The 115,343-nt window shown below is 59.6% G+C and carries 96 protein-coding genes, 2 tRNA genes and 4 pseudogenes (2 of these 102 cut by a window edge); 58 read left to right on the plus strand and 44 right to left on the minus strand.

The window, feature by feature from the left end; translation table 11 throughout:
- Together AC0L37_RS01780 and AC0L37_RS01785 are read right to left on the minus strand one after the other, a co-directional pair.
- Positions 1-461: the beginning of a TRAP transporter large permease gene (locus AC0L37_RS01780; protein WP_212656775.1), read on the minus strand. It extends 931 nt beyond the left edge of the window; 461 of the gene's 1,392 nt are visible here — the first part of the coding sequence; it begins with the start codon at positions 459-461; its stop codon lies off the left edge, out of view.
- The gene (locus AC0L37_RS01785) at positions 458-1,024 is read right to left on the minus strand and encodes a TRAP transporter small permease subunit (RefSeq protein ID WP_212656776.1); all 567 of its coding nucleotides are present in this window, start codon (positions 1,022-1,024) and stop codon (positions 458-460) included. Before AC0L37_RS01785 ends, AC0L37_RS01780 begins: the two co-directional genes overlap by 4 nt.
- Before the next feature lie 215 nt (positions 1,025-1,239).
- Here AC0L37_RS01785 and AC0L37_RS01790 point away from each other — a divergent pair, with 215 nt between their 5' ends.
- Both AC0L37_RS01790 and AC0L37_RS01795 read left to right on the plus strand, forming a co-directional pair.
- Positions 1,240-2,217, plus strand: a complete 978-nt coding sequence (locus AC0L37_RS01790) for a carbohydrate kinase family protein (RefSeq protein WP_282222158.1) — start codon at positions 1,240-1,242, stop codon at positions 2,215-2,217.
- Between the two features lie 95 nt (positions 2,218-2,312).
- Complete coding sequence (locus tag AC0L37_RS01795) at positions 2,313-3,191, plus strand: c-type cytochrome (RefSeq protein ID WP_282222157.1); 879 nt, start codon at positions 2,313-2,315, stop codon at positions 3,189-3,191.
- Here AC0L37_RS01795 and AC0L37_RS01800 read toward each other — a convergent pair whose 3' ends face one another.
- On the minus strand, positions 3,192-4,778 hold the full coding sequence (locus tag AC0L37_RS01800) for an L-aspartate oxidase (protein WP_282222156.1): 1,587 nt from the start codon (positions 4,776-4,778) through the stop codon (positions 3,192-3,194).
- A gap of 72 nt (positions 4,779-4,850) precedes the next feature.
- Between AC0L37_RS01800 and AC0L37_RS01805 the strand changes: the two genes are divergently transcribed.
- Positions 4,851-5,306, plus strand: coding sequence for a hypothetical protein (locus AC0L37_RS01805; protein WP_282222155.1), 456 nt, complete (start codon positions 4,851-4,853; stop codon positions 5,304-5,306).
- Here AC0L37_RS01805 and nadA read toward each other — a convergent pair.
- Positions 5,303-6,370, minus strand: coding sequence for a quinolinate synthase NadA (nadA, locus tag AC0L37_RS01810; RefSeq protein ID WP_282222154.1), 1,068 nt, complete (start codon positions 6,368-6,370; stop codon positions 5,303-5,305). The genes AC0L37_RS01805 and nadA overlap by 4 nt on opposite strands.
- 122 nt (positions 6,371-6,492) lie before the next feature.
- On the opposite strand from nadA, the gene eda reads away from it, so the two are divergent.
- Genes eda through modB form a run of 3 tightly spaced genes read left to right on the plus strand, consistent with a single transcriptional unit; the run spans position 6,493 to position 8,603 of the window.
- On the plus strand, positions 6,493-7,128 hold the full coding sequence (gene eda, locus AC0L37_RS01815; RefSeq protein WP_282222153.1) for a bifunctional 4-hydroxy-2-oxoglutarate aldolase/2-dehydro-3-deoxy-phosphogluconate aldolase: 636 nt from the start codon (positions 6,493-6,495) through the stop codon (positions 7,126-7,128).
- A 33-nt stretch (positions 7,129-7,161) separates the two neighbouring features.
- On the plus strand, positions 7,162-7,926 hold the full coding sequence (gene modA / locus AC0L37_RS01820) for a molybdate ABC transporter substrate-binding protein (protein ID WP_282222152.1): 765 nt from the start codon (positions 7,162-7,164) through the stop codon (positions 7,924-7,926).
- Positions 7,923-8,603, plus strand: a complete 681-nt coding sequence (gene modB / locus AC0L37_RS01825) for a molybdate ABC transporter permease subunit (protein WP_212656784.1) — start codon at positions 7,923-7,925, stop codon at positions 8,601-8,603. The genes modA and modB overlap by 4 nt, the downstream gene beginning before the upstream one ends.
- Here modB and ligD read toward each other — a convergent pair.
- A complete protein-coding gene (gene ligD, locus AC0L37_RS01830; RefSeq protein WP_473315294.1) occupies positions 8,600-11,152 on the minus strand; it encodes a DNA ligase D in 2,553 nt (850 codons plus the stop codon). The two genes, modB and ligD, sit on opposite strands and share 4 nt — an antisense overlap.
- Positions 11,046-11,993: a non-homologous end joining protein Ku gene (ku, locus tag AC0L37_RS01835; protein ID WP_473314030.1), complete on the minus strand. Its 948-nt coding sequence runs from the start codon at positions 11,991-11,993 to the stop codon at positions 11,046-11,048. Before ku ends, ligD begins: the two co-directional genes overlap by 107 nt.
- Positions 11,994-12,158: 165 nt before the next feature.
- Between ku and AC0L37_RS01840 the strand changes: the two genes are divergently transcribed.
- The 3 genes from AC0L37_RS01840 to AC0L37_RS01850 all read left to right on the plus strand — a co-directional run bounded on the left by AC0L37_RS01840 (position 12,159) and on the right by AC0L37_RS01850 (position 15,001).
- Positions 12,159-13,142, plus strand: a complete 984-nt coding sequence (locus tag AC0L37_RS01840) for an SPFH domain-containing protein (protein WP_212656787.1) — start codon at positions 12,159-12,161, stop codon at positions 13,140-13,142.
- A gap of 9 nt (positions 13,143-13,151) precedes the next feature.
- A complete protein-coding gene (locus AC0L37_RS01845) occupies positions 13,152-13,604 on the plus strand; it encodes an NfeD family protein (protein ID WP_269370113.1) in 453 nt (150 codons plus the stop codon).
- A gap of 116 nt (positions 13,605-13,720) precedes the next feature.
- Positions 13,721-15,001 (plus strand): outer membrane beta-barrel protein, encoded by a 1,281-nt coding sequence (locus tag AC0L37_RS01850; protein WP_282222149.1) that lies wholly within the window; start codon positions 13,721-13,723, stop codon positions 14,999-15,001.
- 7 nt (positions 15,002-15,008) lie between these two features.
- Here the strand turns inward: AC0L37_RS01850 and galU are convergent, their stop codons facing one another.
- On the minus strand, positions 15,009-15,899 hold the full coding sequence (gene galU, locus AC0L37_RS01855; RefSeq protein WP_212656790.1) for a UTP--glucose-1-phosphate uridylyltransferase GalU: 891 nt from the start codon (positions 15,897-15,899) through the stop codon (positions 15,009-15,011).
- 96 nt (positions 15,900-15,995) lie between these two features.
- Between galU and galE the strand changes: the two genes are divergently transcribed.
- The 3 genes from galE (at position 15,996) to AC0L37_RS01870 (ending at position 19,440) form a co-directional block, all read left to right on the plus strand.
- On the plus strand, positions 15,996-16,982 hold the full coding sequence (gene galE / locus AC0L37_RS01860) for a UDP-glucose 4-epimerase GalE (protein ID WP_269370117.1): 987 nt from the start codon (positions 15,996-15,998) through the stop codon (positions 16,980-16,982).
- A 36-nt stretch (positions 16,983-17,018) separates the two neighbouring features.
- Complete coding sequence (locus AC0L37_RS01865; protein WP_282222148.1) at positions 17,019-18,206, plus strand: lytic murein transglycosylase; 1,188 nt, start codon at positions 17,019-17,021, stop codon at positions 18,204-18,206.
- Between the two features lie 73 nt (positions 18,207-18,279).
- Positions 18,280-19,440 (plus strand): SGNH/GDSL hydrolase family protein, encoded by a 1,161-nt coding sequence (locus AC0L37_RS01870; RefSeq protein WP_269370120.1) that lies wholly within the window; start codon positions 18,280-18,282, stop codon positions 19,438-19,440.
- Here AC0L37_RS01870 and hpt read toward each other — a convergent pair.
- From hpt to AC0L37_RS01895, 5 genes are all read right to left on the minus strand, one after another.
- On the minus strand, positions 19,437-19,976 hold the full coding sequence (gene hpt / locus AC0L37_RS01875) for a hypoxanthine phosphoribosyltransferase (protein ID WP_212656794.1): 540 nt from the start codon (positions 19,974-19,976) through the stop codon (positions 19,437-19,439). The two genes, AC0L37_RS01870 and hpt, sit on opposite strands and share 4 nt — an antisense overlap.
- A 331-nt stretch (positions 19,977-20,307) precedes the next feature.
- Complete coding sequence (locus AC0L37_RS01880) at positions 20,308-21,735, minus strand: glutamate synthase subunit beta (RefSeq protein ID WP_212656795.1); 1,428 nt, start codon at positions 21,733-21,735, stop codon at positions 20,308-20,310.
- Positions 21,736-21,746: 11 nt separating this feature from the next.
- Positions 21,747-26,489, minus strand: coding sequence for a glutamate synthase large subunit (gene gltB, locus AC0L37_RS01885; protein ID WP_269370124.1), 4,743 nt, complete (start codon positions 26,487-26,489; stop codon positions 21,747-21,749).
- A gap of 512 nt (positions 26,490-27,001) precedes the next feature.
- Positions 27,002-27,475 carry a DNA starvation/stationary phase protection protein Dps gene (dps, locus tag AC0L37_RS01890; protein WP_212656797.1) on the minus strand — a complete coding sequence of 158 codons (474 nt, stop codon included), beginning with the start codon at positions 27,473-27,475 and terminating at the stop codon, positions 27,002-27,004.
- A 216-nt stretch (positions 27,476-27,691) separates the two neighbouring features.
- Positions 27,692-28,150 (minus strand): Hsp20 family protein, encoded by a 459-nt coding sequence (locus AC0L37_RS01895; protein ID WP_212656798.1) that lies wholly within the window; start codon positions 28,148-28,150, stop codon positions 27,692-27,694.
- Positions 28,151-28,651: 501 nt separating this feature from the next.
- Here AC0L37_RS01895 and AC0L37_RS01900 point away from each other — a divergent pair.
- On the plus strand, positions 28,652-29,623 hold the full coding sequence (locus tag AC0L37_RS01900) for an alpha/beta fold hydrolase (RefSeq protein ID WP_212656799.1): 972 nt from the start codon (positions 28,652-28,654) through the stop codon (positions 29,621-29,623).
- Between the two features lie 128 nt (positions 29,624-29,751).
- On the opposite strand, the gene AC0L37_RS01905 is transcribed toward AC0L37_RS01900, so the two are convergent.
- Positions 29,752-30,303: an AAA family ATPase gene (locus AC0L37_RS01905; protein WP_282222147.1), complete on the minus strand. Its 552-nt coding sequence runs from the start codon at positions 30,301-30,303 to the stop codon at positions 29,752-29,754.
- A gap of 204 nt (positions 30,304-30,507) precedes the next feature.
- Between AC0L37_RS01905 and AC0L37_RS01910 the strand changes: the two genes are divergently transcribed.
- From AC0L37_RS01910 to AC0L37_RS01920, 3 genes are read left to right on the plus strand one after another with little or no spacing between them, the layout of a single operon-like run.
- A complete protein-coding gene (locus AC0L37_RS01910; RefSeq protein ID WP_212656800.1) occupies positions 30,508-31,824 on the plus strand; it encodes a pilus assembly protein in 1,317 nt (438 codons plus the stop codon).
- The gene (locus AC0L37_RS01915; RefSeq protein WP_282222146.1) at positions 31,821-32,345 is read left to right on the plus strand and encodes a TadE/TadG family type IV pilus assembly protein; all 525 of its coding nucleotides are present in this window, start codon (positions 31,821-31,823) and stop codon (positions 32,343-32,345) included. Before AC0L37_RS01910 ends, AC0L37_RS01915 begins: the two co-directional genes overlap by 4 nt.
- Positions 32,342-32,875, plus strand: a complete 534-nt coding sequence (locus AC0L37_RS01920; protein ID WP_282222145.1) for a TadE/TadG family type IV pilus assembly protein — start codon at positions 32,342-32,344, stop codon at positions 32,873-32,875. The genes AC0L37_RS01915 and AC0L37_RS01920 overlap by 4 nt, the downstream gene beginning before the upstream one ends.
- Here AC0L37_RS01920 and hisN read toward each other — a convergent pair.
- Complete coding sequence (gene hisN / locus AC0L37_RS01925) at positions 32,872-33,660, minus strand: histidinol-phosphatase (protein ID WP_282222144.1); 789 nt, start codon at positions 33,658-33,660, stop codon at positions 32,872-32,874. The genes AC0L37_RS01920 and hisN overlap by 4 nt on opposite strands.
- A 43-nt stretch (positions 33,661-33,703) precedes the next feature.
- Complete coding sequence (locus AC0L37_RS01930; protein WP_269370137.1) at positions 33,704-34,600, minus strand: N-formylglutamate amidohydrolase; 897 nt, start codon at positions 34,598-34,600, stop codon at positions 33,704-33,706.
- Between the two features lie 192 nt (positions 34,601-34,792).
- Between AC0L37_RS01930 and cpdR the strand changes: the two genes are divergently transcribed.
- The 3 genes from cpdR to AC0L37_RS01945 all read left to right on the plus strand — a co-directional run bounded on the left by cpdR (position 34,793) and on the right by AC0L37_RS01945 (position 35,440).
- Positions 34,793-35,152, plus strand: coding sequence for a cell cycle two-component system response regulator CpdR (cpdR, locus tag AC0L37_RS01935; RefSeq protein ID WP_269370139.1), 360 nt, complete (start codon positions 34,793-34,795; stop codon positions 35,150-35,152).
- A 109-nt stretch (positions 35,153-35,261) separates the two neighbouring features.
- Positions 35,262-35,336: transfer RNA gene (locus tag AC0L37_RS01940), tRNA-Val, on the plus strand.
- 29 nt (positions 35,337-35,365) lie between these two features.
- Positions 35,366-35,440: transfer RNA gene (locus AC0L37_RS01945), tRNA-Val, on the plus strand.
- Between the two features lie 162 nt (positions 35,441-35,602).
- Here AC0L37_RS01945 and AC0L37_RS01950 read toward each other — a convergent pair.
- The gene (locus AC0L37_RS01950; protein WP_282222143.1) at positions 35,603-36,217 is read right to left on the minus strand and encodes a pyridoxamine 5'-phosphate oxidase family protein; all 615 of its coding nucleotides are present in this window, start codon (positions 36,215-36,217) and stop codon (positions 35,603-35,605) included.
- A 106-nt stretch (positions 36,218-36,323) separates the two neighbouring features.
- Here AC0L37_RS01950 and msrB point away from each other — a divergent pair, with 106 nt between their 5' ends.
- On the plus strand, positions 36,324-36,728 hold the full coding sequence (gene msrB, locus AC0L37_RS01955; RefSeq protein ID WP_212656806.1) for a peptide-methionine (R)-S-oxide reductase MsrB: 405 nt from the start codon (positions 36,324-36,326) through the stop codon (positions 36,726-36,728).
- 152 nt (positions 36,729-36,880) lie between these two features.
- Here msrB and hrpB read toward each other — a convergent pair.
- Positions 36,881-39,336 (minus strand): annotated as a pseudogene (gene hrpB, locus AC0L37_RS01960) (ATP-dependent helicase HrpB).
- 60 nt (positions 39,337-39,396) lie between these two features.
- On the opposite strand from hrpB, the gene AC0L37_RS01965 reads away from it, so the two are divergent.
- On the plus strand, positions 39,397-40,260 hold the full coding sequence (locus tag AC0L37_RS01965; protein WP_282222142.1) for an aldose 1-epimerase family protein: 864 nt from the start codon (positions 39,397-39,399) through the stop codon (positions 40,258-40,260).
- Here the strand turns inward: AC0L37_RS01965 and AC0L37_RS01970 are convergent.
- Positions 40,261-41,771: pseudogene (locus AC0L37_RS01970) on the minus strand (helicase HerA domain-containing protein).
- A gap of 264 nt (positions 41,772-42,035) precedes the next feature.
- Between AC0L37_RS01970 and AC0L37_RS01975 the strand changes: the two are divergent.
- The 8 genes from AC0L37_RS01975 to AC0L37_RS02010 all read left to right on the plus strand — a co-directional run bounded on the left by AC0L37_RS01975 (position 42,036) and on the right by AC0L37_RS02010 (position 53,157).
- Positions 42,036-43,640, plus strand: a complete 1,605-nt coding sequence (locus AC0L37_RS01975) for an ABC-F family ATP-binding cassette domain-containing protein (protein ID WP_473315297.1) — start codon at positions 42,036-42,038, stop codon at positions 43,638-43,640.
- Between the two features lie 112 nt (positions 43,641-43,752).
- Positions 43,753-45,054: a Gfo/Idh/MocA family protein gene (locus tag AC0L37_RS01980; protein ID WP_282222141.1), complete on the plus strand. Its 1,302-nt coding sequence runs from the start codon at positions 43,753-43,755 to the stop codon at positions 45,052-45,054.
- A 108-nt stretch (positions 45,055-45,162) separates the two neighbouring features.
- A complete protein-coding gene (locus tag AC0L37_RS01985) occupies positions 45,163-45,837 on the plus strand; it encodes a GntR family transcriptional regulator (RefSeq protein WP_212656812.1) in 675 nt (224 codons plus the stop codon).
- 194 nt (positions 45,838-46,031) lie between these two features.
- A complete protein-coding gene (locus tag AC0L37_RS01990) occupies positions 46,032-47,006 on the plus strand; it encodes an aldo/keto reductase (protein ID WP_212656813.1) in 975 nt (324 codons plus the stop codon).
- Between the two features lie 192 nt (positions 47,007-47,198).
- Positions 47,199-50,108 carry an insulinase family protein gene (locus tag AC0L37_RS01995; RefSeq protein WP_282222140.1) on the plus strand — a complete coding sequence of 970 codons (2,910 nt, stop codon included), beginning with the start codon at positions 47,199-47,201 and terminating at the stop codon, positions 50,106-50,108.
- 203 nt (positions 50,109-50,311) lie between these two features.
- A complete protein-coding gene (locus AC0L37_RS02000) occupies positions 50,312-51,316 on the plus strand; it encodes a ligase-associated DNA damage response exonuclease (protein ID WP_282222139.1) in 1,005 nt (334 codons plus the stop codon).
- Complete coding sequence (locus AC0L37_RS02005; protein ID WP_282222138.1) at positions 51,313-52,887, plus strand: cisplatin damage response ATP-dependent DNA ligase; 1,575 nt, start codon at positions 51,313-51,315, stop codon at positions 52,885-52,887. The genes AC0L37_RS02000 and AC0L37_RS02005 overlap by 4 nt, the downstream gene beginning before the upstream one ends.
- Before the next feature lie 9 nt (positions 52,888-52,896).
- The gene (locus tag AC0L37_RS02010) at positions 52,897-53,157 is read left to right on the plus strand and encodes a UvrB/UvrC motif-containing protein (protein ID WP_473314055.1); all 261 of its coding nucleotides are present in this window, start codon (positions 52,897-52,899) and stop codon (positions 53,155-53,157) included.
- Positions 53,158-53,179: 22 nt separating this feature from the next.
- Here the strand turns inward: AC0L37_RS02010 and AC0L37_RS02015 are convergent, their stop codons facing one another.
- Both AC0L37_RS02015 and AC0L37_RS02020 read right to left on the minus strand, forming a co-directional pair.
- Positions 53,180-53,572, minus strand: coding sequence for a MerR family DNA-binding protein (locus AC0L37_RS02015; protein WP_212656818.1), 393 nt, complete (start codon positions 53,570-53,572; stop codon positions 53,180-53,182).
- Positions 53,569-55,287 (minus strand): long-chain-fatty-acid--CoA ligase, encoded by a 1,719-nt coding sequence (locus AC0L37_RS02020; protein WP_282222136.1) that lies wholly within the window; start codon positions 55,285-55,287, stop codon positions 53,569-53,571. The genes AC0L37_RS02015 and AC0L37_RS02020 overlap by 4 nt, the downstream gene beginning before the upstream one ends.
- Positions 55,288-55,616: 329 nt before the next feature.
- Here AC0L37_RS02020 and AC0L37_RS02025 point away from each other — a divergent pair, with 329 nt between their 5' ends.
- From AC0L37_RS02025 to AC0L37_RS02065, 9 genes are all read left to right on the plus strand, one after another.
- Positions 55,617-58,082, plus strand: a complete 2,466-nt coding sequence (locus tag AC0L37_RS02025; protein WP_212656820.1) for an acyl-CoA dehydrogenase — start codon at positions 55,617-55,619, stop codon at positions 58,080-58,082.
- Positions 58,083-58,240: 158 nt separating this feature from the next.
- Positions 58,241-60,202 carry a 3-hydroxyacyl-CoA dehydrogenase NAD-binding domain-containing protein gene (locus AC0L37_RS02030; RefSeq protein ID WP_282222135.1) on the plus strand — a complete coding sequence of 654 codons (1,962 nt, stop codon included), beginning with the start codon at positions 58,241-58,243 and terminating at the stop codon, positions 60,200-60,202.
- Positions 60,203-60,204: 2 nt separating this feature from the next.
- On the plus strand, positions 60,205-61,488 hold the full coding sequence (locus AC0L37_RS02035) for an acetyl-CoA C-acetyltransferase (protein WP_269370158.1): 1,284 nt from the start codon (positions 60,205-60,207) through the stop codon (positions 61,486-61,488).
- Positions 61,485-61,646 (plus strand): hypothetical protein, encoded by a 162-nt coding sequence (locus AC0L37_RS02040; protein WP_212656823.1) that lies wholly within the window; start codon positions 61,485-61,487, stop codon positions 61,644-61,646. Before AC0L37_RS02035 ends, AC0L37_RS02040 begins: the two co-directional genes overlap by 4 nt.
- Positions 61,647-61,900: 254 nt before the next feature.
- Positions 61,901-63,514 (plus strand): peptide ABC transporter substrate-binding protein, encoded by a 1,614-nt coding sequence (locus AC0L37_RS02045; protein ID WP_269370159.1) that lies wholly within the window; start codon positions 61,901-61,903, stop codon positions 63,512-63,514.
- Positions 63,515-63,618: 104 nt separating this feature from the next.
- A complete protein-coding gene (locus AC0L37_RS02050; RefSeq protein ID WP_212656824.1) occupies positions 63,619-64,542 on the plus strand; it encodes an ABC transporter permease subunit in 924 nt (307 codons plus the stop codon).
- Complete coding sequence (locus AC0L37_RS02055) at positions 64,542-65,462, plus strand: ABC transporter permease (protein WP_212656825.1); 921 nt, start codon at positions 64,542-64,544, stop codon at positions 65,460-65,462. Before AC0L37_RS02050 ends, AC0L37_RS02055 begins: the two co-directional genes overlap by 1 nt.
- 2 nt (positions 65,463-65,464) lie before the next feature.
- Positions 65,465-66,448 carry an ABC transporter ATP-binding protein gene (locus AC0L37_RS02060; protein WP_282222134.1) on the plus strand — a complete coding sequence of 328 codons (984 nt, stop codon included), beginning with the start codon at positions 65,465-65,467 and terminating at the stop codon, positions 66,446-66,448.
- A complete protein-coding gene (locus AC0L37_RS02065) occupies positions 66,448-67,467 on the plus strand; it encodes an ABC transporter ATP-binding protein (protein WP_212656827.1) in 1,020 nt (339 codons plus the stop codon). Before AC0L37_RS02060 ends, AC0L37_RS02065 begins: the two co-directional genes overlap by 1 nt.
- 68 nt (positions 67,468-67,535) lie before the next feature.
- Here the strand turns inward: AC0L37_RS02065 and AC0L37_RS02070 are convergent.
- Both AC0L37_RS02070 and AC0L37_RS02075 read right to left on the minus strand, forming a co-directional pair.
- Positions 67,536-67,958 (minus strand): annotated as a pseudogene (locus tag AC0L37_RS02070) (HIT family protein); the annotation flags it as partial.
- Positions 67,959-67,960: 2 nt separating this feature from the next.
- Positions 67,961-68,467, minus strand: a complete 507-nt coding sequence (locus AC0L37_RS02075; RefSeq protein WP_212656829.1) for a response regulator — start codon at positions 68,465-68,467, stop codon at positions 67,961-67,963.
- Positions 68,468-68,681: 214 nt separating this feature from the next.
- On the opposite strand from AC0L37_RS02075, the gene ykgO reads away from it, so the two are divergent.
- The gene (ykgO, locus tag AC0L37_RS02080; RefSeq protein ID WP_046105532.1) at positions 68,682-68,807 is read left to right on the plus strand and encodes a type B 50S ribosomal protein L36; all 126 of its coding nucleotides are present in this window, start codon (positions 68,682-68,684) and stop codon (positions 68,805-68,807) included.
- 317 nt (positions 68,808-69,124) lie between these two features.
- Positions 69,125-69,526 carry an SRPBCC family protein gene (locus AC0L37_RS02085; RefSeq protein ID WP_212656830.1) on the plus strand — a complete coding sequence of 134 codons (402 nt, stop codon included), beginning with the start codon at positions 69,125-69,127 and terminating at the stop codon, positions 69,524-69,526.
- A gap of 67 nt (positions 69,527-69,593) precedes the next feature.
- Here the strand turns inward: AC0L37_RS02085 and pyk are convergent, their stop codons facing one another.
- On the minus strand, positions 69,594-71,030 hold the full coding sequence (pyk, locus tag AC0L37_RS02090; RefSeq protein ID WP_212656831.1) for a pyruvate kinase: 1,437 nt from the start codon (positions 71,028-71,030) through the stop codon (positions 69,594-69,596).
- Entirely contained in the window at positions 71,027-71,635 is a 609-nt protein-coding gene (locus tag AC0L37_RS02095) for a DUF1036 domain-containing protein (RefSeq protein ID WP_249327543.1), read from the minus strand. The genes pyk and AC0L37_RS02095 overlap by 4 nt, the downstream gene beginning before the upstream one ends.
- A 129-nt stretch (positions 71,636-71,764) precedes the next feature.
- Between AC0L37_RS02095 and AC0L37_RS02100 the strand changes: the two genes are divergently transcribed.
- On the plus strand, positions 71,765-72,025 hold the full coding sequence (locus AC0L37_RS02100) for a DUF2312 domain-containing protein (RefSeq protein ID WP_212656832.1): 261 nt from the start codon (positions 71,765-71,767) through the stop codon (positions 72,023-72,025).
- A gap of 62 nt (positions 72,026-72,087) precedes the next feature.
- On the opposite strand, the gene AC0L37_RS02105 is transcribed toward AC0L37_RS02100, so the two are convergent.
- The 5 genes from AC0L37_RS02105 to AC0L37_RS02125 all read right to left on the minus strand — a co-directional run bounded on the left by AC0L37_RS02105 (position 72,088) and on the right by AC0L37_RS02125 (position 78,113).
- The gene (locus AC0L37_RS02105) at positions 72,088-72,315 is read right to left on the minus strand and encodes a flagellar basal body rod C-terminal domain-containing protein (protein WP_269370173.1); all 228 of its coding nucleotides are present in this window, start codon (positions 72,313-72,315) and stop codon (positions 72,088-72,090) included.
- A gap of 177 nt (positions 72,316-72,492) precedes the next feature.
- Positions 72,493-74,361 carry a 1-deoxy-D-xylulose-5-phosphate synthase gene (gene dxs, locus AC0L37_RS02110; RefSeq protein WP_473315300.1) on the minus strand — a complete coding sequence of 623 codons (1,869 nt, stop codon included), beginning with the start codon at positions 74,359-74,361 and terminating at the stop codon, positions 72,493-72,495.
- Positions 74,362-74,562: 201 nt separating this feature from the next.
- Positions 74,563-75,216, minus strand: coding sequence for a hypothetical protein (locus AC0L37_RS02115; protein WP_282222131.1), 654 nt, complete (start codon positions 75,214-75,216; stop codon positions 74,563-74,565).
- A 50-nt stretch (positions 75,217-75,266) separates the two neighbouring features.
- A complete protein-coding gene (gene mepK, locus AC0L37_RS02120) occupies positions 75,267-76,181 on the minus strand; it encodes a peptidoglycan L,D-endopeptidase MepK (protein WP_282222130.1) in 915 nt (304 codons plus the stop codon).
- Between the two features lie 231 nt (positions 76,182-76,412).
- Entirely contained in the window at positions 76,413-78,113 is a 1,701-nt protein-coding gene (locus AC0L37_RS02125; RefSeq protein ID WP_282222129.1) for a L,D-transpeptidase family protein, read from the minus strand.
- A 633-nt stretch (positions 78,114-78,746) separates the two neighbouring features.
- Between AC0L37_RS02125 and AC0L37_RS02130 the strand changes: the two genes are divergently transcribed.
- Entirely contained in the window at positions 78,747-80,711 is a 1,965-nt protein-coding gene (locus AC0L37_RS02130; RefSeq protein ID WP_282222128.1) for an AAA family ATPase, read from the plus strand.
- 173 nt (positions 80,712-80,884) lie between these two features.
- On the opposite strand, the gene AC0L37_RS02135 is transcribed toward AC0L37_RS02130, so the two are convergent.
- The 8 genes from AC0L37_RS02135 to AC0L37_RS02170 form a co-directional block, all read right to left on the minus strand.
- Positions 80,885-81,568, minus strand: a complete 684-nt coding sequence (locus AC0L37_RS02135; RefSeq protein WP_282222127.1) for a hypothetical protein — start codon at positions 81,566-81,568, stop codon at positions 80,885-80,887.
- Between the two features lie 666 nt (positions 81,569-82,234).
- The gene (locus AC0L37_RS02140; RefSeq protein ID WP_282222126.1) at positions 82,235-83,632 is read right to left on the minus strand and encodes a lipopolysaccharide biosynthesis protein; all 1,398 of its coding nucleotides are present in this window, start codon (positions 83,630-83,632) and stop codon (positions 82,235-82,237) included.
- The gene (locus tag AC0L37_RS02145; protein ID WP_282222125.1) at positions 83,632-84,513 is read right to left on the minus strand and encodes a glycosyltransferase family 2 protein; all 882 of its coding nucleotides are present in this window, start codon (positions 84,511-84,513) and stop codon (positions 83,632-83,634) included. Before AC0L37_RS02145 ends, AC0L37_RS02140 begins: the two co-directional genes overlap by 1 nt.
- Entirely contained in the window at positions 84,510-84,869 is a 360-nt protein-coding gene (locus AC0L37_RS02150; RefSeq protein WP_282222124.1) for an acyltransferase, read from the minus strand. The genes AC0L37_RS02145 and AC0L37_RS02150 overlap by 4 nt, the downstream gene beginning before the upstream one ends.
- Before the next feature lie 240 nt (positions 84,870-85,109).
- Positions 85,110-85,835, minus strand: coding sequence for a WecB/TagA/CpsF family glycosyltransferase (locus AC0L37_RS02155; protein ID WP_282222123.1), 726 nt, complete (start codon positions 85,833-85,835; stop codon positions 85,110-85,112).
- 69 nt (positions 85,836-85,904) lie between these two features.
- On the minus strand, positions 85,905-87,257 hold the full coding sequence (locus AC0L37_RS02160; RefSeq protein WP_282222122.1) for a nucleotide sugar dehydrogenase: 1,353 nt from the start codon (positions 87,255-87,257) through the stop codon (positions 85,905-85,907).
- Positions 87,254-88,393: a glycosyltransferase family 4 protein gene (locus AC0L37_RS02165; RefSeq protein ID WP_282222121.1), complete on the minus strand. Its 1,140-nt coding sequence runs from the start codon at positions 88,391-88,393 to the stop codon at positions 87,254-87,256. Before AC0L37_RS02165 ends, AC0L37_RS02160 begins: the two co-directional genes overlap by 4 nt.
- 3 nt (positions 88,394-88,396) lie before the next feature.
- On the minus strand, positions 88,397-88,954 hold the full coding sequence (locus tag AC0L37_RS02170; protein ID WP_282222120.1) for a DapH/DapD/GlmU-related protein: 558 nt from the start codon (positions 88,952-88,954) through the stop codon (positions 88,397-88,399).
- Positions 88,955-89,489: 535 nt separating this feature from the next.
- Between AC0L37_RS02170 and gmd the strand changes: the two genes are divergently transcribed.
- The 3 genes from gmd to AC0L37_RS02185 all read left to right on the plus strand — a co-directional run bounded on the left by gmd (position 89,490) and on the right by AC0L37_RS02185 (position 92,821).
- Positions 89,490-90,551, plus strand: a complete 1,062-nt coding sequence (gene gmd / locus AC0L37_RS02175) for a GDP-mannose 4,6-dehydratase (protein ID WP_282222119.1) — start codon at positions 89,490-89,492, stop codon at positions 90,549-90,551.
- The gene (fcl, locus tag AC0L37_RS02180) at positions 90,551-91,483 is read left to right on the plus strand and encodes a GDP-L-fucose synthase (RefSeq protein WP_282222118.1); all 933 of its coding nucleotides are present in this window, start codon (positions 90,551-90,553) and stop codon (positions 91,481-91,483) included. The genes gmd and fcl overlap by 1 nt, the downstream gene beginning before the upstream one ends.
- Positions 91,484-91,903: 420 nt before the next feature.
- Positions 91,904-92,821, plus strand: coding sequence for a site-specific integrase (locus tag AC0L37_RS02185; protein ID WP_473314080.1), 918 nt, complete (start codon positions 91,904-91,906; stop codon positions 92,819-92,821).
- A gap of 574 nt (positions 92,822-93,395) precedes the next feature.
- Here the strand turns inward: AC0L37_RS02185 and AC0L37_RS02190 are convergent.
- From AC0L37_RS02190 to AC0L37_RS02205, 4 genes are all read right to left on the minus strand, one after another.
- Complete coding sequence (locus AC0L37_RS02190; protein WP_282222116.1) at positions 93,396-94,319, minus strand: hypothetical protein; 924 nt, start codon at positions 94,317-94,319, stop codon at positions 93,396-93,398.
- 622 nt (positions 94,320-94,941) lie between these two features.
- Positions 94,942-95,805: an ATP-binding protein gene (locus AC0L37_RS02195; RefSeq protein WP_282222115.1), complete on the minus strand. Its 864-nt coding sequence runs from the start codon at positions 95,803-95,805 to the stop codon at positions 94,942-94,944.
- A 182-nt stretch (positions 95,806-95,987) separates the two neighbouring features.
- Positions 95,988-98,207 carry an integrase catalytic domain-containing protein gene (locus AC0L37_RS02200; protein WP_282222114.1) on the minus strand — a complete coding sequence of 740 codons (2,220 nt, stop codon included), beginning with the start codon at positions 98,205-98,207 and terminating at the stop codon, positions 95,988-95,990.
- Complete coding sequence (locus tag AC0L37_RS02205; RefSeq protein ID WP_282222113.1) at positions 98,204-98,983, minus strand: hypothetical protein; 780 nt, start codon at positions 98,981-98,983, stop codon at positions 98,204-98,206. Before AC0L37_RS02205 ends, AC0L37_RS02200 begins: the two co-directional genes overlap by 4 nt.
- A 1,713-nt stretch (positions 98,984-100,696) precedes the next feature.
- Here AC0L37_RS02205 and AC0L37_RS02210 point away from each other — a divergent pair.
- From AC0L37_RS02210 to AC0L37_RS02220, 3 genes are all read left to right on the plus strand, one after another.
- Positions 100,697-100,903: a hypothetical protein gene (locus AC0L37_RS02210; RefSeq protein ID WP_473314085.1), complete on the plus strand. Its 207-nt coding sequence runs from the start codon at positions 100,697-100,699 to the stop codon at positions 100,901-100,903.
- A 99-nt stretch (positions 100,904-101,002) separates the two neighbouring features.
- Entirely contained in the window at positions 101,003-102,544 is a 1,542-nt protein-coding gene (locus tag AC0L37_RS02215; protein WP_282222112.1) for a tryptophan halogenase family protein, read from the plus strand.
- Between the two features lie 139 nt (positions 102,545-102,683).
- Positions 102,684-103,229 (plus strand): AAA family ATPase, encoded by a 546-nt coding sequence (locus tag AC0L37_RS02220; RefSeq protein WP_282222947.1) that lies wholly within the window; start codon positions 102,684-102,686, stop codon positions 103,227-103,229.
- 20 nt (positions 103,230-103,249) lie between these two features.
- Here AC0L37_RS02220 and AC0L37_RS02225 read toward each other — a convergent pair whose 3' ends face one another.
- Complete coding sequence (locus tag AC0L37_RS02225) at positions 103,250-104,734, minus strand: sigma-54-dependent transcriptional regulator (protein ID WP_212656839.1); 1,485 nt, start codon at positions 104,732-104,734, stop codon at positions 103,250-103,252.
- 228 nt (positions 104,735-104,962) lie between these two features.
- Between AC0L37_RS02225 and AC0L37_RS02230 the strand changes: the two genes are divergently transcribed.
- The 6 genes and pseudogenes from AC0L37_RS02230 to AC0L37_RS02255 all read left to right on the plus strand — a co-directional run bounded on the left by AC0L37_RS02230 (position 104,963) and on the right by AC0L37_RS02255 (position 112,238).
- Complete coding sequence (locus AC0L37_RS02230; RefSeq protein WP_282222111.1) at positions 104,963-106,765, plus strand: M3 family oligoendopeptidase; 1,803 nt, start codon at positions 104,963-104,965, stop codon at positions 106,763-106,765.
- 65 nt (positions 106,766-106,830) lie between these two features.
- Positions 106,831-106,998 carry an aa3-type cytochrome c oxidase subunit IV gene (locus AC0L37_RS02235; protein WP_212656841.1) on the plus strand — a complete coding sequence of 56 codons (168 nt, stop codon included), beginning with the start codon at positions 106,831-106,833 and terminating at the stop codon, positions 106,996-106,998.
- 64 nt (positions 106,999-107,062) lie between these two features.
- Positions 107,063-108,343, plus strand: a pseudogene (locus AC0L37_RS02240) (Re/Si-specific NAD(P)(+) transhydrogenase subunit alpha); the annotation flags it as partial.
- Between the two features lie 287 nt (positions 108,344-108,630).
- A complete protein-coding gene (locus tag AC0L37_RS02245; protein ID WP_269370188.1) occupies positions 108,631-108,933 on the plus strand; it encodes a proton-translocating transhydrogenase family protein in 303 nt (100 codons plus the stop codon).
- 4 nt (positions 108,934-108,937) lie between these two features.
- Positions 108,938-110,365 (plus strand): NAD(P)(+) transhydrogenase (Re/Si-specific) subunit beta, encoded by a 1,428-nt coding sequence (locus AC0L37_RS02250; protein WP_249327544.1) that lies wholly within the window; start codon positions 108,938-108,940, stop codon positions 110,363-110,365.
- A gap of 166 nt (positions 110,366-110,531) precedes the next feature.
- Positions 110,532-112,238, plus strand: coding sequence for a hypothetical protein (locus AC0L37_RS02255; protein ID WP_282222110.1), 1,707 nt, complete (start codon positions 110,532-110,534; stop codon positions 112,236-112,238).
- 51 nt (positions 112,239-112,289) lie between these two features.
- On the opposite strand, the gene AC0L37_RS02260 is transcribed toward AC0L37_RS02255, so the two are convergent.
- Complete coding sequence (locus tag AC0L37_RS02260; RefSeq protein ID WP_282222109.1) at positions 112,290-112,643, minus strand: carboxymuconolactone decarboxylase family protein; 354 nt, start codon at positions 112,641-112,643, stop codon at positions 112,290-112,292.
- 104 nt (positions 112,644-112,747) lie between these two features.
- Complete coding sequence (locus AC0L37_RS02265) at positions 112,748-112,954, minus strand: SlyX family protein (RefSeq protein WP_269370193.1); 207 nt, start codon at positions 112,952-112,954, stop codon at positions 112,748-112,750.
- A gap of 241 nt (positions 112,955-113,195) precedes the next feature.
- On the opposite strand from AC0L37_RS02265, the gene AC0L37_RS02270 reads away from it, so the two are divergent.
- From AC0L37_RS02270 to AC0L37_RS02285, 4 genes are all read left to right on the plus strand, one after another.
- Entirely contained in the window at positions 113,196-113,687 is a 492-nt protein-coding gene (locus AC0L37_RS02270) for a tryptophan-rich sensory protein (RefSeq protein ID WP_473314095.1), read from the plus strand.
- A gap of 69 nt (positions 113,688-113,756) precedes the next feature.
- Positions 113,757-114,395 carry a DsbA family oxidoreductase gene (locus AC0L37_RS02275; RefSeq protein ID WP_269370196.1) on the plus strand — a complete coding sequence of 213 codons (639 nt, stop codon included), beginning with the start codon at positions 113,757-113,759 and terminating at the stop codon, positions 114,393-114,395.
- Between the two features lie 94 nt (positions 114,396-114,489).
- On the plus strand, positions 114,490-115,290 hold the full coding sequence (locus AC0L37_RS02280; protein WP_282222107.1) for an alpha/beta hydrolase: 801 nt from the start codon (positions 114,490-114,492) through the stop codon (positions 115,288-115,290).
- On the plus strand, positions 115,287-115,343 hold the start of the coding sequence (locus AC0L37_RS02285) for a multidrug effflux MFS transporter (protein ID WP_282222106.1). The gene runs 1,176 nt beyond the window's last position; 57 of the gene's 1,233 nt are visible here — the first part of the coding sequence; it begins with the start codon at positions 115,287-115,289; the stop codon falls past the right edge of the window. Before AC0L37_RS02280 ends, AC0L37_RS02285 begins: the two co-directional genes overlap by 4 nt.

The raw sequence follows: 115,343 nt of genomic DNA on the forward strand, positions 1-115,343 counted from the left end.
ATAACGCCCGTGGCCAGCTTGGGATCGTAGCCCGCCCGCAGCATCGCCGGCAGCGAGATCAGGCCCATGGTGACCACTGTGGCGCCCACAACGCCGGTGGAAGCGGCCAGCATGGCGCCCACGATAATGACGGAGATGCCCAGGCCGCCGCGCAGATTGCCGAAGAGCTTGCCCATGGTCAGCAGCAGGCGCTCGGCGATACCACTGCGCTCAAGCATGACGCCCATGAAGACAAATAGCGGCACAGCGACCAGAGTTTCGCTGCTCATAAGGCCGATATAGCGACCAATGATCGAGGCATAGTTAGAAGGGTCATAGACCCCCATCAGCCAGCCGACCACGCCAAAGATCAGCGCGGTACCAGCCAGGGAAAAGGCGACGGGGAAACCAATCAGCAAGACGCCAATGACGCCCACGAACATGAGGCAGGCGAGAATTTCGCCGATCAGAACAGCACTCACGGGGCGGTCTCCGCTTCTTCGTTGTTTACGTAGCGCAGATGCGCGGGCAGCAGGTCCTGCTGTCCGGTCAGCACCAGAATGGCGCGGCAGGCCATGGCGATGCCTTGCAGGCCGACCAGTACGGCAAACACGATGATGAAGCTCTTGAGCACGAACAGGCCCGGCATGCCGCCGACATTGCCCGAGGCCTCCTGATAGCTCCAGGAGCGGGCGATGGCGGGCCAGCCATAGGTCAGGACGACGTAGATAAAGGGCAGCAGGAAGACCACCACGCCGAACAGGTCGGCAATGGCTTTCCAGCGGGTCGAGGCGGGGCGGTAGAAGATGTCAACGCGGACGTGATCATCGCGCAGCAGCGCAAAACCGGCAACGCCGGTGAACATGGCGCCGCTCAGCCAGACATAGAGGTCCTGCATCCACAGCACGCTGGTTGAAAAGACGTAGCGCTGCACAACAACGGTGAAACAGACCAGCACACAGGCCAGCGCCAACCAGGAGAGGGTTTCGCCAGCCACCCTGTTGATGGTGCTGATCCCCCTGACAATCCAGGCAAGTAGTTGCAACAGACAGTCCTCCCCTTTTGTCGCCGAGTGGCCGAGGGTTTTTGTTCCATTCCCGGCTCTATTGCAAATGGATTGAGCAGCATAAGGGGCCAAGGTCAACAGCTACGGGGCTTTGGGGGTCGAATGAGCGCGTGTGGCTGGTGACAAACTGGGCAAAAATGCTATGTCGCAGCGGACAGCGCGAAAGTGGCGTAGTGTCAGCCAAGGAGGCCTGAATGTTTGTTGTTGGTGGCGAAAGCCTGATCGATCTCAAGGCCGAGGTGGCACTGCCCGGTGGCGAACTTATCGGACGCGATGGTGAAAACCAGATCGTGATGACCGCGCATCAGGGCGGTTCGCCCTATAATTGTGCGATCGCCTTGTCCAAGCTGGGTAACTCGACCGGCTTCCTGTGCCCGATCTCGTCGGATGCCTTTGGCGACTACCTGCTGGGGCCGCTGGAAGCTGCAGGCGTTGTCGCCTTGTTGCCTGAGCGCGTGTCGGAATATACGACGCTGGCCGTTATCAATTTTGATGACAACCACAATGCGCGCTATGGCTTTTATCGTTCCGCCGATGGCGCTATCGACGCCGCCAGGGCCATTGCTGCACTGCCCGCCCAGCTTGAGCTATACCAGATTGGCGGGTTCTGCCCGATCAAGCCGGCGGAAGCTGAACAATGGCAGCAGGTGGTGCATGCCGCCATCGCCAAGGGCGCGACCATTTCGATGGACCCCAATGTACGCCCCAGCCTGATCGATGATTTCGAAGGCTACAAGGCGCGGCTGTCGAGCTTTCTGGACCTGGCCCATGTCGTGAAGGTATCCGAGGAAGACCTCGAAGCGCTCGACAGTACGAAGGCTCTTGAGCAACACGCTGCCGACCTGTTGGCCCGTCCCAATTGCGAACTTGTCGTGGTGACGCTGGGCGAAAAAGGATCACATGCCTTTACCGCTGCGGGAACCGCGCAGGCCGCTATCTATGCACCGCCGGTTTTTGGGGACACAGTGGGCGCCGGTGACAGTCTGATGGCAGGCATTCTGTCCTGGCTGAACGAGCGCGACCTTCTCAAACCGGGCAAGCTCAACGCTCTGGGCGATGCCGCACTGGCAGACATGCTGCGTTTTGGCGCGGTGGTGGCCGGTATCAATTGTGGTCGCAAGGGCTGTAAGCCGCCGACCCGTGCCGAAGTCGACGCCGTTCTGGCTGGCTGAGCATCCCGCTCCCTATCTCGCGGCCTCGTGAGGACATCGCCGATTGCTCCGACCGGCTCGCTCTGCTTGTATCGCCTGATCAGTTGAGAGGGTGAATGATGCGGCGGTGGATCTGGGGTGTGGCGGCTGCGGCCGTCATTGGTGTCGGTGCGGCCGTTTACATGCTCAAGCCGGTTAGCGGGCCTGAACGCGATTTGACGCTGATCGGTGACGTTACGCGTGGCAATTACCTGATCCGTCTGGGCGGTTGTGTCGCTTGTCACACCGATACCGCCAATGACCGGGCCTTCCTGTCAGGCGGTGCCGGACTTGAAACACAGTTTGGTACTTTTGTGCCGCCTAATATTACCTCCGATAAGGCCGCTGGCATCGGCGACTGGACCATTTCGCAGTTCAGTGACGCCATGAGCAATGGCATGGGGCCGCGGGGTAATCTCTATCCCGTGTTTCCCTATGAGCATTATACGCTGATGAGCGATCAGGAGATCGTCGATCTCTACGCGGCACTGATGGCCACCGAACCGGTGAGTGATGCGGCGCCCGCGAGCGATATTGGCTTTCCCTTCAATATCCGGCTTGCCATGGCGGGGTGGAAAAACCTGTTCTTTTCTCCTGGCCGATTTGTGCCTGAAGCCGACAAATCCGACGCCTATAATCGCGGCAAGTATCTGGCGTATGGGCCAGCCCATTGCGTAGCCTGTCACTCACCGCGCAACGCATTAGGGGCGCTCGACTGGGGTCAGGCGCTAACTGGTTCGCCAGGCGGTGTGGGTGGCAAGGCACCACCCCTGACCCGTGCCGCGCTGATCGACGAAGGGTATGACACCGAGACACTGGCGCAAACGCTTGTCGACGGGTTTACGCCGGGTTTTGATCTGCTCGGTGGGGCGATGGGCGAAGTCGTTGCCGAAGGCACCTCACAATGGACCGCGGAAGATCGCATGGCGCTGGCCGAATTCCTGCTGGCCGAGTGATCAGGCGTTGGCGCGGATTGCCAGCGCTTCATCGAGCGCCATGGTGGTGTGGTGCTCCCAGTGCTCGTCAGTTTCGGGAAAATCGGTGCGGTAGTGGCCGCCTCGGCTTTCGGTGCGCTTGAGCGCTGCCGCTGCGACCAGAGTGGCCGAAGTGGTCATGTTGAGAAAAGCACTGGTGACGTGCTCGGCCGTGGCTTCGAGCCGGGCGATCTGCTGCAGGGCCAGGCTAAGGCCGGCAACATCGCGTTCTACGCCCACCAGATCGGTCATGACCCGGCGCAATTGCTGGACGGCGGGGAGGTCGCGCAAAATGGCCTCGGCCTTGGCGCCTTCGGCTTCGTCCCATTCGATGCCCTTGAACGGGGCAAGATTGCGTACGGGCTCGAGTCCGCCAATGTCATCGGCTATCCGGGCGCCATAGACCGTGGCCTCTAGTAGCGAATTCGAGGCCAGTCGGTTGGCGCCATGCAGCCCTGTGCAACTGGCTTCGCCGCAGACCCAAAGGCCGGGGAGTGAAGAGCGCCCGCGTTCGTCAACCTTAACGCCGCCCATGTGAAAATGGGCTGCCGGGGTAACCGGGATCATGCCCGCAACCGGGTCGATACCGGCATCAAGGCAATACTGGGAGACGGTCGGAAAACGCGTCAGAATATCGGCACCCAGGGCCTGCCGTGTGTCGAGAAAGACCTGTCGGCCTGACTGGATCTGTCGGAAATTGGCGCGGGCGACAATGTCCCGCGGCGCCAGTTCGGCGTCGGGATGAATGGCGGGCATGAAGCGCTCGCCCAGATCATTGACCAGAATGGCGCCTTCGCCGCGCAGTGCTTCAGTGGCAAGCGGGGCAGGGTCGGCACTGGTCGCTATGGCGGTCGGGTGAAACTGCACGAATTCGGCATCGGCAATCAGCGCTCCGGCGCGAGCTGCCATGCCCATGGCATGTCCGCGTACGCCCGGCGGATTGGTGGTGACAGCGTAAAGGCCGCCCAGACCACCAGCAGCCAGTACGGTTGCACGCGCGCGGATGAACACGGGTTCGGAGTAGCGGTCGCCTAGCTTGCGGCAGAAGACACCGACAATGCGACCATTGTCGCGGGCCAGGCTGAGCGCGGTAATGCCTTCGACGACGCGGATAGAGGGGGTGCGGCGCACTTCGGCGATGATTGCCTGCATGATGGCCCAGCCCGCGCGATCACCCTCGACCTTGACGATGCGGTTGGCCGAATGGGCTGCTTCTTTGCCCAGCGCATAATTGCCGAAATCGTCGCGATCAAACGGAGTGCCCCAGCGCGCCAGATCTTCAATCCGGGCAGCCGCTTCTGCCGTCACACTCTCGGCGGTGCCGTGATCGACAATACCGGCGCCAGCCATTTCGGTGTCGGCGGCATGTGCGTGAGAGCTGTCGCCCTGTCCCACAGCGGCGGCTACACCGCCCTGAGCCCAGGCCGAGCTGGCCCCCATGCCCAACGGCTTGGGTGAGAGTACCGTCACGGGTCGCGGTGCCAGCTTGAGCGCGGTGAACAGACCGGCCAGTCCGGCACCCACAATCAGGGCGCCGTCGGCATTGAGGGTGTTGTCGATGACGGTCATGGCCGGCTCCGGGCGGTTCTCAAACTAGGTAATTGCCCTTAAGGTCTTTTGCGTAGCAAGACCGGAGCCAAAATGACGGCGCGATCTGATGACGAAAACGGGCTTGGCGAAGAGCGTCAGAGCGGCTTTGCCGCGGCTGCGCCGCTTGAAGCTTATGAGGCGATCTACCGGCTGGTACTGAGCGCCTACCGATATCGTTGCGCGTTGACTGGCGAGCAGTTTCTGGCCGATGTGGGGCTGCTGCATCCGCATCTGGCAGTCGAGGCGATCCGGCCGCGCGAGACCGGCGGCCCGCTGCAGATCAACAACTACATTGCGCTTGAAGAGCATGCTGCTCGGGCCTTTCGCCGAGGACAGATCCTGATTGAAGACGATTACGGCATTACCGTGCCTAACCCCGACGCATTGGACCCGGCAGTTCTGGTGCGGCTCAACGCCGATCGACGCCTGCTCGTGCCGGTGGAGGGGCTGTTTCAACCCAGTCCGGCCCATCTGGCCTTCCACCGTCAGCACGTGCTGGGGGCCTAGTCGCCCTTCCGGCTCATGTCGATCATGCGCTCCACGGCCAGCCGCGCTGCGGGAATGATTTCTTCGGGCACCGTAACTTCCTCAGTCAAGGTGTGCAGCGACCACAGGATGTTCTCGAGGTTGATGCGCTTCATGTGCGGGCAGATATTGCAGCCGCGCAGGAAATCGACACCGGTGGTTTCACTGGCAACATTGTCGGACATGGAGCACTCGGTCACCATCACGACCCGGGCGGGGCGTTCGGTCTTGACCCAGTCGATCATGGCAGCAGTCGAGCCAGCAAAATCCACCGCATCGATAACCTCGGGCGGGCATTCGGGATGCGCGATGATCTTGGCGGTGGGATAGGCGTGGCGCAGTTCGGAGATGTCTTCTGCGGTGAAGGTTTCGTGCACCTCGCAGGCCCCCGCCCAGGTAATGACCTTCTTGGAGGTCTTTTTGGCGGTGTTCTTGGCCAGATACTGGTCGGGGATCATGATGACGCTGTCACCCTCGACCCGATTGACGATGTCGAGTGCATTGGACGAGGTGCAGCACACATCGGTCACGGCCTTAACGGCCGCCGAGGTGTTCACATACGTCACAACGGGCACGCCGGGATACATCTCGCGCATGGCGATGACGTCTTCTGCGGTGATTGAGGAGGCCAACGAGCATCCGGCGCGGCTGTCGGGAATGAGCACAGTCTTGTCGGGATTGAGCAGCTTCGAGGTCTCGGCCATGAAGTGAACGCCGCACTGGACGATGACCTGCTGGCGGACCTTTGTGGCCTCGACAGCAAGCTGGAGGCTGTCGCCAACAATGTCGGCGACACCGTGATATATCTGCGGTGTCTGGTAGTTATGGGCCAGAATGACCGCGTCCTTTTCCTTCTTGAGCCGGTTGATCTCAAAAATCAGCGGGGCATAGAAGGACCATTCGATCTCGGGGATCTTGTCGCGCACCCTGTCGTACACCTTGGCGGTGGCGCGCTCGATGGCCTTGGAGAATTTCAGATCGAAGTGCTCGGCGAGTATGGCGCGCGCCTCATCTAGAGGCGTCAACGCGTTAATTGTCTGCACCATGCACGATCCTCCCGAGGTCGAGCCGGAACCTAGGGATTTTTGCGTCGCTTTTCAATGAACGGGCTTGCTAGAATTTTGCCAAGCTCCTAACCCTTGGCCAACTCACAGCTGAAAGGCCCACCATGCCGCAAGATACCGCTGCCCTTCGTTCCATCCTGTCGCTGGCCCCCGTTGTGCCGGTGATCATTCTTGACGATGTCAGCCAGGCGCGGCCATTGGCCGAGGCGCTGGTTGCCGGTGGGCTACCCATTCTGGAAGTGACGCTGCGAACGCCAAATGCGCTCAAGGTGATGGAAGAGATGGGCAAGGTTGAGGGCGCCATTGTTGGTTCGGGTACGGTGCGCAGCGCGCTGCATATGAAGCAGTCCGTTGATGCCGGTTGTCAGTTCATGGTGTCGCCTGGTATTTCGCCGCGCATTCTGGACGCCGCCGACGATATCAGCATTCCACTGCTGCCCGGTATTGCAACGCCAAGCGAAGCGATGACGGCTGCCGAGCGGGGCTATGGCTTTCTCAAGTTCTTCCCGGCCGAAGCCAATGGCGGTGCGCCGGTGCTCAAGGCCTTTGCCTCGCCGCTGGCCGATATCACTTTCTGCCCCACCGGCGGTATCGATCCTGCCAAGGCCAAGGTCTATCTAGGCCTGCCCAATGTGATCTGCGTGGGCGGGTCCTGGATCATGCCTGCCGACGCGCTGGCTTCCAATGACTGGGGCCGCATCGAAGCGCTGGCCCGCGAAGCCAGTCAGCTGCGCGGCTAGTTGAATGCGCCTGCCCGTGGTGCGTTTGAAACCATGAGCATCACTCCGCGCAGGATCGCAGCGATCATTGGGCTTGTTGTCGGTCTTGCGCTGCCCGGTGCCGTTCGCGCCGAGACGGTGCATGTTGCGGTTGCCGCCAACTTTACGGCCGTGGCCGAACAATTGGCCCTCCTGTTTGCCGCCGAAACAGACCATCACCTAGTCTATAGTTTCGGGGCAACCGGCCAACTCTACGCCCAGATCAGCCAAGGCGCGCCCTATGCGGTGCTCCTGGCTGCCGATGCGGCACGACCCAGCCGGGCCATTGCCGAAGGCTTTGGCGTGGCGGGAACACAGTTCACCTATGCAGTTGGTGCGCTGGCGCTTTATAGCCGATCGTTGGATGTGCGTGACGGGGCGGCTGTGTTGCGTTCCGGTGGGTTCAACAAGCTGGCCATGGCCGATCCACAATCGGCGCCCTATGGTCTGGCCGCCCAGCAGGCACTTGATCGTCTGGGGTTAACGGCGGCGCTGGCGCCAAAACTGGTAATCGGACAAAATATCACCCAGACGTTGCAGTTTGTTGAAAGCGGCAACGCTGAAGCCGGTTTTGTCGGGCTGAGTCAGGTGGCGGGCAAAACGGGTATCTGGATTGTGCCAAAAGGGCTCTACGAGCCCATTGCACAGGATGCGGTATTGCTTAACCCTGGGCGCGACAGCGCAGCGGCGCGGGCATTTCTGGCTTTCCTGCGCAGCGAGACGGCCCATCGTGTGATAGAAGCGGCGGGCTATGACTTCAGCAGTGGACCGCCGCAATGAATCTGGCTGAGCTATGGCCGCCGATCAGCGTGACGCTGAGTCTGGCCAGTATCAATACGCTGATCCTGTTGCTGGTGGGCACGCCGATTGCCTGGTGGCTGGCGCGTAGCAGGAGCCGTTATCGTGAACTGGTTGGCGCGCTGGTGGCCATGCCGCTGGTCTTGCCGCCAACCGTGCTGGGTTTTTATCTGCTGATAGCGCTTGGTCCTGACGGCCCGGGTGGCTGGATCGCCGGCCTGTGGGGCGGGCGCACGCTAGCCTTTTCCTTCACCGGTCTGGTTATCGGTTCATTCTTTTATTCACTGCCCTTCATGGTCCAGCCGCTGCGCAATGGATTTGCCGCCATTGGGGATGATCCGCTTGAAGCCGCATCAAGCCTTGGCGCGAGCAATTGGCAACGCTTCTGGCGGGTGGCGCTGCCCTTGGCGCGGTCGGGCTATATCACGGGCGCCGTGATGACCTTTGCCCACACGGTGGGGGAGTTTGGCGTAGTCCTGATGATTGGCGGCAATATCCCGGGGCAGACCAAGGTCACGGCCATTGCGCTTTATGACTATGTCGAGCGCCTGCAATGGGGGCAGGCGCATATATTGGCGCTGGGCATGGTGGTCTTCGCCTTCGTGGTCATTGCGGTGACGCTGACGATCGATCGACGCATCAATGTGCCCATGCCCTAGTCGGCTTGGGTGACGGCTTTGAGCATGGGCTTGGTGATGGACTGGGTGATCTCGAAATAGTCTGTCCATGGGTCAGCTTCACTGGCGCGTTCGGCGGCAGCGGCGAGCGTAAACTGGTTGGCGGACTTGACGTTCTGCAACTCATCCCAGCTCACGGGCACGGCAGCCGGAGCGCCTTCGCGGGAGCGGCTGGACCACGGGGCGATCGCCGTCGAACCGCGTTCATTACGCAGATAGTCGATAAACAGCTTACCCTTGCGCTTGGCCTTGCTCATGGTGGCGATGTAGCGATCGGGCTGGTCGTCGGCCAGTCGTTGCGCCAGACCCTTGCAGAAGGCTTTCACCTCGGGCCACGCAACCCTTGGTGTCAGCGGGGCAATGACATGCACCCCCTTGCCGCCGGACACCAGCGGGTAACTTTTGAGCCCCAGGGCATTGAGCACGTCGCGAATATCGGTGGCCGCTGCGCGCACATCGGCAAAGCCAAGCCCTTCATCGGGATCGATGTCAAAGATGATGCGCTCGGGCTTTTCGACATCCTTGTTGCGTGATCCCCAGAGATGCCATTCGAGCACGTTCATCTGCGTGCCCGCGATCAGGCCGGCCAGATCGTCGATATAGAAATAGTCATCCTTGCTACCGTCCTTTTCGGTGATCAGCAGCGACTTCATGGCGTCCGGGAAGCCGCCCGTGTCGTGTTTCTGGAAGAAGCAGTATTTGGCACGACCCTGTGGGCAGCGCAGCAGGCTGAGCGGACGGGTGGCGACGTAGGGCAACATGCGTTCAGCGACCGCAGCGTAATAGGCAACCAGTTCGGCCTTGGTCACGCCCTGTCCGGGATAGACCACCCGATCAGGGCTGGTCAGGCGGACAGCGGCCTTGTCAGCAGCGGCGATACCCGCCTTGGCGTTCAGTGCCGCTGCATCAGGCTGATCGGTCGGTTTTTCCAGCGTGACGTCCTTGGCGGATTTGTCTTCGCGCAGGCCCAGAAACGAGGGATGGCGCAGAATCCCGTCCGGGGTAAACTCCGCATAGCCGATTTCCGCCACCAGCTCTGGCGTGATCCAGCGGGCATTGCGGGCGATGGGTTTGGGCACTTGGGCGAAAGGGCTGGTCTTGCGGCTGCGGCTGTCGAGCTGGCGCTGCAACTCTTCTGCGACATCGACACTGAACCCGGTACCGACACGACCGCGATAGGTCAGCTTGCCATCATCCCAAGTGCCCAAGAGCAAGGAGGCGAAGGTCTTCTTCTTTGACGAAGGCGACCAGCCCGCGATGACAAATTCCTGCCGCCGCGCGCATTTAATCTTGAGCCAGTTGCGATTGCGATCGCTGCGATAGGGAGCATCAGCCTGCTTGGCAATAATGCCCTCATGGTTCTCGCGACATAGGGCGTCGAGTACCTTTTGGCCATTGCCCGTGACATGAGTGGAGAGTTGCACAAGCGAAGATGCATCGATGCTACCAAGTAGTGCTTCTAGCCGCCGCTTGCGCTCGGTGAGCTTGAGTTTGGCAGTGTCCTCGCCATTTTCTTCAATCAGATCAAATGCGAAGAAAGTCAGAGGACCGCCATCGGACAGACGCTGTTTGAGGGTGGAGAAATCGGTGCGTCCCTTGCTGTCAAAGGCGCAGAGCTCGCCATCGATCAGCGCCGAACCCTTGGTGATGCGGCTCAGGGGCGGGACGATGGTGGCGAACTGGTCGGTCCAGTCCTTGCCGTTGCGGGTAAACAGCCGGACCTGATCGCCAGCTATCGCGGCCTGACAGCGATAGCCGTCATATTTCATCTCGAACACCCAATCATTGCCTTCGGGCACCTCGCTGCTCAGCGTCGCGAGCTGCGGCGGGCGAAACTCGGGCAGTTGGCCTGACTTACCGCTCTTGGGCTTGTTGGGTGCGGGATTGTCGACTGCCTTGTCGGGGTCAGAGTGCCAGACGGCATCAGCCTTGGTCTTGGTGGTCTTTTTGGGTTTGAGGCCCTTTGCGATTCCCGCCATATCGCGCCCGGTCGAGACCGATCTTGTGAAGCGAGTGGTTAGCGTTTCTTCGTTCCTTGCCTGCTCATCGCGGTGTTTGATCAGGAGCCAGTTCTGGCGAGCGGGACCCGATTTGCGCTTGGTGTCGCGGCCCTTCATGTGCACCAGAACCCATTCGCCCTTCATGCGCTGACCATGCAGGCGCATTTTCAGGTCGCCGCCCTCCAGCGCTTCTTGTGGGTCGCCAATGGGCTCCCAGGTGCCCTGATCCCAGAGCATCACGGTGCCGCCGCCATACTCGTCGGCGGGGATCGTGCCTTCGAAATCACCATAGGCGAGGGGGTGATCTTCGACGCGAACGGCAAGCCGCTTGTCACTGGGGTTGTCGGAAGGTCCTTTGGTCACAGCCCAGCTTTTGAGCACGCCATCAAGCTCGATGCGGAAATCATAGTGCAGCCGCGTTGCATCATGTTTCTGGACCACGAAGCGGTTGCCGCCGGCAGTTACGGCGCTCTGGCCTGAGGGTTCCTGCGTCTTGGTGAAGTCGCGCTTGGCCTGATAGTCCTTGAGCAGCGTGTCGGCTTTGCTGGCCATGGATCAACTGGCTTTCTTGCGCGGCGCGCTCTTGGCCGGTGTTTTTCTTGCCGCCGGAGCTGCCTTCAAGGCTCGATTTGAGCGCTGCCATCAAATCCACGACATTGGAGCCGCTGGGTGCAGCCTCGGCGGGCTCATCCTTGGTGGACACCTTTTTGCTCTTGGATTTCAGCTTGGTGGCGATCAGCTCGCGCAGGGCGGCCTGATAGTGGTCCTTGAACACGCCCGCGTCGAAGGGCGCGGTCTTTTTCTCGATCAGGGCGGTTGCAACTTCGAGCAGTTCGGCGTCGGCCTTCTTTGCCGAGATTTCGGCAAAATACGGATCAGCTTTGCGCAATTCCTCCTCGTAGTGGAGGGTTTCAAGCAGCAGGCCCGTGCCGGTTGGTTTGATGGCAACCAGATATTCCTTGCCGCGCAGGGCCAGCTGACCGAGCCCGACCTTTTCGCTGGCCCGCAAGGCATCGCGGATGACGCGGAAGGCATCTTCGGCCAGATCGTCAGCGGGAACGATGAAATAGGGTTTATCAAAATAGATCGGATCGATTTCGCATGCGCCGACAAACTGCGTCAGTTCCAGGGTCTTGCGCGTGTCGAGTTTGACCGCATCAATTTCCTCATTGCTGAGCAGGACATAGTCGCCCTTTTCGTACTCAAACCCTTTCATGATCTCGTCCTTGTCGACGGGACCAACGCCCGCCACTACTTTTTCGTAGTGGATCGGCTTGCCCGTCGGCTCATGGATCTGGCGGAAGCTGGGCTTGGCGCTCGACTTTGTCGCTGTGTAAAGCTCCACGGCGATGGAGACGAGGGAGAGGCGCAACTGGCCTTTCCAGATGGGACGTGACGCTGGCATGGCGGGCTCGCTGGTCTGACGACTTTTGCCAATAACGAGTCCGATTGCGCCTTTGTTCCGCCGCGGTCGGCGTTGCGCGTGCCTCAAGACGTCCATAAGGTCTCGGCAAAATGCGGCATGGGAGAATCGAGAATGGACAGTTTTGGGTTGGACGGCCTCAGCATCACGCTGATTGGTCTGGGTATTCTGGCATTGCTGGTACTGTTTGCCGGTGCCAAGATCGTACCGCAGGGCTACAACTTCACCATTGAGCGGTTCGGCAAATATACCCGTACTCTCAGGCCCGGCCTGAACCTGATCGTGCCGTTTATCGATGCCATCGGCAAGCGCATCAATGTGATGGAGCAGGTGCTCGATGTGCCCCATCAGGAAGTGATCACCCGCGACAATGCCTCGATTACGGCCAATGGCGTGACCTTTTACCAGATACTGGATGCGGCAGCGGCGGCCTATGAGGTCTCCAACCTTGAAAACGCCATTCTCAACCTGACCATGACCAACATCCGCACGGTGATGGGCTCGATGGATCTGGATCAGTTGCTGTCCAATCGCGACGAGATCAATCAGCGCCTGCTTGGGGTGGTTGATGCGGCCGTATCGCCCTGGGGTGTCAAGATCACCCGCATCGAGATCAAGGATATCGACCCGCCCAAGGATCTGGTGGATTCCATGGGGCGTCAGATGAAGGCTGAGCGTGAAAAGCGTGCGGCTATTCTGGAAGCTGAGGGCCGTCGTCAGAGTGCGATCCTGCAAGCGGAAGGCGCCAAGCAGGCCCAGGTTCTTGAAGCCGAGGGCCGCAAGGAAGCCGCGTTCCGCGATGCTGAAGCGCGCGAGCGTTCGGCTGAAGCCGAAGCCAAGGCGACCCAGGTGGTGAGCGAGGCCATCGCCTCGGGCAGTGTGCAGGCGATCAACTATTTCGTCGCCAATAACTATATCAAAGCACTGGAATCGATCGCCAAATCGCCGAACCAGAAGCTGCTGATGATGCCGATGGAAGCGGCCAGCGTCATCGGGGCTATTGGCGGCATCGCTGAAATCGCCAAGGAAACCTTCGGTGACAAGGGACAAGCCGCGGCACGTCCGGGACGTCCACCCTCGGCAGGGTCGGCGCAATAGGAGGCGGTGATGCAGATCGTTGATCTGATTGTTGCCAATGGACACTGGTCCTGGATTGTTGGCGGATTGGTCTTGCTGGGCCTCGAACTCGTTCTGCCGGGCGGGTTTTTGCTGTGGATGGGCATTTCGGGGATCATTACCGGGTTGCTAACCATGGTGCAGCCCATGCCGTGGCCGCTGCAGTGGCTGATCTTTGGCGGTCTGAGCCTGCTGACTATCTTTGCCTGGGTGCGCTGGAGCCGCAATCGGCCCACACCGACCGATCGTCCCTTTCTAAATAGGCGCGCTGACCATTTTATCGGGCACGAGACAGTGCTGGAGCAGGCTATTGCCCAGGGCTATGGCCGGGTGGTGCTAGGCGATACGGTTTGGCGGGTATCGGGGCCCGAACTGCCTGTCGGGCAGCGCGTGCGGATCGTGGGCAGCGATGGGGCGGTGCTCAAGGTCGAGGCGATCTCTTAGCGCCGGGCAAGTCTTCGTTAACCATAAGATGGAAAGATCGCCACGCCTCGGACAATTGCGTCCGCAGGTGTCGATCGGTACGCCGATTGCCTGTTCACTGGCTGGCGGAGCGGAACTTGTCCTTGCGGTTACGGCACACGATCTGGCGGGCTGGCGCCTTGTGCACATTGTGCCTGGCAGCGCCCGCTATCGCGCAATCGGATGTGTTTACCGGCGACGGGTCGCGTAGCGATAATGACCGGCTGACGCCGGGCATCTACCCCGCTGACCCGGTGCTGGCCAATGGCAATTGGCTGCGCGAACCCCACGATCCATTCTTCGATGTCGACTGGTCGGTGGCGCTGCGCGGCAGCTATACAAAATCCACCAGCGGCGAACGCTTTGATGTCCGCACAATTCCTTCGGTGACGCTAAGCCATACCGGCTCGCGCTCCAATGTGAGTGCTACCGGCAGTGCCGAAATCGTGCAGCCGATCAATGGTCAGATTGATGTCAGCGCCCTGCGCCTGTCGGGTTCGCTTGGCTACGCGCTGGATAGTGACACGACACTGGATGCAGCGGGCCGCTTGTCGGTGACACGTTCACAAGCAGGGACGCCGGGCGTCGCCAGCAATATCGAGGTTGCGCCCCTGACGATCAGCGGTGGCGGCGATCTGGGTGTGACGCGGCAATTCGGCAAGTTCAATGTCGGATTGACCGGCTCGGCTGATCGCACGGTTTATCAGGAGACGACCCTGAGCGATGGCACACGCGTCAACAATGCCGATCAGGACGCCTGGGCGCTCAACACAGGATTGCGGGTGGGCTTTCAGATCACGCCGATCTTTGAAGTGTTCGGCAGAGCCAGCGTTGGCCGCGATGTATTTGACGTGCAGTCGGCATCGCTGGGTCTCAAGCCCGACGCAACCACCAGCTCGCTTGAGGCTGGTGTGACGGGCAAGTGGAACGAGGTGCTCGAGGCAAGTGCGTCGACGGGAGTGACGCTGCGACGGTTTGATGCGAGTAGCCTAGGTGAAGTGACCGCTCAGACCTACGACGCCTCGCTGACATTCCGGCCCGATCCGACCATCCAGATGACCGCTGGTCTGTCGACTACTGTAGCGCCTCCGGGCCCAAGCGGGTCAGGATCAACGCGCATTGGCTACGCAGCTGATGGTGAAGTCGCCTATACGGTCAATAGCTGGGTCGCCCTGCGCGCGCTCGCCAATTGGAGCAGTGCGAGCTATATCGGCAGCACTGACACCGAAACCGGTTATGGTTTCGGCGCCGGTGGTGACTATAAGGTCAATGCCCATACCGCGCTGACTGCCGACTACAATTTCGACAAGTCAGACAGCTCGACCAACGGCCCGCAGGAGGCACACCAGGTCAGCGTCGGGATTACGGTATCGCGCTGATACAGACCTAGAGCTGGTCGCCAAAATCGAGATTGCGCAGTTCCTTGATGAAGCCGTCGCGGATATCGTCCCGGTCCAGGGCGAACAGCACATTGGCCGTCAAAAAACCCAGCTTTGAACCGCAGTCGAAGACCTTGCCTTCGTATTTTACCCCGGTGAAACGCTGCTCCTGCATCAGCACCTGCATGGCGTCGGTCAGCTGGATTTCTCCGCCAGCGCCCTTGGCCTGGTCGGCCAGCAGGTTAAAGATTTCCGGCTGCAGAATATAGCGACCCGAAATAAACAGGTTCGATGGCGCCTCTTCACGCTTGGGCTTTTCGACCATGCCATTGATGGTGAAGCCGGTATCGGGGCCCTCCCCGCGCACGACTACGCCGTAGGAGGATACGTCTTCCCACGCGCACTCCTCCACGCCAATAACATTGCCGCCGTTCTGTTCGTCCTCATAGGCGTCGATCATCTGGCGCAGGACACCGGGCTGCGCGCGGAAAATCATGTCGGGCAGCAGCAGGGCAAAGGGGTTATTGCCGACGATTTCGCGGGCGCACCAGACAGCGTGGCCCAGACCCAGCGGTTCCTGCTGGCGGGTGAAGCTGCTGTGGCCGGCCGAAGGCAAATCCTTGCGGAGCTCGTCGAGAGCCTCGGTCTTGCCACGCGCTTCCAGCGTGGTTTCGAGCTCGAACTGGCGGTCGAAATGGTCTTCGATCACGCCCTTATTGCGGCCGGTAACAAAGACAAAATGCTCAATGCCCGCTTCGCGCGCTTCATCGACCGCGTATTGAATGAGCGGTCGGTCCACAACGGTCAGCATCTCCTTGGGCATTGCCTTGGTGGCGGGCAGGAATCGGGTTCCGAGACCGGCTACCGGAAATACGGCCGTTCTGACGCGTTTGGACAAAGGTATCTCTCCGTGCTGTTGACGAAAGTAAAGCTATCGCAATGCTTGTATAATATCACGACAGAAAATTTGGTTGCAAATGCAGAGGGCTAGGCAATGGCGGTATTGGTAACGGGTGGCGCTGGATATATCGGCAGCCATATGGTTCTCAGCCTGAGTGATGCGGGCGAAAACGTCGTGGTGCTGGACAATCTGGTCACTGGTTTTGACTGGGCCATTGATGGGCGGGCGCTGTTCGAACAGGGCGATGCTGGCGACATTGATTTCGTGGTCGGGCTGATCAAAAAGCACGGCATCACCGAGATTGTGCATTTTGCTGGCTCCATCGTGGTGCCGGAATCGGTGACTAACCCATTGAAATATTACGGCAATAACACCGCGACCTCGCGCAATCTCATCGAAGCCGCCGTCAAGGGTGGGGTAAAGCATTTCATCTTCTCGTCCACGGCTGCGGTGTATGGCATGACAGGGCTGGCGCCGGTTGTGGAAACCACTCCACTCAATCCGATGTCGCCTTATGGCCGCTCCAAGCTGATGACCGAGATGATGCTGGCCGATGTGGCCGCGGCGCATCCGATGACCTTTGGCGTGCTGCGCTATTTCAATGTGGCCGGCGCCGATCCGCAGGGTCGTAGCGGGCAGTCCTCGCCCGAGGCGACCCACCTGATCAAGGTGGCCTGCCAGACGGCGCTGGGGCAGCGCGAGAAGATGGATATCTTCGGCACGGACTTCGAAACCCCTGATGGCACGGGCGTTCGCGACTATATCCATGTCAGCGATCTGATTGCCGCCCATGCCCTGTTGCTCAAGCATTTGCGCGGTGGTGGGGACAGCACAACGCTCAATTGCGCCTATGGTCAGGGCTATTCGGTGCGCGAGGTGGTGGAGACGGTTCGCAAGGTTTCCGGCGTTGATCTGCGGGCCGAAGAGGGGCCGCGGCGGGCCGGGGATCCGGCCTCGATTACCGCGACAGGCGAGAAGGTCCGGGCGACGCTGGGCTGGGTACCACAGCATGCTGACCTGACCGAAATCGTGCAATCGGCCTTTGCCTGGGAGAAGCATCTGATGGTGCGAAACCGCTAGCCGATGGACACCCTCAAGCTCCTATTGGCTAGCGCATTGTTAGCACTGAGCCTGACCACTGCCACATTTGGGCAGCCGGTCGAGAACTTTGACAGCTTTGTTGCCAATTTCCGCAGCAAGGCGGTGGCGGCGGGCGTCGACCGGCAAGTGTATGACGCAGTGATGGGTGGACTGACGCCGGACCCGCGCGTGCCAAAACTGGTAACAGCACAGCCCGAATTCACCACGCCGATCTGGGACTATATCGACGGGCGGGTGACCGCCGGACGGATCGAACGGGGCAAGGCAGCGATTGCGCGCAATCAGGCGCTGTTTGCGGCGGTGGGTGAAGCCTATGGCGTCGATCCCTATCTGCTGGGCGCGATCTGGGGCATGGAGACCGATTATGGCGCGGTATTGGGCAATGCTGGCCTGATCCGCCCGATCGTGCGTTCGCTGGCGACATTGGTGCATCAGCGCCGCAGCCGGCTGGTCGAGGATGAGGCTGATCTGATTGCAGCGCTGGTGCTGCTGCAGCGGGGGCAGACCAGTGCGGATGCCCTGCTGGGATCCTGGGCCGGTGCCATCGGGCATTTGCAGGTGAACCCCTCCAATGTGGTGGCGCATGGCACGGATGGCGATGGCGATGGTCGGGTGGACCTGCACAATTCACTGGCCGATGCGCTGGCCACCAGTGCGCGGTTCATGCGGGGGCTGGGTTACCAGCCCGGCGTTGATTGGGGCATGGAGGTGGTTGTGCCCAGCGGGTTCGACTATCTGCTGGCCAGCCGCACGCAATTGCGTCCGGTGTCGTTTTTTGCCGAGAGGGGCATAGCGCGGGTGGCAGGGCGTCAGTTCAGCGATCCGAACCTGCCGGTGTTTCTCTATGTGCCAGCGGGCAAGGATGGGCCGAAGTTTCTGATGACCCAGAACTATCTGGTGCTCAAGGGCTACAATTTCTCGGACAGCTACGCGATGAGCGTGGCGCATATGACCGACCGGCTCAAGGGCGGTGGGCCGTTTGTCGATGACTGGCCGCGCGGCACGGTGTTTCCCAATCTGGCCGAGCGCGAGGCAATCCAGCGCGCGCTGGGGGCGCTGGGGCTCTATGATGGCAGCGTGGATGGTCGGCTGGGGCCGATTACCCAGGAAGCCTATGCGCGCTTCCAGGCCAGCCAAGGCGCTGTTGCAGATGGCTTCATCACCAAGGCTGCCTATAATGCGCTGGCGGCTGTGCGCCGATAACTTCCCGGTGCGTGTGATGGCGCTGCGGTCTGGCTTTTGCTAGGAGGGGACAGGTTTGGCGCGTGAGTTGAGCATGACCCGTCTGTTTCTGGCATTGCTGATCGGGATGTTCGTCCTTGTGGACGTGGCGCCCGCGCTCGCCCAAAGCCCCGACACCATGCTGATGGCACAGGCGCAGAAGCGCCGGACGCTGTTTGACCTGTTGTTCGGTGAGGAAGAAACCAAGCCTGCTCCGGTGCAGCAGCCACAGCGCACCACGCGCCAGCAGGCACCCGCGGCCAGCCTGCCGCCGCCCAAGCCGCAGGTGGAGAAATCTGCCGACGCGACGCGACTGGCGGTGTTCGGCGACTCCCTGGCGATTGATCTGAGCAAGGCGCTTGAGCGGCACTATGCCGAGGACGCCAATCTGGTGGTGATCAATCAGGGGGTCAGCTCGTCCGGCTTTGTGCGCGATGACTTCTTTGACTGGAACAAGGCGCTAGCCGAGCAGATCGCGGCGGACAGCTTTGACATGGCCGTGGTGATCATCGGCATTAATGACCGTCAGGAGATCCGCGCGGAAGGGGAGACCTATTCATCGCTGACCGAAGGTTGGACGGCGGAATATCAGGCGCGACTGACCCGGTTCCTGGGGCAGTTGCGGGCGGCACGCAAGCCGGTCATCTGGGTCGGGCTGCCGCCCATGAGCAAGGCGTCCTATTCCGCAGCGATCAGCCAGATTGCCAATGTGCAGCGGCTGGCGACGTTTTCGGGCGGCGCGGAATATGTCGACATCTATGAGCGGTTCCTGGGCGAAGACGGCAAGTACAGCTCGTACGGGCCCGATGTAAACGGACAGAATGCGCGCATGCGCAAGGATGACGGCATCCATTTCGCAACGGCGGGATCGGACAAGCTGGCGTTCTATCTCAGCCAGTCGATCCGCACCTTCTATCGCGGTGGCGGTGTGGTCAGTGCGGTGGCCGATCCGCTGCTGGGCACCGATGCAGCGGCCATGGTGCGCCCGCCCTATCAGGGGCTGGGGCAGACGCGTCTGCTGGAAATCGCCGGGGCAGTGATCCCGATCAGCCGGGTGCCGGCGCGCTCCAATGACCTGCTGATATCGTCGGGCGCGCCTGCTGCACCTGCACCCTTTACGCTGGAGGCGCTGATGAGCGCCCCGATCGGTCGGGTGGATGCGTTTGGCGTGGGGGTCGACCCTGCAGCCGTGGTCGAAAACGGCAGCGGCCGCTAGTCGGTAAAGCGGACTGCGCCGATATGGGGCAGGTTGCGATTGCGCTGGCCGTAATCGATGCCATAGCCAACCACAAATTTGTCTGGAATATCAAAGCCGATCCAGCGCGCCTGCACGTCGGTTTCGCGGCGGCTGGGCTTGTTGAGCAGGGCGCACACTTCCATGCGGCGGGGGTGGCGGGTGCCGAGGATTTCGAGCACATGCTTGAGCGTATAGCCGGTGTCGACAATGTCCTCGACCACCAGCACGTCGCGGCCGGCGATCTCGCCGCGCAGATCCTTGAGGATGCGGACTTCACGGCTCGATTCCATGGCATTGCCATAGGAAGAGGCTTCCATGAAGTCGACTTCAACCGGCAGGTCGAGTTCGCGCACCAGATCGGCGATGAAGATGAATGAGCCGCGCAGCAGGCCGACGACGACGAGCTTGTCGGTATCGGCGTAATGAGTGGAGATCTCTTTTGCCAGGGCTTCGACGCGGGCGGCGATGGACTTGGCCGAGATCAGTTCATCGACGACATAGGGCTTCTGGGTCATGGCAGTTCTCTAACTTGGCATGCGATGCGACAGCGCAGATCGGCCAAGCTGATAGCAGAATGTGTGTCGGCACGGTAGCGCTGGTGGTGGTGGCGTTTTTTGGGTTTGCTGAGGGGGATTTGGCTTGGCGTCTGGAAGAGTACCCTCCTAGCCTCCCCCTGATCAGGGGAAGGCACCACTTTGGCGTGTGGCGTGAGAGTGTTTGATCTCCGGACACGGTCTCACCAGCCCTGATTGGGCGATTGGAAGCGTACCCCTTGCGGCCTCCCCCTTGGGCAGGGGGAGGAATGCGCGCGGTGGGTGGTGGGGCCGAGGCCCACCTCCGATGCTGCTAGCGCGGCAGGTTGGTCTTGCCCATCAGATCGAAATCGATGGAGCGGGCGGCCTGACGGCCTTCGCGGATGGCCCAGACGACGAGCGACTGCCCACGGCGCATATCGCCGGCCGCGTAGACCTTGGGCACGGTGGTCTTGTAGCTGATGGTGTCAGCAAACAGATTGCCGCGCTTGTCCAGATCAGCGCCCAGTTCGGTCAGCATGCCTTCCTTGACGGGGGAGGCGAAGCCGATGGCGAGCAGGACCAGATCGGCCTTGATGATGAACTCGCTGCCGGGAATGGGCTGACGCTTGCGATCAACGCGGGCGCATTCAACGCCGGTGACCTGACCCTTGGCATTGCCGATGATCTTCATCGTGCCTGCCGCAAATTCGCGGATGGCGCCTTCAGCCTGGCTGGAGGAGGTGCGCATCTTGACCGCCCAGTTGGGCCAGTTGGTCAGCTTGTTCTCAAGCTCTGGTGGCATGGGACGCACGTCCAGCTGGGTCACCGCAATGGCGCCCTGACGGAACGAGGTGCCCACGCAGTCACTGGCGGTATCGCCACCGCCGACGACCACGACATGCTTGCCCGCGGCTGTTAGCTGGGCCTGACCCGACACATCCTCGCCGCCGAGGCGACGGTTCTGCTGCACCAGGAACGGCATGGCGAAGTGCACGCCCGCCAGATCGGTGCCTTCGGCATCGACATCACGCGGCTTTTCGGAGCCGCCGCACATCAGCACGGCGTCGTGCTTTGCCTGCAGCTCGGCCAGTGGCGTGGTGACGCCGACATTGACGCCGTAGTGGAAAGTGACGCCTTCGGCTTCCATCTGAGTGACGCGGAAGTCGATGTGTTCCTTCTCCATCTTGAAGTCGGGAATGCCATAGCGCATCAGGCCGCCGGCCTTGGGCTCGCGTTCATAAAGGTGCACATCGTGCCCCGCGCGGGCCAGCTGCTGGGCCGCGGCCATGCCTGCGGGACCCGAACCGATAATGCCCACCGACTTGCCGGTCTTGTCGGGGTTGATCTGCGGCTTGATCCAGCCCGCGCGGATGGCGCGGTCGGCAATGGCCTGTTCGACGGTCTTGATGGCGACCGGCACGTCTTCCAGGTTCAGCGTGCAGGCTTCCTCGCAGGGGGCGGGGCAGATGCGGCCGGTGAACTCGGGGAAGTTGTTGGTCGAGTGCAGGTTGCGCGCCGCGTCTTCCCAATTGCCGTGATAGACAAGGTCATTCCAGTCCGGGATCTGGTTGTTGACCGGGCAGCCGGTATCGCCATGGCAGAACGGAATACCGCAATCCATGCAACGGGCAGCCTGATCGACAACACGCCCTTCCGAGAGCGGAATGGTGAATTCACCAAAGTGGCGAATGCGATCGGACGCTGGCTCGTAGCGGGGCTCTTCGCGCTCGATCTCGAGAAAGCCTGTTACCTTACCCATGTGCTCTCTCCTTATTCTGCCGGTGCGCCAAGACCGCCGGACGCGCGCTTTTGTTCCATCTCGCGGATGGCGCGGCGATATTCGACGGGCATGACCTTGACGAACTTGGGCCGCATTTCAACCCAGTTATCGAGGATCTGCTTGGCTCGGGTGGAGCCGGTATAGTGCAGATGGTTGGAAATGAGCTGGTGCAGGCGCTCGTCATCGTGGCGCGTCATGTCGCCAGAGATGTCGACACGGCCGTGCCATTCCAGATCACCACCGTGATGGTGCAGTCGGCGCATGAGGTTTTCTTCCTCGGGCACGGGCTCGAGATCGACCATGGCCAGGTTGCAGCGCTCGCGGAAGGTTTCGTCTTCATCGAGCACATAGGCGACGCCGCCAGACATGCCGGCTGCGAAGTTGCGGCCGGTCTGACCCATGACCACGACAACGCCGCCGGTCATGTATTCGCAGCCGTGATCACCGGTGCCTTCAACAACGGCGATGGCACCCGAATTGCGGACGGCAAAGCGTTCGCCAGCCACGCCGCGGAAATAGCACTCACCGGCAATGGCGCCGTAGAGTACGGTATTGCCCACGATAATTGACTTGTTGGGATCAAAGGCGGCCTTTTCGGACGGACGCACCACGATGCGGCCACCCGACAGGCCCTTGCCGACATAGTCATTGGCATCGCCGACCATATCGATGGAAATGCCGCGGGCGAGGAACGCACCGAAGGCCTGACCGGCGGTGCCGCTCAGCTTGATCGAAATGGTGTCATCGAGCAGACCCTCATGGCCATACTTCTTGGCCACTGCACCTGAGAGCATGGCGCCGGCAGAGCGGTCGCGGCTGCGGATGGGCAGATCGATATGGACCGCCGTGCCGTTTTCAAGCGCGGGCTGGGCCAGTTCGATGAGCTTGCGATCGAGCACCGATTCCAGATGATGGTTCTGGGTCTCGGAGTGATAGAGCGTGTCCTCGCCCTGCAGTTCCGGCTTGAAGAACAGCTTGGTGAAATCAACGCCTTCGCTCTTCCAGTGATCGGCCAGCTTGCGCTGATCGAGCAGGTCCGAACGGCCGATGAGCTCGTTGAGGGTGCGCGCACCCAGCCCGGCCAGCAGGCCACGCAGCTCTTCGGCGATGAAGAAGAAGTAGTTGATGACGTGTTCGGGCGTGCCCTTGAAGCGCTTGCGCAGCACCGGATCCTGGGTGGCAACGCCAACCGGGCAGGTGTTGAGATGGCACTTGCGCATCATGATGCAGCCTGCCGCGATCAGCGGCGCGGTCGAGAAGCCGAACTCGTCGGCACCCAGCAGGGCGCCAATGAGCACGTCTCGACCGGTCTTGAGACCGCCATCGACCTGCAGCCGGACGCGGCTGCGCAGGCGGTTGAGCACCAGCGTCTGGTGGGTTTCGGCCAGACCGATTTCCCATGGACCGCCCGCATGCTTGAGCGAGGTCAGCGGCGAAGCGCCGGTGCCGCCATCATAGCCCGAAACGGTGATGTGATCAGCACGCGCCTTGGCAACCCCAGCGGCAACCGTGCCGACACCGACTTCGGAGACCAGCTTGACCGAAATATCGGCCTGCTCATTGACGTTCTTGAGATCGTAGATGAGCTGGGCAAGGTCTTCGATGGAATAGATGTCATGGTGCGGCGGCGGGCTGATAAGGCCCACGCCGGGTGTGGAGTGACGGGTCTTGGCAACGATCCAGTCGACCTTGTGGCCGGGCAGCTGACCACCTTCGCCGGGCTTGGCACCCTGGGCGACCTTGATCTGCAGCTGATCGGCATTGACCAGATATTCGGTGGTGACGCCGAAGCGGCCCGAGGCGATCTGCTTGATGGCCGAGCGCATGGGGTTGCGCGAGCCATCGGGCAGGGGCTTGTAGCGATCGGGCTCTTCGCCGCCTTCACCGGTGTTGGACTTGCCGCCAATGGTGTTCATGGCCTTGGCCAGCGTGGTGTGGGCCTCGCGCGAAATCGAGCCAAAGCTCATCGCGCCGGTGACGAAACGCTTGACGATATCGGCAGCGGGTTCAACCTCGTCCAGCGGCACGGCGGCGCCAATGGGCTTGATGTCGAACAGGTTACGAATGGCCAGATAGCCGTTTTCGCCGGAGTTCACGCGCTCGGCAAAGCTGTTGTAGCGTTCCTGCGCGGTTTCGGGCGCGTCATCCTTGGTGCGGACGGCGTGCTGGAGATCGGCGACGACGTCGGGGCTCCAGGCATGCTTTTCGCCGCGGATGCGGTACATGTATTCGCCGCCCACATCGAGGGCCTTGCGCAGCACGGCCTTGGCGCCGAAGGCGTCGGTATGCCGGCGCACGGTTTCCTCGGCGACCTCGGCCAGGCCGACACCCTCAATGGTGGTGGCGGTGCCAAAGAAGAAACGCTTGACGAATTCGGTGCTCAGACCGACGGCGTCGAAGATCTGGGCGCCGCAATAGGACTGGTAGGTCGAGATGCCCATCTTGGACATGACCTTGAGGAGGCCCTTGCCGACCGACTTGATGTAGCGGTTGACCACTTCCTGGGCGTCGACTTCGGCCGGGAACTCGCCTTCAGCATGCATGGCGGCCAGGGTTTCGAACGCCAGATAGGGGTTGATGGCTTCGGCGCCATAGCCGGCCAGCATGGCGAACTGGTGCATTTCACGGGCTTCGCCGGTCTCGATCACCAGACCCGAGGAGGTGCGCAGACCCTTGCGGATCAGGTGGTGATGCACGGCAGCGGTGGCCAGCAGCGCGGGAATGGCGATGCGGTCAGCCGCGACCAGGCGGTCGGACAGGATGATGATGTTGAACTCGCCGCGCACGGCGGCTTCAGCGCGCTCGCAAATGGCATTGATGGCCGCTTCCATGCCCACTGCGCCCTTGTCGGCAGAGTAGGTGATGTCGATGGTTTCGGTGCGGAACTGGTTGTCTGCCATATCGCCAATGGCGCGGATCTTTTCGAGATCCTCATTGGTCAGAACGGGCTGACGCACCTCAAGGCGCTTCTCCTTGGAGACGCCTTCGAGATCGAAAATGTTGGGGCGCGGGCCAATGAAGCTGACCAGGCTCATCACCGATTCCTCGCGGATCGGATCGATGGGCGGGTTGGTCACCTGGGCGAAGTTCTGCTTGAAATAGGTGTAGAGCAGCTTGGACTTCTGGCTCAGCGCGGAAATGGGCGTGTCGGTACCCATGGATCCGACAGCTTCCTGGCCGGTGGTGGCCATGGGCGTCATCAGGATCTTGATGTCTTCCTGGGTGTAACCAAAGGCCTGCATGCGATCGAGCAGGGACTCGGTGGTCTTGGGCGTCTCAAGCTCGGTCTTGGGCAGATCCTCAAGCACGATCTGGCTGCGGGCGAGCCATTCGGCATAGGGGTTCTTGGTAGCCAGGGTCTGCTTGATCTCTTCGTCGGAGATGATGCGGCCTTCTTCAAGGTCGATCAGCAGCATGCGGCCGGGCTGCAGGCGCCAGCGCTCGACGATGTCCTCGTCGGGAATGGTCAGCACGCCGGATTCCGAGGCCAGGACCACATGGCCTTCCTTGGTCACCAGATAGCGGGCAGGGCGCAGGCCGTTGCGGTCCAGCGTTGCCACGACGTAGCGGCCATCGCTCAGGCTCATGGCAGCCGGACCGTCCCATGGCTCCATCAGGGCAGCGTGATATTCGTAAAAGGCGCGACGCGTCTCATCCATCAGCGGATTGCCGGCCCAGGCTTCGGGGATCAGCATCATGGCCGCATGGGGCAGCGAATAGCCGCCACGCACGAGGAATTCGAGCGCGTTGTCGAAGCAGGCCGTATCGGACTGACCTTCGTAGGAAATCGGCCAAATCTTGGTGATGTCATCGCCGAACTTGGGCGAGGAGACCGAGGCCTGGCGCGCCGCCATCCAGTTGACGTTGCCGCGAATGGTGTTGATCTCACCATTGTGGGTGGTCATGCGATAGGGGTGGGCCAGCTTCCAGGAGGGGAAGGTGTTGGTCGAAAAGCGCTGATGCACCAGAGCGATGGCGCTCTGGAACGTCTCGTCATGCAGGTCGAGATAGAAGGCGCCCAGCTGGAAGGCCAGAAACATGCCCTTGTAGACAATGGTGCGGGCCGACATGGACACGACATAAAAGCCGTTATCGCCAGCGGATTCGGGAATGTCGGCATAGACGGTGTTGGAGATGACCTTGCGCACGATGAGCAGCTTGCGCTCGAACTCATCAAGGCTCAGGCCATCGGGGCGGGCGATCACCAGCTGCTCGATGATGGGCTGGGTGGCGATCACGCCGGCGGACAGGGCCGAGTTGTCGGTGGGCACGACGCGCTCGCCCAGGACACTCAGGCCCTCGCGCTCAAGGCAGGCATGGACGCGCTTGGCAACGCGATCGCGCAGGCCATCGGTGTTGGGATAGAACAGCATGGCCACGGCGTAGTGGTGCTTTTCGGGCAGATCGAATGGCATGACCTTCTTGAAGAAGTCATGAGGGGTCTGCACCAGAATGCCGGCGCCATCGCCCATGAGGGGATCCGCGCCCACGGCACCGCGATGCTCAAGGTTCTCGAGAATTTCGAGACCCTTCTGCACCACTTCGTGGCTGGCCTTGTTCTTGATGTTGGCAATCATGCCGATGCCGCAGGCATCATGCTCGTTGGCGGGATCATACAGACCCTGCGCCTCGGGGCGGCCGTGCGATACGCGCTTGCCATCCAAAATCAGGGTTTTGGCCGTGGCAGGTTTCGTGGTGACGGGAGAAATGGATCCGTTCCGCGTGTGTGCCATGGCGTGTTCCTCGTTGGTTGGTCGCGCCCGTCGCCGGGCGATGTCACTATATGGTGTGCATCCTGGTGGTGTCAGTTGCCCGACGGTTTGGATGCGGTCTCGATCCTCTAGTGGGCGCGTTGCTCACGCGGGTCGTACACAGTACGGCTCGAATGAGCAAATACGTCCATGCGTGGGGAGTGGCACTGCATCCAAATGGCCACTCGAATTCGGGCTAGTTTAGCCCCGCCTGCCCGTTTCCGCTATCGTCTAGCGGTCCAGCCGGACCAGCGTGCGTGCTGGCCGCGGAGAGCGGGGCGACGCGTCATATAGGACAGTTGTACTGCCCTATCGACCGCACATTTGCATAATTCCAAACTGGGAGCAAGCGCCTTTGCCGCGCTGAGGGGGCAGAAAATAGGAAATCACCAACTGAGGTGTAGGAAATAATAGGCATTTTGGCGGTTTGACGCCGCAAAAGGGGCGCTTCCGGTCGGGAAGCGCCTCTTGATCACAATTGATGTGGCAATTGCCTATTCGAGATGGGACTTGATGAACCACAGGTCCTTGTCGAGCTCGCGCGAAAAGGCGGTCAGGATGTCGGCGGCATCAGCATCACCGGCTTCGTCGGTGGCGTCGATATCTTCGCGCACCTGATTGGCGATGCTGGCAAAGCGATCGGCAAGCGCCTGAAGATGGTCGGGGACCTTCTTGATATCGGTGGGGTAGGCGTCGAGCGTGCTCGACTTGGCCACGGCCTGGCTGGTGCCAACGGGCGTGCCATCAAGCTGAGCCACGCGCTCGGCGATCACATCGACATGGCCATCGATGGCGGTGCGCATGGGATCGAGCATTTCGTGCACGGCGATGAAATTGGGACCCTTGAGGTTCCAATGGGCCTGCTTGACGATCAGGGCCAGATCAATGGCGTCAAGCAGACGGGCATTGAGAATGTCGATAACGGTCGACTTGGCGTTGGCCTTCAGAGCAATCGAGGGGGTCTTCATAATGAGTTCCTTTGACGCTGTTGACGCTTGATGATGTGAGTCATCAACCAATGGGGTGGGCTGAGGTTCCGTTATCGGGGCGCAAAAAAGGCGCAGTCAGAGCCTGACTGCGCCTCCGATCATGCAGGCTGGACAACGGGGCCATACGAGCTCAGCCCTGATGGCCCAGCCGCCCAAAACCGCTCCAGTGGAGCGATTTTGCGCAAGCGCCGGCGTCTAGTTGACCGACTTGTCCTCAATGGTTGGCTGCTCGCCAGACTTGATCTCGATCGAGCGCGGCTTCTTGCTTTCGGGCAATTCGCGCTTGAGTTCGAGATGGAGCAAGCCATTCTCGAGGGTGGCGCCGTGAACCTCGACATAGTCGGCAAGCTGGAAGCGCAGTTCAAAGGCGCGTTCAGCAATGCCGCGATGGAGGAATTCGCGGGCCTTGTCGGCGGTCTCGGCGGATTTGGCGCCCTTGACCACAAGGTTGTTTTCCTTGGTCTCAATGGCGATGTCGCCATTGCCAAAACCGGCTACGGCAATCGAGATGCGGTAGGTGTCATCACCGGTGCGCTCGATATTGTAGGGAGGGTAGGTCTTGGCTTCCTGCCCGACCAGATTGTCGAGGCGATTGAAGACCCGGTCAAAGCCGACGGTCGAGCGGTAGAAGGGGGAAAAATCAATGGTCTGCATAGTCACATTCTCCGTAAAGCAACGTGGTTTCCCGGTGGTCTCGTGCTGGCTCCCAACATTAGGCAAGCCGTGAAATTCGAGGCCGGGGTCCCCGGCGAGTGCCGGCGAACAAATGAAATATGGGGGGCCGAATGACGGGTTCAAGGGGTGCAGGATTGCGTCGGGCATGAACCGAAAATGAATGATCTGGTCCAATCGCGTTCAGGCGGGGGGCGCTAGAAGTGCGGGTGTGCCGAGAGCAATCCCGGCACGGTAAAACAGCGGCCCGTCTTCCGCCCCCCGCACGGGCCGTCATGAAGGAAACCAGTATCCCCCGGGATGCTGGTTTTCTTTTGCTGCAGCGGTTCTGGCAATCTGCCGGTCTGCAAATGGCAGGCTCTTGCGCTTGTGGCGCTCCCGTACTCAAGTACGCTGCGCGCCGGTTCTCATCACCCCCCATTTTCCACTCGGCAGCCCGCGAATCCCGCTACAGCAAATTGTGCCTTCCAGAACAGGTCTCTCATGAACGTCGTCGATCCCAATGGACCCAGCCTGGTCAATATTGCATCCAACCCCATGCCCGAGGGCGCGCGGGTGGGTTATTTCAAGACGCCCGACAATGTGCAGCTGCGCTATGCGTTCTGGCCGAAGTCGGAAGGCAAGCATCGCGGCACGATCTGTCTGGTGCAGGGGCGTGCCGAATTCATCGAGAAGTATTTCGAGACCATTGCCGATTTCCGCAAGCGGGGGTTTTCGGTGGCCACGTTTGACTGGCGCGGACAGGGCGGCTCGGACCGGCTGATCGACAATCCAGCGCTGGGCTATGTCGACCGGTTCGAGGATTACTGGACGGACCTCAAGAGCTTTCACGGCCATATCCTGCTGCCCGAATGCCCGCCGCCCTATTATCTGGTGGGCCATTCAATGGGCGGGCTAGCCTCGCTGATGGCCGGCGCCCGGGACCGGCTGATGTTTGACAGGATCTTTCTGTCGGCCCCGATGCTGGCGCTGGACGGCCTGCCATTGAGCATGGCGGGGATGGCGCGCGTGGCCGAGGTGCTCAGCTTTGTCGGGCTGGGCCGGATGCCGGTGAGCCGCAAGGCTGACAAGCCCGCGTCAGAGGCGACATTTCCCAATAATCCGCTGACCGGGGACATGCTGCGCTATCTGCGCATGGTCGATGTGCTCAATGCCCGCCCGATGCTGGAAATCGGTGCGCCGACCGTGCGCTGGGCGGCATCGGCCTTTGGCGCGATGACAGTGGCCGGCGGCGACAGCTTTCCCGCCAGCGTGCGCATTCCGCTATTGATGCTGGGCGCGGCGCGCGATGCGGTGGTGTCGACCAATGCCATTGAGCAATTGGGCCTGCGGATGCGGACCGGGCGCCACATGGTGATCCCCGGCGCGCGGCATGAACTGTTCATGGAAAGCGACGCGATCCGCGGCCAGGTGTTTGCCGCGTTTGATGCGTTCATTACCGAGCAGAGCGGGTGAGTGGGGCCGGTCCGGGGTGGGTAACGGACTGGCGGCTATCGGAGACTGGCAGGGCAAAGCTGACCGTCACCCGCCCTTTTGTCGGGCCGCTTTAAACACCTGCATCCAAAATTGTGCGACGCATACCTTCAAAGGCCCGACGTGAGAATGCTGTAGACGTTCGACTGCAGCCCCGCAATCACCGCTCGAAGCGTCTCCTGACGATCTTGCCCGCTGACGGGAAGAACATGCGTTTCGTATGGCCCAACGTCGGCGAACTGGGCATGAAGGTCTGCAATTATCTGCGGATCGCTAAGGCTATCGCCGCCGCGAACAGCACAGCGCTCGACTGCTTCGGCGGCTGTCGTGCGCAGCAGGATATAGTGAAGGGGCAGGCCAAGAGCCTTGAAAGCAGGGAGCCAGCCTGGCCGCACCACGCCATCAAGTACGACGAAATAGCCGTGGCTGGCGTAGCGGCCCGCGACATCCGCCGCAATCTGCATGATCATCTGGTTTTGCTGATCGGCTTGTTCAAGCCATGGGTCGATATGACCGTGCTTGATGAATCCCCAGAAGTCATCGGAGTGGAGATGCACCTTGGGCGCGCCAGGGAGGTGGGCTAGCGCTTCGGCAGTTGTGGTCTTGCCTGAGCCAGGATGGCCGGAGAGAAGGAGAATATGGCCTGCAACATCGTTCATCATGGTCCTCCCGTTGTCTGCTTTTAGCAAAGGGCTAAGCTAGATGTCACGGCGGCAACGAGATCGAAACCCGACAGGTTTGGTGCTGTCGAGGTCGCATCACGATCGCGTGGTGGGGCGCCACGGTGGACGTTGAAACTCACCAATTTTCAACGATGTTGCGATAGGAATTGGGTCGATGCCAGCATGGCATTTGAGGACCAGTAGTTGCCCATACGCAGCTTGTTGACGCGCTTCTTATCCGACCGCTCGGGTAACGTTGCGATTATCTGTGCATTCGCCTTTATTCCAATGTTGGTCGTGGCTGGTGGGGCAACCGATATCGCCCGCCACGAAGCCTATCGGGTGCAGTTGCAGGATGGCGTTGATCGCGCTGTGCTGGCCGCCGCGTCATTGACGCAAACCCGCACCATCGAGGCAACCGTAACCGACTACATGAAGTCGGTGCCGTTCATCAAAGACGTCAAGGTGAGCTTCACGCCCAAGACCGGGCTGAACTATCGCGAAGTCACGGTGCAGGCGCAGTATGCCATGTCGACGGGCTTCCTGCCGCTGATCGGGGTCAACACCATCATGGTGAGCGCCTCGGCCACCGCCATCGAGCGGCGCAAGAATGTCGAAATCTCGCTGATGCTGGACGTGTCGGGTTCGATGCGCAATGGCAATCCGCGCCGCATTGACCTGCTCAAGCCGGCGGCACGCGATTTTATCGATGCGATCCTGAACGCCAAGACGGCCGATTACACATCGGTGTCGATCGTGCCCTATGCGGGCCAGGTCAATGTGGGGTCCGCGGTATTCGCCGGGCTGGGCGGGACGCGGCTGCACAAGAATTCGTCGTGCTTTGAATTTGCCGATGCCGATTACGCGGCGGGCATGCGCACCTTTGCCGGCCGGGCGCAGGTGCCCCATTTCACGCACTGGAATTTCAACCAGAACGTGAAGGACATGAACTGGTGGTGGTGTCCCACCGAGGACACCTCGATCAGCTATCTGTCCAACAATGCCACTGCGCTCAAGCAGCGCATCACCGATTACAAAATGCATGACGGCACCGGCACGGCGGTGGCGATGAACTGGGGGCTGATGCTGCTCGATCCGACATCGCGCGATTTTGTGCAGTGGGCGTCCACGGCCGGGATCGTGCCGACAGCCTTTGCCGGGCGGCCCTCGGCGTTCAATGACGGCGAAACGCTCAAATTCATCGTGTTGATGACGGATGGCGCGATCAGCGACCAGTACCGCCCCAAGGACGCCAATCGATCGGTTACCCTGGCGCCCGACAACAAGCTGACCCAGTCGCGCACCCAGGCACGCGATCTGATGTACAAGGTGTGCAACCGGGCCAAGGCCAATGGGGTGGTGGTGTTCACCATCGGGTTTGAAGTGGATTCCACCGCCGCCACGGAAATGGCCAATTGCGCCTCGAGCCCGAGCCATTTCTATTCGGTGACCGGGCTTGATATCGCCAAGGCGTTCAGCTCGATCGCCTCGGCGATCCAGAAGATCCGGTTGACCCAATGATCACGCGGATCCGCGGGGGGTTTGTGCGGCATCAGGCGGGCGCGGCTGCGGTGGAGTTCGCGCTGATCGTGCCGATGCTGTTCGCGCTGATCTTTTCGACCATCGAGGTCGGCTGGACGATGGTGCAGACCATCATGCTGGAGCGGGGGCTGGATCTGACGGTGCGTTCGCTGCGCATTGGCAGTCTGGCCAACCCGACCCAGACGCTGATCCGCCAGGCGGTATGCAAGCAGGCCATGGTGCTCAATGACTGCGTCAACACGCTGACCATCGAGCTGATCCCGATCACCAAGGAAGCCGATTATCCCACCGATTCCTCGCGCTGCATCAACCGGGGCAGCAAGGTGGCGCCGGTGTTGCGGTTTGATGCGGGGTCGCGCTCGCAGACGGTGTTTGTGCGCGCGTGCTTTGTGGTTTCGCCGCTGACGCCGGGTCTGGGGGTGGGGCTGGCCCTGCCCAAGGACAATACCGGGGCCTATCGGATCATCGCCAAATCGGCCTTTGTGAACGAGCCATCATGAGCACACAGCGGCGCGGGCTATCGGCATGGATAGGCGATCAGCGCGGGGCGTCGGCGGTGGAGTTCGCCTTGTTCGCCCCGGTGCTGCTGATGCTGCTGCTGGGATCGGTGACCATTTTTCACATGTTCCGCACGGCGCAAAACCTGGAAAAGGCCACCTATACAGTGGGTGATATCCTGTCGCGCCAGACGGTGGTGAGCAATGATGTGATGACCAACATGCTCAGCCTGACTACCCATTCGGTGGCCATTGTGCGCGACGGGGCCTTGCGGGTAACCAGCATTTCGCGGGTCGGCAGCGGGCTGGTGGTGGACTGGACCAAAACGGTGGGCAAGACCGCTGCGGTGGGCAGTACGGCGTTGCCGCTCAGCGTGGTGCCCGACATCGCCAATGGCGACTCGGTGCTGGTGACCGAAACCTTCGTGCCCTATAGCGCGCTGGTCAGCGGGTTCGGGCTGGACCAGATCACGTTTCACTATCGGGCCGTGCAGCGGCCGCGCTTTGTCGGCTCGATCGTGTTCAAGAACTAGGCGGCGTTGACCACGGCCAGCGCCTTTTCGAGCAGGGCCGGGGTGGCTGCAGCCACCACATTGCCGCCGCCAGTGGGTTCACTGCCGTCCCAGCAGGCTATGGCGCCGCCAGCCTGACGGATGATGGGCACCAAGGCGGCAATGTCATAGGTGTTCAGAAATGGCTCGATGACAATGTCGGCGTGGCCGGCCGCCAGCAGGGCATAGCCATAGCAATCCAGACCAAAGCGCTGCAACTGGGTGGCGGCTTCGAGCGCCTTCCACTTGGCCATCAGCTCGGGCGAGCTGAACAGCGAGGGGGTGGTGGTGAAGACGCTCGATGGCGCCAGTTCGGTCTGGCCGCTGGTACGCAGCGGCCGGGTCAGGCTGTTGCGGTGATAGGTGGCGCTGCCGGGGCTGGCCAGGAAGGTTTCGCCAATAAAGGGCTGGGCCATGACGCCGGCGATGGCAACGCCCTTATGGGCAAAGCCGATCAGCGTGCCCCAGACCGGCACGCCGGTGATAAAGGCGCGGGTGCCATCGACGGGATCGATGATCCAGGTGTATTCGCTGTCGCCCGAATTGCCCCATTCCTCGCCGATAATGGCGTGATCGGGGAAATTTTCGCCAATGACGGCGCGAATGGCGGTCTCGGCGCTGCGATCGGCCTCGGTGACCGGATCAAAGCCAGCGGCGAGCTTGTTGTCGACACCCAGATTGGTGCGGAACAGCGGCAGGGTTTTGGTCGCGGCGGCGTCGGCGGCGGCCAGCAGGGTGGCTTCGACTTTGGCGAGATCGATGGTCATGAGTGGTCCGTGCTGGCAATGAGGCAGGAAGGATAGGTCCTGCTTACTCGGCAGCGGCCTTTTCGGGAAGGGCCTGATTGCCGACCAGCGAGACTAGGTCCAGCCCGATCAGGGCAAAGATCAGCCGCTCCATGACGCCGCGAATGGCATCAAAGCCGTCATTTTTGGTCAGGGTCACCTCGTTCATATAGAGGTGGCGGCTGATTTCGATCTGCAGGGCGTGCACGCCATGCTGGGGGCGACCATAGGTGCGGGTGGCGAAGCCGCCGGCATAGGGGCGGTTGCGCGCGACACGCAGGCCAGCGCCGGTGAAGATGGTTTCGACCAGATCGACCAGACCGGGCGCACAGGTGGTGCCATAGCGATCGCCCAGCACGATATCGGGCGCGGCCTTTTCGTTGGAGCGCGAAATGCGCGGCATGGAATGGCAATCGATCAGCAGGGCGACCCCATAGGCATTCATGGCTTCGCTGAGCAGGCGCTGCAGGGCGGCGTGATAGGGGTGATAAATACCCTCAATGCGCATGCGGGCATCATCCAGGGTGAGCCGCTCGCGATAGATGGGTTTGTTCTCGGCTACCACGCGGGCCAACGTGCCCAGACCGGCGGCGACGCGTGGCGAGGTCGTGTTGAAGCGATCCGAAAGCGGCTCGACGAACATGGTGGGGTCAAGTTCCCAGGGCTCGCGATTGACGTCGAGATAGGCGCGCGGAAAATGGGCGCGCAGCAGCGGGGCGCCAACATGGGGCGCACGGGCGAACAGCTCATCGACCCAGGCATCCTCGGATTGCCGGATGGAAAGATGATCAAGCCGGGTCATGGCCAGAAAGCGTTCGGGATAGACGCGACCGGAATGGGGCGAATTGAACACGAGCGGCGCGAGCAACCGGCGGGGCCGGATGGTCTCAAATGCCGGCTGATCCCAATAGTCGGACCGCACACTGCCTCCTCGCGCTGAGGCCGTTTCCGGCCAATCGTTGATTTTGGCCCCCAGTTTCGCCGTTTGTGACAGAATTGTCCACATTCTCGCAATTTTGCTACCCAGAATCGGGTTGCGTTTGCAGAACGGCAAACTTGCCTTAAACATCGCAGCCTAGAGTGCGACTCAAGCCCAGACGGCCGGAGAAATTTGATGAAGCGAATTCTGCTTGCAGAAGACGATAACGATATGCGCCAGTTCCTGACGCGCGCCCTCAAGAATGCAGGCTATGAGGTGGTGTCGTTTGATAATGGCCTCTCCGCCTATGAGCGCCTGCGCGAGGAACCCTTTTCGCTGCTGCTCAGCGATATCGTGATGCCGGAAATGGACGGTATCGAGCTGGCGCGGCGCGCTACCGAGCTCGATCCTGATCTCAAGGTGATGTTCATCACCGGCTTTGCAGCGGTTGCGCTGAACCCCGATAGCGAGGCTCCGAAGGACGCTTCGGTACTCAGCAAACCGTTCCATCTCAAGGACCTCGTCAACGAGGTTGAGCGTCTGCTGGCCGCCTGAGATAAAAGACTATCAGATTTGTGCGGATTGCCCTCTTGACCCCCCATCGGGTTTTATGGTCTATCCGCGCCACTGGCAGGGCCTAGCGGCGCTGCCTTCCCGGAGAGATGGGCGTATAGCTCAGCGGGAGAGCACCTCGTTGACATCGAGGGGGTCACAAGTTCGATCCTTGTTACGCCCACCATCTCTCTGACAGACTTCGCCAATGGCGACGGGAGTATAGCTCAGCGGGAGAGCATTCGCTTCACACGCGAAGGGTCACAAGTTCAATCCTTGTTACTCCCACCATTTGCCTTCGATCCCGGTGAAGGCGGTCTGCAAATCCCAAATTTCAGCGCTTCCAGTGCTCACGTGCAGAATGCACGCTGCGCGCTGGTTCTCGACATTCAGAATTTTCGACTCACCTTGACCGGTTCGAAGCCAAATGGTGCCTGACGAACCGATGGTGGTTCACCACATGGTCTGTTTGGCGCGTTCGGGCCAGGCTTGGTCGTAGGCGTCGCCGCCGACCTGACTGTCGGTCATGCCAGCGAGGATTTCGCCGGGGGTGGGCAGGCTGGATGGGTCGAGGTGTTTTTGCGGGTTCCACAGCTCGGCGCGGATGATGGCGCGGGCGCACTGGAAATAGAGTTCGTCGATTTCCATCACGATCACCGAGCGCGGCGGTTTGCCCTCCACGGCAAAGCTTTCCAGCAGGTCGGGATCGATGCTGATGCGGGCGCGGCCATTGGCGCGGAAGGTGGTGCCGGAGCCGGGCAGCAGGAACAGAAAGGCGCAGCGCTCATCGCGCACGATATTGCGCAGCGAATCGATGCGGTTATTGCCGCGCCGGTCGGGCATCATCAGCGTGGTGTCATCGTGGACGCGCACAAAGCCGGGCTGGTCGCCGCGCGGCGAGCAGTCAATGCCCTCTGGCCCGATGGTGGCGAGCGCGGCAAAGGGGCTGGCTTCGATCAGACGGCGATAATGCGGCGTCATGGTGTGCGCCACTTTGGTGGTGGAGGCCGCAGCGGGCGCCGGGGTATAGAGCGCCTCAAGCTGGGCGAGGGAAGACACATAGGACATGGAGAGCCTGTGGTTTCAGCCCGAAGTGATGGAGCGGGCACTAGGTGCGACAGCTAACTGATCTTATATTGCCAACCAATGACAAGGCGACAAAAGGAGTAAAGCCATGGATGCCCATGCTTTCAAGGTAACCCGCACCGACGCGGAATGGCGGGCCAAGCTGACGCCAGAGCAATATCAGGTGATGCGCCAGCACGGCACCGAGCGGCCGGGAAGCTGCGCGCTGCTGCACGAAACCCGACAGGGCACATTTGTCTGTGCGGGCTGCGATACGCCGCTGTTTGAGGCGACACTGAAATTCGAGAGCGGCACAGGCTGGCCCAGCTTTAATGATCCGCTGCCCGGCTCGGTTGAAACGTCCTCTGACACCAGCCACGGCATGACCCGCACGGAATGCCATTGCGCTACCTGTGGCAGCCATCTGGGGCATGTGTTCCCCGACGGTCCACCGCCAACCGGGCTGCGCTATTGCATCAATGGCGTGGCGTTGGAGTTTGAACCGGCTGAATGATTGAGGGCCCCGGGGTGATCCGGGGCTTTTTTGTTTGGGCATCCCCACCTAGCCTCCCCCTGATAGGGGAAAGGACCTAGCGGTGGGCGTGGCGTGAATTTGCCAAATACTCAATCTGTTCATCTCCCTTCAGGGGGAGATAGGTGGGGGCTTTACGTCCCGCGGGGTTTTGCCCTTGCGGTGGGGCGGGCCTTGGCGGGGTCGTCGGGCCAGGGGTGGCGGGGATATCGGCCCTTGAGCTCTCTGGCGACGTCGGCCCAGGAGCCGGTCCAGAAGCCCGGAAGATCGCGCGTGGTCTGGATCGGGCGATGGGCGGGCGAGAGCAGGATCAACAGCAAACGAATGCGGCCATTGGCGATGGTAGGGTGGCGGGTGAGACCGAACAGCTCCTGCACGCGGATTTCGATCGCCGGGCCACCTTCGACCGCGTAGTCGATGGGGACACCATTGCCGGTGGGGGCGGTGAAATGGCTGGGCAGCAGTGCCTCGATATCCTGACGGCGCGCATAGGGCAGGAGCAGGTCGAGCGCGGTGCGCAGGTGTTCGCCGGTGATCTCTGAGAGCTTGGTCAGACCAAACAGCGCTGGCGTGAGCCAGTCGTCGACCGAAGAACCAAGGGCCTGGGCGGACAGATCGGGCCATTCGTCGCCCAATGTGGTGTGCAGGAAGGTGGCGCGGGCGCGCCAGGCGGCCTGATCGCGGCTCCAGGGTAGCAGATCAAGGCCACGACGGGCGGCGGCTTGTGCCAAAAGCCCCGCGGCCGCCTCGGGATCGTCCACCGGTGCGGGTTCGTCGGCCAGTTTGAGGGCATCGAGCTGGCGGGTGCGGCGGGCGCGGACGCTGGCCGATGAAGCGTCATAGGTCAGGCTGGTGGTGGCGGTGATGCGGTGGGCAAAGAGATCTTCAATCTCGTCGCGAGCGAGCGGTGCTGCGGCGCGGATGCGGCCGGTGGCGGCGGCTCCTGTGACGTCGGTGACCACAAGGAAGGGCTGGCCGGCAAGGGCGTCGGTTTGATCGAGGCTGGCCTGACGCCCATTGGCAAGACGGAACCGCCCGCGGGCGCCAGCGGCCTGGGCAACGCGGTCGGGGAAGGCGCGGGCGAGGTGGTAGCCTGCGGAAAGATTGCCGCCCGTGCCGCCGCCGGCCAGACGGGCCCAGCGCTGGGCAAGGGATCTTGCATCGGCGGCGCGCTTGCCGGTTTCGCGGCGGAAGCGGTCAAGGCGGTGGGTGAGATCGGTGCCATCACCCCCCAGACCGCGCTCGCTGGTCAAGACGGCGAGCTGGGCGGCGGTGAGCGCATCGTCTTCGGCGGCTGCGGCAACGACCATATGGGCGAGGCGTGGGTGCAGCGGCAGGGCCGCGAGCGCCTTGCCATCGGGTGTCAGGTGGCCCCCGGCATCAAGCGCGTCGAGGCGCTTCAGCAGGGCCGTCGCCTCGGTCCAGGCCGGGGCGGGCGGGGGATCAAGGAAAGGCAGGCTTGCCGGATCGCTGACGCCCCAATTGGCGAGGTCGAGCACCAGACTGGCGAGATCGGCCGCCAGGATTTCGGGGTGTCGAAGGGGGCCAGAGCAGCGGTCTGGCCCTCGTTCCACAGGCGAATGCAGATGCCGGGGGCGGTGCGGCCGGCGCGACCACGGCGCTGATCGGCGCCGGCGCGGGAAACGCGGCGGGTGTCGAGGGTGGTCAGCCCTGTGCCGGGTTCATAAACGGGCACGCGGCGAAAACCGGAATCGATGACGATGCGCACGCCATCAATGGTCAGTGAGGTTTCGGCAATCGAGGTGGCCAGCACGATCTTGCGGCGACCGGGTTCGGCAGGGCGGATGGCGCGATCCTGCTCGGCGGGCGTGAGCTGGCCAAAAAGCGGGGCAATATCGGTATTGGCGGGGACGCGGCCGGTCAGGCGTTCGGCGACGCGGGTGATTTCGCCCTGACCGGGCAGAAAGACCAGCGCCGAACCCTCATGGTCGCGCAGGGCAGCCAGGACAGCGTCGGTGACCTGATCCTCAAGGCGCTTGAGCGGGTCGGGTTCAGCATGGATCGTCTGTACCGGAAAGGTTCGGCCCAGGCTCTCGATGACCGGGGCATCACCAAGCAGGCTGGCGACGCGGGCACCATCAATGGTTGCAGACATCACCAGCACGCGCAGATCGGGGCGCAGGGCGGCGGCATCCAGCGTCAGGGCCAGACCCAGATCGCCATCGAGGCTGCGCTCGTGGAATTCATCGAAGATGACGGCAGCGATGCCGGTCAGTTCGGGATCGTCGAGCAGCATGCGGGTAAAGACACCTTCGGTGACGATTTCGATCCGGGTTTTTGCCGAAACGCGGGTGTCCATGCGCACGCGATAACCGATGGTCTGGCCGATGTCTTCGCCGAGCAGGCGTGCCATCTGTCCGGCAGCGGCGCGGGCGGCCAGACGGCGAGGCTCAAGCATGATGATGCGGCGATCGCCGCGCCAGGGGGCGTCGAGCAGCGCGATGGGGACGCGGGTGGTCTTGCCAGCGCCGGGCGGGGCAACCAGAACCGCATAAGGCCCGGCAGCCAGTGCGGCGTTCAGGCCGGGCAGGGCATCATCAATTGGCAGTGACGGCATGGCGCTGGGCATTGCCGGTTCATGGCGGATCAGCGAGATTAGGGCAAGGGTATCAATGGGGAGAGTACACGGATGGATCTATCGCGGATCGGCAATGAGCAGGTAAGCGTGGTGGTCTCGCCACTGGGCGCCGAGATGCAGTCGATCGAGACCAGCGATGGCCAATCCTGGTTGTGGGATGGCGATGCGGCATTCTGGGGCGGTCGCTCACCAGTTCTGTTTCCCATGGTCGGCAAGGCTCCCGATGATCACATCAGTGTGGACGGCCAGCGCTATCCCATGGGGCAGCACGGCTTTGCGCGGCGCAGCGACTTCACACTGGTGGCGAGCGACGCGGTGTCGTGCCGGCATGAGTTGAAAGCGAGCCAGTCGAGCCGGACGGTCTATCCGTTTGATTTCGTATTGAGCGTGGCGCATCGGGTCGAGGGACGCGCCGTGGTGGTGACGGCCCAGGTGCACAATAGTGGTGACCGGCCCATGCCTTACGGGATCGGTTTCCACCCCGCCTTTGTGTGGCCGCTGCCCGGTTGCGACGGGCAGGTCCATAGCGTGGTGCTGGACAATGGCGCCGAACCCAAAATGGTGCGGTTGAGCGGTGGGCTGGTGAAACCGGCGGCGCTGCCCTCGCCCTTTGCGCAAGGCCATCTGCGGCTTGAAAGCGCGCTGTTCGACAGCGATGCGATGGTGTTTCCCGCGGGAGCTGGCGCGGGGCTGCGCTATGGCGCAGGGGACAAGGCGATCCACTTCACATGGGAAAACCTGCCCAATTTCGCACTGTGGTCCAAGCCGGGCGCGTCATTTGTGTGTCTGGAGCCCTGGCATGGCACGGCGGCCGAAGTGGGCGGTTCGGACGCGCTGGATGAGCGGCCCTATGTCGAGGTGCTGGGGCCGGGAGCGACGGGGCGGTATGGGTTCAGGGCGGAGATGATCGGCTAGCTATTCGGCGGCGCCGCGCTCGTCGATCATGGTGTCGGGACCATTGGGGTCGCCGGCGGCGGTTTCGGCGTTGAGGTCGGGGAAGGCCACGATGCGGTTGTTGCGGAAGTCGAGCCGCACAACAAGCAGGCCGCGTTCTTCAAACCAGGTCAGCAGGCGCCGGGCGCGGCTGGATGAGTGGGTGCCGTAGAGCCGGGCCAGGGTGGCATCGGAGGGGCAAGGCGCGCCGCTCAGAGCCGCCTGGGCCATGACCAGGAAAACGCCCTGCACATCGTCGGTCAGGGTTTCGGACATGGCCAGTGCCTGCTGCCAGCCATCGGAACTGGCGGTTTCGCTGTCGGGGGCGACGCGGGCCACGGCCAGCTTGCGCTTGAAGGCGGGCAGGGCGGGGGCTCGCCGGGCACGCGGCGAATGCGGCAGCGCACCAGAAAATCCTGATAGAGCACAGCCACGGTGCGGAAGCTGGCATCGGGGTCGCCCAGCAGTTCGGCCATGATGGCATCGATCTGGCTGTCGCGCTCGGCTTCATCGATCTCGGGGAACAGCGATTGCGGCTCGGTTTCAGCCTCGGGCCGGGGGCGCGAGAGCTGGGCGAGCAATTCGTTGGTTGATGGCGGCGGCGGTGGTGGCGGGCGGCGCACGACCGGGCGGGCGATCTCATCGGCAGAGGCGGTGAAGATCAGATCGGCGGCATCGAGCGGGGCTTCGGGCAAGGGAGTCAGCTTGGGGCTGGTGGAACGCGCCTGGGTTTCGACATCGCCAATGGTGACGGGCAGGGGGCGGCGCGAAATGGCGGGGCCCAGAGCCACGAAGCGGCCACGAGCCAGATCGCGGAACTGTTCGGCCTGACGCTTTTCCATGCCCAGCAGATCGGCGGCGCGGGCCATATCGATATCGAGGAAGGTGCGGCCCATCAGGAAGTTGGAGGCTTCGGCGGCCACGTTCTTGGCCAGTTTGGCAAGACGCTGGGTGGCGATGACGCCGGCCAGGCCGCGCTTGCGGCCACGGCACATCAGATTGGTCATGGCAGCCAGCGAGAGCTTACGGGCCTCGTCGCTGACCTCGCCGCCTGCAGCGGGGGCGAAGAGCTGGGCTTCGTCGACCACCACAAGCACGGGGTACCAGAAATCGCGATCGGCATCGAACATGCCGCCCAGAAAGGCCGCGGCAGCGCGCATCTGCTGCTCGACATCGAGGCCCTCAAGATTGAGGACGACCGATACGCGGTGCTGGCGCACACGGGCGGCAATCCGGGTGAGCTCGGATTCGGTGCGGGTGGCGTCGACGACCAGATGGCCGAATTTTTCCGAAAGGGTGGTGAAGTCGCCCTCGGGATCGACAATGCATTGCTGCACCCATGGGGCGGACTGTTCGAGCAGGCGGCGCAACAGATGCGACTTGCCCGAGCCCGAATTGCCCTGCACCAGAAGACGGGTAGCCAGCAATTCTTCGAGATCGAGCGTAGCGGGCACATTGCCGCTGCCCATACCCATGTCGATTGCTACCTTCATCAAGTCTCCGGATTGCTGGTCGCACCCGATTGTGTCGGGGACCACGCCTTGGGCAAAAATACTGACACTGCGTTAGCACATACCGGCCCCGATCTCGGGCGAGGGTGCGCCGATCAAACCACAGCTTTGGGTTTTGCGCGCTCTGGCAGCCAATGCATGCTTGCGCCAGCGCGCCACGAGTGCTTAACGACAGCCAATCGACGGTCGCACCATCGCGTGGCCGCCAGCGCAGGTTAGTTTATTTCATGATCTCGTCTCGAGAGCATTGGCAAGCAAAACGGCAAGCAGATTGTCTTTATCGAGGCGTCGGCGGCGCTGCAGAAGGGCGAAAAGATCGGGCTGGTCGGCCCCAATGGTGCAGGCAAGACGACGCTGTTCCGCATGATCACCGGCGAAGAGCAGCCCGATGAAGGCCAGGTCTCGGTCGATCGCGGCATCCAGATTGGTTATTTCAGCCAGGATGTCGGCGAGATGGCGGGCCGCAGCGTAGTGGCCGAAACCATGAATGGTGCGGGTCCGGTCAGCGAGCTGATGGCCGAGATGCGGGTGCTCGAAGCCGATATGGGCGATCCGGACAAGGCCGACGACATGGACGCCATCATTGAGCGCTATGGCGAGGTACAGGCACGTTTTGAGGAGCTTGATGGCTATTCGTTGGATGGCCGGGCGCGCGAAGTGCTGGACGGGCTGGGCTTTTCCCAGGAGATGATGGATGGCGATGTTGGCGCGCTGTCGGGCGGCTGGAAGATGCGCGTGGCGCTGGCCCGCATCCTGCTGATGCGGCCTGATGCGCTGCTGCTGGACGAACCAAGCAACCATCTGGATCTGGAAAGCCTGATCTGGCTCGAGGCGTTCCTGAAGAATTATTCGGGCGCATTGCTGATGACCAGCCATGACCGTGAGTTCATGAACCGTATCGTCAACAAGATCGTGGAGATCGATGCGGGGAATTTGACGACCTATACGGGCGACTACGAGTTCTATCAGCAGCAGCGTGCGATTGCCGACAAGAACCAGCAGGCGCAGTTCGAGCGGCAGCAGGCCATGCTAGCCAAGGAAATTGCCTTTATCGACCGGTTCAAGGCACGTGCCAGTCATGCGGCGCAGGTGCAGAGCCGGGTCAAGAAGCTCGACAAGATCGACAAGGTGGAGCCCCCCAAGCGGCGCCATACCGTGGCGTTTGAATTCCGCCCGGCGCCACGTTCGGGCGACGATGTGGTGGTGATCAAAAATGTCGACAAGGCCTATGGCAGCCGTACTATTTACGACGGGCTGGACTTCCATGTGCGGCGCCGCGAGCGCTGGTGCATCATGGGCGTGAATGGCGCGGGCAAGTCGACGCTGCTCAAGCTGGTGGCCGGGGATTCCAAGCCCGACAATGGCACGGTCAATGTCGGGGCGAGCGTAAAGATGGGCTATTTTGCCCAGCACGCCATGGATGTGCTCGATGGCGATCGCACGGTGTTCCAGAGCCTTGAAGACGCCTTCCCGCAGGCCGGACAGGGGCCATTGCGGGCGCTGGCAGGCGCCTTCGGGTTTTCGGGAGATGAGATGGACAAGAAGTGCCGCGTGCTGTCGGGCGGCGAGAAGGCGCGGCTGGTGATGGCGCTGATGCTGTTTGATCCGCCAAATTTCCTGGTGCTGGACGAGCCGACCAACCATCTGGATATCGCGACCAAGGAAATGCTGATCAACGCGCTGCGCCAGTTCGAGGGCACCATGCTGTTTGTCAGCCATGATCGCCACTTCCTGGCCGAGCTGTCCAATCGGGTGCTGGAACTGACGCCCGAGGGTGTGCACACCTATGGCGGCGGCTATAGCGAATATGTGCAGAGTACCGGTCAGGAAGCGCCCGGATTGCGCAGTTAAGCAGCAGGGATCGTGATTTGGCGATATCGCGGATTGACACTCGCAGTCATATGATCAATCTTGTATGGAAGATGTAACTGGCCCGTTCGGCCCTCTATCCCAGCAGCAAGACATGACCAAAAAATTCGCCATCGTCGGCACCGGCGGACGTCACCAGATGTTCCGCGATGCGGTTGCCATTACCCATGCAGAGAGCGCCGATCTGGTAGCGCTTTGCGATGTGAATCAGAGCCGTCTGGCCCTGTCGGCCCACAAGGTGCCTGACAAGACCGGCAACGGCATTGCCACCTATCTGGCTGAAGATTTCGACACCATGCTCACCGAGCAGGACCCTGATACGGTGATCGTCACTACGCCGGATTACCTGCATGACGAGTACATTGTGCGGGCGCTCGAAGCCGGTCGCAATGTGATGACCGAAAAGCCGATGACGATCGATGTGGCCAAGCTCAAGCGCATTCTGGATGCGCAAAAGGCCAGCGGCAAATCGGTGACGGTGACCTTCAACTATCGCTATTCACCGGCGCGTACGCAGCTCAAGGATATTCTGCAGAGCGGCACGATCGGCGAGATCACGGCAGTGGATTTCCGCTGGTATCTCGACCGGGTGCATGGCGCCGACTATTTCCGTCGCTGGCACCGTTACAAGGACAAATCCGGCGGGCTGCTGGTGCACAAGTCAACGCACCATTTCGATCTGCTCAACTGGTGGGTCGCTTCAACGCCCAAGAGCGTGTCGGCTACCGGCAAGCGGGATTTCTATACGCCGGAAATGGCGATCAAGCTGGGCCTGGAAGGCCATGGCGAGCGTTGCCACACCTGCCCTGTGGCCCAAAAATGCGAGTTCCGCATGGACCTTGAGGCCGATGAGGCGCTCAAGGAGCTTTATCTCGATACCGAGGGTGATGACGGCTATTGGCGCGACAAATGCGTGTTTGCCGAGGACATCACCATCGAGGACACCATGCAGGTGCAGGCTCAATACGCTTCGGGTGCCTCACTGAACTATACGCTGGTGGCCTATTCCCCCTGGGAAGGGCTGGAGGTAAAATTCCACGGTACCAAGGGTGAACTGACCCACAAGCACATCGAAGTGCACGGCGTGTTCGCCGGCGGCAATCGCGACAGGGAAGAACGCGACAACGTCACAACCGAGCTGCATCTGGCGGGCCAGCTGCCGCAGAAGATCGACGTCTGGGAAGGCGCGGGCAGCCATGGTGGCGCCGATCCGATCATGCTGGGCTATCTGTTTGATCCGGCCAATATGGAAGCGGACAAATATGGCCGCGCATCGGACCAGGTGTCGGGTGCCTGGTCGATCCTGACCGGTATTGCGGCCAATCAGTCGATCGCCAAGAATGGCGAGCGGGTGTTTGTCGACGAGATGCTGGCTGCGGCCGGAATTGTGCTGTAACGGCTGATCCGGGGGCTCGGAGCCCCCAGAAATCTGTGGAAGGCACGCAATCGGGGGCGCATTCCCCCGATTATCCGGCCCATGGTCGGAGCGGGGGAATTTAACAAGGTGTCGACCCAGGTGCTTGAAGTAACCGAGGAGACCATGGCAATGCGCGTCGTTGGCGCATTGCGTGACGAAATCGTCAGCATGGCGCTCAAGCCGGGCGATGTTATTTCCGAGAGCGACATTGCGGGCCGCTACGGTGTGTCCCGCCAGCCCGTGCGCGAGGCGTTCATCCGGCTGGCGCAGCAGGGTCTGCTGCTGATCCGCCCCAAGCGGGCCACAGTGGTCAAGAAAATCTCCCCCGAAGGCGTGCGGCAATCGCGCTTTATCCGCGAATCCATCGAAGTGGAGATCGTGCGGCGTCTGGCGGCCCACCCGGGCGAGGCCGCGGCGGTGCTCAAGGCGCTGATCGCAGATCAGGAAACGGCCTCGGCGGCCAATGACAGTCGCGGCTTTCACACGCTGGACGAATTGTTCCACCGCACCATGGCGCGGTTGGCGGGCGTGGAATATGCGTGGCAGCTGATCGATGATCACAAGATGCAGCTCGATCGGGTGCGCTATCTGACACTGGGGGCGTCGTCCTCACGGGTTGCGATTGACGAGCACCTCAAGATTGCCAAGGCCGTGGCCGAAGGCGACATTGCGGGCGCTGAAGCGGCAATGCGGGCGCATCTGGCGCGCGCTGAAGTGCTGCTCAGCCAGACCATTGGCGATCATCCCGATTATTTCGAATAGGATGACGCATCCGGGTTGACCGGGGCAGCCCCTGCGGGTCAGGCTTTGTCATCGAGCTCCATGCGCGCTGCCCTAATCTGGCCAGCTGCGGATCGGTTGGCCATCCAGAACATTATCAAGCAGTGATGGGTGCACAGCGCCTGTCGGGCGCGCAGCGAATGCGCTCGCGCGAGAACCACAAAGGACAGCACGGCATGAAAACGCGGCGTTTGGGCAAGACGGGTTTTGAGGTTTCGGAAATCGGGCTGGGCTGCTGGCAGCTGGGCGGCGATTTCGGACCGGTGGGTGACGAGACGGCTACAGCTATTCTCGATGCCGCCAATCAGGCTGGTGTGACCTTCTGGGACACTGCTGACGTCTATGGCGGTGGCATGAGCGAAAGCCGGATCGGCGGCCATGCCAAGGGCGCCGGTGTGCATGTAGCGACCAAGCTGGGGCGTGGCGGTGGGTTGTTCCCCGACAATTATTCGAAGGAAGGCATTCGCAAGAGCCTTGAGGGGTCCGCCGAGCGGCTGGGTGTCTCTTCGCTGGATCTGGCGCAGTTGCACTGCGTGCCGCTTGGCGTGCTGCAGGATGGCGCGATTTTTGGCTGGATGGATGAGCTCAAGGCCGAAGGGCTGATCAAGCATTGGGGCGCCAGTGTCGAGACCATTGAAGAAGGGCTGATCTGCCTGGAACAGCCCGGCCTCGCCACACTGCAGATCATCTTCAACCTGTTCCGCCAGGATGCGGCCGAAGTGCTGCTGCCCAAGGCGGCAGAGAAGGATGTCGGCATTATCGTGCGACTGCCGTTGGCCAGCGGGCTGCTGAGCGGCAAGTTCAGCAAGGACACACAGTTCGAAGCCAGCGATCACCGTAATTATAACGCCAATGGCGATGCGTTTTCGGTGGGCGAGACCTTTGCCGGCATCCCGTTTCAACGCGGTGTGGAGCTGGTCAATGAGCTCAAGGGTTACGCGCCGGGCGGCATGGAGATGAGCCAGTTCGCACTGCGCTGGATTCTGGACCATCCCGAGGTCTCGACCATCATTGCCGGGGTGAGCAAGCCCGAGCAGCTGGCCGACAATGTCGCCGCCAGTGAACTGCGCAGCCTGTTCCCGGCGCTGATGGGCCAGCTCAAGAGCTGGTATGAGGAAAGCGTCAAGCCGGAGATCCGGGGCGGCGTTTGAGCCCGACCTTACGGTTCGGCCCTCGCGACAAGCAAAGTGCCCTCGGGTCAATCCCGAGGGTGACGCGCGGTGGGCATGAGACGCACGTGAGTGCCGAGCGCGATCCTTGTTTGGAGGCGTGACGCCCCCTAGCGGATCGGGCTGGGGGTGCCTACGTTGTCATCAACAAAGAAAAACCTGCCGAGTAGTGTCATGTCCTATCACGAAGCCTTCGAACTGATCCGCGACGAACATATCGCGGAGGCCAATTCGCAGGCGCAGCTGTTCCGCCACAAAAAGACCGGGGCCGAGGTGCTCAGCCTAGTCAATGACGATGAGAACAAGGTGTTTGGCATCACTTTCAAGACGCCGCCGACGGATTCTACCGGCATCGCCCATATTCTGGAGCACTCAGTGCTGTGTGGCAGCCGGAAATATCCGGTCAAGAAGCCGTTCGTGGAGCTGATCAAGGGCTCGCTGAACACGTTTCTGAACGCCATGACGTTTCCGGACAAGACGGCCTATCCAGTGGCCAGCCAGAACCTGAAGGACTTCTACAATCTGGTGGACGTCTATTTGGATGCGGTGTTCTTTCCGCTGCTGACCGAAGAGACCTTCCTGCAGGAAGGCTGGCATTACGAGCTGGAAGATGTCGACGCACCGCTGGTCTATAAGGGCGTAGTGTTCAACGAGATGAAGGGCGTGTTCTCGTCGCCCGATGCGGTGATGCGCGATCTTTCGCAGCGCTCGCTTTATCCCGATGTGACCTATGGCAAAAGCTCGGGCGGGGACCCCAAGGCAATCCCCGAGCTGACGTTCGAGCAGTTCAAGAATTTCCACCAGACCTATTATCACCCGTCCAATACCCGCGCGTTCTTTTCGGGTGATGATGATGCCGGTGAGCGGCTGGCGATTCTGGATGCCTATTTCAGCCAGTTCGAGCGGGCGCCGGTTGATGCGGAGGTCAAGCTGCAGCCGCGGTTCAACGCGCCGCGCCAGATCGAGGCCACCTATGCCGGCACCAAGGACGATGCCAAGGCGCGCGATGGCATGGTTTCAGTCAACTGGATGATCGACCCGGCGGCGGACCGTACCGAAGCGCTCAGCCATGGCATGCTGAGCTATCTGCTGGCGGGCAATTCGGCCGCCCCGCTGCGCAAGGCGCTCAATGAGAGCGGGCTGGGCGAAGGCATGACGGGCGGCGGTATCGGCGGCGGTCTGCGTCAGCCCATGGCCAGCTTTGGCATGAAGGGCATTGACCCGGCCGATGCGGGCAAGGTCGAAGCGCTGATCCTGAAAACGCTCGAAGAGATCGCCGACACCGGGTTCGCGCCCGAGCAGCTGGAAGCGGCGGCCAACACGTTCGAGTTTTCGCTGCGCGAGAACAATACCGGGTCCTATCCACGCGGTATGATGTACATGTTCAACGCGCTGGGGACCTGGCTGCATGAGGGCGATCCGATTGCGCCGCTGGCCTTTGAAGAGGCGCTGAGCGCGCTCAAGGCCAAGGCGAGGCAGGGCTTTTTCGCCAAGGAAATCCGCCGACTGTTTCTGGACAATATGCACCGCACCACGGTGAGCCTGCAGGCCGACCCCGATCAGGGCGCGCGCGAGGCGGCCAAGGAAGCCTCGATTCTGGCCGATGTGCGCAAGGGATTTGATGCCAAGGCGCTGGAAGACACCAAGGCCGAAACCGAACGGCTCAAGGCATTGCAGGAAGAGGTGGATGATCCCGCGCTATTGGCGCAGATCCCGACGCTGACGCTGGCTGATCTGCCGCGGCAGACACGGACGGTGCCGATCGATATCGGCACGCTGGCGGATACCAGGCTGTTCTACCACGACCTGCCGACACTGGGGATCGTCTATCTCGATATGGGGTTCGATCTGCATGTGCTGGACAAGGAACTGCTGCCCTATCTGCCGCTGTTTGGCCGGGCGCTGCTGCAGACCGGCACCAGCAAGGAGGACTTTGTCAGCCTGACCCAGCGCATTGGTCGCTCGACCGGTGGCGTGGCCCAGCACCGTGGGTTGTCATCGCGACAGGGCGATGCTGGCAGTGCTGCCTGGTTCTTCCTGTCTGGCAAGGCTGTGCCGGACAAGATCGACGAGATGCTGGCGATCATGGGCGATGTGCTGCTTGATGCACGACTGGATAATCGCGAGCGCTTCAAGCAGATGGCGCTCGAGGAAAAGGCGGGCTTTGAAGCGCGCATGATCCCGGCGGGCAATTCGATTGTCGATACGCGGCTGAAGTCGAGCCTTACCGAGGCGAGCTGGATTTCCGAGCAGATGGGTGGCGTGAGCTATCTGATGTTTCTGCGCGAACTGGTGGCGCGGATCGAGAGCGATTGGGACAGCGTGGAGAGCGCGCTCAAGCGTATGCGCGATACGTTGTTCAACCGGGGGCGCATGGTGGTCAATGTGACCGCTGATAGTGCGCTGTGGGGCCGGGCCAAGGGCGAGATCGAGGGTTTCCTTGGGACGCTGCCGGACGCCAAACATGAGTTTGCCGACTGGAGTGTGGATTTTGCGCCCAAGTCCGAAGGGCTGATCATCCCGGTCCAGGTCAATTATGTCGGCAAGGGCGCCAATCTCAAGGCGCTGGGGTTTGAGCTGACGGGGGCGTCCAGCGTGGCGCTGAAGTTTCTCAACACCACTTATATGTGGGACAAAATCCGCGTGCAGGGCGGCGCCTATGGCGGCTCGGCGCGGTTCGACCTGACCTCGGGCAATTTCAGCTTTCTGAGCTATCGCGATCCCAATCTGCTCAAGACGCTGGACGCCTATGATGGGGCGGCCAAGGCGCTACACGCGGCGATTGGCGCCAATGATCTGACACGCTCGATTATCGGGGTGATCGGCGATGTGGATGGCTATGAATTCCCCGACGCCAAGGGCTATTCCTCGATGTGGCGGCAATTGACCGGGACCACGGACGACCTGCGGCAGCAGCGCCGTGACGAAATCCTGTCGACGAGCGCAGCTGACTTCAAGGCGATGGCCGAGGCGGTGGACGCTGTGCGCCAGCATGGCCATGTGGTTGTGCTGGGTGGTGAGGCCGCTATCAGCAAGGCCAATGAAACGCGCGCGGGGCTGCTGGATGTGACCAAGGTGATGTAGCCAAATTGGCGGGAGTTGCGCCGGGACCAGAGGCCCCCACCCGAGCCCTGCGGGGGCACCCTCCCCACTAGGGGGAGGGAAGGGTGCCCGGTCGGTGGTGCGCGAGGCGCACCGCAAGCGGGTGCCAATGCTGACATGGTCTGGCGATGCTTGCCCTAATATGTCGTGAACCAGTTCCGATCGCGGCACGTTAAGGTGGGGACATGGCAATCCAGATCCTCGACCGGCACCTGCATATCAAGGCGATAGACGCCTATATAGACCCCAGCGTGCCGCGTGAGCGGGCGATCATTACCCATGGCCATGCGGACCATGCGCGCAGCGGGCATGGCTCGGTGCTGGCGACGCCAGACACGATTGCCATCATGAAGACGCGCTATGGCGAGGACTGCGCACGGCGGTTTGAACCGCTGGATTTCGGCGTGCCGCTGAACGTCGATGATGTGACGATCAGGCTGTTCCCGGCCGGGCATATTCTGGGCTCGGCGCAGGTGCTGGTGGAGCAGGCCGGGCAGCGCGTGGTGGTGACGGGCGATTACAAGCGGCTGGCCGAGCGCACGGCGCAACCCTATGAACTGGTCAAGTGCGATCTGCTGGTGACCGAGGCGACGTTTGGCCTGCCGGTGTTTCAGCATCCGCCGCCGCAGACCGAGATCGCGCGACTGCTCAAATCGGTGCGGGATAATCCTGAGCGCAGTCATCTGGTCGGCAGCTACGCGCTGGGCAAGGCGCAGCGGGTGATCGCGCTGCTGCGCGACGCGGGTTATGACGCGCCAATCTATCTGCATGGCGCCATGCTCAAGCTGTGTGCGCTTTATGAAGAGCTGGGCGTGCCGCTGGGCGATCTGCGCCCGGCGCTGGATGTGCCCAAGGCGGAACTGGCGGGGCAGATCGTGATCGCGCCGCCTTCAGCAATTCGCGACCGCTGGAGTCGGCGGTTTCCCGATCCGGTGGTGTGTCAGGCCTCGGGCTGGATGAGTGTGAAACAGCGGGGGCGGCAGGCGCTGGTGGAATTGCCGCTGGTGATTTCGGACCATTGTGACTGGGGCGAACTGCAGCAGACGGTACGCGAAACCGAGGCCGAGACCGTGTGGGTGACGCATGGGCGCGAGGATGCGCTGGTCTATTGGTGTCAAAGCCAGGGCCTGAACGCCGAGCCCCTGCACCTGCAGGGCTTTGAGGATGAGGGCGGGGAGGACGCGGCATGAAGCGGTTTGCCCAATTGCTCGAACTACTCGCCCTGACCTCCTCGCGCACCCGCAAGCTGGCGGCGCTGACCCAGTATTTTGCCGAGACGCCGGACCCGGACCGTGGCTATGCGCTGGCAGTGCTGACGGGTGCATTGAACTTCGCCAATGTGAAGCCTGCCCTGCTCAAGGAAACCGTGCTGGCCGAGGTGGACCCGACGCTGTTTGCCATGAGCTATGACTATGTCGGTGATCTGGGTGAGACTATCGCGTTGATCTGGCCGCATCACGGGGGCGCGGGTGATTTGCCATCGCTGACCGCGCTGATCGAGATGTTCAACACTACCGCCAAGCGCGACCTGCCCAAGATGATTGGCGGGCTGCTGACGCAGGCGGAAATCAATGAGCGCTGGGCGCTGGTGAAGCTGGCGACAGGCGGTTTGCGGGTGGGCGTTTCGGCGCGGCTGGCCAAGACCGCACTGGCGGAAATGAGCGGGGTGGACCTGCAGGCGATTGAAGAAGTCTGGCACGGGCTCAAGGTCCCCTATGGGCCGCTATTTGAGTGGCTTGAGGGTAAGACCGGGCGCCCGGAAATTGATCAGGCAGCGCGGTTTCATCCGCTCATGCTGAGCAATCCGATTGACGAGGAAAAGGATCTGGTCAAGTTCGCGCCTGCCGATTTTGCCGCCGAGTGGAAATGGGACGGCATTCGGGTGCAACTGGTGATGGGCGAAAGCGTGTCGCTGTTTTCGCGTACCGGCGACGACATTGCCGGGGCGTTTCCCGATATTGTCGAGAATGCCCAGGGGCGCGCCGTGCTGGATGGTGAATTGCTGGTAGGCAAGGATTTCGAACCCGGCTCGTTCAATGATTTGCAGCAGCGGCTGAACAAGAAGGTCGCCAGCGCCAAGCACCTCAAGGACAGCCCGGCCTTCATCCGGGTCTATGACATGCTGTTTGATGGCGAAGAGGATGTGCGGGCCTTGCCCTGGAGCGCGCGGCGAGCGCGGCTGGAGGCGTGGTTTGCAGCCAATCCCCAGACGCGGCTGGACCTGTCGGCCGTGCTGCCGTTTGCCGATTGGGATGATCTGGCGCAGCAACGGCGACAGGGTGCCGATGAGCATGGCCATGAAGGGGTGATGATCAAGCTGCGGCAGGCGCCATATGTCCCCGGACGGCCCAAGGGGCACTGGTACAAATGGAAGCGCGATCCCAATATTGTCGACGCGGTGCTGATGTATGCCCAGCGCGGGCATGGGCGGCGCAGTTCGTTCTATTCCGACTACACATTCGGGGTCTGGAAGGGCAATGAGATCGTGCCGATCGGCAAGGCTTATTTCGGTTTTACCGATGAGGAACTCAAGCTGCTCGATAAATGGATCCGCGCCAATACGCTGGCCTCATACGGGCCGGTAAGGGAGGTGAAAAAGGAGCTGGTGTTCGAAGTGGCGTTCGACAGCGCGCAGGAGAGTGCGCGGCACAAGTCGGGCGTGGCGCTGCGGTTTCCGCGCATTAGCCGGATCCGCTGGGACAAGCCGGCAGGTGAAGCAGCGACGCTGGCGGATATGGCCGTGTTTGTGGCGGCAAGTTAGGAGATTTTGATGTCATCTCGATCAATTCACGAGCGCCTGGTGGCGCTGAACAAGCAGATGGCAGACGCCGCCGCGGCGATGGATTTTGAGACCGCCACAGCGCTGCGCAACGAGATTGCCCGGATCAAGGGCGCCGCGCCGCTGCAGCAAGGCGATCCGGACAGCGTCACGGTTGGTCAGCCCCCGCCGGGATCGATGGGGCTGGGCACGCAGGTGCCGGTGCGTCAGCCGCCCAAGGGCTGGGTGAAACCTAAAAACCCGATTCGATGACGCGGAATGTAAAGGGGAAGCGCTAGCCTGCCTTGGCAGGGCGCTCGTCAACGAGCCGTCTGATTTCGCGCAGCTCGTTGATGGTGGTTTCCAGGTCGTCGCGCTGACGTTCCAGCGAGGCGAGGCGTTCATCGACCTTGTCGATCAGCAGGTGAACCTGCTGGCTGCGATTGGCATCGTAGAGGCTGAGATAATCCGAGATATCGCGCAGGGAAAAGCCCAGCCGTTTGCCCCGCAGGATCAGGATGAGCCGGGCGCGGTCACGGCGGCGAAAAATGCGCGTAGCGCCGACGCGTTCGGGCGACAGCAGGCCCTTGGCCTCGTAGAAGCGGATAGCCCGGGTGGAGATGCCAAATTCCTTGGCCAGATCGGCAATGGCGAACAGGTCGCGATTATCAGTCTCGGGGCGGTTCACGATGAAGCCTTTGACTGCTGATATTCCTCACGCAGTTCCTTCTTGGACAGCTTGCCGATCAGGGTCTTGGGCAAGGCATCCTTGAAGATGATTTCGCGCGGCATTTCGATCTTGCTGACGCGATCTGAAATGAAATTCTTGAGCTGGGCCTCGGTAACGGCCTTGCCATCGCGCAGCTTGACGTAGGCGATGGGGGCTTCGCCGCGATATTCGTCAGGCACGCCGATCACGTTGGTTTCCTCGACAGCCTCGTGGTTCATCAGCGCTTCCTCGATGGTGCGCGGATAGACATTGAAGCCCGAGCAGATGATCAGATCCTTGATGCGATCGACCAGGAACACATAGCCCTCATCATCCATGTGGCCGACATCGCCAGTGCGCAGCCAGCCATCCATGAAGGCCTGCTCGGTGGCTTCAGGTTCGTTGTGATAGGCCACCATGACCTGGGCGCCCTTGACCTGGAGTTCGCCATCTTCGCCGATGCCGACGGGCTGGTTGGATTCAAGATTGACGAAGCGAATGTCGGTGCCCGGCAGCGGCATGCCGATGGACATGGGTTTGCTCGCAACACGGAGGGCGGCACAGCAAACCACCGGGCTGGCTTCAGTCAGGCCATAGCCCTCGGCAAGTACGGCCTTGGACTTCCTGGCAAAGGCGCTGCGCACTTCATTGGGCAGGGCGGCGCCACCGGAAATGGCGACTTCCAGGCTCGCCAGCTTTTCGGCGGTAGCGCTATCAGCGCGGGCAATGGCGCTGAGCAGGGTGGGCACGGCGGGCAACACATTGGCGCGGGTGCGTTCGAACAGGTTGAGCAGCGCCTTGAGCTCGAAACGGGGCAGCATGACCACCTGGGTGCCATTGCACAGCGGCACGTTCATGCAGACCGTCATGGCGAAGATGTGGAAGAATGGCAGCACAGCCACGACCTTGGAGGGCGGGTAGAACAAGCCACAGCCCCATTTGTCGATCTGGCTCATATTGGCCGCGATATTGGCGTGGGTGAGCTGGGCGCCCTTGGGCAGGCCCGTGGTGCCGCCGGTATATTGCTGGACAGCGATATCGTTGTGGGCGTCGATAACCACAGGGGTCGGCGGCTCGCCGCGCTCGACCATGGTGTGGAAATGACTGATGCGGTCGGCGATGGGCGAGGACTTGACCTTGGCCAGATCCTTGCGCTTGACCACCGAGAACAGCACTTTTTTGACCAGCGGGAGGGCGTCGGGGAAGTGGCAGACCACCAGAGATTTGACGTGGCCAGCTTGCACCAGCTTTTCGGCCTTCTCGAAAATCTGCTGCAGATCGAGTGTCACCATGACGTCGGCGCCGGCGCTTTCGGTGATGTGGCTGAGTTCGTGCACGGTGTAGAGCGGGTTGCAGTTGACCACGGTGCCGCCGGCTCGCAGCACGGCATAATAGGCGATGGGGTAAAATGGCGTGTTGGGCAGCATCAGCGCGACGCGGCTACCCTTTTTGACGCCGAACTGGCGCTGCAGGGCGCCGGCAAAGGCGATGATCTTTTTCGCCAGATCACCGAAGGAGGTGGTGCCACCCAGAAAGTCCAGGGCGGTGGCGGAGGGATTGCGGGCACAGGCCGCCAGAACCTGCTCGTGCACCGGGCGGGTGTCGAGTTCGGCGTCCCAGACGATGCCTTCAGGATAGCTGGCAATCCAGGGACGCAAATGGGTGGCGGTGTTTTTCGGTGCCTTGGGTGCCATGTTTCCTCCGGTTGCCGATAATCGGCGTGGGCTTGATGCCCTTTGTGACGAATATTTCACGGCTTTACGTTAGCGTCAAACGACTGTCCGAACTTTTAGACAGGGCCTGCGTTGGCGTATTCGGCAGGCAGGCGTAGGGGCGACGTATTGGACGCTTGGTTGACGTATACGTAAACCTTGCTAAACTGGCCTCAACAACAGGACCGCCGCGCGCTATGATCCCGGCGCGGCAGGCCCAATGACCAAGCTGAACGATTCGGCGACTGGTCTGACGTTTCGGGATTGAGTTGCTCGGCGCCACGCGTGAGCAACGCCTTGGAGGGCATGCCGTGATCTTTGCGCTTATCGTGATCAGCCTCGTTGTCTTCGCCGTGCTGGCCATGCGGGAAAGCCCGCTATGGCAGTGGGGTGTTGCTGCTCTGGTGATCGGCCTGTTCGGCCGTTTCGACTTTGATGGCGGCATCGCCTTTGGCGGTGGGTTCGGCCTGGTGCTGGCCCTGTTGCCGGGCATCATCATGCTGGCGCTCAGCGTTGAAGCCATCCGCAAGCCATTGCTGATCAAGCCCATTTACGGGGCAGTCAAATCCATTTTGCCGCGCGTCAGCCGCACCGAGCAGGAAGCGCTGGACGCGGGCACGATCGGCTGGGACGCCGAGCTGTTCTCGGGCCGTCCGGACTGGACCAAGCTCAATGCCATTCGCCCGCTGACTCTGAGTGCGGAAGAGCAAGCCTTCCTGGATGGCCCGACCAATGAAGTCTGCGCCATGATCGACGACTGGGACACGCGCAATAACCGCGCTGATCTGAGCCCCGAAGTGTGGCAGTTCTTCAAGGACAAGGGCTTCCTTGGCATGCTGATCGGCAAAGAGCATGGCGGTCTGGGCTTTGGCGCGCAGGCGCAGTCCATGGTGGTTTCCAAGATCTCGAGCCGCTCGGTGGCGGCGGGTATTACCGTGATGGTGCCCAACTCGCTCGGACCGGGCGAATTGCTGGAAAAATACGGCACGCCCGCGCAGAAGGAAAAATATCTGGGCCGTCTGGCCAAGGGCCTTGAAGTGCCGTGCTTTGCCCTGACCGGTGTGCATTCGGGTTCCGATGCCGGCGGCATGCGCGATATCGGTACGGTCACCAAGGGGACCTATCAGGGCAAGGAAGTGCTCGGCGTTCGCCTGAGCTGGGACAAGCGCTACATCACGCTGGCGCCGGTCGCCACGCTGGTGGGCCTGGCCTTTATACTGAAGGATCCCGACAATCTGCTCGGCAAGGGCAAGGATATCGGCATCACCCTGGCGCTGGTGCCACACGACCATGAGGGCGTGGAAATCGGCCGTCGCCACTTCCCGGCGCGCCAGGCGTTCATGAATGGTCCGACCCGCGGCACCGATGTGTTCATTCCGATGGAATTTCTGATCGGTGGCACGGACTATGCCGGCCAGGGCTGGCGCATGCTGATGGAGTGCCTGTCGACCGGTCGCGCCATTTCGCTGCCCGCCATTGGCACCACCTCGATCAAGCAGGCGCTGCGCGTGACCTCGGCCTATGCGCGGGTCCGTCGCCAGTTCGGCATTCCCGTGGGCATCATGGAAGGCGTGGCCGAGCCGCTCGGCGAGATGGTCAAGCGCGCCTATACCTATGAATCCTCGCGCCGGCTGACCGCCTCGATGGTCGATGAAGGCCAGCGCCCGGCGGTGATTTCGGCGCTGCTGAAATACCGCACCACTGAAGCCATGCGCGACAGTGTCGATGACAGCTTTGACATCCATGGTGGCCGCGCCATCCAGGATGGGCCGACCAACTATCTGTTTGGTGGTTACATGGCGACGCCTGTGGCGATCACCGTGGAAGGCGCCAATATCCTGACGCGCACGCTGATGACCTTTGCGCAGGGCGTGTTGCGCGCGCATCCGTTCCTCTACAAGGAAATCGAAGCGGCGCAGAATACCGACAAGAAGGCGGGTCTGGACCAGTTTGATGCCGCGTTTGGCGGGCATACCAAGTTCATGCTGCGCAATATCGCGGCCAGCTTCCTGCACGGGGTCAGCAATGGCGCCTTCGCCTCGACCCCGGTCGAAACGGAAATGGCCGGCTGGTACCGCAAGCTGCACCGCTATTCGCAGGCCTTTGCGCTGACCGCTGACTGGACCACAGTGATCCTGGGCGGACAGCTCAAGCGCAAGCAGAAGCTGAGCGGCCGCATGGCCGACATTCTGGGCGATCTGTATCTGATGTCGGCCACGCTGCGCCGGTTTGAGGATGAAGGTCGTATTGCCGAGGACAAGCCGCTGGTCGATGCGATCATGGCTGACCGTATCGCGGCCATGGAGCAGACCTTTGGCGAAGTGTTTGCCAATTTCCCCAATGGCTTTGTGGCCAATGCCATGCGCTTCCTGTGCTTCCCGCTGGGTCGCCATGCCAAGCCTGCCAGCGACCGGATGAACTATCGCTTTGTGCGCGATGTGCTGCGCCCGGGCGCGTTCCGCGATCGTCTGACCACGGGGCTGTATGTCTCGATGGATCCCGCCGACGTGACGGGCGTTCTCGAAGACGCGTTCATCAAGGTGACCGAGGCCGAGGAAATCGAAGCCAAATTCATCAAGGCGGCGCGCAAGGGCGTGATCGAGCGTCGGCTGGATCGCGATGCCGTTGATGATGCGGTGGCGGCGGGCGTCTTGAGCGACAATGAGGCTGGAATCATGCGGGCGGCTGACGAAGCGACCGACCGCGTGGTGCAGGTGGATGATTTTGCGCCAGACGAGCTGGCCGCTGACGCCAAACACAAGGTGGCAGCGCAGTAACGGCACGCGTTGGCAATCGACAACCCCTCCTTTATGGGGATGGAACGAAACGGGCGCTGCGTCAAAAATGCATGATGCTGCGCCCGGTTAGCCCACAGATTGGGTGCCGCCCTGAACGGGGTGGCGATGGCGCGAGCCAGGAATTTTGAGGAGACACGATGATCCAGCCGAACATGCCGGAGACCACGAACTGGCGCTTTGAAATAGACGTGGAACGTCTGGGCTGGCTGACGATCGACACGCCCAATTCGCCGGTCAATACGTTGAGCCGTCTGGCCATTGAAGAGCTTGAAACGCTGGTGGTCCGGTTTGAAGAACTGGCCAAGAGTGGCGAGCTGGTGGGTGTGATCCTGCTCAGCGGCAAGGATAGCGGCTTCATTGCTGGTGCCGATGTCAGCGAATTCGACGCGATGAGCGACTTTTCGGTGCTGCCGGGCGCGCTGCAGCGCACCCATGCGTTGTTCAGCCGGATCGAAGCGCTGAAGGTGCCGATGGTTGCGGGTATTCACGGGTTCTGTCTGGGTGGTGGGCTGGAGCTTGCGCTCGCCTGTCACTACCGAGTGGCCGTCAATAACGACAAGACGCGGATCGGCTTCCCTGAAGTCAATCTGGGCATCTTTCCGGGCTTTGGTGGCACAGGTCGCTCGATCCGGCAGGCCGGTCCGGTTGATGCCATGCAGCTGATGCTGACCGGGCGGATGATCCGGGCCGGTGCAGCGCGCGGGTTCAATCTGGTGGACAAGCTGGTGCGTCACCGCGACATGCTGCGCTGGGAAGCGCGCAAGGCCGTGCTGCAAAAGCGCGAATCGAGTGAGGCCGGTTTTGCCAAGAAGGTGATGGCGATGGGGCCGTTGCGCGGCTATATCGCCAACAAGATGCGCGAGCAGGTTGGCAAGAAGGCGCGCAAGGAACACTACCCCGCACCCTATGCGCTGATCGATCTGTTCGAGCAGCATGGCGATAACTGGCAGGCGATGAGCCACGGCGAGATCGAGCGCTTCGTGCCGCTGATGGGCAGCGATACCGCGACCAATCTGCGCCGGGTGTTCTTCGCCTCCGAGGCGCTCAAAAAGCAGGGCATCAAGGGCGCAAAGTTTGCCCGCGTGCATGTGATCGGCGCTGGCGTGATGGGGGGCGATATCGCGGCCTGGTGTGCGCTGCGCGGCATGAGCGTGACGCTGCAAGATCTCGACATGGCGCGCATTCAGCCGGCGCTGGATCGCGGCAAGAAGCTGTTCAAGAAGCGGCTGAAGAAAAAGCGCGAGGTCGACGCGGCCATGCTGCGCTTTGAGGCTGACCCCGAGGGCAAGGGCGCGGCCCGTGCCGATGTGATCATCGAAGCGGTGGTTGAAAAGCTCGAGGTCAAGCAGTCGATCTTTGGCGAGATGGAGTTCAAGGCCAAGCCTGATGCCATTCTGGCGACCAATACCAGCTCGATCGAGCTGGAGCGGATCGCCGAAAAGCTCAAGCAGCCCGAGCGCTTGATCGGCCTGCATTTTTTCAATCCGGTGGCGCAGTTGCCGCTGGTGGAAGTGATCCGGTCCACCTTTAACACCGATGATGCCATTGGCCGCGGCGCAGCGTTTGCGCTGGCGATCGGCAAGTCGCCCGTGGTGGTCAAATCGGCACCGGGATTCCTGGTGAACCGCGTGCTGATGCCCTACATGCTGGCTGCCGTCGAACGGGTGGAAAAGGGCGAGAGCAAGGAATTACTCGACGCCGCCGCAGTGGCGTTCGGCATGCCGATGGGCCCGATCGAGCTGATGGATACCGTTGGTCTGGATGTCGGCAAGTCGGTTGCCACAGAGCTTGGCCATGCCGTGCCCGAAGGCAGCAATTTCGATACGCTGGTCAAGGCCGGCAAGCTGGGTCGCAAGACCGGCGAAGGTTTTTACAAATGGGAAGACGGCAAGGCGCAAAAGGGCGACGTGCCCAGCCATGCCGATCTGGCCGGACTGGGTCGTGAACTGGTCAAGCCGCTGGTCGACATGACCGAAGTGGTGGTGGCTGAAGGTGTCGTCGCCAATGACGGTTTGGCCGATATCGGTGTGATTATGGGAACCGGTTTCGCGCCGTTCCTGGGCGGACCGATCAAGGCACGCAAAGACGGGAAGGCATAGAAATGGCTGAACTTCGCAAAGTCGCAATCGTGGGTTCGGCGCGCATTCCATTTGCGCGCGGCAACACGGCCTATGCCGACGAAACCAATCTGAGCATGCTGGGTACCGTTCTGGGCGGGCTGGTCGACAAGTTTGGCCTCAAGGGCCAGAAGATCGACGAAGTGGTGGCAGGCTCGGTGATCGCCCACAGCCGCGATTTCAATATCGCCCGCGAAGCGGCGCTGGATGCCGGGCTATCGCCGCGCACGCCGGGCACGACGCTGCAGATTGCCTGTGGCACGAGCCTGCAGGCAGCGCTGATGCTGGGTGCCAAGATCGCCAGCGGCGAAATCGACAGTGGCATTGCTGCGGGTTCGGACACGGTCAGCGACAGCCCAATCGTGTTTGGCAACAAGTTCCAGCACCGCATGATTGATCTGAGCAAGGCCCGTTCGACCGGCGACAAGTTCGGGGCGTTCAAAGGGTTTTCGTTTGGTGAGCTCAAGCCGGTCGCGCCCTCGGTCAACGAACCGCGCACGGGCATGTCGATGGGTCAGCATTGCGAGCTGATGGCCAAGGAGTGGGGCATTACCCGCCAGGCACAGGACGAGCTGGCGGTGGCCAGCCATCGCAATGCCGCCAAGGCCTATGATGAGGGCTTCCACGACGACCTGTTGGTGCAGTGCGCGGGGCTAGTGCGCGACAACAATGTGCGTGCCGATGCCAATATGGAAAAGATGTCGACGCTCAAGCCGGCCTTTGACAAATCCAGCGGCAATGGCACACTGACGGCGGGCAATTCGACGCCGCTGACAGATGGCGCCTCTGCCGTTCTGCTGGCCAGTGAAGAGTGGGCCAAGGAACGGGGCCTGCCTATCCTGGCCTATCTGACGATGGGCCGCGTTGCCGGCAATGATTTTGCCCATGGCGAGGGCCTGTTGATGGCGCCGACCATTGCAGTCAGCGAGTTGCTGGCGCGGGCAAAGCTGAGCTTTGACGATATCGACTATTTCGAGCTGCATGAGGCGTTCGCCGCCCAAGTGCTCTCGACGCTGGCAGCCTGGAATGATCCGGCCTACTGCAAGGATGTTCTGGGGCGTGACACAGTGCTGGGACCAATCGATCCGGCCAAGATCAATGTGAAGGGCTCAAGCCTGGCCTATGGCCATCCCTTTGCGGCGACCGGCGCGCGTATTCTGGGCGTCACCGCCAAATTGCTGAGCTCTGAGCCGGGCAAGCGGGCGCTGATTTCAGTCTGTACTGCTGGTGGGCAAGGCGTGACGGCTCTGGTAGAAAGTGCGGCATGAGCGATAACGTCGTCAAATTCCGCAAGATCGAAAAGAAGCCCGAGCCCAAGCCGCCAGGCAAAAAGCCCGAGCTTCCCAGCTGGGCGCCGTTTGCCGGGCTGATCGCGCTGGCGCTGGTAATTTATGGCGTGCAGCAGTCCGGTCTGCTGGGCGGCTAGGCAAATTTTCTGCAAATTGCAATTTGAGCGCAATGGCGTGCCGGTTTTCCCCGGCGCGCAGCATGTTAACAAATGCTGGCGCCTTGACGTTTAGGTCAATCTTTTACTTGTCAGTGGACGGATTTGCGTAATACCGTCCAACAATCTTGCCCGGCAGGCTCTTGGCCTGCTGGCCACAAGGCTATTCAAATCCGCGGCGATATGATCGCGGAGAGAAGATGTTTTCAGGAATTCCACAAGGAGATGGAACGCGCATGAAAATCACTCAAACCCTGACAGCGGTAGCGACCGCCGGCGCCATGGCGCTGATGATGAGCACTGCCGCTTCGGCCGTGACGCTGCAGATGCACAATGGTGCCGATCCGGGTTCGCTCGATCCGCACAAGGTTTCCGGCGACTGGGAAAACCGCATCGTTGGTGACTACATTGAAGGTCTGGTGACTGAGGATGCCAAGGCCGACGCCATTCCGGGCCAGGCTGAAAGCTGGGAAATCTCGGAAGACGGCACCGTTTACACGTTCCACCTGCGCGAGGGCATTACCTGGACCGATGGCGAGCCTGTGACTGCTGAAGACTTCGTCTTCGCGTTTCAGCGCCTGATGGATCCCGCAACCGCGTCGGAATACGCCTACCTGCAGTACCCAATCAAGAATGCTGCCGGTATCAACTCGGGCGAAATCACTGATTTCAGCGAGCTGGGCGTCAAGGCACTCGACGACAAGACCGTCGAAATCACGCTGGAAGCGGCGACGCCGTTCTTCCTGCAGGCCCTGACTCACTACACCGCCTATCCTGTGCCAAAGCATCTGGTCGACGAGTTCGGCGATGCCTGGACCTCGATGGAGCACATCGTGGCCAACGGCCCGTACAAGATCACCGAATGGCTGCCGGGCTCCTATGTCCACTCGGTCAAGAACGATGACTATTACGACGCTGCCAATGTGCAGATCGACGAAGTGTACTACCACGTGCTCGAAGATCAGGCTGCTGCGCTGAACCGCTACCGTGCGGGTGAGTTCGACATCCTGACCGACTTCCCGGCTGACCAGTATCAGTGGATCCAGGACAATCTGCCCGGCGAAGCACATGTCGAGCCATTCCTGGGCGTGTACTACTACGTGCTGAACCAGGAAAACGAAGCCCTCAAGGACGTTCGCGTTCGTGAAGCGCTGTCGATCTCGATCCTGCGTGACGTGATCGGGCCCGATATCCTGGGCACTGGCGAACTGCCAGCCTATGGCTGGGTTCCAGATGGCACCGCCAACTATGAAGGCGAAGCTTATATGCCAGCATGGGCCGAAATGCCCTATGAAGAGCGCGTTGCCAAGGCTTCCGAGCTGATGGCCGAAGCCGGCTACTCGGCTGATAATCCGCTGACCCTGCAGCTGCGTTACAACACCAATGACAACCACCAGCGCATCGCGGTGGCGATTGCCGCCATGTGGGAGCCAATCGGTGTGAAGGTTGAGCTGTTCAACTCCGAAACCGCCGTGCACTACGACGCACTGCGCGCCGGTGACTTCCAGGTCGGCCGTGCCGGCTGGCTGCTCGACTACTCGGACGCTTCGAACACTCTGGATCTGCTCAAGACCGGCACGATGCAGGGCGACACCATGAACTGGGGCAACAATTACGGCCGCTACTCGAACCCAGAGTTCGACGCGCTGCTTGATGCCGCCACCAGCGAACAGGATCTGGCCAAGCGCGCCGGTATGCTGCACGAGGCAGAAACCATCGCCATGGACGAATTCGGTGCGATCCCGATCTACTGGTACGTGTCCAAGAATGTCATCTCGCCAAAGATCTCTGGCTTTGAAGACAATGCCAAGGACGTGCACCGCACCCGTTGGCTGACCAAGGCCGAATAGGCCAGGACGACGCTTTGATCGTGGGGGCTGCGGCTCCCACGATCTCTTTTTGCCGGTGAGCGCGCCGTGGACGCTGCGCCCGGACTACAAAAGGTTTTTGCATCATGCTGGGTTATGCCCTGCGGCGCGTGCTCTCGGCGATCCCGATTGCACTGATCGCCGTGACTGTCTGTTTTTTCGTGCTGCGCCTGGCACCGGGTGGCCCCTTTGACGGCGAGCGCGCCTTGCCGCCGACCGTGCTGGCCAATCTGCGGGCTCACTACAATCTCGATCAGCCACTGATCACGCAGTATTTCATCTATCTCTGGCGCCTGCTGCATGGCGATCTGGGCCCGTCCATGGCCATTGATGGCTTCAATGTGAGCCAGCTGATCGCCATTGGCTTTCCATTCACGCTGACCATGGCGATGACGGCTTTTGTGATTGCGACCGCCATTGGTGTCGTCGCGGGCATGGTTGCCGCGGTGAACCAGAACAAGTGGCCAGACTATGTGCTGGTGCTGGCTGTGATGCTGGGCGTTGTGGTGCCGAACTTCCTGATGGCCGCGATTCTGCAATTGTGGTTCGGCGTTTATCTGGGCTGGCTGCCAGCGGGTGGCTGGGTCAATGGCTCGGTGTGGCACCTGGTGTTGCCGGTGACCGTGCTGGCCTGGCCCCATGCCGCGCGTATTTCGCGGTTGATGCGCGGCTCGATGATCGAGGTGCTGGGTACCAATTATGTGCGCACGGCGCGCTCCAAGGGTCTGGGACAGCGGCTGGTGCTGGCGCGGCATGCGATCAAGCCGGCGCTGTTGCCGGTTGTGTCCTATCTGGGGCCGGGGCTGAGCTATCTGCTGACCGGCTCGCTGGCCGTGGAGCAGATTTTCGGTCTGCCCGGGATCGGCAAATATTTCGTCACCGCAGCGCTTAACCGCGACTACGGCATCGTGCTGGGAACGACGATCCTCTACATGTTCATCATCCTCGCGCTCAATCTGCTGGTTGACCTGGTCTATGCCTGGCTCGATCCCAAGGTGAGGTACCGCTGATGGCCGGCATTACAGGTAAGGACGAAGTCCTCAGCCAATACGCGCAGAAGCTGGAAACGCTGGACGCGCCCAAGGGACGTTCGCTGACCCAGGACGCGCTGCGGCGTCTGGCCCGCAACAAGGCGGCGGTGATCTCGATCGCCATCGTGATCTTCATCATTCTGGCGGCCTTTATCGGCCCCCATTTCGTGCCGTGGAGCTATTCGGAGGTCGACTGGACCGCCATTCGCAAGCCGCCCAATTTCGACAAGGCCCATTATTTCGGCACCGACCAGAATGGTCGCGACATGCTGGCGCGCGTGCTGCAGGGCACGCAGATGAGCCTGATCGTGGCCGCGGTCGCAACCGTTGTGTCGGTGGTGATCGGCATTATTTATGGCGCGGTTGCGGGGTATCTCGGCGGTCGGGTCGATGCGCTGATGATGCGCTTTGTCGACGTGATGTACGCGCTGCCCTACATCCTGTTCGTGATCATTCTGGTGGTGATGTTCGGGCGCAATCCGGTGCTGCTGTTTGTCGGTATCGGGGCGATCGAATGGCTGACCATGGCCCGCATCGTGCGGGGTCAGACGCTGTCGATCAAGGAACGCGAATTCGTGGAAGCGGCCCGCGCCGGCGGTGCCAAGCCCTGGACCATCATCACAAGGCACATCGTGCCGAACCTGACGGGCCCGGTGGTGATCTACGCCACGCTGACCATTCCCGAGATCATCATTGCCGAGAGTTTCCTCTCTTATCTGGGTCTGGGCGTGCAGGAGCCGCAGACATCGCTGGGGACGCTGATTTCCGCCGGTGCGCCGGTGGCCGAAGTGCTGCCCTGGATGTTGCTGGCGCCAGCCACCGTGCTGGTCACCCTGTTGCTGTGCCTCACCTATATCGGTGACGGCCTGCGCGACGCCCTTGACCCCAAGGATCGATAGACATGACAGAAGTCCTCAAAGTCGAAGACATGTCGGTGACCTTCGAGCTGCATGACAGCGAAGTGCACGCCGTTCGCGAGATGAATTTCAGCCTGTCGCAGGGCGAAACGTTGGCCGTGGTTGGCGAGTCCGGTTCGGGCAAGAGCCAGGCGTTCCTGGCGATCATGGGTCTGCTGGCCAAGAATGGCCGGGCCGGCGGCCGTGCCATGATGGGTGATATCGACCTGATCGGCATGCCGCCCAAGCAGCTTGATACCCATCGCGGCAAGGATATCGCGATGATCTTCCAGGATCCGATGACCTCGCTGAACCCGACATTGCGGGTCAAGACGCAGCTGGCCGAGGTGCTGGTCAAGCATCGCGGTTTCAACCAGCAGCAGGCGATCAAGACCTCGATCGAGATGCTGGAACGGGTCGGTATTCCCGAACCCGTCAAGCGCGCCAATGCCTATCCGCATGAGCTTTCGGGCGGTATGCGCCAGCGCGTGATGATCGCGATGGCGTTGTTGTGCCAGCCCAAGATCCTGATCGCCGATGAGCCGACAACGGCGCTCGACGTGACGGTGCAGGCGCAGATGCTGGACCTGTTCAAATCGCTGACCGAAGATTTCGGCACCTCGCTGGTACTGATCACCCATGATCTGGGCGTGGTGGCCGGCGTGGCTGACCGGATGATGGTGATGTATGGCGGGCGGGCCGTGGAAAAGGGCGTGACCGACGATCTGTTCTACGATCCGCGCCACCCCTACACGCTGGGTCTGCTGCATTCGACCCCGCATATCGCCAAGCGCGCCGAGCGGCTCGATCCGATCCAGGGCCTGCCGCCCAGCCTTGAACACCTGCCCAAGGGCTGTTCGTTCAATCCGCGCTGCGCGTTTGCCTTTGATCGCTGCATGGTCGAGCGGCCACCGCTGACCCAGACCGAGAACGGCCGCGAAAAGGCGTGTTTCTATGAAGGCCCGATGGCCTATGGAGAGGTCGCGTAATGGACCAGACCCCCGTCGATCTGCTTGAGATCAAGGATCTCAAGAAAACCTTCTCGATCGCCAGCGGGCTGTTTGCCCGGCCGCTGACGCTGACGGCGCTTGAAGACATCAACTTCACCATCCACCAGGGCGAGACGCTGGGCATTGTGGGCGAGAGCGGCTGTGGCAAGTCCACACTGGGTCGCTGTATCCTGCAATTACTGGCGCCTGATGAGGGCCAGGTGTTGTGGTTGGGACAGGATCTGACCCGGCTGCCGGCCGAGGAAATGCGCAAGCGCCGGCAGGACCTGCAGATCATCTTTCAGGACCCGCTGGCTTCGCTCAACCCGCGCATGACTGTGGGCGAGATCATTGCTGATCCGCTGCGCACGCTGCGGCCCGAGCTGAGCAAGACCGAGCGTCGCGCCCGTGTACTCAAGACCATGGAATCGGTCGGGCTGCTGCCCGAAATGATCAATCGCTATCCGCACGAGTTTTCGGGCGGGCAGGCGCAGCGTATCGGTATCGCCCGGGCGCTGATCACCGAACCCAAGCTGATCGTGTGTGACGAACCTGTCTCGGCGCTGGACGTGTCGATCCAGGCGCAGATCCTGAACCTGCTGGCCGAGCTCAAGGATGAGTTCGGGCTGACGCTGATCTTCATATCGCACAATCTGAGCGTGGTGAGACATGTCTCGGATCGTATTCTGGTGCTCTATCTGGGCCGCATCGTCGAGCTGGCAAGCGGTGACGATATCTACAACGACCCCAAGCACCCCTATACGCGGGCGCTGCTGACGGCGGTGCCGATCCCCGATCCGAAGCTGGCGCGACTGCGCAATATCGATGCGCTGAAGGGTGAAATTCCTTCGCCAATCAATCCGCCATCGGGCTGCACCTTCCGCACACGCTGTCGCTTTGCCAAACCCTATTGCGCGGAGAAGCGCCCGCCGCTTGAGGTGATAGAGGGTGGTCGACTGGTGGCGTGCCATCGCTGGCGCGAGATCGACGTGCCCGGTGAGGCTATCCTGAACGGCTAATCGGCCAAGGCATTATAGGCCGCCGCGATATTGGCGGCGGCCTTTGCCATTTCAGCGTCGCTGAATTACAGCACACCGTGTTCGGCCATCAGGGCGTGGTATTGCTGCTGGTCGTAGGGGACGCCCTTTGGCAGGGGCACGACATGCCAGTGCAGATGGCTATTGCCCTGCTTGCTGCCCAGCGAGAGCACATAGATCCGTTCGGCGTCATAGACACTCTTGAGAGCCCGTGAGAGCCGGTGGACGACGGCCTGCAGTGCCAGATAGACCTCAGGGCTTATGTCCTCTGCCAGATCTTCGTAGTGCCGCGTAGGGCACACAAGGGCATAGCCGGGCAGGGTGGGGAACTTGCTGAGAAAGATGATGGTGTCATCATCGCGGTCGATCACGTGATGGGCGTAGTCGGGATTGCCGGCGACAAGTTCACAGATAAAGCAGGGGCCGTGCTGGCTGCGTTGCACGTGGGCATCCAGATCAAACGGCAGCCGCATGGCTAGCTGGCTTCGCGCTTCTGGGCTTCGGTACGCCGTTCATTCTCGCCGATATCGACAGTCTTGCGGCGACGGTCGGGGCCGGTATAGGCCTCAGCTTCAATGAAGCCGCGCGGATTGGTCTCGATGCTGGTCAGACGGGTCTGAAGATGGTTGGCAGCAAATGGCTTGCGCAAGAATTCGGTGACACCGGCGTCGCGGGCGTCGGCGATGCGTTTGGCGTCGGGCGCTGCACTCATCATGATGATGGGCACCAGACGGTTCTGGCAATCGGAGCAGGCACGCAGCTTTTTTGTGAAGGCAACGCCGTCCATGCCATTGAGGTCATCATCAATGATCAACACGTCAAACGCGCGGCGGCGCAGTTCAATCATGGCGCGGTTGGCGTCGTAGCTCTCGCGGATATCCCTGCGTCCCAAGCTGCGCAGCATCACCGCAATCAGCGATGCCATGTGGGGAGAGTGATCGGCGATCAACACACCGTGCTTGGTAATTTCCTCAGTGGCCATGGTACGCAAACCCTTACTTCGCAGGCCTGCATCTTAGCAGGGCTTTGCATATGAGCGGTTAATCGGGTTCATTATATGCAAGCCATAGCTTTTCACGACATTTGCGTGAAAACTCCGGCCAAGCCGCGTTGACAGGGTGGGGCATTTTCCCTATGTATGCCGCCAAGTTTCCGGGCGCCATGGCGCCCCTTTTGTTTGACCAAGGAATCGTCCGATGAAGATCCGCAACTCGCTGAAGGCGCTGATGACTCGCCACCGCGCGAACAAGCTCGTCCGCCGTCGCGGCCGGGTTTATATCATCAACAAGGTAGACAAGCGCTTCAAGGCCCGTCAGGGCTAAGCTAAAGCTTGATACTGAAGATTGACTGACAAAGCCCGCGAAAGCGGGCTTTGTTGCGTTTGGGGTTGGTCCGGGCCCTTCCGGCGCGTTGCCTGTGGGCGGTCCGCGCGCAATACCGATGCGGTCCATCATTCAGGTATCCCACCGTCCCAAAACCCCGCGTTTAATGCTCAATGCGCAGGTGAGGGATGGTGCAAAGGTTTACGTCGTTTGGCATAATTATACCTGTGCATCAGTACGTTACGTTATCTATTGTCTGGTTTTATCCAGCCGTTTTTTATTTGCGCCATTTTTTCGCGTTCGCCGCGAGGTAATTTATGCTCAAGGCCCGGACACTCACCGTGCTGATCAATCGACCGATCCAGGATGTGTATGACTTTCTGGTGGAGCCCGCCAATCTGGCACGTTGGACGCTGGTGGGCCCCGGACAGGCAGAGCCCGAAGAAGGGCCACTGGTGTGGTCGTTTGACGGGCCGCACGGGCTGGTGCTGGTCCGCTTTACGCCACGCAATGCGTTTTTTGTGCTCGACTACTCGCTGCAGTCGGGACCGCATGTGTGGCAGTCCTCAAGCGTGCGGTTGATCCGCAATGGCAATGGATGCGTGTTGACCCATACTTCGGTGCAGCAGCCATTGGTGTCCGACGCGGTCTTCGCCTCCGAGGAGGAGTGGCTGTATTCGGACCTGCTGGTGCTCAAGACCCTAATGGAAACGAAATAGGCGATCAGCCAAAGAAAAACCCGCGGTCGTGCCGCGGGTTCTTTTTATCGGGTCATGCCTGGCGGGCTTAGCTGGAGCCGGCGCCGTCCTGGCGGACGAAGGCGATGCGGAGCATGTTGGTGGCACCTGGTGTGCCCAGCGGAATGCCGGCCGTGATAGCGATACGATCACCGGGACGGGCAAAGCCTTCCTGATAGGCGATGACACAGGCGCGATCGACCATGTCTTCCAGGCTCACTGCATCTTCGGTCTGCACGCAATGGACGCCCCAGACCACCGACATGCGGCGGATGGTGCGCTGGTTGGGCGAGAGCACGATAATGGGCTTGGAGGGCCGCTCGCGGGCGGCACGGATGCCGGTCGAGCCGGAGGCGGTATAGGTAACGATGGCGGCCAGGTCGAGCGTTTCGGCAACCTGGCGGGTCGCCGCCGAGATGGCGTCGGCCGCAGTGGCTTCAGGTTCGGTCTGGGCAGCGCGGATAATGCCGCGATAGTTGGCGTCGCCTTCGACGGCCACGGCCACCTTGTTCATGGTGGCGACGGCCTCAACCGGATACTGGCCAGAAGCCGACTCGGCGGAGAGCATGATGGCGTCAGCGCCTTCAAACACGGCGATGGAGACGTCCGAGACCTCGGCGCGGGTCGGGACCGGCGCGGTGATCATGGATTCAAGCATCTGGGTGGCGACGACCACTGGCTTGCCGTAGCGGCGGGCCATGCGGATCATGCGCTTCTGCAGGCCGGGGACCTGCTCAAGCGGCAGCTCGACGCCCAGATCGCCACGCGCCACCATGATGGCGTCGCACAGCTTGATGATCTCTTCGAGGCGCTCGATAGCCTGCGGTTTTTCGATCTTGGCCATGACGCCTGCGCGACCCTGAACGATCTTGCGCACATCGATGATGTCTTCGGGGCGCTGCACGAAGGACAGGGCAATCCAGTCGGCATCGGCAGCCAGACCGGCGACCAGATCGGCGTGGTCCTTTTCGGTCAGTGCGCCGGTGGGCAGCAGGGTATCGGGGAGCGATACGCCCTTCTTGTCGCTGAGCTTGCCGCCATAGACCACTTCGGTCTCGATGGCGCCATTGCCCACCTTGGTGGCCTTGAGCTGCAGCTTGCCGTCATCGAGCAGCAGGCGGTCGCCTACCGAGACGCTTTCGATGATTTCAGGATGGGGCAGGTAAACGCGCTCGGTGGTGCCGGGCGTGTCATCGCTGTCCAGGGTGAATTTCTGCCCGGCGGCCAGTTCGACAGCGCCATCGGCAAATTTCCAGACGCGCAGCTTGGGACCCTGGAGGTCGACCAGAATGCCCAATGGATGGTTGAGGCGCTTTTCGACATTGCGAATGCGCTCGACCGTGGTGTTGAGCACTTCGTGGCTGGCGTGGCTCATATTGATGCGGAACACGTCCGCGCCGGCCTTGGCCAGTTCCTCGATCATCTTTTCCTCGTGGCTGGCTGGCCCGAGGGTGGCGACGATCTTTGCGCGTCTCATGCGTCTCATTGCGTGTCCGTTTCTTGCGTCGTTATGTCGTCCTGCGGTGCGTCCACATCGTTGGGATCGACAAGGAAAGTGGGATCTTCAAGGTCTTCACCACCATCAGGCCCGACAATCGCGGGTCCGGCGGCGTTCTCGGTGAGCTGCAGTGTCCAGTCGGAACGGTTCTGTGTATCGATTTCGAAGAAACCGGTGCGCTCATAACCGCGCGCAAGACAATCCTCAACCCCGAATATGGTGAAGGTCTCGTCGCGTGTACACATGAATACTGCTCCGTCCCATGCGCCGCCTGCCACATCATCTGCTGCGAAGATGTAATAAAAGCGACGCTGGAGTTCACCCTGATACAGCACGCGGCAATCGCCCGGAGGGGCTTGCCACCAGCCTTCGCTCATCCAGCCACGCTCGGCACGGTAGCCCAGGGCTACCGAAACGAGATTGGAAGTCTCGTTGCAGATGCGTAGATCAGCCTTGGCCGGCGTTGCAAAGAACACCAAGCCTGCAAGCGTTGCGCTGATCAAAGTCGTGCCGAGACGAATGGTTTGCAAAAGCGAGCCGGAAATCATCGGGAAAACGTGCCTTCTTTGAGCCCATGGGAGGGAATTGGTCAATGGCTAATGCCCTGATTTGGCGGAATTGGGGGCATGCAGAAGCGCGGTGATGTGGATTGGGTCACAAAGGGGTTGAACCGAGGGTGAGTCTGGGGTTCAAGCATCGCTTGAGACAAAGAGGTATGACCCATGGCTGAAGACAGCGTTGCCCAGGACCAACTCCGGGCGTTCATCGAGCGCATCGAGCGCATGGAAGAGGAAAAGGCAGCCATTGCTGCCGACATCAAGGAAATCTACGCCGAGGCCAAGGGCAACGGCTTTGACACCAAGATTCTGCGCAAGATCGTGACGATCCGCAAGCAGGACGCCAATGAGCGCATGGAGCAGGAAGCCCTGCTCGAACTCTATATGAGTGCCCTTGGGATGGTGGCGGCCCCGTCAGACGACTGAGCCAACGCCCCATGCAAATTTCAGAACGCCCGGTTGCCCATGGCAGTCGGGCGTTTTTGCGTTCAGGCGAGAATGTCGATGGTGGTCTGGGTCATGCGGTCAGCGGCACGCACGACTGTAGCGGCGGCCTTGAAGTCGGTCTGGGCCATCATGGTCTCGACCATTTCGGTGGTCAGATCGACGTCCTGCAGGCCCGTGCCGAAGCGGGCCACGCGGCTGGCGCTGGCTTCGAGGCGGTCGGCGGCGCGGTGCATGCCGGCGGCGCCGGAGGCAATGGCTGAAATGGTCATGAGGCAGGCCTGACGGAAAGTTCAGAGGTCACCAGATAGCGCCACAAGGCTTGCGGTTTCCTTTAGGGCGACGCGCTCAATCTATTTCAAACATGACCTAACCCCGCGCGGCGGCGTGAGGCCACGCCCGTTCTCAGCGCCGTGTAATCACTTTGGGATAGTCAGCCCTAAAAGAGGCTAGCTGGACTTGCCGAGTGCTGCTGCCATGGCGGCCTGATCGTAGCCCAGCGTGGTCAGGGCGGTGGCGACGATGCCTGCGCGGTCGAGACCGGCATCGGCGTACATGTCGGACTGGCTGGCATGTTCGACAAAGCGATCGGGGATCATCAGCGGGCGGAAGCGCAGCTTGCCGTCGAGCAGGCCATTGGCGGCCAGGAAGGTGGCGACGTGGCTGCCGAAGCCGCCAATCGAGCCTTCTTCGGCGGTCAGCAACACGTCGTGACTGCTGGCCAGGCTGGCGATGAGTTCTTCGTCGAGCGGCTTCATGAAGCGGGCATCGGCAATGGTGGGGTTGAGGCCCAGCGCGGCCAGCTTGTCGGCGGCGGCGAGCACTTCGCCCAGCCGGGTGCCATAGCTGAGTATAGCGATGGTGGCGCCCTGACGAATAATGCGGCCCTTGCCAATGGGCAGGATTTCGCCGCGTGCCGGCAGGTCAACGCCCATGCCGTCACCACGCGGGTAGCGGAAGGCGATGGGGCCGTTGTCGTAATGGGTGGCGGTGGTCACCATGTGGCGCAGTTCGGCCTCGTCGGCGGCGGCCATCTGCACGATGCCGGGAATGGCGCCGAGATAGGCGCTGTCGTAATTGCCGGCATGGGTGGGGCCGTCGGCGCCAACATAGCCGGCGCGGTCAATGGCGAAACGGACCGGCAATTGCTGAATAGCGACATCGTGCACGACCTGATCATAGGCACGCTGCAGGAAGGTCGAATAGATGGCGCAGAACGGGCGCATGCCTTCGCTGGCCAGGCCCGCGGCAAAGGTGACGGCGTGCTGCTCGGCAATGCCGACATCAAAGATGCGGCCGGGGTGGATTTCGGCAAATTTGTCCAGACCCGTGCCCGATGGCATGGCAGCGGTGACGGCCACGATGCGCGGGTCGTCATTGGCTTCCTGGATCAGGGTTTCGGCGAAGACACTGGTATAGGAGGGCGCATTGGACGGGGTCTTGGTCTGGGCGCCGGTAACGACGTTGAACTTGGAAACGCCATGGTACTTGTCGTCGGAATCCTCGGCGGGACCATAGCCCTTACCCTTTTTGGTAACGACATGGACAAGGATCGGGCCTTCGGCCGCATCGCGCACATTGTCGAGAATGGGCAGCAGGTGATCGAGATTGTGGCCATCAATGGGGCCGACATAATAGAAGCCGAGCTCTTCAAACAGCGTGCCGCCGGTAAAGAAAGAGCGGGCAAATTCCTCGGTGCGGCGGGCAGGCTCGTAGAGAAACTGCGGTAGCTTGGACACGAAATTCTTGGCTGCCTCGCGCGCGCCGCGATACATCGGGCCTGAGACCAGCCGCGCCAGATAAGAACTCATGGCACCGGTCGGGGGCGCGATGGACATGTCATTGTCGTTGAGCACGACGATGAGCCGGGCATCCATGGCGCCCGCATTGTTCATGGCTTCGTAGGCCATGCCGGCGGACATCGCCCCATCGCCGATAACGGCAATGACATTGCGCGGCTTGTCGAGCAGGTCGCTGGCGACCGCCATACCCAGGCCGGCGGAGATCGAGGTGGACGAGTGGCCGGCGCCAAACGGGTCGTATTCGCTTTCGGCACGGCGGGTGAAACCGGACAGGCCGTCCTTCTGGCGCAGCGTGCGAATGCGATCGCGGCGACCGGTCAGGATTTTGTGTGGATAGGCCTGATGGCCGACATCCCAGATGATGCGATCATGGGGCGTGTCGAACACGGCGTGCAGCGCCACGGTCAGTTCAACCACGCCCAGACCAGCACCAAGGTGGCCACCGGTCACCGAGACCGCGTCGATCATCTCGGCGCGCAACTCGTCGGTCAATTGCCGCAAGTCCTCGCGCGGCATGGCGCGCAGATCGGTCGGAGAATTGACGGTGTCGAGCAGCGGTGTCGCGGGCTTGTCGGCCAAAACGGGCAGTCCTTCGCCAAAGGGGCAGTAATGCTGTTGTTTAGGCGCGCATGCGGCGCATTGCAACAATGCCGAGCCGGCTGCGCCAATCTGCACAACCGCCCAAGTGCACTGTAATGATGCCTGAATTGGGGCCGGCTAGTTGACCGTGAGGGCGACGGGCTGAGCGCCAACAAAACGGGTGTGCGACAAACCCTCTGGGAAATCGCCGACGCGCATCACCGTGACATAGCGGCCCATCTCGGTGACGGGGCTGAAATCGGCCTCATCGTGGTCCCAGATCTCGGCGAAATGATCCGAACTCATTTCGGTCGGGGTGATGAAGACTTCGGCGACATGCTCGAGATCGGGGATGATCAGATCGGGCTGGCGCATGGTGCCCATGGTCGGGCGCTTGGCTATGTGGCTGGCCAGGGCCTGAGCGACGGGTTCATCCTGCGCGGGGGCCGAGAACGTGCCGCGGAACAGATTGCCCAGCGTATCGGTGACGACATTGCCGCCGAGCGAAGCGGTGCGCAGGCCGGTTGCCCCGGTAACGCCCTTGAGTACGGGCAGGTCGGGCAGGCGATCGGTGGGGATCGATGCCGTCACGGTGGGGGCGGTTTCGCGAGCAATGATCATCTCAAGCGCGCGCTGGGCATCGGGATCCTGGGGCAGCGGCGGCAGATAGGCTGTCATCATCTCGGGCTGTTCGGGCTCGCTCATGATCAGACGCGGCTGCGGTACAGGGGCGCTGAACGCGGCCAGAGCCATAACGGCGTCGCCGGCAGGCAGAGCGCTGGCCGTCGCCATCTGGAGGGCTTCGGATTTGCGCATTGGCATGGGCGCACTGGCCAGCGTTGTCAGTTCGGCGGCATCAAGGGGGCGCTGCCATCGGTTGAGAAGGGCAGGGCCGGTGTTGGGGCTTCAGCGCTGGCGAGGGCCAGGCTGGCCGGGCGCATGGCTGGAATGGGGGCAGCCTTGGGTGTGGAGGGCTGCGGCGCGACCGAGGCGACCTGTACGGGTGCAGCCTTGGTGGCGCTGGCCGGCTTGTCGTCATTGCCGCCAAACAGCATGTCGACCAGGGTGCGGCCGCTGCCGCTCGACGCGACCTGGGTGCCTGAAGAGCTGCCATTGCAGGGATAGGCGTGGCATTTTTTCCATTCGGCCAGCGCGACCTGATAGCCCTGCTGCGACAATGGCTTGCCGTCGGTGGGCACATGCATGGTCTTGCCGTCGGGGAAGATGTCCTTGAGCTGAGCGCGGGTCATGCGCGGCCAGGCGCGGACTGAGCCGGTGTCGAGATGTACAAAGGGACTGCCCGACGTGGGATAATAGCCGACGCCGCCGACCTGCTTCTTCATGGCAGCGGCGCGCAGGCGCGACAGCGGCACACCGGGAATGAAGAAATCCATGGCGTTACCCTTGGTGTGCTGACTGTTTTCAGCAACACCGGAGGACTTGGCGCGGAGCATTTCATTGGTAGCAGGTGAGCGATAGGCCGAGACCACGTTGATGGGCTGACTGCCGCCGACTTCCTGATAGACTTCCCAGACCAGATCGAACAGGCGCGGGTCCATTTTGGTGGGCTCGTTGCGGCGCCAGTCACGCAGGAAATAGTTCAGTTCATTCAGACCGGACTGAACAAACTGACCGTTGCGCTTGAAGACGATGCGCGCGGTCTCTTTGGTGTGGGTGTAATAGAGATAGATGGCGCGCTCGGAAGCGGCTGCCGCGGGCACGACGGCCTGCGGCATGATGAGGGAAACGCTGATCATGGCGGCGAGCAAAAGCCGCCCGATACGATGCCGTTGCAAAAGGAAGTCCCCGTCACGCTGTACTCTGTCCGGTTATTGCCAGTCTATCTTCGGACGTTAGCGTAAAATCCGATGCAAACGATTAACGCTAACAAGCTGTGATCAGCCCTCTCAGCCTGCTCACGCAGACGTTATTACGATCAAAACCGGGCGCAACCAAGGCGAAATTGTAAACGCGGGGTTAACCGGGCGTTATGGCGAGATGGTGCCATCGCCAATTTCGGCAATGATTTCAGGGGCCGGTGCCGGTGTGTCCAAGCCCATGGCGGCGATCAGCTTGGCATTGTGGCCATAGATGTCGCCGAAGGACTGCAGCGAACCATCGGGGGCAACGCGTACCGTGAAATAGGCGATGTGGACCGGGATCTGCCGTTCGGGGTTCACCCACCGCTCGGAATTGCCAAACATGCTTTCAAGCGAGGCGCGGCTGATCTTGGTTTCATTGGCCATCAGGGCACCCGCAAACTCGAGCGGGTTCTGCACGCGGACGCAGCCGTGGCTGTAGGCGCGGAAATCGCGCGAGAACAGAGACTTTGACGGAGTGTCGTGCAGGTAGACATTATGCTTGTTGGGGAACAGGAATTTGATCTGACCCAAGGCATTGCCGCTGCCCGGACGCTGGCGGACGCGGAAGGGGAAGTTGGCGGCGCTGACCTGGCTCCAGTCCACCGAATAGGGGCTGATGGCGGTGCCGTTATAGAGAAGATCGTAATTGTGGCTGTCGATGTAGCCGGGATTGCGCAGCACAGCGGGGGCGATTTCGCCCTTGGTAATCGAGCTGGGCACGTTCCAGTATGGATTGACCACGATGTGGCGAATGCTTTCCGAGAAAACCGGGGTCTGGTTCTTGGTAGTGCCGACGACAACGCGGGTGGTGTATTCTTCCCTGTTGTCGCGATTGATCGACAAGCGGTATTCGGGAATGTTGACGAGCACGTGGAACGCACCCATGTCGCGCGGCATCCAGCGCCAGCGTTCCATATTGGCCAGAATGTCGGCCCGGGTCAGCGGCGCGCCGCCGTTCAGGGCTGCCAGGGTCGCCGGACCCATGACACCGTCGACAGCCAGATTGCGGGTCTTCTGAAATGCCTTGATGGCGTCCACGACACTGTCGTCATAAAGCGTTGCGCTGTCACCGGCATCGGCGATTTCAAAGCGCTGGCGCAGCACGGGTACGCGCGGATCGCTCATGCCCGGACGCAGGGTGGCGCCGGCGGCAATCTGCACCGGCCGCTCGGCCTGGATCCTGTCGAAATCGGCGAGCGCGGCCTTGAGCGCCACAAATTCGGGGTGGGTCGGCTCAAGCGCAGAGAGCACCTTGACGGGATCGTTGCTGGAGGCCAGTTGCACCAGCAGGCTGGCTTCATCGAGCTTTTTGGGCGTGATGTCGAGCTGCGAGCTGATCGAGCCGGGGACGATACGGCCGGTATAGATATGGGTCGCGTAGCGCATGGTGGCACGCGAAAATGCGGTTTCCAGTGCCGCCATCTTGATGGGATCATTGTCGACAGTGGTGACGTCGAGCTCGGCGGTCAGATAATCGCTGGGGCGCAGGCCTTCGCTGGCCGCGGCTTCAAACAGCTTGATGATTTTTTGTGCCGAGGGGGAAAAGGCGACCTGACCGTCCGGCGTTTCATCAAGCCAGATAGGTTCGAAATGGCGCGCGCCATAGAAGAAATAGAGCTTCTGGGCCTCGTTATAGGCCTTGCTGTCCTTGTTGGCGCCATAATAGGCGACTGACAGGCCGCCCTTAATGGTTTGGGCCAGCGGTGTGCGTGGGGGCGCGATAATGACGGTTCCGGCCGCCAGGCCGGCAACATCCTGGGCTGTGGCGGGGAAAGCGCTTCCTACACCGGCAAGGGCGGCGACAAGGCAGACCAGAATCTTGTTCATTGGTGCTCCAGCACAGGCAATTCATCGGGGCAACACCCGCATCCTGCACCGGACTGGGCGGGCCGCACCGCACGCTAGAGCAATACTCTGCAAACCTTAACGGGAACAACATCTCGCAAACTTGTGAGCCAGTTTTGTGGTCGGTTTGCAACGCTGTAGGCGCGGAATAAGAATGTCAGAATTTCAGAATAAGACTGTGAGGTTAGAAGCTTCATTTTGATGTTGGATCTGCATTTTTCTATCAATCATTTGGCTGATTTTTCGCGTCCGTTAACGACTTAAGAAGAGCAACTTATCTTGCAAATGTTGTTGTGTGCTGCCAAATAATATCTGCATTTCGCCAATGATTACGCACGCCCACACCCTTTAAACATCGCATTCCCAAGGGCCGTCAGGCCTAGATCTTTAGCCCGTATTGATGGCGAGGATTGCGTTGTGGCGCTTCAGAAGTGGCCTCGCAACAAAGATGGTTTCTATCCCGCACTTGTAGGGTTTGTGGGCGCTTTGGTTTGTTGACGCAGTTCCCTGTTTGTTCTATAAAAAGAAGCCCTTGAGGCGGAGCGCCTGCAGACAGTGACCCTGAGCCGCACTCCTTGACACACTTGCAGCCACGCGCTGCGTCAGGAGAACATAATGGCCTTTCGTTCAGCGGATACTGCCGCCATTGGTCTGGCTGAAGAGTTTCTGCAGAGACTCCGCTCATCATATGAGCCCATCCCGAACGACGACATTGATGTCGCCGTCCATACGGATTGGCAGCGAGTGGTAACGCCAGACTACATTGTTGCTGCGCAGATGCTCGCGGTGGCGCTCGGTCAACATTTCCGGTCACGGAAAGAGCTGGAATTGTCCACCTCGCTCATCGCTATGCCAGTCCGAGATGCTGATGAAGGCTATCTATTCGCCTCGGTTCTGAAAGCAACGCTCTCGGATGGCCTTGTGACGGCCAATCCTCGATTTGCACCGGATCAGCGTAGCTTAATCGTTTTTGTCGGCGGCGGCCCCGCCGACTATGTAAGGATGTCCGTTGTCAAAAACGCTGCGAGGCAGTGCTTTCCGATCCTGTGGTTCTACGACCACCTAGGTGAAGCGCCCGAGGCATTTGTCACTGTGGCCGATTTGCTGTTGGAACGTCCGGTCATCACGGCTGAAATCGTGTCGAGGACATTTCTGGAGATTTTTGGGGCCGCGCCCGCGAACCTCTCCTCTATAAGCAAACCCGACGCGCTGAGTGCGGAGGATTTTGCACTTCGAATTCGAGCAGGCCGAAGCGCCGAGGCTTGTGTCGAGAATCTGGTCGCCTTGATGCCTAAGGAGCCAGATGCCCCCAAGCAGCTTCGCACGCTTTACGACGCTCATGGCTACGGTCATGCTAAGTTGTGGGGCATAGAATTGGCTCAGGACATCGCTATGTGGCGGTTGGGCGAGCTCTCTTGGCAAGAAGTTGACCATCGGGCTGTGGTGTTAACGGGAAAGCCCGGCGTCGGGAAAACAACGTTCGCTGGTCTTTTGGCCGCGACGTTGAGCGTCCCTCTCATTTCCTCCAGCGTTGCTGAATGGAACGGCCATGACCATCTTTCCGGGACATTGAAGCGAATGCGCATCGTATTTGAGAAGGCGATGGCCGAGGCGCCCTGCGTCCTTTTGATCGACGAAATCGATGGTATCTCCAGCCGTGAAGATATCGGCGGTCGGTATAAGGAGTACTGGACACAAATCGTCAACCACATGCTCGAGCTGGTGTCTCAGGCCTTGGCTACAGAGGGCATTATCATTGTCGGGGCGACGAATTTTGAGGATCGAATCGATCCTGCGTTGACCAGGGCAGGTCGACTTGAACAAACCATAACAATCGAATCGCCAGATGTTCAGGCGATCACGATGATCCTTGTCGACAAGGTTGGCCCTAGCTTTTCGAAGAATGAACTTCGCCCGATTGCTGAGTGTCTTCATGGTCAGACGGGAGCCGATATCGAGAGGCTGGTTCGAACGGCTAAGGCAAAGGCTAGGCGCGCCGGCCACCGTTTTAGTATAACCGATCTCGCAGAAGCTGTAAGAAGACGGTCAGACAACCTATCTGCTCCGGATCGCCGACGAATCGCGGTTTATCGCGCCGGACAGATCGTGGTGGGTCAGATTCTTGGGCTCCAAAAATTCGGCGAGGCGGACCCTGCGAGCACTTCGTCACCACTTTCTCTATGTGTCCAGTTCCCACCCTTTCCGACAGAGCAGTTCTGTAACGACGTCATCACTTTCCATATGGCGGGAAGGGCAGCTGAGGAGATCATGATTGGCGCCGTTTCAGTCTTTGGAGCTAGTCCAGACACTTCGGACTTGGCGATTGCCACAAAGCTCGCAAAGGCGCTGGAAGTCAGATCCGGTCTTGGCGAGTTTGGGCTCGTGGATGTTGAGGCCTTGCAGATGGGCGAGGGCTTGTCTACCTTGATGATCGGCGGCGTCCACCGCCGCATTCAAGCTGCGATGGCGAGGGCGTCAGCGTTGATTCTGGATAATGAGGACGAAATGCAGCGGCTCGTTGACAGGCTGGTTGGTCCGAGATCGTCGCTTGTGACGCGTAAGGGGCCTGCTCTCCATTGACAGGCCAATGGTTGCTGCGCCTTGGCCTGTGAAGCGGAAAACATCATTTTGGCTCTCACGAATTAACGCATCGTCTGGCTGGTTCCATCTCGTGCATGCTTACCAGCGTAACATGATCTCGGTTCCACATCCCAGGGCTTCTGCTAAGCAACGCTCTACAAAAGCTCCATCCGCTAGTTAGCAGCCAAACTTGAACCAAATGGTCTCACACCGGGTACACGTGACAGCAGATAAAGGCCCGTAACAGCGTATGTGAGGGGAACAAACGCGCCCAATACCGACGTGGTCTGGCCCATGATCGACAATGAGAAGGTGGCAAAGAATGCTAGCCAGTACACATAGCCGAGCACGCTCCTCGCCTGTCGTATCCGCCGCACAATGAATGCTAGAAAGCAACCAAGAATAGCTGTTGCGGCGTACACGAAATGCCCAAAAGCGTAGTATAGCTCGGATACAATTCCGGTTCTAATGCCAAGTGTAATGCCATAAGCGCGCATCCATGCTCTTGCGCTGTCCATGTTTACCCAAGCGTCTTTATCAACACCGAAGACAACTAGGAGGTTTCTATTCAGTAAGCTCGCCAGCGATGACTTCCACCAATCGTAGCCATAATTTTGCATCTGCTCGATGGAAAGATAATTTATGCTATGAACAAAGTCCTTATACTCAACGCCCAACGCGGTGATGATATACAGAATTGATGGCTCATTTCCCGACACGCGGGCCGCTCGCACGTCGGAGATCATTGAATAGGCAACTGCGGTGCCTATTACGGCAGCGATATGAATGAACTTAACTTTGCCCTTCCTTACAATGATAAAATGCCCGGCGATGCCCACTACGGCAGCAAGCGCCAAGTCACGTTTTCCGTCTAGAATACTTAGTAGAAGTAGAGCGACTACCACAGCTACTAAGAAAAACTTGCTCCTAATGTGAGCGAGCCCCTTGGTAGATGCCACGATCGCAATTATTGTCATTATTAGAACGGTGCGCAAAGCATAAACAGGTCCCCTATCCACCTCGTACATCAAGTCAACGATGCTTGATCCAGATAAGATTGTGGGCACGCGCCATACTACCAATGAGAGGGCGTAGACGGCAGGGAAAGCCAACAAGGCAAGTGCAGATAGCGGCGCTAATCTCACAAGCTCCCTAGGCTTCCCCGCTACTCGGGGGGTAGAAAAACTCGAATGCGATAATGCCGCAGCATAAGCATGCTGTCGCGATGAGAAATAGAGTATTTGCGTCCTGAACATAGAGGGGGGCGGCGAGCCTGCGCCGAAAGTGGCTCCCCAATATAAATAGATTTCCGACCACAAGCCAAATGGCCCACCCACCCGCTACAATGCGTGACAGGGGGTCACGAACGACGCCTATCAGCACTATGCATAAGAAGAAAAGTGCATAGTTAAGTGGCGACGGCAGGTAACGCGCCGCCACGAATTCGTCAGAGACCGCCTGGGGCCCAACAACAGCGAGCAACAAGCAAAATAGCAGCACCCAAGCGAGTAATTTATTTACCTTCATTCGGTTCGATTTGACCTTCTCATGAAGGCGAGTACATAGCTCGCGTACACGGGCAATATGAGAACATTGGCTGCTGCTATCCTCGCGAACGCCGCATACCATCCATCGCCGGGTATAACGATTGTGAGTCCGGACACCACCACTATGCAAGTGGCCGTAGCAATTGCATAGGTCAACCAAGGATAGGAAATTGGGAGAGATCGCGTTGTGATGAAGGCGAATACAAATAAGTAGGTAGCTAGGCCTATCATTCGGCCCCATGCGGCACCTAAGACGCCAAAACTGCCGCCCAGCAGAAAGCTGGCAATAAGGCCTACAGCAATTGCAATCAGTGCAACGATCACCGCCTCATAAGTGTGCCCAGCCCGCAGCGAACCGATGCTTAGAGGATTTCCCATGGCAAACATTGCCGTTCCGGCCAAGTGCACCGCTAGCAGCTGTTGGTCGAAGGTTACTTCAGGAAACAATAAAGACCACGTTGGCGGGGCAACGAGAAACACGTTGGCGCAAACCATAAGGAGGGTGAGCAGAAACACAGAGGTGCTGTTCACTAACAAGCCCCTCGAGCGATGAACTTCATCGTTCACTATGCGGATCGCGACAGGGCCGAACCAAGTAAAATAGGCGGTTGCGACAAGGGCGACCAACTGGGCCAGCTTCATATGAGCAACATAATTCGATATCGCTTCGGGCTCGTAAAACGCCACTGCGTAACGGTCGGCACCAATCAACAGTGCGGATAAAGCTGATGCAACCACAATAGGTACCCCGTAGCGGGAAGCGGACCAGGCTGCCGAGAGGCTTGGCGCCATATGTGGGCGCACGATGGCTAGGGCGGCGAACAGCGCAAGTAGTGCCATTCCCACGCGCAACTCGAAATATGTTCCAACGGTGCTTAAATGTCCTCCGAACCACACCATGCTGCTCAAGATAGCAACCAGTACAGCTGCTCGCCCACCCTCCACCATCGCAAATCGACTTGGTCTTCCTTGGGCTCGCCACAAGCTGCTGAAGAACGAAATAGTTCCTTCCAGCACAACAGCCGCGCCCAAAAGAGCGCAAATATAGGCATCAAAACCCAGTAAAGAGGTTACAACAGCGGTAGCCAGTCCAACGCACAGAGCCGATGCGGCATGGACTGGAAGTAGAGCGGCTATCGTATTTTGATCGTGACTGTTCCCGTCGATAAGTCGCAGAAGTCCGATCTGTATCCCTAGTCCCGCCAATGGGATTGCGGCCAGCAGTGCCGGCTCGAGCAGCGCCCAAGTGCTGAACTCCTTATCTCCCAGCAGCGTTAAAAGTATTGGTACGCTTGCGAAATTTGAAGCGCTGACGAGCGCGATGGACGATCCATATAGCAGAATGCTACCAAGTGCACCGCGACCAGAACTCACTACACGGCCTCCCGCTTCTTCGGGAGCAGGCTCAGCGAGAACCACTTGGCGTAGCTTAGTAACAGGAGAGCAGCACCTAGAGGTCCGCCGAAGCGCCACATGAAATGCAGCCAAGGACCGAAGGGGAGCCCGTGGGGCGTATTTAGGATACGCAGTCGTTCGCTAAATGTTAGCGAAGGATTTGACCAACGAAGATGCCTGTTGTTCGGTTCGCAGCTTCCAACCCACAGAGGGGCAACCCAGAGCAATGCCCCCTCTTCGAGGCATCGATAGCCATAGTCAGCATCGCCAATTTGCTGCGAGTAGGCACGGTCTATCTCACCCACCTTGCTGACAATTGAGGCGGGAAAGAGCACGCAGTTCCCGTTCATAGTGTCGCACTTCTGAAGACCACCGGATGGGGGAACGCGCTCAAGTTTTGCGGGATGAATGCGCGAAGTTCTGCGAAAGCCCGAATATGTCGTTTCCTGGCTTATCGGATCGACCACTGGCCCCACAATTACATGTGGACCCGGCCCATGGCTTTGCAGCGCCTCTGCGTAAGAATTGAGCAAAGTATCTAGGAAGCCGGACGTCAATTCGACGTCGTCGTTTAGCCAAAGCAGGAAATCATACCCGGCCACAGCGGCGGCCGACATCGCCTCTCGCATCCCACCACACCAAAATTGTTCGCCGTCACCGGCAATAATGTTCGTTGAAGGGAATTTCTCTCGCACTGCGTCGGATGTACCGTCGATGCTACCATCGTCAAATAAATACACTACCAACCGTGCCCGGTGTGATCCCGCCGACTTTAACGATTCCAGACATCGGAGGGTCAAGGTTTTGCGATTGTAGCACGCTAGCACAACAGCGATGGTGGGGAGGGTTTCGCATTTCATACTGCGGGCAGGCCTAACTTCCGGATAAATTTTGCAGGAGAGCCAGCATAGACGCTATTCGCTGGCACCGATCTCGTTACAACACTGCCCGCGCCGATGACAGAATTCTGTCCTATTGTGACGCCTTTGCAGATTATTGATTTAGTTCCGATGAACACGTTGCCCTCAATGTTAACTGGAGCAAACTGCGAGGTATCAACTTGGATGGAGTACCTGCGTTGCGGATGATCAACAGGATGAAAGTCGTTGTCGAAAATCATCACATCGGCACCTATCAGGCACCCGTTTCCAATTACCACATCAAGTGCTGCACAAATGACCGCACCGCTTAGGCCTACGTCATCGCCAATACGCAAGCGAGCGCCGCGCATTAGTGTTCGAAGAATAGTGGGGCTTCGTACACCTAAGGCAGTATATCTACTGTCGGAAATAAGAACTGAACGGGAGCCAACCGCAATAGTCGAGTGCTCAAATCTTGTCACAATAGGAGAGCCGCGAAATCTCACGTCTGCTCCTAAAGATGCCCCTGCAGCCCGACAGATAGCTAAGCCTAGCAGCTGATCTCTGGCGTTAAGCGCTTTCTGTATGACATGCATTCAAGAGTTCCTGGTTCGGATTAATAGCCAAACAAACCGCGGTGCAAGAATAAGGTATCGTCGCCATAGGCGCCGAGGCTCTCGGAGCAATCTGTATAGCCATTCCAACCCATTATTTCTCATAAAGGCTGGGGCGCGTTTGACTGTGCCTGCGTGAAAATCGAACGCGGCACCCACGCCTGTGAAGACTCCGCGACCAATCAGCGGTGCGGCCTTCATCATCCAATAGTCCTGTTTTGGACTAGAAATCCCTATCCAAACAAAATCAGGTTGTGCAGCGCGTATCGTGGCAAGTTCGGCGAGTTGGATTTCGTCGAAGGTAGTCGTAGCTTCGATTTCTCGCATAGGCGGGGACAAAGTTCCTGCGATTTTGAGGGCAGGATACTTTGCGCGAAGATTGTCTGCTACCGCTTCCGCAACCCCTGGCTTGCCTCCATAGAAGAAGTGGGTCAGCTCAGTTTGACTGGTAGATGAACAGACCGCGTCAACGAAGTCCGCACCAGCAACCCGTCCAATTTTATCGTGGCCGACCATTTTACCCAGCCAAACAAGTGGTTGCCCATCTGGGACAATCAGCGACGATGCGTCGTGTAAAGCACAGAAGTTCGGTTGATCAACTGCTAGCATCAGGCTCGCCACGTCGCGAACAAAAATGGTACGGGGGTGCCGGTCCTTAGCCCAACTAATAGCGGTATCCACGGCGCTTCGCATATCTACGATGCTCACCGGCACTCCCAGCACGCGAAATCGAGAGATTGCGTTCTGAGATGATCCCAAAATTGAGGTCATCGGCACTTATGCCTTTACTACGTTGGAACCAGAAAGGTCCCGTCTTGCCATCGCGTTTCTAGTATCGATAATTAACTGAGCGCCACTAAGCGCGTTATAGTCAATGCCATCGTGATCGGTAGCTATGACTATGGCATCGTACCTGGCGATACCCTCTGGCGTGATCTGTACGGCCATCTTTCCCGCCAGTTTTCCATGTTCTCGACTCATAGTGATGATCGGTACATGCGGATCTGCGAAGTCCACAAGACTTCCACGATCTTGAATGAGTTCCATCAGCTTTAGGCTGGGGCTCTCCCGAATGTCGCTGATATTCTTCTTGTAGGCGAGACCTATGATTAATATCGAGGCGCCGTGCAGTGACTTCTTGAATCTATCGCTTAGAGCTTCTTCCAATTTGCCGACGACATACCTAGGCATCGCCACGTTAATCTCGCCTGCGAGTTCGATAAACTTAGTAGGGAGGTCGTATGCTCTTGATGCCCAAGTAAGATAGAAAGGATCAATCGGTATACAGTGCCCGCCAAGTCCAGGGCCGGGATAGAATGGCATAAATCCAAACGGTTTTGTTGCCGCCGCGTCAATAACTTCCCAAATGTCGATACCCATGGCGTGGTAAACAACCTTGAGTTCATTTACCAAAGCAATGTTTACTGCTCTAAATATATTTTCTGTCAGTTTTGTAGCCTCGGCTGCGTCCGGCGAGCTCACAGAAACCACTCTTTCAACAATACTCGCATAGAAGTCATGGATTGCAGCACTGGCTTCCTCACCATCCCCAGAGACGATTTTCGGAATGGTTGTGGTTCTGTGAGTCACATTTCCTGGATCCTCGCGCTCGGGTGAAAATCCCAAGAAAAAGTCTCTCCCCGACTTGAGGCCGGTGGACTCTAGAATTGGTCGTAACAACTGCGTAGTCGTACCCGGATAAGTTGTAGACTCCAGAACAACTACCTGCCCATTACGCAAGCTTGCAGCGATTTGCGCGCCAGTCCTTTCGATATAGGACGTATCTGGCTCCCGATGCTTCGTGAGCGGTGTCGGAACGCAGATGACAATAACTTCCACCTCGGAAAGTCTCTCCATGGCGGTTGTCGCTTCGAAAAGCCCCGTTTCGACTAGTTGGGCCAGCTCGTTACTGGCTACAGCACCAATGTACGAGCGCCCTGCGGCAATCTCGATGATCTTTGCGGGATCTACGTCGAAACCCAATGTAGAGAACCCCGCGCGCGCGACGGCGCTAGCCAAGGGAAGCCCAACGTAACCGAGGCCGATCACACCCACCTTCGCTGTTCGATCGCGGATAGCACCTTGAAGAGAAATCAAAAAGTCGCTTTTGACAGACTGCGTGTAGTTCATGGTGTTCTTCCATCGTCAGAGAGGGCGGCCAAAATGCCATTTCGAAAGGCTTTGACCATGTTCTCAATGTTGTAAGTTTGCAGACAGCTTGCCGCATTCTTTGCAAGCCTCGCTCGCTCTTCTGAATTAGTTAGTAACGTAACGACGGCGGCGGCGTAGTCCTCGTCGTTTTCGACAATAACGCCATTTTCCCCATCAACTAGGTATGAAATTTCCGGGCCGTGCTTGGAACTGCGGGTGGTGACGAGCGGCAACCCGTATGCAAAAGCGTCCAAGACGACGAGACCAACTGCGCCCGGCATAAGAAGGACGTTGCCAAGGGCCACAAGCTCGGTCTTTGCAGGACCAAACTTCGGTCCAACATAGCGTACCCAAGGCCTCGTGAGCGCTGCCTGCTCTACTAATGCTTTTTCCGGGCCGCCGCCGATCACTATCAACTGAAAATCCGGCACGCCCTCTCTTATCTGGTCAGCCGACTCCAGCAAAAGATTGATGCGTTTACCTGCATAAAGGCCTCCCACATAGACGCCAATATTTTGCGAACCCTGAAAATCAGCCGCTCTCAGCTCAGCGAGAGTTTCTCTATTGAGAGTGCTCATTTCGGTGGAAATTGAAGACACATCAATGGCGTTGTTAAACACTGTTACTTTGTCAGCAGGAAAGCCCATCTCCCGGACGACCCGGGCGCACTCATCGGTATATGCGAACCACCAATCTACCCGCCGAGACCACCACCGCTTGAAAGCTTCGGCCGAACCCTCTGGTTTCATGGACTGGAAGTTTTTCCCATGCCCGAAAAGTGCGACCTTCTTACCTCGCAGGCGCCGACTTATTATGATGGGATAGTTTCCGAGCAGGTTATTCTGTTGCTGCAGGATAACCAGGTCGTCATTTCTGGTAGCAGTCATCGCACACTGAAAAGAAATTCGCCGCGGCCCCCACCGCCAAGTGATCAACGGAACCGAAGTCCCCCAGGTCGGCGCTTGAACATCCCCCTTACCGTCGTTCGTATCGCTTTCTGAGTAGATGTACTTGTAGTCAATGCCGCACGCATCAAGCTCCACACGAAGTCGCTCGTGAAATGGAAGCCGAAATTTTTGTGAAGTCGGGAACACATAGGAAACGCTTGGTCGCATAATCTATTCTACCACTCCGTAGCGGTTCTTCAGCATGCTCAGATGTTTTTCGACGTCCGCGGCGTTTCCATTAAAACGTTTTGCTACTTCCCGAGCGGGGACGCCCGCCACAATAGAAAACGCAGGAACATTTTTTGTCACAACAGAGCCGGCTGCAATAATCGCGCCAGTCCCAATACTAACCCCGGAGAGCACAACTGCTCCGAAGCCAATCCAAACATCATCACCTACTTCGATCTGGTTTTCCGGGATTCGCGCTAGCTGACTATCGGCTCCAACCCAACGCCCGCCGCGTAGAGGCACTCCGGGCTCACGATACTCATGATCGATCCGGCCAACGATACCGACGTTGTTCGCTATGACCACTCCCCTGCCAATTCGCCCATTTACCTGAATGGTACAATGCTTGCCTATGTATGTATCGACCCCCACATCCAACCGCGTCGGTGCCCACAAGAGAGACAGAATACCAATGTGTACTCCGCTGCTGACATATACATTGCTGCGGATACTGTAGAGCCTGGAAGCTGCTTGAAAAATCCTTGCTAATAATCGCTTCAACGCCGCACCATAGTGTTTAATGAAACAACTAAGTTCGGCGCATAAAGCGCCGCCCCGCTCTCTTTTGACAATATTATTTGCCTCTTGTGAATAGTCTCTACTTAAATTTTCTACAATTCAGGATAATATCATTGCATCATACCAAATTTTACAAATTATCATGCTGAAGCAATTTTGCAGGATTGGCTCTTTGTGAAAAACGTTGATCACATTATCGCTGTAGATCGGCGTCATTATTATGATGCTGCTATCCGGGCTTAGCAATTGTAAAACGCTAGGTTGCATTTGTTGCGCCAACTGTGCTGACTTTTGTTGAATCCAAGCAAGCCTTCCTCTGCCACAATGCGAGCAGAGCGTCCACTGCCACCTTGAACGTTGCTTAATTGGGAGAGCTACAAAGCGCCGCTATCTTAGTTTCAGTCAAAGGTAATTGGTTGGTGAAATTTGAAAATGATTGTGTAAATGCAGGGCATCTGGAAAGTGATCGCAAGGCGTCACTGGTTGTTTAAATTTGGACGCATACAGTAGGATTGAGATGACAAAGACTGCACTTATCACCGGTGTGACCGGGCAAGACGGCGCCTATCTCGCACGTTTATTGTTAGGCAAGGGATACAAGGTTCACGCAATCAAGAGGCGCTCGTCCTCATTCAACACCAGTCGCATCGAAGATATTTATCAGGACCCGCATGATCCTGATCCGCGTCTCGTGCTGCATTATGGCGACATGACAGATTCGACCAATTTGATCCGTATCGTCCAGGAGTCGCAGCCGGATGAAATCTATAACTTGGCGGCCCAGAGCCATGTCCAGGTGTCGTTTGAGACACCAGAATACACTGCAAACGCCGATGGGGTTGGTGCCTTGAGGCTGCTCGAAGCCATCCGAATTCTGCATTTAGAGAAGAAAACCCGATTCTATCAGGCCTCGACCTCCGAATTGTACGGCTTGGTGCAGGAGGTTCCGCAGCGCGAGACCACGCCGTTTTATCCGCGCTCCCCTTATGCAGCCGCGAAGCTCTATGCGTACTGGATAGTGGTTAATTATCGTGAGGCTTATGGGATGCACGCAAGCAACGGAATCTTATTCAACCACGAAAGCCCGCTACGCGGTGAGACGTTCGTCACCCGCAAGATCACTCGCGCCGTTGCGGCAATCAAGCTGGGCAGACAGGATCGCTTGTACCTTGGCAATTTGGACGCTAAGCGCGACTGGGGGCACGCCCGTGAGTATGTACGCGGTATGTGGCTAATGATGCAGCAGGACGTGGCCGACGACTATGTGCTGGCGACTGGTACGACTACGCCAGTGCGCGATTTCGTCCAGTGGGCGTTCGAGGACACCGGCGTCGATTTGGAATGGCGTGGCACAGGCATCAACGAGAAGGGATATGACAAACTCACAGGCCGTTGCCTTGTCGAAGTCGACCCTCGCTATTTTCGACCGACCGAGGTCGAGCTGCTGCTGGGCGATCCAACCAAGGCACGCGAAAAACTGGGATGGACGCACGAGACTTCAGTGCGCGATCTTGCCCGAGAGATGGTGCAAACAGATCTCGAGATCATGCGTACCGCCACGGTGATGAAGGAAGCCTGATGCACAACCTGTCAAGAAAGCGCATCTGGGTTGCTGGCCATAGAGGCATGGTAGGTAGTGCAGTGGTGCGTCGGTTGCAGTCAGAGGGCTGCGAAGTGATCACAGCCGGGCGTGAAACAGTCGACCTGATGCGCCAGACCCAGGTTGAAAGTTTCTTGGCTGATACCAAGCCACATGTCGTGGTTATGGCAGCGGCCAAGGTGGGCGGGATTCTGGCTAACGACACGCAGCCTGCCAGCTTCCTCTATGACAATTTGATGATAGAGGCCAATATTATTGAGGCGGCGCATACCAATGAAGTAGAGCGTTTTTTGTTTCTCGGATCGTCGTGCATCTACCCCAAGTTCGCGCCGCAACCAATCCCAGAGGATGCACTGCTAAATGGACCGCTGGAGCCCACTAATGAGTGGTATGCCATCGCTAAGATTGCCGGTATCAAACTGGCACAGGCCTATCGAAAACAATATGGACGAGACTATATCTCGGCCATGCCGACAAATTTGTATGGACCGGGGGACAATTTTGACCTCAATTCCAGTCATGTGATGCCGGCACTGATCCGCAAAGCGCATGAAGCCAAGATGCGCGGGGACAAGTCCATCACTGTTTGGGGGACTGGCACGCCCCGACGAGAATTCCTGCACGCCGACGATTGTGCCGATGCCCTAGTATTCCTACTGAAAAACTACTCTGGTGAGGAGCACGTAAATGTTGGCTCGGGGGAGGACGTCACCATTCTGGAACTAACCCAGCTGGTGTGCGACGTGGTCGGTTTTACCGGTGAGATTGTGCACGACTTGACAAAACCCGATGGGACGCCGCGGAAGCTAATGAGCGCCGATAAGATCCGCGACTTGGGCTGGAGACCCAGCATCGGGCTACAAGAGGGAGTGGAAACGACATACAGGTGGTATCGAGATTTGAGTAATTGACGCGGTGCACTACTGAACACAAATGACAAGGTAGTTTATCTAAAATATACTTTTATATATTTGATAATTCAGGCGCGTTAATCATGTCGACGCAGAAAATTTAAGTATATGTTTTTCTGTCTTTCCGCCCGTCATTTTGAAGACGGTATTTTATTTTTCATTGGTTTTTTGGTGTGAGAGCGTAGATCTAATTCTTAGAGGTCAAGTCGGATGCGCGCCTCAAGATACTGATTGACCGCTAGCGGAGTATACTTCGTGCATTCACAGGAATGGCGACAGCCCAACAATGGCGTTAAGCGGGCGTGGTTTGGATGATGACAGCATCTCAACATAATGATGGCTCTGTTTTGACCTGTTAACGGCCATGTCGCTGACAAGGCTGCTTTGGGACGAGCGCAATCCCCCTATAGAGAGTCACCTATGCCTAATATTGATTGGCCAGACCGAGTGAAGTCTCTTGAAGAGGGGAGTTTGTCTCAAAACACGAGCCGTACCTATGAAAGTAGCATCCGCCGCTTTTGTGGATGGTGTTCAGAGCGAGGTTACTGCTTTTTGCCAGGAGAGCCGACAGTAGTCGCTGAGTTCTTGGCTGACTTGGTCGCTAGTGGGCTGCAGTGGTCGAGCGTGAGTGTAAACGCAGCAGCGATTTCTCACTTTCACCGCCGATCAGGAGAAAAAAATCCATGTAAATCTTACATCGTGAGTGCAGTGCTGAAGGGAGCCCGCAGAAGGCGCGGCGGTTGCGTGAAACAGAAGCAGGCGCTATCTGCAGTAATATTGGCGGATATTATCAACGTCATACCCGAGGATCTAAAGGGTATCAGAGACAGGGCGATGCTGATACTCGGTTTTGCGGGTGCGCTCCGGCGATCAGAACTTGCAAATCTGCGGGTGGAGGATCTTTTGTTCACGCCAGAAGGCGCCGTCCTGACCATAAGGAAGTCCAAAACAGACTGGGCGGGAAGGGGAACTCTGCTTGCGATACCGGACGGCCGTAAATTCCAGCCCGTGACTGCACTTAAGGAATGGCTGCATGCGGCAGCGATTAGTTCGGGACCGGTAATCAGACCCATGGCTCGCGGAAAAGTACTATGTCGTAGGGTTGAACCGGTTATGATTTCTAGAACGTTGAAATGCTACCTGCAACTGGCGGGGTACGATCCCCAGAAATTTGGAGCTCACTCACTTAGGGCAGGTTTTATCACAGAAGCGGCGGAGGCTGGCATGGAGGCCGACCGAATAATGGACCATTCGCGGCACACAGATCCGAAGACGGTTCGAGGTTATATTCGTCGGGCTAATCTCTTCCAAAACCACGTTGGGGACAGTTTCCTCTAAGGCGCGCCTCAGAGTTCGACGGCGAACCTTCGGTTCGAGTTGCTGTCGCAACCGGCACGAAGTGGGCAAATGTTGATTGTCGCTTGGAACTGCCCCGGGGTTGTCATTGAGATGTGACCGGCCTGCAGGATCTTTTCTCGCTCTGCGGGGATTGCGAAGTGGAGTGCTTTTCCATTCATGTTTGGGTGCCGCGGCGCTTGCCCTGAAGCGCAAGCTTGCATTGCCGTTTCCCTGATACGGCAGTGACCATTGTAAGGCGGAGGCTGTCTGTCGCACTAGTGGCAGTCCACGGAAACATCCTCATTAGCCACGATAGCACCGCAACCGCCCTTGAGCGTTAGTCTCTTCCAAGCAAACAGCTTTGAGGGGGTCGTGTCGGTCTGGCGCGGCACATATGAGTCGATCATGCCGGGCTACATGGATTCCAGGCGGACCCTTTTTGAACAGACCGGCGACGTCGACGTTACACCGATTTTACAGAATCCACCCACTGAATCTGCACATAGGAACCTTTGAAAACGGGTCGTTTTCATAGGCGGATGCCTACGCCCTATCGGCTACGCCGCATGTCTGGTCAAAAGAAGTTGTGCTTAGGAGAACCACTTGTGATCTGGTCGGTAAATCGCGATACTGAGCGTGCTCTACCTCTGTTCCTCGCAGCGAGGTTAAGTTCTCGTATAGCTTCATTGATCGTGACTAGCAGGCTGTTTGTTTCAAACATATGCAGGCGATGCGCCCAGTTCGGACCGGCTGAGTGAAAAGCAAAGAGCGGGACTGTTCCAACACTTAGACCTGCGATCACATCGGCCCAACATAGCTCGGGGTGATTTTCCTTGTAGTCCTTGACCGAGATGAATTTCATCCACGTAAGAGAGCAGGCGTCGGCAGAAAGCGCCTGCAGGTCGATTGCCCCCATTAGCTGACGAAGGGACGCCGAGGAAATGAAGCGCCGGTGTGGCAGAGACCATAACGCAGAAGATGCGCATAGATTGAGCAGGCCCCACCTGATGAGCTTGGCAACGTCGTTAGGTGCAATAGCGAGTATGTCAGACACTCGATCTATGTCCTGAGAATCCCACACTTCTTCCGCACGCGGAGATCTTTCACTGACCCTCTTCTTCCCAAAGGAGCTCGCCAGTTTTGTGTCCCGAAGCCGAAATGCGATGTCGGCTCGACGGGCGTTCGGCACAGTTGGACGTGGTGCCTGTCTTGGGAGGTGGATGGTTTTCAGTTCTCCTGTTTGGCGTCGGTTCATTTCGACCCAGGTGATGGCGTGGCCCCCAATCGGGGGCATTGCGTGAAACTCTCCCTCTAAAGGATTTTTACCTTCGCTCAACCTACTCAGCATTGCCGCACCTGCCCGCGAGACATCTGCGACAGTGACGTCGCTCCACTTACCTCTAACTTTCCGACTCGCAGCCCCGACGAGAAGTTCAAGCATTGTTTCGGGAGATGTAGTGCGAAACTTGGATCCAAAGATGTCTTTCAGGCGATCCATAGAATTGGATCTCCAAGGGGCAGCTAGGTCTGATGCAAATTGTAGGCCGGGGGTGATATTCTTGGTTATTGGCCGGTCAGGTAACCCCCTGAGATCCACCGTCGGCATACCGTCATCGCGTAAGCAGTTGTCGCAATGGTTAGCTTCTACCGCACGTCTCCAGCCTAGGAGCTCTCCGCACTTTGGGCAATTGCTTACGAAGGATGTGAGTGTTTCAAGGTCGAATGTAAGGGCGGGCAGGTCCCAAAGTCGGCGATGAAAATTAGCGCTTCTCAAAGCTGCTGGTGACACTCGACGGCGCCTTCTCTTGGCAAGACTATTCTGGTTCAAGAACAGGCCAAATTTGTAGCTTGATAAGTCCTTAGGCGGAAAAAGGAACCTGCGGTCCAACAGATTGCTAAGCTGTTCTGGCGTGCATCCAATCAGCGCAGAGATTCTCGCGCCAGGAGGCGCAACATTTAGTCGGTCAATCCTGATTGGTTCGCCTGCCATCCGCGCGACGGAACTGAAATCACTGATCGCGGTGGATGCGATGCTGCGACTTAGGAAACCTAGTAAGCTCTCTCCCTCGAACATAGTCAGGTGGGCTAGAGGTTCGGGTAACTTTGCAATTGCAGGTTGCTCAACGCGACGCATGTGACTTCATCTCATCACTGATTTTTCGCACTACGGTAACCGTCGAAGCCTTAGGACCTTCAATGAACGGGTCCTGATGGCTACTTACTCCGTCCAATGTTGCCCAGCTGGAGTAAGCAAACTGTATGCTAGTCCAATCTAATGTCCGCAAATTTTGGGCAAAGGCGTACTGCAAGGCACGTCGGAAATGACGAATGATCTGACCAAGAACCCCACCTGTGATGTCGTAAAGGACTGCACAATGTGAGATTGTGGAGGTCGGACGAAATGGGCTGTCAATGACTCCCTCGTCATAAAGGGCTGCACAGAACTTTTCAGCGAATTGGAAGAGATTAACGCAGCTGGCCATTGTAGGCCGACCAGGCGATGAAAAATCGAGGGGCATTTCAGTTCGTGATCTGAGCTCACTGTGTCTGAAAAGGGGCCTGAGCTCATCGGTACCAATCAGTACTATCGAAAAGACGCCGTGGTTTAGAAGGCTTTTCAATCCTGCCGCCATTCTATCGATCGTCGTCTCTTTTAGCATGGCGTGTGCTTCGTCTAGGACGATCAGCGTCGTACGGTCTTTTCGCGCAAGGTCGCGCAGCCGAGCATTCGCCTTTGGCTCCGAATAGTACCTTCCCTTTGCCAGTTCGGCAGCCTCTGCACTTGAGAGGGTCTCAAGCAGCCGCACTTGTAGCTGTCTGGTGGTCTTCGTAGCACCGTCAACTTTCAAATATCGGACGGGGACCATGGTCCTGTCGGCGCGCTTGGCCAGAATCTCGTCCAAAACTATCTTAATGGTTTTGGACTTTGTGGCGCCGGATGGCCCAAAAATTGGTAGCAACCAAAGTTCCGAATGCTTCGCCAACTCTGTTTCCCAATAAGGAGGGAAATCACTTCCGGAAACTCTGGCTTCCGTTTGTTTTATCAGCGACCGAACCCTCGCCCTCGTCTGACCAATCAAGGGATGGTCCACGCTTATTGTATCGAAAATCTCAAGGCGTCGATCGAAGCTGAGCCGGGACCGCTCCGTGGCAGATAGTGCTGCTCTCATGGGGTGATCCTGATGTTGGAAAACGCAAAGTCCAGCTGTTCCTCTCCGATCTCCCTTGGAACCTGGGCCTCACCTCGGTCTAACATAGCGGAATGACTTGCTTGGTCTTTAGCGACTATTTTCTGGTTGCGTTTCCGCGTCGCAGCCGCCTTGGCCGATCCTCTTCTAATCCCTTTGCTACGCGTAGCTGAGTCAGTACGAGTGGCCGAAGGTGTGTCCACGTGTTTAGCGTAGGACGGATGAGACCCTGCGACCTGCTCCTCCAAGGACACACGTTCGGATTTGTCCCGTTCTTCAGCCGCCGATTCCGCTATGGCATTAAGGGCAGCGAGCGTGCGCCTTTGAGATTTTGTTGTTTTCCGGAGCTTGTGAGAATTTTGGATGCTTTCCGCCATCCGCGCCCTAACTCGGATACGATCAAAAGTGTTCTCGTATTCATAGTCATTTTGACGCGCGAATTCTCGGATCTCACTCGAAAGCTTAAAGCTGAGGCCGGCGGGGTAGTCTCTGTTCACATTGTAGAAGGGAACATAATCCCAAGCCGATCCCCGCTTGAAATGGACATGCACGATATTGCAGTCCGCCGGGTTGTACTTAACTTTCATTCGCACGGATTGTTGTCGACTTGAAGGTTTTATCTTACCAGCGGCCGACTGACGACCAAGCTCCACGTTGCGAATCTCGGTCGTGGCTTCAGGGTTGATAAAGCGTTCGCCTTTCATGTCGAAACCGTAGTGCCAGAGTTTGACCTCCAGCGTGTCACCGATTTGGTTCTCTAAGACGCGGATATCGTCGAACATGGGTTGACCATGCTTCTCGTAACCCGCCCTAAGTTTCAGGCAAGGTACTGCCTGAATTCCCCGGTGATGACGTTGTTCGTAGTCGAGCAGCGCATTGTACAATACACTCGTGATGGCAGATAACGGCAACGTTGCATCTAGTTCCGGTTTCAGTTGAAGTCGGCGCATTTCGGTGGGGCCATGGGCAACGCAACCCGGCAGGACATGAAATACCGCATCGTTTACCGACCGAAAAATACGTTCGCCGGGAGATTTTGCCCGACCGTTCCGCCTGGGGCAAAAGTCCACGTCTATTCCAAGTTCCGCGCAAGTGTCGGAAAGCGCGTCAGACAAGTTTTCTAACCCGCGATCCAGCAGTATTGTCGAAGGCTTACCGAAACTTAGAGTATGGTTTTGACCGTCAATCCTGAGGGAATCCAAGTGATCCTTACAGGTCGCGATGTTCTTGATGATCGACATCAATGATGAGATGCTTGGCGGCTCAAAACTAATCCAAAACCCGACTACTGCTCTGCTGAAGACGTCCAACGCCAATGCTATCACTGGACGACCCAACGGTAGATCGGTTTGATCATCGACGGCCATCACATCGCACACGGTGTGATCAATGATCACATACTCGAATGGTCTATCCGTCTGGAGGAAAGGCTTGCTCCCGTTGATCAGTTTTTCGGCTTCGTCGCGGCCGTATTTTATAGATAAGTGGTCGATGTCGCGTTCTTCAAGTATCTTAGTTCTTAAGACCTCGATAGATTTAGGAATAGTGAGCAGTTTCCCGCGGAAAAAGAATTTTTGGTCAATTAAATCTTGCAGCCTGTCTTTCAGAATATCAAAGGCCTGTCGCTCGCTGGCTTCTTTGTTGTTGTAATAAAAATCGACGGCCTCTTTATATGCGCGTTGTATTTCTTGAGGATATATTTTCCTTTTGCCTTCACCCTGCCTCGATATGAGAGGCGCCAGATGTCGGTTTCCAAGTGATCCCTTCTGCAGACCGCGCATAAACTGTCCAGCAGAAATTTTGATACAGTGTCCCCTTTCTTGAGCTTCCGCTCTGTGTCGGGCAATAAAGCGATCAATTTGTCGCTCACTCAAGTTTCCTGATCCGGTGCTGTCATACCGTCGCAAATAAAAAAGTAGCGTCTTCGCGGTTTCAAGCTTTTTGGTAGAAACATCCGGTGGCACCACCAACTTTTCATTCGCGCTTTTGTGGTCCTTCGTTGGAACAGCCGCAGGGACTCGCCGGATAGTCCCTAAACTCAGCAGTTTTAGGAACTGGCCTTGCTCTAAGAGGATCACGTCATCTTCGTTGGGAATTTTGAAACGCATTACGTCATCGACCCCGATGCCGATGAAAGTAGCTCGGCGATCTGGGAAATTGACGGTGTCGTAAAGTTTGATTGGCGCAATGAGGGTCATTCAATGACCTCCACACTGGAAGGCGAAGAAGATTGCTGAACCTTGGTGCTGATGGGAACCGTCCAAATCGGAGATGTACTGCCGATGCGCTGACGCATATTGACGCCGATCACTCGTTGCACAATCGCCGCGTGTAGTTTTGCTCGGTTGGCCAGGCTGCTTAGAGAGTTAAGTAAGCAAAGTTCATCTACCAACGCGCCATACGTTGAACTTCCGGCTCGACTGTCCAGATGCAGGGATATGGCGAGCAGCTCATGTGTGGACAATTTTGTGTGTCGGTCGAGAACGACATTTCGCACGTTTTGCGACAGGATTGGCTGGGAAAGATCTTCCTCTGCTGTCAAAACTGAAAATTGGTATCCGGCGCTCTTGTAAAAGCTTTCGACCGCGAGAATCTTGCGGAGATAGTCCAGGTCACCAACCGCATCTTGGTAATTTTGCTTCGCTTCAATGACCAGCTTTCGGCCATCGGCCAGTGTTTGAAGCATGTCTGGATAGTAAACGAAGTGCTCGTGCTTCCAGCCGCGAGTGGTAGGAACGTCGTTGGGAATATTCTCGTTTGTTGGCGAAGCTACGTTTAGATCGAGTCGATGGGGCTGACACTGATAAGCTGCGACCAGCTCAAATGCTTCGCTGTGTTGGATAAGTAATTGCTCGGCTCGAGCCTCCCAATGCATGGTCCTATGGTTCTTGATGGACTGAAAATGTCCTTCGTGCTTCTGACCCGAAGGAGTGGGAACAGTACGCGTTGGCCCGCCATTGGCAGCGTAAGTCATTTCGCCATGAAGTACGTGAGCGAGCTTCCTTCCGGAGCCAAGGACAAGTTTCCTGAAGTGGTTGAATCGTCCTTGGACGTCGCTCCAGGAGGGAGGCGGAAATAAGGGGGAGTGAGCAGAGTGCCGGCGCATGTTCGTGCTTTCTGCGCGAACAGCGTCCTGCCTCGCTTGACCTTGCGGTCGCGAAGATGCAGACTTCGTTCGCAGCTTGATGATTACATGTTGCTATCGGGGCTGGGGTGGTGACACACCCTCACCTCGGACGAAGGCGTCCTTACGAGGACGCCTTTTCTATTTCGTTCTCATCAGCGAGTGTCCTCCATTTGGGAGCCTGAGTTCCCACAGTCTTGCGTGAGATGTGCGAAAAGATAACGCGCTGTAATCTGTCGTTTCTAGGCCTTAATCGCGATCACAGCTCTGTGTTTTTTTTGCGAAAAACCTCCCTGTGGGAAGCGCTGAGACCCACTTCAACAGGTTTTTGTGGGCTTTTTTCGAGTTGAGAAAAAGCCCTTAAATCTCGCATTAAGACCTGTGGATAGCCGCCAATGGAGATTGATGACAGGCTGCTGGCTAAGGCCCCCGAATGATCGGTTCGTTGGATGAGTAGCCTTCACATCGCTTCTCAACGAGGGTGTTGTCGCTAAGTACGGGTCGCCAGTGCAGGTTAAGCTGTCCGTTACACGTAAGTGCCAAAATGCCATCGATGACGTGCGCGGCGGGAGCGCTCGTAGAGTCGACTATTTGACGAATGCTATTACGTTCCGTCGCAAGAGCTTGGATTCTAATCGCTATTTTGGGATCCACCGGACGTGCGCGTCGGCTCCAGATCATCCTTGCAGTCAATAAACCGTCGCCGTTCAAGACCCTGGCGCGCGATAGGTGCATTGCAGATCGGTAGCCAGCCGGAGCATCGAACTCGCCGTCGGTTGTATTGCATAATATAATCAGGTCGGACCCTTCAGTCCTAAGGCATTCGAACGCAAGAACTGTGTCCGTTGGCAGCGGCAGGGTTCTGGACAGTGGGCCAAGGCTTTTTACATCGGGAGACAAGGTCGCCTGAATGAGCACGTCACGAGGCCACCTAGAGCTGAATTCAATTGGGGTTGGGGTTTTGAAACTCGCGAATCCGTTCCCACGTTTTTTTATCCACGGTCGAGCTGTTTGAGTTGGGTGGAGCAAGTGATTTGGTCCTTAATTGATCTTCAGACAATCATTTTCCAATTTTACTAACAGCAACAGCGATTTTCCGAGTTTTGGTAATCCAGCTTTATAAATAATTTGGACAAATTCTTAGAAATTATAACTTGTAGCGAAATTTATACTTGTTTTCGATTTTCGCTAATCGTCGCCGTTATTTCTATAAGTACAGTGTCGTTACCCGATTTCCAGTTATGCTGCCTTGTGTGTTCTGGATTTTAGCAATAAATTTCAGGCGCTTAAGGCATTGGCGATATTGTTAGAGCCATTTTGGTAGGCGTTCCGTTTTCTTGGGCGGGCTAGTGGCAAAAATTCTTACGGTGCAAGGCTAGTTTCTCCAATGGTTTGGCCAACCATTGTTATTCCGCGCCTACAAACGCTTTGGCGAGAAGCGCGATGGCAGGGATCCGGGTGCAAAAATCTGCGTTTGACCAAGCATAGTTAAATGCCGGGGGCCGCGCGGCTGCTAGAGCGCGCGGTTTTGCGGAGAGGTTTGCAGCGTGGTGAAATACAGAGTTGTTGACTGCCGGGGGCGAGACCGATGGCCAGGAGATGATGGTGGACAGCGCGTCTTCGCCCGAAGACGCTGCGCGCAAGGCGATTGACGAAGTGCTGGTGCGCAGTGGTCGCCGGAGCGATCTGCGGGTGCGGGTTTATTACCAGTATCCTGATCAGGCACTTTCCATGGTGCGGCTGTATGCCAAGGCGATCGACCGCGACTAGGGGCGGCGGCGTCCGATAAAGACACGGAGAGTTCCGGGTTCCTAAGACCGACTTGCGCGGCGACGGGGCCGGCCATAGCGTCGATGCAGGAGGACGAGCATGGACCGGCAAGCGCAATTTGTGGTGGTGGGGGGCGGTACGGCTGGCTGGATCGCCGCGTTCATTCTGCAAGATGCGGCGCGTCGAAAAGGGCTGAACGCCAAGATCAGCGTGATCGAGCCCTCCAAAATCCCCACAGTTGGCGTTGGCGAGGGGACGACAGCGGCATTCCGACTGTTGCTCAAGCATTTCGGCATTGATGAATTCGAGTTTATCCGCGAGACGGGCGCGACCATCAAGCTGGGGATTCGCCATCAGGACTGGCGCCGCAAGGGGCACAGCTATGACGGGCCCATTGATGATCCGCATCAGGTGCTGCGCGCGCCGGCCGGGGCGCCATCGGACTATCTCAATGTCTATGCCACAGCGGCGGGGCGCAGCCTGACCGACATGCACCTTTTCGGGCCGCTGCTGGCACAGACCAAGGCACCGTTTGCCCGCAAGACTGACGGTTCGCTGATCCCGCTGGGGCCGTTTCACTATGGCTATCATTTTGATCAGGCGCTGGTGGGCCGGTTTTTTGCCGGCAAGTCCAAAGGTGTCGAGATCATCGATGCGGTCGTGGCGGGCGTGCAGCGCGATGCCGAGAGCGGCGACGTGACGGCGCTGGAACTGGATAACGGGCAGACGCTGGCGGCAGATTTCGTCATTGATGCGACCGGTTTCCGCAAGCAGTTGATCGTCAAGGAGATGGGGGCATCCTGGACGTCCTATGCCCATGAATTGCCGGTCAACCGCGCGCTGCCATTCTGGATCGATATCAAGCCCGGCGAGGAGATCGCCAACTACACCAAGGCCTGGGCACAGGATAGCGGCTGGATGTGGCAAACGCCGACACAGACCCGCTATGGCTGCGGCTATGTGTATTCGGACCAATTTGCCACGCCCGAACAGGCCAAGGCCGAGGTCGAGGCCTCCCTTGGCCACGAGATCGAAGTGCGGGCCGATATCCGGTTCGACATCGGGCGGCTGGACCGGGCCTGGATCGGTAATGTGCTGGCGGTGGGGCTAAGTTCGAGCTTTCTCGAGCCACTGGAATCCACCTCAATCCACGGCACCATCGTGCAGATGATGCTGTTTGCCGACCGGCATATGAAAGATCCGAGCAAGATCAGCGATGCTGACCGGGCCGACTATAATGGCCGGGTGGGGCGGCAGGTCGATGATTTCCGTACCTTCATCAACATGCACTACATGGTGGAACGCGACGACACCCCGTTTTGGCGCGAGGTGCGAGCCAATCGTATCCACCCCGAAACGCAGGAGCGGCTGGCACTGTGGAAGACCGCTATGCCGCGGCACGAGCATTTTGACGAGCAATTATTCGGTCTGCCGCATGTCCAGAGCCAGCTCTATTATCCGATACTGGACGGGTTGGGGCTGCTGGACCAGAATCTTGCGCGGCGGGAAATGGAAGCAGACCCCAAGCTGCGTCAGTTTGCGCGGCAGGCCTATGACGGGCTGGTCAAGGAATACCGCGCTGCGGCCAGCCAGGCGCTAGGGCATGCGGCATTTCTGGAGATTGTGCGGGGGATGAGGTGAGGGTGATGTGGGCTAACAGGCCCAGATCAAGAGCACCGAGGATGAGTGGATGCGCCGGCGGCGCTGGTTTGGGCGCAAGATCGGGGTTCGTGCTGGTGTAGCGGGCTTTGAGTGGGCGCGCCGCATCAAAGAGGATGCAATGGGCGTTAGGAACTATCTGATCGAGGGCGTATCGGGGAGCGGCAAGACCAGCGTGGCCGAGGAACTGCAGCGGCGCGGCTATCATGTTATTCACGGGGACCGGGTACTGGCCTATCATGGCGACCCGCAGACCGGGGCGCGACTTGAACCGCCGCGTGTGCCTGGGGTGGCGGACAGTGCAGCCTGGGTGAATGCACACTGGATCTGGCCTGTCGACACGGTCCGATCATTGGTGGCTGATCAAGGCGAAGCGATAACCTTCTTCTGTGGCGCCTCAAGAAATTCGCGCCACTTCATTGATCTTTTCGACGCCGTGTTCGTGCTCGAGATTGATGCCCAGACGTTGACCCGGCGGCTAGCCGGGCGGCCGGAGGATGAGTTTGGCGGCCTGCCTGCCGAGCGTGCGCTTGTCATGCGATTGCACGCCACCAAAGAGAATATCCCCGAGCGTGGCACTGCAATCGATGCGACGGCGCCACTGGCGCGCGTCGTCGATGATATTCTGGCAAGAAGTGGCGAGACAGGTCGCGGATCGTCTTCGTAAACGAGCCATTCGGGCGCTGTTCAGGCCGCGTCGCTGAGGAGTTCTTCGGCCAGACCGTATTCATGCAGTTTGCGATAGAGGGTGGAGCGGCCAATCTTGAGGGCGCGGGCGACGCGTGACATGCGGCCGCCATGATGGGCGATGGCAAAGACGATGGCAGCACGTTCGATCTCGGCCAGGGCGGCGATTTCGCCGGTCGGGTCAAGGAAGCGGTCGGGTGCGGCGGGCGGGGTGAAGTCGACGCGTTGGCGGGCGGTGGCGGTGTCGATATGGGTTGGCGCGGCGGCGACGGGGGCGGCTTCGATGGCCTTGATGGCCAGTTCACGCCCGCTGGCCTGAGCGATGATCTGCGGGAAGTCTACGCTTTCGAGGAAGGCGCCATCGCTGAGGATTACGGCGCGATATACGGCATTTTCTAGCTGGCGGACATTGCCGGGCCAGTCGTAATTGCGCAGCAGTTCAAGGGCGGCGGGCGAAATGCCCAGAATGCGCTTGCCAGCCTCGGCCGCGAAGCGGGCGATGAACATCGAGACCATTGCGGGCATGTCTTCCATCCGCTCGCGCAGGGGCGGGGTATAAATGGGGAAGACGTTCAGGCGGTAATAGAGATCTTCGCGGAACTCGCCGGATTTTGCCAGATTGAGCAGGCGGCGATTGGTCGCCGAAATGACGCGGACATTGACGCGCTCGGTGCGGGTGGCGCCGACGGGCTCGATCTCGCCTTCCTGCAGGGCGCGCAGCAGCTTGACCTGGGTTTCGAGGGGCAGTTCGCCCACTTCGTCTAGGAACAGCGTGCCGTTATGGGCTTCGGAGAACTTGCCGGGCTGGTCGGCAATGGCACCGGTAAAGGCACCCTTTTTGTGGCCGAACAGGACGGATTCCACCAGATTGGGCGGGATGGCGCCGCAATTGACGGTGACGAAGGGCTTGCCGGCCCGATCGCCTGAACCCTGAATGATGCGCGCGATAAGCTCCTTGCCGACCCCGGTCTCGCCTTCGATCAGCACTGGAATGGTGGACTTGGCGGCCTTGGCGCACAGGCTGATGACGCGGGCCATGGAGGGCGCCTCGGCAATCATGTCGGTGGCGCTGAAATTGCCCGACTTGCGGGCGCGTTCGGCCCGAATGGTGGCCTCGAGTGCATCCAGCTTCATGGCGTTGCGCAGCGAGATGACGAGGCGCTCGGGCGCGACCGGCTTGACGAAATAATCTGCGGCGCCATTGCGCATGGCAGAAATGACGGTTTCGAGCGAGGCATTGCCGGTCTGGATGATGACGGGGGTGGTCAGGCCTTCGCGGCGCATGGCGTCCATCACGCCCATGCCGTCAAGATCAGGCATGACCAGGTCAAGGATCATCGCGCCGATGTTGCGATCTTCGCGCAGAATGGTCAGGGCCTGTTCGCCGCCAGTTGCCGTAAGCGGCTTGAAGCCGGCCTTGTTGGCGACTTCGGCAGTCAGGCGCAGCTGAACCGGATCATCATCGACTACCAGAATGCGCGTCATTCAAACTCCGGCCTTTTTTGCTACGGCATCGAATCGTGTGCCGTTTTGGGAACAAGATGAGCCGAGGGCCTTAAGAGGGGATTAATCATAGTGATTTTGCTTGAGCCACATTGTTGGCATTGGCACCGGTTTAGCCCGGTAATTGGCGGGGCGGCTGAAGTGTCACTCTTTCCATGAGGGCGCCGTCTGGCTAAGGTCCGCGCGCCATTGACCAGCCGGAGAGACCGCATGACCACGCCCGCTCAAAAGAGCCACAACGAGTTCGGCACATTGCCGGTGTGGGATCTGACGGACCTTTATCCCGGCGGCGACAGCGCCGCCTTCAAGGGCGATCTGGAAAAGGCCAAGGCGGACGCGGTGGCCTTTGAGGCGGCCTATAAGGGCAAGCTGGTCGCGCTGACCAAATCAGGTCAATTGCTCAAGGCGATCAAGGACAGCGAAGCGCTGGGCGATCTGACCGGCCGGCTCGGCTCGTTCGCCTTTCTGCAATATGCACAGAAGTCGACCGACCCCGACCGGGCAAAGTTCATGGGTGACACCAATGAGGCGATCACCAATCTGGCCACCAAGGTGCTGTTCTTCGAACTCGAACTGAACCGGATTGCCGATGCCGATCTTGAGGTAGCGATGGTGGGCGACAGCGAGCTGGCGCGCTACCGGACCTGGTTCGACGAACTGCGCAAGGCCAAGCCCTATCAGCTCGATGATAAGCTAGAAGAGCTGTTCCACGACAAGTCGACCACGTCGTTTTCGGCGTGGAACCGGCTGTTCGACGAGACGCTGAGCAGCCTCGAATTCGAGGTGAACGGCGAAACGCTGAGCATGGAAGCGGCGCTGCACCTGCTTTCGGACAAGGATGAAACCAAGCGCGAAGCCGCGTTCAAGGCGCTGGGCAAGACGCTGGCGCAGAATGCGCGGCTGTTCACCCACATCACCAATGTGCTGGCCAAGGACAAGGAAATTTCTGATCGCTGGCGCGGCTACCAGGACATTGCCGATAGCCGGCATATGGCCAATTCGGTGGAGCGTGAAGTGGTCGATGCGCTGCAAAAGGCGGTCGAGGATGCCTATCCCCGCCTGAGCCATCGCTATTACAAGATGAAGGCCAAATGGTTCGGCAAGGACAAGCTGAACGCCTGGGATCGCAATGCGCCATTGCCCACAAGCGACGAGCGGGTGTGGGACTGGGATAGTGCGGTGTCGACGGTGATGGAGGCCTATGGCCAGTTCTCGCCTCAGCTGGCGGAATATGCCGAGCCGTTCTTCAATTCGGGCTGGATCGATGCGCCCAGTGGCGATGGCAAGCTGTCCGGTGCGTTCGCGCATCCGACCGTGCCCAGCGCGCATCCCTATCTGATGCTGAACTATATGGGGCGTTCGCGCGATATCATGACGCTGGCGCACGAGCTGGGTCATGGCGTGCATCAGCGGCTGGCTGCAGCGCAGGGCCCCATTCTGGCCAATACACCATTGACCCTGGCCGAGACCGCGTCGGTGTTTGGCGAGATGCTGACCTTCCGCTCGCTGCTGGCCAAGACGACCGATCCAAAACAGCGCTTCGCCCTGCTCTCGAGCAAGGTCGAAGACATGCTCAATACTGTGGTACGGCAGATCGCATTCTACACCTTCGAGCGGCGCGTTCACACCGCGCGGCGCCAGGGTGAGCTCAAGACCGAAGAGATCAATCAGATCTGGCTCGATGTGCAGCAGGAATCACTGGGCGACGCGGTGATTGCCAATGAAGGCTATGATGTCTTCTGGGCCTATATTCCGCACTTCATCCACTCCCCATTCTATGTCTACGCCTATGCCTTTGGTGACTGCCTTGTGAACTCGCTCTACGCGCAGTATGAGAAGTCCAGTGAAGGCTTCGCCGAGCGCTATTTCGAGCTGCTCAAGGCCGGGGGAAGCAAGCATCACTCCGAACTGCTTGCGCCGTTCGGACTGGATGCCAAGGATCCCCAATTCTGGTCGCTGGGTCTCTCGATGATCGAGGGGCTGATCGACGAGCTGGAAGCAACGGCGCCCTGAGTGCCAATTTGCGTGCCTGCAATCGGGCACTTAGACTTATAGACTACTGGACTTACGAGGACGAAATGGCCACCAAGCACCGCCCCGAACACCATTCCGATGTGCAGGTTGAATCGCCGATGGACTATGCCCAGCACGAGGCCACCTATAATGGCTTCATTACCGGCACGAAGTGGGCCGTGATTGGCCTGGCAGCATCCATGGTCATTCTTTACTTCCTGATCCAGCCCTGATTTCAGCGCGGGTACAGGCACTTTATTCGAGCCTGTCCGCCGGACAGGCGGGCAGGAGACTTTTATGAAAATTGCCATCGTCCGCGAGCGTGTCGAGGGAGAGAACCGCGTTGCGGCTACCCCCGAGACGGTCGGCAAGCTCATCGCGCTGGGTGCCAGCGTTCAGGTCGAGAAAGGCGCCGGGCTCGGCTCGCGCATTCTGGACAAGGACTATGAAGCGGCGGGTGCGGCTATTGCGGCCAATGCTGCGGCTGCCCTGAAAAGTGCTGATGTGGTGCTGACCGTGCGCCGCCCAAGCGCGGCCTCGCTGGCCGGTGTCAGCAAGGGTGCGCTGGTGATCGGCGCGCTGGACCCCTATGGCAATGACAAGGACGTTGCGGCGCTGGCCAAGGCCGGTGTGACCGCAGTGTCGATGGAATTCATGCCGCGCATCACGCGCGCACAGGTGATGGACATCCTTTCCAGTCAGGCCAATCTGGCCGGCTATCAGGGCGTCATTGAAGCCGCAGCAGCGTTTGACCGCGCATTCCCGATGATGATGACGGCGGCCGGCACGGTGCGTCCGGCCAAGGCCTTCGTGATGGGTGCGGGTGTGGCAGGGCTGCAGGCGGTTGCCACGGCCAAGCGTCTGGGTGCTGTGGTTTCGGCCACCGATGTGCGCCCCGCTGCCAAGGAACAGGTAGAGAGCCTGGGCGGCAAGTTCGTTGCCGTTGAGGACGAAGAGTTCAAGCAGGCTGAAACTGCTGGCGGTTACGCCAAGCAGATGAGTGCCGAATATCAGGCCAAGCAGGCCGATCTGACAGCGGCGCACATCGCCAAGCAGGATATCGTGATCACCACCGCGCTGATCCCGGGGCGCCCAGCGCCGCGGCTGATCACCAAGGCAATGGTGGAATCGATGGCACCGGGTTCGGTGATCGTCGATCTGGCGGCCGAACGCGGCGGCAATGTCGAATTGACGGTGCCAGGCCAGGTTATCGAGCATAATGGCGTGACGATCATTGGTTACACCAATGTGCAGGGTCGCATCCCGACCACCGCCAGCCAGCTTTATGCCCGCAATCTGCTGGCCTTCCTGACGACGCTGATCGACGCCAAGGAAAAGAAGCTCGCCATCAACTGGGATGATGAACTGGTCAAGGCGACCGTGCTGACGCGCGATGGTGCGGTGGTGCATCCAAGCTTTTCCGGTGGTGACGCCAAACCAGCAACGCCTGCCAAGGCTGATGCCAAGCCGGCCGCAGCCAAGAAGCCTGCGTCCAAAGCTGCGGGTGCCAAGCCAGCAACAGCCAAGCCTGCTGCGAGTAAGTCGACCGCGGCCAAACCAGCTGCCGCCAAGACCGCGACAGCCAAGCCGCCAACCGCCAGAAAAATCGCGGCCAAGCGCAAGGCTGAGGCCCTGATCGACGCTGCGGCAGCGCCCAAGCCCGTGCGGGCCCGGCCTGTGCGCAGCAAGGCAGCAGCAGACGCTGACGCGGCAGCCAAGACCGCAGCTGCCAAGACGGCAGCGGCGAAAAAGCCAGCTGCCAAGAAACCGGCGGCCAAGAAACCAGCCGCCAAGTCGGCCGCTGCCAAGGCACCAGCCAATACGCCTGCCGAAACCAAGCCTGATACACCCAAGGGAGACCAGTAATGGAAGCCATCGACCCGTTCACTTTCCGGCTGGCGATCTTCGTGCTGGCGATCTTTGTCGGCTATTTCGTGGTGTGGTCCGTCACACCGGCACTGCATACCCCGCTGATGAGCGTGACCAACGCGATCTCCTCGGTGATCGTGGTGGGTGCCCTGCTTGCCGTTGGCGTGCATCTGGCGACCGATTCCAGCTGGCTTTCCAAGCTGTTCGGCTTCATCGCCCTGGTGTTTGCGAGCGTGAATATCTTTGGCGGGTTCCTCGTCACCCAGCGCATGCTGGCCATGTACAAGAAGAAGGGTTGAGCCAATGATCTCTGCAGATATTGCAGCCCTTCTCTATCTCGTTTCCGGCGTGCTGTTCATCATGGCGCTGCGCGGGCTATCGAGCCCAAGCTCGTCGCGTCAGGGCAATATGTTCGGCATGGTGGGCATGGGTATTGCCATCCTCACCACGCTGGCCGTTGCGGCGCCAAGCGATCTGATCAGCTGGGTGTTGATCCTGGGTGGTATCGGTCTGGGCGGCGGCATCGGCGCCTATATGGCGCGTACCGTTAAAATGACCGACATGCCGCAACTGGTTGCGGCCTTCCACTCGCTGGTCGGTCTGGCAGCGGTGTTCGTGGCGGCTGCGGCGCTCTACGCGCCTGAAGCCTTCCACATTGCCGAGATTGATCCGGTGACCGGCGCTGTGGGCCATATCCACATGCAGGCGCTGATTGAAATGAGTATCGGCGTTGCTATCGGTGCCTTCACCTTTACCGGCTCGGTGATCGCTTTTGCCAAGCTGAACGGCAATATGAGCGGCAAGCCAATCATCCTGCCCATGCGCCATGCGCTGCATATCGTGATGGCAGTGGTGCTTCTGCTTCTGGTCTGGGCCTTCGCTACTTCGGCTTCGCCATGGTTGTTCTGGCTGATCACCATTCTGGCCCTGGTGCTGGGTGGGTTGATGATCATTCCGATCGGCGGCGCGGACATGCCCGTTGTGGTGTCGATGCTCAATTCCTATTCGGGTTGGGCAGCTGCCGGCATCGGCTTTACGCTGGGCAATACGGCGCTGATTATCACTGGCGCATTGGTGGGTTCCTCGGGCGCGATCCTGAGCTACATCATGTGCAAGGCCATGAACCGCAGCTTCATCTCCGTTATCCTTGGTGGCTTTGGTGGCGATAGCGCCGCTGGCGGCGCTGCAGAAGAAGATGATCGTCCGGTCAAGCAGGGTGCCGCTGAAGACGCGGCCTTCCTGATGAAAAATGCTGGCAAGGTCATCATCGTGCCGGGCTATGGCATGGCGGTGGCGCAGGCACAGCACGCGCTGCGTGAAATGGCCGATATGCTCAAGGCCGAGGGCGTGACGGTCAAATACGCCATTCATCCTGTGGCGGGGCGCATGCCCGGGCATATGAACGTGCTGCTGGCTGAAGCCAATGTGCCCTATGACGAAGTGTTCGAGCTTGAAGACATCAACTCCGAGTTCGCGCAGTCCGATGTGGCCTTCGTGATCGGCGCCAATGACGTGACCAATCCATCGGCCAAAACCGACAAGACGTCGCCGATCTATGGCATGCCGGTGCTCAATGTTGAGGATGCGGGCACAGTGCTGTTCATCAAGCGCGGCATGGCGGCCGGGTATGCGGGCGTGCAGAACGAACTGTTCTACCGCGACAATACGATGATGCTGTTTGGTGATGCCAAGAAGATGACCGAGGAAATCGTCAAGGCGCTTGGACACTGACTGGATTGTTGTTAGTCGATGAATAATATAGGGTCGCCTCAGGGCGGCCCTTTTACTTTGCAGTCTCGACTATTCTTCCGGGGCCGGGGAGGGTGGCATGACAACAGGCAAGAGACGAACTGCACAAGCGCGGGCACCAGCGCGACAAACCGTGTCGGAAGGGCCCATGCCCAAGACGGCTGTCGTGTTCATTCACGGCATAGGCGAACAGCGCCCGCTTGAGACGCTCAGAGAGTTCGTTGAAACGGTCTATCGCCGTGACCCCACGGTTGCGAGCATGGCCGCTGGCCCTGATGGGCTGCTCAGCATATCTGTGGTGCCCGATGATGTGACGGGGTCGGCCGAATTGCGCCGGATCACCACGCTCAAGGACGGACCAGCCAAGCGCACTGATTTCTTCGAATTGTACTGGGCGGACATCATGGACGGCACGCCCGTCGACATGGTGATCGGCTGGATCCGAATGCTGGTGCTGCGCTCCCCCTGGCGTTTGCCGGTGTCGACAAAGGTCAAACGGGCCTGGGCGATCCTGGCAGCCATCTTCATCCTGTGTGCGGGGGCCGCGCTGATCTCTGCTGGCGCCGGGATCACGCAGTTGACCGAGGGCCCACCAGCAGACCCTGCGCTGGTGTCGCGGCTGGCGATTGTCCGCGACTGGGTGGCGGGACTACTGGTGGCCGGTGGGGTGCTGTGGTTGCTGGTTTCGAGCATGCGTGTCGGTTTCGAGATGAAACGCGTCGCACTGCTCGGGCCGGTTCTGATCATCGTCGCCGGTTTCGCGCTGGCGGCCGTACCACCGATATTGCTGGGGTCGCTGCCGTTCTGGGCGGCGACGCTTGCGGCGTTTTCCGGGTGGGCCTTGCATAGCGTGGTCACGCCCTTTGCCGGCGATGTGGTGCGCTATGTCAGGGCCACGCCCAGCACGGTCGAGCGTCGCAGACTGGTGCGCGAGCGCGGCCTGGCTTTGCTTGAAGCACTGCACAAGCGGCGGCTGGATGGCACGACGCTGGAGAACTTCACCCAGGGCGACGGCAATAATCGCCCGGCTTATGACCGTATCGTGCTGGTTGGACATAGCCTGGGTACCATCATCGCGTACGATATCCTGCAATTGTTCTGGCAGAAGCACGGCCCCACCCACCATCAGGACTGGGAGCCTGATGCACCGGGCGTGCAGGACGCCCTCAAAGCCTGCGATGCCTATGTGAAATCCGCCTGGGCGGATCCAGAGTGTGCGCCGTTCGACATGACGGGGTTTGCGGCCGCGCAGACTGCGCTGTCTGAGGTGTTGGCGAAGCAGCGCCCGGGCTGGCGGATCAGCGACTTCATCACGCTGGGGTGTCCGCTGACACATGCGGAGTTCCTGCTGCTCGACAGCCGCGAGCAGGTCGAAGAGGCGGCCAAGGAGCGGTGGTTCGCGACCGCGCCGCCACACCCGGATTCCTTCCTGAAGGACACCATGCTGTTCTCGCGCACTGGTCTGGCGCTGAGACAGGACAAGTCAGAAGAGCCGCACTTTCCGCACTTCGCGGCCCAGTTTGCGGCAGTAAAATGGACCAATATCTACGATGAATCGACCAACCCGCTGCTCGGCGACCTGATCTCTGGCCGGCTTTCGGGCGAGTTCGGCCCTGGCATCCACGAGCATGGGGTTTCAATCAAGCGGCCCGGCCTGCCGGGTTTTCTGGGGCGGGTGTTCACCCATACGCAGTATTGGTCCTGGCATGACAGCTACGCGCCAAGTGCCGCAAACGCGGCGGCGGCTGATGTGGCCAGGGCAAATGCGGATGAAGCTGGGCGTCGCGAATTGATCTGGCACAATGTGCCCGACCACATTCGCCTACTCCGAGTAGCGCTCCGTCTGGGTACGTGAAGGGCGCCAGAAGCCGGCATAGTCGCCGGGTCTGCCGAGGTGCGGACGCGGCTAGCTTTGGGCGCCACCAAGTTGATCCCAGGCGGCTACCGCATTGGCGGAGTACATCAGCGATGGCCCGCCGCCCATATAGATTGCCATGCCCAGGGTCTCCTGAAACTCGGCCCGAGTGACACCCAGCTTGATCAAGGCTTCAGTGTGAAACCCGATACAGCCATCGCAGTGGATGGCGACCGCAATGGCCAGCGCCATGAGTTCCTTGGTCTTCTTGTCGAGTGCACCATCGCGGCTGGCTGCTGCGGCCATGGCCGAAAAACCAGCCATCACATCAGGGATGTCCTTGCGCAGGATCTTGGCGCCAGCGGAAATTTCCTTGGTGATATCGGGGTAGCTCTTCTCGCCCATGGCTGGTTTCCTGACGGCTGACTGATGACGGGCACCATCAAGCACAGCAGGGCTTGCTCAGCCTTGCGCCAGATCAATTGCTGGCGCGCAAAAGCCGGGTGGCTTCAGTAATGGGGTGGTGGCGGCTCGCTGGAGGGGTCGGCAATATGGACGCCCGAGCGGACCTGCTCTTCAATGGTGCCCAGCTTGCGCGTGAGCATATCGATCTGCCGCCACTGTGCGGTGATAGTGGCGTTAAGCTCGTCAATGGTGTGGTCCTGAAAGGCCACGCGGGTTTCCAGCGCTTCCAGGCGATCGGCGATATCGGTCATGGCGGATCCTTCGGTTTGGCCGGTTCTAGCGCAACGCGGCGCATTCGCCCAGCCAGCCAGAGGCACCACGGACCGTTTGTGAGGGTGTTCACCTTGGCGTGCGCATTGACGTAAAGGGAAACCATTTGGCGTGCTAGGGATTGTTCCTGCCAAGCAATAGCAATGGCGGACCCCGCGCATGGCGAACACAGACACAGTTTCACGCCCGATACAGTCTACGCTCGATGCGGACAGACGCGATATGCTTGGGCTGGTGCTAAGCGGCGCGTTGCCACTTTCGCTTTTCGTGATCGCCAATGGTCTGGCCGAGCTCAATGGTATTGTGCCGCTGTTTTTTGCGCCATTCGGTCTGCCTGGCTGGTTCGGTGCAGCTGTGCATATCGCCAGCCTGCCGCTGTTTGGCGTGGCCCGCTGGATGGTGGCTGATCGCGGTAGCGATGGCCGGCATGCGGGATGGTGGCTGGTTGGCCTGATGGCTGGCAGCATTACCCTGCCATTTCTGGTAACCCCGCTGGATTCCCTGATGTTGAGCCTGGTCGCGATGGCGCTGTTGGTAACCGCACTTTCGGCAATCCTGCGCGTAGCCAAAGTGTCGCCCAAGGCTGCGCTAATAATGCTGCCCGGCGTATTTTGGATGGGGCTGAGTGCCTTTATCGGCTTGAGCCTGCTGGCCGGCTGGGCACCGCCTTTTGGGCTGACCAATCACAATGGTCAGGCGATGCAGCCGAACTAGGTTACGCCGGGGTGCGTGCTTGCAGTTCATGCCTATCCGCGCCATGTGAGGGGCAGAAAAGGATTTGCCATGACCAAAATGCTGAAAATCGATGTGTTCACCGACGTTGTCTGCCCCTGGTGCGTTGTAGGGTCGGCGCGGCTGGACAAGGCGATCGCAGCATTGCCGGAAGACATCGAGGTCGTGGTGGAGAACCATCCGTTTTATCTCGACCCCAATACGCCTGAAGAAGGCGTCAACGTGATCGAAATGCTGCGCGAGAAGTACGGCCGCGATCCCCGTGAGATGTGGGACCGGGTCGAGAGTGAGGCCAAACGGTTGGGCATTGATCTGGACCTGAGCAAGACCGAGCGTCGCTATCCGACCAAGAAGGCCCATACAGTGACCCGGCTGGCCAAGCCACTGGGTGTGCAGCATGAACTGGCCAATGCCATTGCCAATGCCTATTTCCTCGAGCATCGCGACATCCACGACGACAATGTGCTGGCCGATATCGCCGTCGCGTTCGGCATGGATCGCGGCGATGTGCTTGATGCAATCAATGACGAAAATGAGCTGGAGATTACCGAGCAGCTGGCCACGGACGCGGCGGCACAGGGTATTCGTGGCGTGCCATTCTTCATTTTTGGTGAAAAGTACGCGCTGTCGGGCGCCCAGCCTGACGAGGTGTTTGACCGCGCGCTGGCCCAGACCATCGAAGAGCTCTAAGGCCAAGTCAGGCCATCGGATCGCTGGCGCAATGGTGCCAGTGGTGTAAATTCGGCACCTGTGATTTGCCGGGGTTTGGTTTGTGAAGCTGTTGTTGCGCGTTCTGCTCATCGCCGTTGTGGCGCTGGTGATCTTCTATGGCGGTGTGTTTGGCTATGTGTTCGTCAACCAGCGGGCACTGCAATATTCTCCCGACGGACCGATAACGGCGCTCGCCGACACTGAATTGAGCGCGGCTGAAGCCGTTGCGATTGCCTCCGGCGATGGGGTTATCAATGGCTGGTACCAGGCACCTCAGACGGGCAAGCCGGTGATCCTCTATTTCAAGGGCAATTCGGGCAGCTTCAGCGAAGAGCATAGTCGTTTTGAGCAATTCGCGGATGCCGGCTATGGTTTTCTGGCCTTCGACTATCGCGGTTTTCCGATGTCACCGGGTGAAATCAATCAAACCAACATTCTGCAGGACGCCACCAGCGCTTTTGACTGGGTGAGTCAGAAAGGCTTTCCCGTTGTGATCTGGGGGCGTTCGCTCGGCTCGGGTCCATCCACCTATGTGGCCAGTATTCGTGAGGCAAAGGCACTGCTGTTTGAGGTGGGCTTTCTGTCGGCCCTGACGGTGGCCAATGAGCGCTATCCGTTCCTGCCAGTCGGGCTGGCCATGGCTGACCGTTTTGAGGTCAATGAATGGATACTTGATGTCAGCGAGCCAGTGCTTGTGGCGCATGGCACAGGCGATGAAACAATCGATGTCAGCAATGGCGAGCGGGTATATGCGCTTGCGCCCAATCCGGACGCGCTGTGGATCGTGCCAGAGGCGGGGCATAGCGATCTGTGGGCGCTGGGTCTGTGGGCGCGTGCTGATGCGTTCTTCCAGCGGGCAATGGCCGCACAGTGAGCTCTCCAGTACCATTTGCAACGCCGATGTCGGCGCGGCGCACCGCGCTGGTT

Source organism: Devosia sp. J2-20 (genome assembly GCF_055808475.1).

Bases quoted from the DNA above. Each gene is read 5' to 3' on its own strand.
- AC0L37_RS02215 (WP_282222112.1), top strand. From the start codon at position 101,003: ATGGACCGGCAAGCGCAATTTGTGGTGGTGGGGGGCGGTACGGCTGGC.
- AC0L37_RS02050 (WP_212656824.1), top strand. From the start codon at position 63,619: ATGCTGGGTTATGCCCTGCGGCGCGTGCTCTCGGCGATCCCGATTGCA.
- AC0L37_RS01920 (WP_282222145.1), top strand. From the start codon at position 32,342: ATGAGCACACAGCGGCGCGGGCTATCGGCATGGATAGGCGATCAGCGC.
- AC0L37_RS02235 (WP_212656841.1), top strand. From the start codon at position 106,831: ATGGCCACCAAGCACCGCCCCGAACACCATTCCGATGTGCAGGTTGAA.
- AC0L37_RS02190 (WP_282222116.1), bottom strand. From the start codon at position 94,319: ATGGATCGCCTGAAAGACATCTTTGGATCCAAGTTTCGCACTACATCT.
- AC0L37_RS02115 (WP_282222131.1), bottom strand. From the start codon at position 75,216: ATGGCGACGGCCAGCGCTCTGCCTGCCGGCGACGCCGTTATGGCTCTG.
- modA (WP_282222152.1), top strand. From the start codon at position 7,162: ATGAGCATCACTCCGCGCAGGATCGCAGCGATCATTGGGCTTGTTGTC.
- AC0L37_RS02035 (WP_269370158.1), top strand. From the start codon at position 60,205: ATGGCTGAACTTCGCAAAGTCGCAATCGTGGGTTCGGCGCGCATTCCA.
- AC0L37_RS01795 (WP_282222157.1), top strand. From the start codon at position 2,313: ATGATGCGGCGGTGGATCTGGGGTGTGGCGGCTGCGGCCGTCATTGGT.
- AC0L37_RS02020 (WP_282222136.1), bottom strand. From the start codon at position 55,287: ATGGCACCCAAGGCACCGAAAAACACCGCCACCCATTTGCGTCCCTGG.
- AC0L37_RS02265 (WP_269370193.1), bottom strand. From the start codon at position 112,954: ATGACCGATATCGCCGATCGCCTGGAAGCGCTGGAAACCCGCGTGGCC.
- AC0L37_RS01965 (WP_282222142.1), top strand. From the start codon at position 39,397: ATGGATCTATCGCGGATCGGCAATGAGCAGGTAAGCGTGGTGGTCTCG.
- AC0L37_RS02000 (WP_282222139.1), top strand. From the start codon at position 50,312: ATGGCAATCCAGATCCTCGACCGGCACCTGCATATCAAGGCGATAGAC.
- AC0L37_RS02100 (WP_212656832.1), top strand. From the start codon at position 71,765: ATGGCTGAAGACAGCGTTGCCCAGGACCAACTCCGGGCGTTCATCGAG.
- nadA (WP_282222154.1), bottom strand. From the start codon at position 6,370: ATGGTGCAGACAATTAACGCGTTGACGCCTCTAGATGAGGCGCGCGCC.
- AC0L37_RS02055 (WP_212656825.1), top strand. From the start codon at position 64,542: ATGGCCGGCATTACAGGTAAGGACGAAGTCCTCAGCCAATACGCGCAG.
- eda (WP_282222153.1), top strand. From the start codon at position 6,493: ATGCCGCAAGATACCGCTGCCCTTCGTTCCATCCTGTCGCTGGCCCCC.
- galE (WP_269370117.1), top strand. From the start codon at position 15,996: ATGGCGGTATTGGTAACGGGTGGCGCTGGATATATCGGCAGCCATATG.
- AC0L37_RS01895 (WP_212656798.1), bottom strand. From the start codon at position 28,150: ATGCAGACCATTGATTTTTCCCCCTTCTACCGCTCGACCGTCGGCTTT.
- AC0L37_RS01900 (WP_212656799.1), top strand. From the start codon at position 28,652: ATGAACGTCGTCGATCCCAATGGACCCAGCCTGGTCAATATTGCATCC.
- AC0L37_RS02085 (WP_212656830.1), top strand. From the start codon at position 69,125: ATGCTCAAGGCCCGGACACTCACCGTGCTGATCAATCGACCGATCCAG.
- AC0L37_RS02145 (WP_282222125.1), bottom strand. From the start codon at position 84,513: ATGAAATGCGAAACCCTCCCCACCATCGCTGTTGTGCTAGCGTGCTAC.
- AC0L37_RS02270 (WP_473314095.1), top strand. From the start codon at position 113,196: ATGCTTGGGCTGGTGCTAAGCGGCGCGTTGCCACTTTCGCTTTTCGTG.
- hisN (WP_282222144.1), bottom strand. From the start codon at position 33,660: ATGACCATCGATCTCGCCAAAGTCGAAGCCACCCTGCTGGCCGCCGCC.
- AC0L37_RS02185 (WP_473314080.1), top strand. From the start codon at position 91,904: ATGCCTAATATTGATTGGCCAGACCGAGTGAAGTCTCTTGAAGAGGGG.
- AC0L37_RS01870 (WP_269370120.1), top strand. From the start codon at position 18,280: ATGACCCGTCTGTTTCTGGCATTGCTGATCGGGATGTTCGTCCTTGTG.
- AC0L37_RS02275 (WP_269370196.1), top strand. From the start codon at position 113,757: ATGACCAAAATGCTGAAAATCGATGTGTTCACCGACGTTGTCTGCCCC.
- AC0L37_RS01950 (WP_282222143.1), bottom strand. From the start codon at position 36,217: ATGTCCTATGTGTCTTCCCTCGCCCAGCTTGAGGCGCTCTATACCCCG.
- AC0L37_RS02165 (WP_282222121.1), bottom strand. From the start codon at position 88,393: ATGCGACCAAGCGTTTCCTATGTGTTCCCGACTTCACAAAAATTTCGG.
- AC0L37_RS02200 (WP_282222114.1), bottom strand. From the start codon at position 98,207: ATGACCCTCATTGCGCCAATCAAACTTTACGACACCGTCAATTTCCCA.
- AC0L37_RS02130 (WP_282222128.1), top strand. From the start codon at position 78,747: ATGGCCTTTCGTTCAGCGGATACTGCCGCCATTGGTCTGGCTGAAGAG.
- AC0L37_RS02230 (WP_282222111.1), top strand. From the start codon at position 104,963: ATGACCACGCCCGCTCAAAAGAGCCACAACGAGTTCGGCACATTGCCG.
- AC0L37_RS02040 (WP_212656823.1), top strand. From the start codon at position 61,485: ATGAGCGATAACGTCGTCAAATTCCGCAAGATCGAAAAGAAGCCCGAG.
- AC0L37_RS02260 (WP_282222109.1), bottom strand. From the start codon at position 112,643: ATGGGCGAGAAGAGCTACCCCGATATCACCAAGGAAATTTCCGCTGGC.
- AC0L37_RS02010 (WP_473314055.1), top strand. From the start codon at position 52,897: ATGTCATCTCGATCAATTCACGAGCGCCTGGTGGCGCTGAACAAGCAG.
- dxs (WP_473315300.1), bottom strand. From the start codon at position 74,361: ATGCCGCGCGAGGACTTGCGGCAATTGACCGACGAGTTGCGCGCCGAG.
- AC0L37_RS02220 (WP_282222947.1), top strand. From the start codon at position 102,684: ATGGGCGTTAGGAACTATCTGATCGAGGGCGTATCGGGGAGCGGCAAG.
- AC0L37_RS01980 (WP_282222141.1), top strand. From the start codon at position 43,753: ATGACCAAAAAATTCGCCATCGTCGGCACCGGCGGACGTCACCAGATG.
- dps (WP_212656797.1), bottom strand. From the start codon at position 27,475: ATGAAGACCCCCTCGATTGCTCTGAAGGCCAACGCCAAGTCGACCGTT.
- AC0L37_RS01995 (WP_282222140.1), top strand. From the start codon at position 47,199: ATGTCCTATCACGAAGCCTTCGAACTGATCCGCGACGAACATATCGCG.
- gltB (WP_269370124.1), bottom strand. From the start codon at position 26,489: ATGGCACACACGCGGAACGGATCCATTTCTCCCGTCACCACGAAACCT.
- AC0L37_RS02060 (WP_282222134.1), top strand. From the start codon at position 65,465: ATGACAGAAGTCCTCAAAGTCGAAGACATGTCGGTGACCTTCGAGCTG.
- AC0L37_RS02205 (WP_282222113.1), bottom strand. From the start codon at position 98,983: ATGACTTACGCTGCCAATGGCGGGCCAACGCGTACTGTTCCCACTCCT.
- AC0L37_RS01880 (WP_212656795.1), bottom strand. From the start codon at position 21,735: ATGGGTAAGGTAACAGGCTTTCTCGAGATCGAGCGCGAAGAGCCCCGC.
- AC0L37_RS02125 (WP_282222129.1), bottom strand. From the start codon at position 78,113: ATGAACAAGATTCTGGTCTGCCTTGTCGCCGCCCTTGCCGGTGTAGGA.
- AC0L37_RS02045 (WP_269370159.1), top strand. From the start codon at position 61,901: ATGAAAATCACTCAAACCCTGACAGCGGTAGCGACCGCCGGCGCCATG.
- AC0L37_RS01990 (WP_212656813.1), top strand. From the start codon at position 46,032: ATGAAAACGCGGCGTTTGGGCAAGACGGGTTTTGAGGTTTCGGAAATC.
- AC0L37_RS01805 (WP_282222155.1), top strand. From the start codon at position 4,851: ATGACGGCGCGATCTGATGACGAAAACGGGCTTGGCGAAGAGCGTCAG.
- gmd (WP_282222119.1), top strand. From the start codon at position 89,490: ATGACAAAGACTGCACTTATCACCGGTGTGACCGGGCAAGACGGCGCC.
- AC0L37_RS02005 (WP_282222138.1), top strand. From the start codon at position 51,313: ATGAAGCGGTTTGCCCAATTGCTCGAACTACTCGCCCTGACCTCCTCG.
- ykgO (WP_046105532.1), top strand. From the start codon at position 68,682: ATGAAGATCCGCAACTCGCTGAAGGCGCTGATGACTCGCCACCGCGCG.
- mepK (WP_282222130.1), bottom strand. From the start codon at position 76,181: ATGATCAGCGTTTCCCTCATCATGCCGCAGGCCGTCGTGCCCGCGGCA.
- AC0L37_RS02075 (WP_212656829.1), bottom strand. From the start codon at position 68,467: ATGGCCACTGAGGAAATTACCAAGCACGGTGTGTTGATCGCCGATCAC.
- AC0L37_RS02225 (WP_212656839.1), bottom strand. From the start codon at position 104,734: ATGACGCGCATTCTGGTAGTCGATGATGATCCGGTTCAGCTGCGCCTG.
- AC0L37_RS02250 (WP_249327544.1), top strand. From the start codon at position 108,938: ATGATCTCTGCAGATATTGCAGCCCTTCTCTATCTCGTTTCCGGCGTG.
- AC0L37_RS01790 (WP_282222158.1), top strand. From the start codon at position 1,240: ATGTTTGTTGTTGGTGGCGAAAGCCTGATCGATCTCAAGGCCGAGGTG.
- AC0L37_RS02105 (WP_269370173.1), bottom strand. From the start codon at position 72,315: ATGACCATTTCAGCCATTGCCTCCGGCGCCGCCGGCATGCACCGCGCC.
- msrB (WP_212656806.1), top strand. From the start codon at position 36,324: ATGGATGCCCATGCTTTCAAGGTAACCCGCACCGACGCGGAATGGCGG.
- AC0L37_RS01840 (WP_212656787.1), top strand. From the start codon at position 12,159: ATGGACAGTTTTGGGTTGGACGGCCTCAGCATCACGCTGATTGGTCTG.
- AC0L37_RS02255 (WP_282222110.1), top strand. From the start codon at position 110,532: ATGCCCAAGACGGCTGTCGTGTTCATTCACGGCATAGGCGAACAGCGC.
- fcl (WP_282222118.1), top strand. From the start codon at position 90,551: ATGCACAACCTGTCAAGAAAGCGCATCTGGGTTGCTGGCCATAGAGGC.
- hpt (WP_212656794.1), bottom strand. From the start codon at position 19,976: ATGACCCAGAAGCCCTATGTCGTCGATGAACTGATCTCGGCCAAGTCC.
- AC0L37_RS01915 (WP_282222146.1), top strand. From the start codon at position 31,821: ATGATCACGCGGATCCGCGGGGGGTTTGTGCGGCATCAGGCGGGCGCG.
- AC0L37_RS02245 (WP_269370188.1), top strand. From the start codon at position 108,631: ATGGAAGCCATCGACCCGTTCACTTTCCGGCTGGCGATCTTCGTGCTG.
- AC0L37_RS01845 (WP_269370113.1), top strand. From the start codon at position 13,152: ATGCAGATCGTTGATCTGATTGTTGCCAATGGACACTGGTCCTGGATT.
- pyk (WP_212656831.1), bottom strand. From the start codon at position 71,030: ATGAGACGCATGAGACGCGCAAAGATCGTCGCCACCCTCGGGCCAGCC.
- AC0L37_RS02065 (WP_212656827.1), top strand. From the start codon at position 66,448: ATGGACCAGACCCCCGTCGATCTGCTTGAGATCAAGGATCTCAAGAAA.
- AC0L37_RS02030 (WP_282222135.1), top strand. From the start codon at position 58,241: ATGATCCAGCCGAACATGCCGGAGACCACGAACTGGCGCTTTGAAATA.
- AC0L37_RS01905 (WP_282222147.1), bottom strand. From the start codon at position 30,303: ATGATGAACGATGTTGCAGGCCATATTCTCCTTCTCTCCGGCCATCCT.
- AC0L37_RS01800 (WP_282222156.1), bottom strand. From the start codon at position 4,778: ATGACCGTCATCGACAACACCCTCAATGCCGACGGCGCCCTGATTGTG.
- AC0L37_RS02160 (WP_282222122.1), bottom strand. From the start codon at position 87,257: ATGAACTACACGCAGTCTGTCAAAAGCGACTTTTTGATTTCTCTTCAA.
- modB (WP_212656784.1), top strand. From the start codon at position 7,923: ATGAATCTGGCTGAGCTATGGCCGCCGATCAGCGTGACGCTGAGTCTG.
- cpdR (WP_269370139.1), top strand. From the start codon at position 34,793: ATGAAGCGAATTCTGCTTGCAGAAGACGATAACGATATGCGCCAGTTC.